Here is a 111,319-nt window from a genome sequence, read left to right on the forward strand (position 1 = left end):
CCTGGAGCGCAACGCCAAGATCCAGTGGGGCGTCATGGTCTGCGTCTACGGCCTGTCGCACGCGCCGGCGCTGCTGCTGCTGGACTTCCCCGGCTTCACCGGCCGCGGTGCCTTCCTGCTGTTCTTCCTGGTCATGGTGGTGGCCGCGTCGCAGATCGCGCAGGAAATCGCCACGCGCACGCTGCGCCGCCGGCCGGTGGCGCGGCACATCAGCCGCAGTTTCTCGATGCGGGCCTGGTGGATAGGCACGGTGACCGGCTCGCTGGCGGGCCTGCTGCTGTACTGGATCACGCCGTTCAAGGCCGGCCAGGCGCTGGCGATGGCCTTCGTCACCGCGGGGGCAGCGGGCTTCGGCGGCCTCGTCATGAAGGCGCTGAAGAAGGACGCCGGCGTGCGCTACTGGGGCAACAGCAGTTCCATCACCGGCGCCGTGGGCCTGCTGGACCGCATCGCCGTGCTGTGTTTTGCGGCACCGGTGTTCTTCCACTCGGCGCGCTGGTATTTCCAGCTGCCGCTGGGCCTGAAGTTCTAGGGCGGTGGTGCGCATCCTCGGCATCGACCCCGGCCTGCAGACGACGGGCTTCGGCGTCATCGACGCGGACGGCCCGCGCCTGGCCTACGTGGCCAGCGGCACCATCAAGACCAGCGGCGTCGCGGTGGGCGACCTGCCGGCGCGGCTGAAGATCCTGTTCGACGGCATCCGCGAAGTGTCAGCCCGCTACCAGCCGCAGTGCGCCGCGGTGGAGATCGTGTTCGTCAACGTGAACCCGCAGTCCACGCTGCTGCTGGGCCAGGCGCGCGGCGCGGCGCTGGCGGCGCTGGTGTCGGGCGATCTGCCGGTCAGCGAGTACACCGCCGTGCAGATGAAGAAGGCCATCGCCGGCCATGGCCAGGCGAAGAAGGAAGAAGTCCAGGCCATGGTGCAGCGCCTGCTGAGCCTGCCCGGCGTGCCCGGCAAGGACGCGGCCGACGCGCTGGGCCTGGCCATCATGCACGCCCATGCCCGCATGACCTTCGACGCGATGAGCCGCAGCACGACGCTGCAGCGGCGGCAGCATGCGCAGTTCAAGGGCAGCAGAACCTATTGACCCCTCGCCCAGCCCGCCTCGCTGAACGCGGGCGGTCTGGTCGTTCCCCCGAGGGGACGGCGATGCTCGGGGCATCGAGCCCCGAGCACATCGCCAGGCGGGCCGGCTTGGGGCGGCCCGGCGCTCGGCCCGAATGCAGAAATACAAACGGCCCGCAGGGCGGGCCGTTGAAGCGGAGCGCGAGTGCGCTCAGGCGGCCTTGCGGCGGCGTGCCATCCAGCCGACGAGGCCCAGGCCGCCGAGCATCAGGGCGTAGCTTTCGGGTTCGGGCACAGCACTGATCGTCAGCGTGCCGCCGTGGTCGGCACCGCCCGCGAAATGGTTGAAGTTGCTGGTGCTGAAGACTGACGTCAAGTCGAGTGTTCCGCCGGTTGCCGTCACGAAGTGAGCGTTAGGGCCGGTCAGCGTGCCGTTTTCGAACTGCACATAAGGGTCCACCGCCTGGGCCAGCGTGTAGATCTGGCCCTGGAAGCTAAAGGTCAGCGCGGTCAGGCTGAACGTGCCATCGAAGCCTCCGTTGGCGACCACGGCATCGTCGAAGGAGAAGGTGCCTGTCAGTACATTGACGCTGGGGTCAGCGTCGAAGCTGCCGGTCAGCGAGAAGGTGCCCGCCTGGGCGGTGCAGGCCAGCGTCAGCGCGGCGAGGGTGAGAGCGGTTTTGCGGATCATGTTTTTCTTCCTCAGAACTTGAAGATCGATGCGGTGACAGCCGAGCAGGCCAGGCCCTTGAGCTGCAGCAGCGGCTTGGCCTTGATCGAACCGGCACTACCGTCGACGTCGATGTTGACGATGGCGCCAGCGGCGCTGGCCGTGCAGGTGACGTGGCCGGTGGCCAGCGGGTCGGCGCTGACGATGCTGTTCGAGGCCAGCAGCTTGGTCAGAACGAGCGTGTCCTTGCCTGGCACGAAGTCGGTGATGACGTCACCGGCGTCGCCCATGCTGCCGTAGACGAACTGGTTGTTGCCGCCGCCGCCGGTCAGCGTGTCGGCGCCCGCGCCGCCTTCGATGACGTCGTCACCGGCCGTGCCGACGATGGTGTCGCGGCCGCTCGTGCCGAGCACGGACTTCACCAGGTTCAGGCCCATGACCATGGGGTCATGGTCCGACGAGCGGTACGGCTTGTCGGTGTACAGGTCCGGGCTGCCGGTCGTGCTGCTGCCGTAGACCTTGAACTCGGTGTTGTAGTCGATGAAGCTGGGCTCGTCGGCGTTGATGTGCCACGACGTCGCGTACACCACCTTGGACAGCAGGCCGGCGCTCACCAGGCCGTGGTCCAGGCGGCCGGCGCCGCCGTCGAACACGTAGGAGTAGTCGTGCGGGTCGAACGTGCCCACGGCGTCGATGATGCTGCCGTCGCCGGTCAGCGCCAGGATGGGGTCTTCCTTCGCGTAGGAGTTGAAGTCGCCCAGCAGCACGACGTTGTCGGTGCCGGCCGTGGACTTCACGTTGCCGACGAAGCTCTTCAGGCGGTTGGCCTGCGCCACGCGCAGCGCGTTCCAGCAGCCCTGCAGGCCGTCATCGGTGTTGCCGGCGGCGTCGCTGTCGCCCGCGCCTGGGCAGGAGCCCTTGGACTTCAGGTGGTTCACGACGACCGCGAACTTCTCCCCGTTGGCCAGCGTGAAGCCCTGGGCCAGCGTCGGGCGGTTGTTGACGGCGTCGTCGTCCGACAGCGTTGCGCCGGTCGGCGTCAGCTTGCCCGGCTTGTAGATCATCGCCACGCGGATCGCGTCGGTGCCGGTGAACGCCGGCATCGGCACGCTGGCGTAGACGCTGCCACCCAGCTTGGCGTTCAGCCGGTTGACGAGGTAGTCCACCGTGATGTTGGCGTTGTTCTGGATCTCCATCAGGCCGACGACGTCGGCGTTCAGCGCGGCCAGCTCGTTCAGCGTCTTGGCGATCTGGCGGTCGAACTCGGCCTGGTTGTTGGCGCCGCGGCAGTTGGCGTTGGAGGTGCTGCCGCCCAGCTTGCAGCCGGACGAAGCGCCCGAGCCCGTGGCCACGCTGCCGTTGACCAGGCTGGTGAAGAAGTTCAGCACGTTGGCGCTGGCGATGCGCACGTTGCCGCCGCTGACCTGCGGCGTCGCGACGCGCGGGTTGGTGCGGTCGAAGGTCACGCTCGCCACGTTCAGCGGGTTGATCTTGTACATGCCGAACTCGGTGTTCGTCGCCGTGGCCAGGCCGTAGTCGATGACGCCGGTGATGCTGCCCGTGGTGTCGCCGGCGCGCAGCGTGTTGTCGGCGCCGAGGTAGGGCACCGGGTTCACGTTCTGCGCGGTGGTGCCGTCGTCCAGCAGGATGCTGCGGGCGGCGTTCTTGGCCTGCAGCGCCAAGGCGTCCGGGCCGGCCGGGTGTTCGTTGGTGGGCGTGAAGACGCGGCCGCCGGCTGCCAGCGTGACCTGGCCGAAGCGGCCCAGGAAGTAGTTCTGCTGCGCCATCAGCGGGCCACGCAGCGTGACCAGCATGCCCTCGAAGGCTTCCAGGCCGTCGGCGGGCAGCTGGGCGAGGTCGACCTCGACGGGCGTCACGGCGCCGCTGCCGAGCACGGTGATGCCGGTGACGCTGGTCAGCTCGGTGACCGTGTGGGCCAGCGTGTCGGCATTGCCGGCGGCACCGGTGTTGAACTCGGTGACGGTGCCGGTCAGGCGCACCAGCTGGCCTTCGCCGACGGTGGGGGCGGTGCTGGTGAAGACGAAGATGCCGTCGGACGTCGTCGGGTCACCGTCGCCCACCGGGTCCTGCAGGTAGAAGCCGTTGCTCATCAGCTTGGTGACGACGCCGCTGGTCGTCACGGTCGTGCCCTGCAGCGGGCTCTTGGCGCCGGAGCCCTGGATGGACGGGATGCTGACGAGACCGCTGACGTTGACGTTGAACGTGCACGAGGCGGTCTGGCCGTCGTCGTTCTTCCACTTCAGCGTGGTGGGGTGGTTGCCGACCGCCAGGCTGCTGGCGATGTCGAGGGATTGCGTGGCCGTGTCGCCGATGGCGAGGGCGGGCGAGAACGAGCCCAGCGTGACGCCGGCCGGCAGCGTGGTGCCTTCCGCGAGGATGCCGTTGACGCGGCTGTCCAGGTCGCTGGCGGTGACGCTGTGCGTGCCGGAGGCGCCGAGCACGAGGTTGGCGTCGGTGCAGCTCGTCACGATGGGCTTGGCGGCAGCCACGCACATGCTGGCCGGCGAGGCCAGGTTGCGTGGTGCTGGCGTGCCGGTGACGAAGTCGGCACTGTTGTCATTGCTGTCCTGGCAGGCCGTGTCCCTGTCCTTGCGGAAGAGCGCCAGCGTCGTCGACGCGACCGGAGCAGCGCCAGTGCCTTCGTAGAAGTTAGCGCCACTGCTGCCGCTACCGCCAAATCCGACCAGGTCTTCGATGAGCGCCAACTGTTCAGGCGTGCACACCGTGCTGCTGCCGTTGCAACCGAGCGCCGCGGTCTGCTTGACCAGTGCGACCTTGCCTGCTGCCGCGCCCATCGCGATGCTGCCGGACAGGTCATGCGTCGGCATCGCGGCGCCGGTGGTGCCGCCTGCCAGACGGATCAGGAAGAACTGCCCTGCCGGGATCGAGCCTGACAGCGTCAGCAGCGTGTTGGTGCCGGTGCCGAATGAGCCCGTGCCCGTGGCGCTGGTGTACTGCAGCGACCAGCCGCTGAGGTTGACCGTCGCGCCGGTGCGGTTGTGCAGTTCGATGTAATCGTGCGTGAGCACGGCACCGTTGTTGCCACCGGCGCCATAAACCTGGCTGATGACGACATCGCCTGCGGCCAGCGCGGCGGGCGCGGCGAAGGCCGCGGCGAGGAGAGCTACCAGAGGACGCAGTTGCATGACTGATTAGTAAAAATTGCCCAAAACGGGGCGCATCGTATTGATGCTTCGTGACGTTTTGATCCACCACGTTCGAGGGGGTGCCTTCGAGTCACACTGCCACGCCATGTCGCATGCACTGCTTTTGATCGGGGTTCTTACTTATTTCGCCGGGCTGCTGGTGCTGGCGAGGTGCGTCTCGCACGGTTCTGGCGCTGAGGGTTTCTACGTGGGAGGCAGGGAAAGTCCCTGGCCGGTCGTCGCGTTCGGGATGGTCGGGACGTCGCTTTCCGGCGTCACGTTCATCAGCGTGCCCGGCTCGGTGGCGGCCAGCGGGTTCACCTACCTGCAGGTCACGCTGGGCTATGTGGCCGGCTACGTGGCCATCGCCTTCGTGCTGCTGCCGGCCTACCACCGGCTGCGCGTGGCCTCCATCTACGAGCTGCTTGGCGAGCGCCTGGGGCCGGCCGCGCGGCGGCTGGGCTCGGCCTACTTCCTGCTCAGCCGCACCGTGGGCGCGACGGCGCGGCTCTACCTCGTCGTGCAGGTGCTGTACCTGCTGATGCTGGCGCCGCTGGGCGTGCCCTTCGCCGTCGGTGCAGCCGTCGTGCTGGCGATGATCCTGCTCTACACGGTCGACGGCGGCGTGAAGGCGCTGGTGTGGACCGACACGCTGCAGACCGTCGGCATGCTGACGGGGCTGGTGGTCTGCATCGCGCTGCTGTGGCGGCCCGATGCGCTGGCGCAGCTGGACGCCGCCGGCCTGAGCCGCGTGTGGGTGGGCGACCCGCTGTCCCGCGACTTCTCCGTGAAGGCGCTGCTGGCCGGCATGTTCATCGCCATCGCGATGACGGGGCTGGACCAGGAAATGATGCAGAAGAGCCTGTCGGTGGCGAAGCTGCGCGACGCGCAGAAGAACCTGTTGCTGCTGGCCGTGCTGCTGGTCGTCGTCATCGCCGCCTTCCTGCTGCTGGGCGGGCTGCTGACGCTGTTCGCCCGCGAGCACGGGCTGGCGGCCAGCGGCGACGCGCTGTTCCCCGCCGTCGTCATGCAGCACCTGCCGGGCTGGGTGCAGGCGGTGTTCGTGCTGGCGCTGGTGTCGGCCCTGCTGCCCAGCGCCGACGGCGCGCTGACGGCGCTGACGGCCAGCACCTGCCTGGACCTGCTGCGCGTGAGCCAGGACGACACGCGCACCCGGCGCCGCGTGCACCTGGGCTTTGCGGTGCTGTTCCTGCTGCTCGTGCTGGGCTTCAAGGCGCTGGACAACGCCAGCATGGTGTTCCTCATCCTCAAGCTCGCTGGCTACACCTACGGCCCGCTGCTGGGCTTGTTCGCGTTTGCGCTGTTCACGCCACGGCCGGTGTCAGGTCGTGCGCTGGTGGCTGTGTGCGTGGCGGCGCCGCTGCTGTGCGCGGTGCTGGACTTCGGGCAGCCGTGGGGTGGGTATCAGATCGGGTTGGAGCTGTTGCTGTTGAACGGGGTGCTGACGTGGATCGGGTTGTCGACGGCGGCGCGCGGGCGTGCCTGAAATCTGTTGGCATAGTGGGGCGCGTCACGGTTCTGATGAGGGAGCGCCCGCAGTGGACGGCGAGATGAGAGTGCGACAGGCCAAGGCCGCGGATCTGCAGAAGCTCTGTGAAGCAAGGAACACCCGGGATCTGTTCAAACAGTACCTGGATGAGTGCGATGGCGAGCGGGCTTACTTCCTCGTGGCGGAGATCGGTGAAGACATCGCCGGGTTCGGTCTGGTTTACTTGGCGTCCACCCGGTCTGGCAAGCGGAAGTCTCATCTGCCCAAGCTCAGCGACTTGTATGTAGCCCAACGGTACCGCCGACGAGGTGTTGCAACGACCTTGATCCAGGCTCGCGAGGACATTGCGAGGCAGCATGGACATGCCGAGGTGTTCGTCAGCATCGACCCCGTGGAAAGCCAGGCCATGCTTGCCTTGGCCCGCAAGCTCTCCTACGTGGCCTTGCAGGCCGAACCGTACGTCGCCTCCGCCTGGCATCACGACGAACGCGGCGAGGCCTTCAGGAAGGACTACATGCGGCTGGATTTCAGGAAATGTCTGAGCTGAGGCCAGCGCCCCTCTCCCGCATGCTCGCCACCTTCGTGCGCGCGCACTGGCGCGCCTACGCGTCGGCTGCGGTCATGCTGACCTGCATTGCGGCGATGACCGTCTGGATTCCCCGCCAGGTGGGCCATGTCGTTGACGCGCTGGTGGCCGGCAAGCTCCAGGGCCCGGCGCTCATCGAGCCGCTGTCGCTGCTGGTGCTCGCAGGACTCGCCATCTACCTGTTGCGCGTGGGCTGGCGGCTGACGCTGTTCAAGGCGGCCTACCGGCTCGGCGCGCGGCTGCGCACGCGGCTGTTCGCGCGGCTGGCGCTGCAGGGGCCGGCCTATTTCCAGCAGCAGCGCACCGGCGACCTGATGGCACTGGCCACCAACGACATCGACACCGTCGAGATGGCTGCCGGCGAGGCGATGCTGGCCGGCTTCGACGGCACGCAGACGCTGCTGCTGGTGCTGGCGATGATGACGCTGTCCATCGACTGGCGGCTGGGCCTCGCCGCGCTGCTGCCGTTCCCGCTGATGGGGCTGGCGTTCTGGTGGATCAGCAAGCATCTGCACGAGGCCGCGCAGGACTCGCTCAACCGCTTTGGTGACCTCAACCAGCAGGTGCAGGAAAGCCTGGCCGGCGTGCGCACGCTGCGGGCGCTGGGCCTGGTGGACCGCAGCCGCCAGCGCTTCGGCGCGCTGGCCGACAGCGCCGCCGAGGCGGCCTTTCGCTCGCAGCGCTGGGAGGCCGCCTACGAGCCGGCCGTGGGCATGACGCTGGGCGCGGCGTTCGCCATCGCGCTGGCCGTGGGCGGCTGGCTGGTGGCGCAGCGCGAGATCACGATCGGTCAGCTGACCGCGTTCACGATGTACCTGGGCCAGCTGATCTGGCCCATGTTCGCGGCGGGCTGGGTGTTGTCGCTGCTGGAGCGCGGCCGCGCCGCCTGGGCGCGGCTGGCGCCGGTGCTGGATGCGCCGCTGACGCTGGCCGATGAAGGCCGAGCGGCGCTGCTGCCCGGCGCGACGCTGACCGCCGAGGGGCTGAGCTTCCGGTTCCCGGGCGCCAAGCGGCCAGCGCTGGACGGCGTGGACCTGACGCTGCCACCGGGCCGCACGCTGGGTATCGTGGGCGCCACCGGTGCCGGCAAGTCCACGCTCGTGCGGCTGCTGCTGCGCCAGGCGGAGCCCGACGCGGGCCGGCTGATGCTGGGCGGGGTGCCGCTGCCCGAGCTGCCGCTGGCCACGCTGCGCGCGCACATCGCCTGGGTGCCGCAGGAGCCCTTCCTGTTCTCGGCCTCGGTGGCCGACAACATCGCGCTGGCAAGACCTGGCGCCACGCCGGCCGACATCGAGGCCGCCGCCCGCCTGGCCGCCGTGCACGACGACATCGCCCGGCTGCCGCACGGCTACGCGACGGAGGTGGGCGAGCGCGGCGTGACGCTGTCCGGCGGCCAGCGCCAGCGCGTGGCCATCGCGCGGGCGCTGCTGTCCGACGCTGCATTGCTGGTGCTGGACGACGCGCTGTCGGCTGTCGACACCGGCACCGAGACGGCCATCCTCGACCACCTGCGCGAGCTGCGCGCAGCCAGGCCCGATCGCAGCGTCATCGTCATCGCGCACCGGTTGTCCGCCGTCATGGATGCCGACGAGGTCATCGTGCTGAAGCAGGGCCATGTCATCGAGCGCGGCACGCATGCGCAGCTGCTCGAACTGGGCGGCTGGTACGCGGCCCAGTGGCGCTATCAACAGATCGAGGCCAGCCTTGAAGCCGAGTAAGTCGACCGAGAAGCCCTGGCAAAGCGTCGGCCTGCTGATGGACTCGGCGGCGCCCGAGCGCCCGCAGCTGATCCGCGGCGGCCTGTGGCTGCTGCTGGCGGCCGCGCTGGAGGCGCTGGGCCCCATCCTCGGCAAGCGCTACATCGACCACCACCTGCTGCCCGGCCACTACGACCTCGGCGCGATGGCCGCGCTGCTGGCGTCGGTGTTGCTGACCGGCTGGGCGGCGAGCTGGATCCGCTACGCGCAGCTGTCGCGCATGGCCGGCGTGGCGCGGCGCTCGGTGCTGCGGCTGCGCGAGCGGGTCTACGCGCATGTGCTGGCGCTGCCCATGGCCTTCTTCGACAAGGCCATCACCGGCCAGCTCGTCAGCCGCGTCACCAACGACACCGAGGCGGTGAACCAGCTCTACCGGCAGGTGCTGTACGTGATGCTGGACTCGTCCATCGTAGTTGCCGGCTCGCTGGTGGCGATGGCCTTCCTGGACTGGCGGCTGATGCTCATTGTCGCGACGCTGGTGCCGGCCATGGTGGGCATCATCCTGGGCTACCAGAAGCTCTCCGCGCCGGCCGTGGCGCGCACGCGCCAGCTGCGCAGCGACATCAATGCGCAGATGGCCGAGAGCATGGCCGGCATGGCGGTGCTGCAGGCGGCCGGCGCGGCCGGGCGCTTCGGCGAGCGCTTCGAGGCGGTGAACGCCGAGCACCGGCTGTCGCGCATCGCCGAGCTGCGCGCCAACGCGTGGCTGCTGCGCCCGGCGCTGGATCTGCTGAACGTGCTGCTGCTCGTCACCGTCATCTACGGCTTCGGCCGGCGCGAGCTGTCGGGGCTGGAGGTGGGGCTGCTCTACGCCTTCCTGTCCTACATCGCCCGCGTCGTCGAGCCGCTGATCCAGATCACCATGCAGTTCGGCCAGCTGCAGCAGGCCATGGTGGCCGCGTCGCGCGTGCGGGCGCTGCTGGAGGAGGATGAGCACCGCGGGGCGCCGCAGAACGGCGCGCCCATCACGCGCGGCCAGATCCGCATCGATCGCCTGGGCTTCGGCTACGACCCCGCGCGGCCGGTGCTGCACGGGCTGGACGTGGACATCCCGGCCGGCAGCTTCACCGGCATCGTGGGCCACACCGGCAGCGGCAAGAGCACGCTGCTGTCGCTGCTGCTGCGCTTCTACACCGCGCAGCAGGGCCGCATCACCATCGACGGCCAGCCGCTGCACGCCGTGCCCGACGCGGCGTTTCGCGACGCCGTGGGCCTGGTGCCGCAGGAGGCCTTGCTGATGGCGGCCAGCGTGCGCGAGAACATCGCGATGGGCCGGCCCGGCATCAGCGATGCCGCCGTGGAGGACGCGGCCAAGGCGGCCCGCGCGCATGACTTCATCCTGGCCCTGCCGCAGGGCTACGACACCCGGCTGGGCGAAGGCGGCGCGCGCGTCTCCAGCGGCCAGAAGCAGCTGCTGGCCATGGCCCGGGCGCTGGCCGGCGCGCCGCGGCTGCTGTTCCTGGACGAGGCCACCAGCAATGTCGACAGCGAGACCGAGGTGCGCCTGGGCGAGGCGCTGGCCGCGCTGCACGGCCGCGTGACCGTCATCGCCATCGCGCACCGGCTGTCCACCATCCGTGCGGCCGACCAGATCCTGGTGCTCAACCACGGCCGGCTGCAGGAGCGCGGCACGCACGAGGCGCTGATGGCGCTGGACGGCGGCTTGTACCGCCGCCTGGTGGAGCTGCAGACGCTGGAAGAAACGCCTAGCGAACCAGAGGCCGGATCTTCGTGAAGCCACCGTCCACCGGCAGCACCTGGCCGGTGAGGCGCGCGGCGGCGTCGGACAGCAGCCAGGCCATCACGCCGGCCACCTCGTCGGCGGTCTGCACGCCGCCCAGCGGGTATTGCCTGGCCGCGCCCTCGCGCATGGCGGGCTGCTTGAGCATGGCCGCGGTCATGGGCGTGTCGGTCATGCCCGGGGCGACCGCGTTCACGCGCAGGCCCTGCACCGCGTAGCTGGCCGCGGCGCTGCGCACCAGCGCCTCGATGCCCCCCTTGGCTGCCGCGATGGCCTCATGGTTGGCCACGCCGATGCCGGCCACCACCGAGCTCACGAACACCGCCGCGCCGGGCTGCGGCGGTTCGCGCAATGCCTCCAGCCAGGCGCCCAGCATGTAGAGCGCGCTGTCGAGGTTGACGCGCAGCACCTCGCGCACCTGCTCGGGCTTGCTGCGGTGAAGGGGCGCGATCAGCGTGCTGCCCACGCAGTGCGCCAGCCGCGTTGGCGTGCCCAGTGCGTCGCGGCAGGCGACCACGGCCGCGGCGGCGCCTTCCGGCGTGGTGGTGTCCGCGGCAATGTGCAGCTGGGCAGGCACGTCGGCCAGCGCGGCGGCATCGCGGCCGACGGCGGCCACCTGCCAGCCCTGGGCCTGCAGTTGTGCGCACAGCGCGCGGCCGATGCCGCCGCGGGCGCCGGTGACGAGGGCGATGGGGGTCATGCAGAGGTCTCCGGGGTGGGGCGGGCAAAGCTCGCCAGGTAGTTGACCGAGGTGTCGCGCGTCCAGCGGGCGCGGTGCAGCACCGGCAGGTAGCGCATGCCCAGGCGCTGCAGCGGCCGCAGGCCAGCTTGGGCGGCGGCGGCCTCCAGCTCGTCGGGCGTGACGAACTGGCGCCAGCGGTGCGTGCCGACCGGCAGCACGCGCAGCAGGTACTCGGCCGCGGCGATGGCCAGCAGCCAGCTGCGTGCAGTGCGGTTGATCGTGGACGCCACCAGCAGCCCGCCCGGGGCGACGGCGGCGGCCACCTGCGCGAGGAAGGCGGGCACGTCGTCCACATGCTCCACCACCTCCAGCGCCAGCACCACGTCAAACCGTTCGCCGGGCTGCAGCGCGCTGGCCGGGTCGCCGTGCCGGTAGTCCAGCCGGGCCGACACGGCGGGGTCCGGCGCGGCGTGGCGGCGTGCGGCGCCGATGTTGCCGGCCGACGCATCGATGCCCACGACCTGCGCCCCCTGGCGCGCCAGCGCTTCGCTCATGAGCCCGCCGCCGCAGCCCACGTCCAGCACGCGCAGCCCGGCCAGCGGCCGGCCGAAGTGGCGCTCGGCGGCCTCGCGCACCCAGCGGCCGCGCAGCGCCTGCGTGACGTGCAGCGGCCGCATCGGGCCGCGGGCATCCCACCAGGTGGCGCTCCAGGCGTCGAAGCGGGCGATCTCGTCGGCGCGGACGGTGGGACTGTCAGACATGGCGGCACAGCGTGACGGCCGCGGCCGAGCCGGCGCCGACGAGGCGGCACCAGGCGCGCATCAGCACGCCCGGCTGGCCGGCCTGGGACGCGGCCTCGTCGCGGTGATCGACCTCGTCGCGCCGGCAGCCGTCCAGCAGCTCGCGCAGCGGCGCCCAGGCGGCGTGGCCGGCCAGGCGGTCCACCTGGGCCTGGTAGTGCCGGTCGACGAAGGTCTCCACCGCGGCGACGGTGGCGTACACCGCGCGCGGCCCGAACAGCGCCGGCAGCGCGCCGGTCAGCCAGCCGGCCAGCCGCCACAGGGGCAGCAGCCGGCTGTGGTCGGCGGCGGGCAGGCAGGCCTCGATGAGGCCCAGGTGGCGGCGCTCGGTGGCGCCGTGGCGCTGGGCGAACGCGCGCAGCGCCGGGTCGCGGCTGACGGCCAGCACGCCGCGGTAGATCCACACCGCGCCAGTCTCGCCGGCCTGGTCGCTGCGCAGGTCGGCCACCAGCCAGGCGGGCATGGCGGCCGGCGTCCAGACGGCGCTCACCGCGCCGGGCGCCACAGCCGGCGCAGCCGCAGGAAGGCGCCGTAGGCGAGGTCCAGCAGGCGCACGAGGGGCGGGCGGTCCAGCAGCCGGGCGAGGCGGCCCAGCCACGGATGCTGGGGCAGGGCGGCCCACATCGCCAGGAAGGCCGCGGCGCCGTGCACCAGGCGGCCGTCCGGCAGGCGCAGGTGCAGGCGGGCGAGGGCCGCGCCGCGGTCCAGGTCGCGGCCCAGCGCGTTCGGCGGGCAGGCGCTGGCGTCCACCCAGCACACCGCCTCGGCGCCGGCGCCGCGCTGGTAGACGGCGATCTCGCGCCGGCACACGGGGCAGGCGCCGTCGAAGTAGACGGTGGGCTTGGTGGTGGTCGGGGGCGATGTCATGACCCGGCATGCTGCCCGCAGCCGGGGAACCCCATGGCGCGCTCGGGAATCCGGGGGGTGCTGACCTGCGTCAAGGCGCCGCCGCCGGCCTCCGCCTAGGCTCTGCGGCCATGAACGAACTCGCCCGCCTTGAGCCCTCGGTTGTCGTCTGCGGGGCCGGCCCGGCCGGCCTGGCGCTGGCCTGTGCGCTGCACGACCGCGGCCTGGCCGTGCGCGTGCTGGAGCAGGCCGACGAGGCGGCGCTGGCCGCCCCGGCCAACGACGGCCGCGAGATTGCGCTGACACACCGCTCGCGCCGCGTGCTGGAAGGCCTGGGCCTGTGGCAGCGCCTGCCCGACATCGCGCCGCTGCGCCGCGCCAGCGTGCGCTCCAGCGGCTCGGCCACGGCGCTGCCGTTCGAGGCGCCCGGGCAGGACCTGGGCTGGCTGGTGTCCAACCACCTGCTGCGCGCGGCGGCCTGGGCGGGGGCGCGCGAGCGCGGCGTGCCGGTGCTGTGCGGCCGCACCGTCACGGGTTTCGAGGCCGATGCGCAACAGGCGCACGTGCGCACCCGCTGCGGCGAGGTGCATGCGGCGCCGCTGGTCGTCGCGGCGGACAGCCGCTTCTCCACGCTGCGCCGGCTGGCCGGCATCGGCGCCCGGCACCGCGACTTCGGCCGCAGCGCGCTGCTGGTGCCGCTGGCGCACGAGGTGGACCACGGCGGCCTGGCGCAGGAGTGCTTTCTGCAGGGCCACACGCTGGCGCTGCTGCCGATGAACGGCCAGCGCAGCTCGGCCGTGTGGACCGTGGCGAACGCCGAGCTGCCGCGCCTGGCCGCGATGGACGATGCCGCGCTGGCCGCGGCCATCACGCAGGCCGCCGACGGCCGCCTGGGCGCCATGCGGGTGGCGGGCGCGCGCCACGTCTACCCGCTGGTGGCGGTGTGGGCGGAGCGCTTCGTGGCGGCGCGCTTCGCGCTGATCGGCGACGCGGCCGTGGGCATGCACCCGGTGACGGCGCATGGCTACAACCTCGGGCTGTACGGCATCGAGGCGCTGTCGCGCCGGCTGGCTGCGGCGGGCGATGCGGGCGCACCGGGCCCGCTGCAGGCCTACGAGGCCGAGCACCGCCGCGCGGCCGGGCCGCTGTACGCGGGCACCAACGCGCTGGTGCGCTTCTTCACGGACGACCGCGCGCCGGTGCTGGCGCTGCGGCGGGCGGTCATCGACATCGCCCGCCACGTGCAGCCCCTGCGTGCGGCGATCACGCGGCGGCTGGTGGACGCCTGAGGGCGCGTCAGTACACGGTGCCGAAGCCGGCGAAGTAGCGCTTGAAGGTGCCGATCTCCATCGCGAACGTGCCGTCGGTGTCCTTCAGCGTGATGGGCCGCCACCAGCTCACGTCGTAGGCGTTGACCGTCGCGTCCAGCGCGCCCGCGGTGGCTTCCGTGTTGCCCCAGGGGTTGCGCAGCAGGATGTAGCGCTTGCAGTTGCGGTACGCCCAGCCCAGCACCGTGTAGCAGTGCGAGCCGACGACGTGCGCGGTGTTGTAGTCGACGTGATCCGGCGCGTCGGCGCCCGAGCCGTAGGTCCAGGCTGTCATCGGCCGGATCGTGCGGTAGCTCAGGCAGTTGCTGCGCAGCGTGTGCCACAGCTGGTCGGCCGTGCGCGACGCGGTGTCGTAGTAGGCGCGGTTGCCGCCGGTCAGCTGGGCCGAGGCCCAGACGCAGTCGCCCCAGCCGGTGGCAGTGATGTCGGGGTGGTCGGTCGTCGTGCCGGTCTTGAGCTTGGCGAAGGCCTTCTCGTAGATGGCGGGCCAGGCCTCGCCGCCCTCGCTGGAGCGGGCGTAGATGAAGCCGCCGCCGCTGGTCTTGGGCACCGTCTGGCTGACCTCGATCTCGCGGTCGATGCCCTGGTTGTCGGGCTTGTAGAAGGTCACGCGATCCATGAACTGGCTCTGTGCCATGCCGGTGGCGCGGGTCTGCTGCGCGATGCGGTAGGGCTGCGACCACGCCACCGCGGACAGCGACGCGATGTAGTAGCAGTTGGCGACGGCGCCCTGCACGGGGTCGAAGAACTCGGCGGTCTCATTGAAGAAGCGGCCGGCTTCCTGCCAGGTGCCGCCGTTGGGCGGCGTCCAGTCCTGCGTGTTGCCGAGCTTGAGGGCCGCGTCGAAGCTGACGGTGCGCACGATGTCGGGCGTGTAGTGGCGGGCCATGCGCAGGTCGCTGACGGCGCGCGGCAGGTCGAAGGTGAGCTGCAGCCGGGTGGCGCGGCTCCAGTCGAAGCAGGCCACGGTCAGCTCTTCGAGCGACTTGAGCTGGAGCGTGCGGGCGATGTCCTTCAGCGACGTCAGGCCGGCCAGCTCGGCGATCGGCGGGCGCTCGACGTCGTTGGCGCCGCGCGCCACTTCCACGTCCAGCAGCGAGGAGCGTTGCGCGCGCATGCTGCCGTCGGCCTGGCGCGCGCCGCCGATGTAGAGCGGGCCGCCGTACTTCGGGTCGAACAGTTCCTCGTAGGGCGCGCCGAGGATCTGCTCCAGCAGCGCCGGCTTGTCGTCGACCTGTTTCCAGTCGATGGGCTTGCCGGCGATGACTTCCGCGAGGGCGTAGGGGTTGATGGCGCAGCCGGGAGCGGCGGCACCCTTGGGGGGCTCAGTCAGCACGGGGCCGGTGAGGGCGGAGTCGGGAAGGGTTGAGATGGGCATGTGCGCCTCCAGAGTGACAACGCCATCCGCGGCCCGATGCCGTGCGATGGCGAAGTCAGTCTGGGCGCGTGCCCGGCGCCAGGCATCCTTCCGCTTGGGGAACCGCCTGCTTCTAGGGGTGAGTGCTTGATTTGCGCGCTTCCAGCACCGTCAGGCTGTTGCGCAGCGAGCGCAGCGCCTGCTCCGTGCGCGTCTCGCCCGGCGCGGGCAGCAGGCGGGCCTCGCGGCTGGCCAGCACGTCCTCGCGCAGCGTGAGGCCGGCCCGCGCGAACTGCGGCTTCAGCTCGGCGGCGCGCTGGCGCAGCAGCTCGCGCGTGGCCTGATAGGCGTGCTCGGCGAGGTGGCGGCGCTGGCGGTAGCTGAAGGTGTTGGCGAGGAAGAACTCGGCGTCGCGCGGGTTGGGTTCCAGCAGCACGATGTCGGTCTGCGGGTGGCTCAGCTCGTAGCCGCGCATGCCCAGCTCCAGCCGCGAGTGGATCAGCGAGCGGAAGGTCTGCGACAGCACCAGCGGCAGGCCGCCGTCCACCAGCCGGTGGATGTGCGGCTGCAGCGCGCGGCCGGCCGGGCGGCCCAGCTTGCGGGCCAGGTCGCGGGCGCGGCGCGAGCGGTCCTCGCGGGCGGTGGAGCGGCGGTCACTGGCGTAGGGCACCAGCGGGTTCAGGCAGATCAGCAGGTCCAGCCCGCGGTCCAGCAGCACGGAGGCGTGCAGCGTCTTCTTCAGCGCGCCGTCGACGTAGTGCCTGCCGGCGATCTCGACCGGTGGGAACAGCCCCGGCAGCGCGGCGCTGGCCTGCACGGCGCGCGAGATGGGCACGTCGTCCCAGCCCGGCGCGCCGAAGGGCACGGCCTCGCCGCTGTCCAGGTCGGTCGCGACGAGCACCAGTGGCCGGCGCAGCTCGCGGAAGTCGTTGCTGCGGCCGGGCTGCGTCAGCACGCGCGTCAGCGCCTCGCCGAAGCGTTCGCTGCTGAGCAGGCCGGTGGGCAGCGCGCGGCCCAGGCGTTCCAGCGTGGCGAGCTTGGAGCGGCCTTCCAGCAGCACCTCGCGGGCCGAGTCGGCCAGCAGGCCCGGCAGCAGCCGCAGCCGCTGTCCCAACTCGGCCCAGGCCGGCTGCAGCAGCTCGGCGGGGTCGAAGCGGTCGGGCGCCTCGGCGCTGTTCTCGATGAAGGCGGCGCAGAGCTGGCGCGGCGTCATGCCGTTGGCCAGCCCCGCCGCGATGAAGCCGCCTGCGCTGACGCCGATGTAGCCGTCGCAGGCGGTGACGTCGAGGCCGGCGACGGCCTCTTCGAGGGCGCACAGCGCGCCCACCTCATAGATGGCGCCCAGCGGGCCGCCACCCGCCAGGGCCAGGCCGATGCGTGGCTGCTGGCTCATGGGCGGGATGCGTCAGCCCGTGCTCAGGCCTGAGCGGCGGGCTCGGCCTTGGGCGCAGCGGCCTTCTTGGCGGCCGGGGCCTTCTTGGCCGGGGCGGCCTTCTTGGCAGCGGCCGCGGGCTTGGCGGCGACAGCCACCTTCTTGGCCGGCGTGGCGGCGGCCTTCTTGGCGGCGGGGGCGGCCTTGGTCGCGGCGGGCTTGGCAGCGGGCTGCTTGGCTGCCTTCTTCGCCGGCTCCACGCCGGTAGCGACGGCCAGCGCGTCGATGCGCTTGATCAGCGCGTCGATGTCGCCCTTGGTGGGCACGCCCAGGCCTTGCAGCGCCTTGGCGACGCGTTGTTCGAAGATGGATTCCAGCTTGTCCCACTGCTGGCCAGCCTTGGCGCCGACATCGCCGGCGACGCTGCTGACCTTGCTGGCCACGGCGCTGAGCTTCTCTTCGGCGGCGGATTGGGTCTTCTTCTGCAATTTCAGTCCTTCGGAGACGAGGGCCTCGAAGACCTTGGAGCCTTCACCCTGGGCCTTGGCGAAGGAGGCGAGACCGGCGGCCCAGATCTGCTGGGCGCTGTCCTTGACGTTCTGTGCCATCGCGCTGTCGAGCAGGCCAGCCGGGAAGCCGGTGGCGGCGGCAGCCTTCTTCTTGTCAGCCATCTTCTGGAGCTTCTTGACCATGGTTGTCCTTTCGATAAGAGCGAATTGCCGATGGGACTGTAGCGGCGCCCCGGCCCGGCGGCGCGGCCATTCCTAGTGAGAGGGCTCTATGTGCCCACTCGGGAAAGTGCCCAGCGGGCGGCCCGTGGCGCTGGTGAAGAATCAGGCGAAACCCCCACAAGCAGGAGACCCCGCATGCAGTATTTCGTCACCGGTGCCACCGGCTTCATCGGCAAGCGCCTCGTCAAGAAGCTGCTGGCGCGCCGGGGCAGCACGGTCCACTTCCTCATGCGCGAGGAAAGCGCCGCCAAACTGCCCGATCTGCTGGCCTACTGGGGCGTCAGCAAGACCCGCGCGATCCCCGTGTACGGCGACCTGACCGCCAAGAAGCTGGGCGTGGCGGCCGACGTCATCAAGGGCCTGAAGGGCCAGATCGACCATCTCTACCACCTCGCCGCCGTCTACGACCTGGGCGCCGACGAAGAGTCGCAGGTGGCCGTCAACATCGAGGGAACCCGCTCGATGGTGGAGTTTGCGCAGGCCATCGATGCCGGCCATGTGCACCACGTGTCATCGATCGCGGCGGCCGGCCTGTACGAGGGCGTGTTCCGCGAAGACATGTTCGACGAGGCCGAGAACCTCGACCACCCGTACTTCATGACCAAGCACGAGAGCGAGAAGATCGTGCGCAAGGAGTGCAAGCGGCCGTGGACGGTGTACCGCCCCGCGCTCGTGGTGGGCGACTCGCACACCGGCGAGATGGACAAGATCGACGGACCTTACTACTTCTTCAAGCTGATCCAGCGCATGCGCCAGATCCTGCCGCCGTGGATGCCCAGCGTGGGCCTGGAGGGCGGGCGCATCAACATCGTGCCGGTGGACTTCGTCGTCGACGCGCTGGACCACATCTCGCACAAGGTCACGAAGGGCCAGGGCTGCTACCACCTGGTGGACCCCAAGGGCTACCGCGTCGGCGACGTGCTGGACATCTTCAGCAAGGCCGCGCACGCGCCCAAGATGAACCTGTTCATCAACGCGGCGCTGATGGGCTTCATTCCCAAGAGCGTCAAGAAGGGCCTGATGGCGTTGGCGCCGGTGCGCCGCATCCGCAACGCGGTGATGAAGGACCTCGGCCTGCCCGAGGACATGTTCACCTTCATCAACTACCCGACGCGCTTCGACTGCCGCGACACCGAGGCCGCGCTGAAGGGCTCGGGCGTCGCCTGCCCCGACCTGAACGACTACGCGTGGCGGCTGTGGGACTACTGGGAGCGTCACCTCGACCCCGACCTCTTCATCGACCGCTCGCTGAAGGGCGCCACCGGTGGCAAGGTGGTGCTGGTGACCGGCGGCTCGTCGGGCATCGGCCTGGCCGCGGCCATCAAGTTCGCCGAGGCCGGCGCGATCACGCTGATCTGCGCGCGTGACCAGGCCAAGCTCGACGAGGCCGTGAAGGAGATCAGGGACAAGGCGGGCAAGGGCGCACAGGTGCATGCCTTTGCCTGCGACATCGCCGACGAGGAGGGCGCCGCCAACCTCATCGAGTGGTGCAACACCGAGTTCGGTGGCGTGGACTTCCTCATCAACAACGCCGGCCGCTCCATCCGCCGCGCCATCGAGAGCAGCTACGACCGCTTCCACGACTTCCAGCGCACGATGGACCTGAACTACTTCGGCTGCCTGCGCGTCACCATGGGCCTGCTGCCCGGCATGGCGGCCAAGAAGAAGGGCCACATCGTCAACATCAGCTCCATCGGCGTGCTGACGAACGCGCCGCGCTTCAGCGCCTACGTGGCCAGCAAGGCCGCGCTGGACGCGTGGACGCGCTGCGCGTCCAGCGAGTTCGCCGACACCGGCATCACGTTCACGACGATCAACATGCCGCTGGTGCGCACGCCCATGATTGCGCCCACCAAGATCTACAACAACGTGCCCACGCTGTCGCCCGAGGAGGCCGCCGACATGATCGCGCAGGCCTGCGTGGCCAAGCCGGTGCGCATCGCCACGCGGCTGGGCATGACGGGCCAGCTGCTGCACGCCGTGGCGCCGCGCATCGCGCAGATCGTCATGAACACGACGTTCCGCATGTTCCCGGACAGCGACGCCGCCAAGGGCGAGAAGAAGGGCGGTGGCCTGTCGCCCGAGGCCATCGCGCTGCAGCAGATGATGCGCGGCATTCACTTCTGACGAGGCACACTGCCATGCGGCCCGGCTTCGGCCGGGCTTTTCGCTTCAGGGAGACAGAAGAGATGCTCAGAGGACAACGCGTCGGCCTTCGCTACGTGACCGAGGACGACCTGCCCTGGCTCAAGCGCACGCGCGGCGACCCGCAGATCTACGGCGCCTTCCTGGGCACGCGGATGATGACGCCGCACGCGGTGGACCAGCGCTGGAAGGACACCGGCTTCGCCAATGAAGACGCCGAGCGGCTGCTGATCTGCCACCTCATCGACGGCAGCGTCATCGGCGACGTGGTGCACTTCGCCGCGGCCCGCTACACGACGGCGCGCGAGATCGGCTGGACGATGGCCGACGTGGCCATGCGCGGCCAGGGCCTGGCCACCGAGGCGGCATCGCTGCTGGTGGACTACCTGTTCGAGAACTGGCCGGTGAACCGGCTGTCCTGCGGCATGTCCGTGCACAACCACGCGTCGCGGCGCGTGGCCGAGAAGTGCGGCTTCACGCATGAGGGCATCCAGCGCGGCGTCGTCTTCGTCGCCGGCGAGTATGTGGACTGCCATTCGCTGAGCCTGCTGCGCAGCGAATGGATGGCCCTGAAGGGGCGCGCGTGATGGCGACCGGCGCGCGCGAGTTCGACCTCATCGTCTTCGGTGCCACCGGCTTCACCGGCCGGCTGGTGGCCGAGTACCTGCACCTCAGCGGCGCCGCCGGCGCGCGCTGGGCGATCGCCGGGCGCAGCCTCGACAAGCTGGCCCGGGTGCGCGACGAACTGCACCTGCCGCCGGCGGTGGCGCTGCTGAAGGCCGACGCGGCCGACGCCGCATCGCTCAAGGCGCTGGTGGCACGCACCCGCGTCGTCATCACCACCGTGGGCCCGTACCAATTGCATGGCGAGCCCCTGGCCACCGCCTGCGCCGAGGGCGGCACCGACTACGTGGACCTCTGCGGCGAGCCGCTGTGGATGGCACAGATGATCGACAAACTCGCGCCCGCCGCGCAGAAGAGCGGCGCGCGCATCGTGTTCTCGTGCGGCTTCGACTCCATCCCGTTCGACCTCGGCGTCGTCTTCCTGCAGGCCGAGGCGCAGGCCCGCTTCGGCGCGCCGCTGCCCGAGGTCCGTGGCCGCGTCGCGCGGCTCAAGGGCGCCGCGTCCGGCGGCACGCTGGCCAGCATGATGGAAACCATCGAGGCGATCCGCCGCGACCGCTCGCTGCTCCAGGTCATGGTCAACCCGTTCTCGCTGTCTGGCGGCTTCAAGGGCCCCAGGCAGCCGAACGACCAGGACGCGGACTTCGACGACTGGGCCGATGCCTGGACCGGCCCGTTCGTCATGGCCACCATCAACACCAAGAACGTGCACCGCAGCAACGCGCTGCGCGGCCACCCCTGGGGCGAGGGCTTCGTCTACAGCGAGAAGATGCTGACCGGCAAGCCGGGGCAGGGGGACAAGGGCCGCAAGAAGGCCCACGCACTGGCCCGCTTCACGACGCTGCAGAACCTGGCGCTGGGCTTCACGCCGACGCGCGCGCTGCTGCGCCGCTTCGTGCTGACCCAACCCGGCGACGGCCCGAACGCGGCCGCGCGGGAGGCCGGGCGCTACGAGGTGTGGTTCAGCGGCAAGTCGGCCGGCGGCGAGCTGCTGCGCGCCGTCGTCAAGGGCGACCGTGACCCCGGCTACGGCTCCACCTGCAAGCTCATCAGCGAGGCGGCGCTGTGCCTGGTGCAGGACATCGACCGCGACGCGACGCCTGGCGGCGTGTGGACGCCCGGCAGCGCGATGGGGCTGGCGCTCGTGCGGCGGCTGCAGGCACGGGCCGGGCTGAGCTTCGAGATCGCGGCTTGAGCGGCGGGCCACGCTGGGCCATCAGCCAGCCGCGCATGCACGCCACGCTGGCGGGCAACCTGGCCGAGACGCTGCAGGCGCTGGAGAAAGCCGCTGCGGCCGGCGCCGAGGGCTGCGTCTGCACGGAGCTGGCGCTCACAGGCTTTCACCGCGGCGTGCCGGCGTTGATCGATGCCGATGCGTTGGCGGCCGCCGAGGCGCAGTTGCGTGCCGTTTGCGCGCGGCTGGGCGTTGCCGCCGCCGTGGGCGTGCCGACGCTGGGGGAGGGCGGAGCCGTCTTCAGCAGCCATCTGCACATCGACGCCGCCGGCCGCGAGGTGGGCCGCGTGCACAAGCGCGGCCTGACGCCCAGCGAGGCAGGCTTCTTCACGCCCGGTGGCGCGCGCGGCTGGACGGCGCAGGGCGGCGTGCTGGCCACGTCGGTGCTGTGCCGCGAGATGCTGGACGGCGCCGAGCTGCTGCCCGAGCTGCGCGCGGCGCTGGCCGCGCACGACGCGGCGGTGCCGAGGGTGGTGTTCTGGCCGAGCTACATCGGCGAGTCCGACGCCGAGCAGGCGGCGCTCAGCGCGGCCTACCGGGCCGGCGCCGCGGCGTTGGCGCGCGCGCTGGGCGCCTGGGTGCTGCAGAGCAACTGGCCCGAATCGTTGAACGCGCCGACGCAGCGGGGGTTTGGTGCCGGCGTCGTCATCGCGCCGGATGGCCGCCGCGTGACCACGCTGCCGCGCGATGCGGCGGCGCAGGTCACCGTCGTGCTGGGCGAGGGCTGACTCAGTCGCGGCCCGCGGGGCGCTCGAAGCCGTTGTCCACCCAGGCCTCGGCGGCCGACTGGGTGAAGCGGAAATTGGCGCCGACCTTGACCTTGGCCAGCGGCTCGCCGGCGGTATCGAAGGCGGCCAGCCACGCGTAGGGGTCGTCCTCGGCGGGCACGATCTCCAGCGTCACCTTGATCCAGGTGCCGTCTCGTGCGACATGCAGCGCCTTGTTCAGCTGCGCATGCAGCTGCTGCTCGTGGCGGCGGATGACCTCGGAGGCCGTCTTCACCAGCGTGTTGAACGCGGTGGTGTCCAGCGGCTTGGGGTTCTTCTTGTCGCGGCCCATCGTCCACGGGCCGACCAGCGCCGGCTCGCTCTCGCCGGCCTTGAACATCGCGACGGCCCAGCCCTCGTCGTCCTCGTTCTTGATGACCTGGGCGGTCCAGCCGTTGTCGCGCCACAGGCGCGGCTCGTGCAAGGGGGCGTCGTCGTCGGTCGGCAGGTCGGTCATGGGGAGAGGCGGGCCAAAGCCCGCCATTCTCTCCCCGGTCCGATCAGCGGCCGTCAGCCGTTGGTGGCGGCCGGCGCGGCGGGCACGACGGCCGGGGCGCGCATCACGCGGGTCTTGCCGCCGGTGGTGGTCAGGATGACCGGATCGCCGGCATTGAAACTTTCCGCGCCCTTGGCCTGCACGATGGAGCGGCGCTCGCCGTTGCGCAGCTGGACGGTGATCTCCAGCGCGTCTTCCTTGGTTGCCGAGCGCTCGATGGCGTTGCCGATGACGGCACCGGCCACGGCACCCAGCACGCCGACGACCTGGCCTTCGCGGCGGCCACCGACCGAGCTGCCGGCGATGGCGCCGGTCACGCCACCGGCCACGGCGCCGACGCCGCTCTGCGAGCCGTCGACGACGACCGGGCGGGACGACAGCACGGTGGCGTCCTGCACCTGCGACAGGCGCTGCGCATCGCCGCGCTGGATGACGTCGGGGCTGGTCGTCGAGCAGGCCGACAGGGCCAGTGCGGCGACGAGGGTGAGGGAAGTCACGAGCTTGGACATGGTTCTGTTCTCCTTGGGCACAACGACTGCCCAACGCGGCAGATTGTCCCGCCGTTGACCGCTTGATGCGGTCGCGTACAAGTCTTTACCGCCTGCGGTCAACGGGATTCACCCGTGCAGACGTGAACTGCGCGGCACGCTGGCGAGCAGGAACTCCATCTGGTCGACCAGGATGCGGCGGCCGCGCAGGATCATGTCCTCGTGCAGGCTGGGTACGTACGGCAGGTAGAGCAGGCTCATGCGGGCCTCCTCGGGCAGCCGGCTGCCCTTGCGGCCGTTGCACGCGCGGCAGGCGGTGATGCAGTTCATCCAGGTGTCCGCGCCGCCGCGCGATGTGGGCTGGATGTGCTCGCGCGTCAGGTCCTCCGGCAGGTAGCGATGGCCGCAGTAGGCGCAGACGAAGCGGTCGCGCACGAACAGCTTGCTGTTGGTCAGGGCCGGCGCCTGCCGCCAGGCCCGGCTGGGCACGGCGCCGCGCACGGCGATGATGGCGTGCACCTCGATGCGCGACTGACGCCCGGTGACGCGCTGCAGGCCGCCGCGCAGCACCTGGCAGGGGTCGCCCAACGTCCAGGCGACGCCGTCGCTGGCGTAGATCACCGCCGCTTCACGCGTGGTGATCCAGGCCTGGGGCCGGCCGGAGACATCGAGTTGGAGCACGTCCACAGAGTCACACCTCCTCCCCGGAGCCTAGCGAGAACCGCGCCAGCGCTCAAGCGTGGTTCCATGACAGGGCGTGCGCCGGGCCGAGCGCCGGGCCACCTCTTGCGGCACCGGCGGGTCACGCCCGCGTCCCGCGGCGCGAGACCGGGTGAGGGGTCCGGGTCTACCCTAGGTCGGCGTGCGTATTAGGCACATCACCCTAGGATTTCGCTGGGGCAAGCTGGCGTTGTCACGCGAGCGACCTGCAAAATAGAACGACCGTTCGTTTTATTCTTGCCCTGTGTCCACGCTTCCCGTCCCCGCCAAGAAAGCCGCCCCGCTGCGCGCCGCCAAGCCGGTGCGCGTGGCGCGTTCCCTGCAAAAAGGCCAGCAGACCCGCGCCGCCATCCTCGACGCCGCGCTGGGCCTGGCCTCGCACATGGGTCTGGAAGGCCTGTCCATCGGCGCGCTGGCGGACGTGACGGGCATGAGCAAGTCGGGCGTCTTTGCGCACTTCGGTTCGCGCGAGGAGCTGCAGATCGCCGTGGTCACGGAGTATCACGCCAAGTTCGAAGAGGAAGTCTTCTTCACCGCCATCCGCGAGCCGCGCGGCCTGCCGCGGCTGCGTGCGATGTTCGAGCGCTGGGTGCGCCGCGTGTCCGTCGAGGTGGACTCGGGCTGCATCTACATCTCCGGCGCCGTCGAGTTCGACGACCGGCCGGGCCCCGTGCGCGACGCGCTGGTGGCCATGGTGAAGGCCTGGCATGCCGCGCTGCAGAAGGCCATCCAGCTCTCCATCGGCGAGGGCCACCTGAAGGCCGAGGCCGACGTCGAGCAGATCTGCTTCGAGCTGCACGGCCTCATCCTGTCGCTGCACCACGACGCGCGCTTCATGCGCATCCCCGGCGCGCTGACGCGTGCCAGCACCGGTTTCGACCGGACCATCCAGTTTTATGCCACGCCGGCCGGCCTCGATGTCGAGCAGCGCCGCAAGGCTCCCAAGGCCAGCGCCATCAAGCGCTGAACCTCTCCCTCACCCACGACCGCTCCAGGAGTTCCCCGATGCCCCAGTACACCCCGCCCATGCGTGACATGCAGTTCGTCATGCACGAGCTGCTGAACGTCGTCGACGAGCTGAAGATGTTGCCCGGCCACGAGGACATCGACGCCGAGACCATCAACGCGGTGCTCGAGGAAGGTGGCAAGTTCGCCGCCGAAGTCATCGCCCCCATCAACCTCAGCGGCGACGCCGAGGGCTGCACGCTCGACAAGGCCACCCACGAGGTGACCGCGCCCAAGGGCTTCAAGGAGGCCTACAAGCAGTACGTCGAAGGCGGCTGGCCGGCGCTCTCCTGCGACACCGAGTACGGTGGCCAGGGCCTGCCGTACACGGTGAACCAGTTCTTCTACGAGATGCTGAACTCGGCCAATCAGGCCTGGACGATGTACCCCGGCCTGAGCCACGGCGCCTACGAGGCGCTGCACGCCCACGGCACGGCCGAACAGAAGGCGCTGTACCTGCCCAAGCTGACCAGCGGCGAGTGGACCGGCACGATGTGCCTGACCGAGCCGCACTGCGGCACGGACCTGGGCCTGCTGCGCACCAAGGCTGAACCGCAGGCCGACGGCACCTACAAGATCACCGGCGCCAAGATCTTCATCTCGGCTGGCGAGCACGACATGGCCGAGAACATCGTCCACCTGGTGCTGGCCCGCCTGCCGGACGCGCCGGTGGGCTCCAAGGGCATCTCGCTGTTCATCGTGCCGAAGTTCAACGTGAACGCCGACGGCTCGCTGGGCAGCCGCAACGGCATCTTCTGCGCCGGCCTGGAGCACAAGATGGGCATCCACGGCAACGCCACCGCACAGATCGTGCTGGAAGGCGCCGTCGGCACGCTGGTGGGCCAGCCCAACAAGGGCCTGGCCGCCATGTTCGTCATGATGAACGCCGCCCGCCTGGGCGTGGGCAACCAGTCACTGGGCCTGACCGAAGTGGCCTACCAGAACGCCGTGGCGTATGCGAAGGACCGCATCCAGATGCGCGCCCTGAGCGGCCCCAAGGCGCCGGACAAGCCGGCCGACCCCATCATCGTGCACCCCGACGTGCGCAAGATGCTGCTGACCGCGCGCGCCTTCGCCGAAGGCGGCCGCATGCTGCAGGCCTACACGGTGCTGCAACTCGACAAGGCGCTGAAGAGCGACGACGAGGACGAGCGCAAGGAAGCCGACGCCGAAGTGGCGCTGCTGACGCCCATCATCAAGGCCTTCATCACCGACAACGGCTGGCTGGCCACGTCGCACTGCATGCAGGTGTTCGGCGGCCATGGCTTCATCCACGAGTGGGGCATGGAGCAGTTCGTGCGCGACGCGCGCATCAACATGATCTATGAAGGCACCAACACCATCCAGTCGCTGGACCTGCTGGGCCGCAAGGTGCTGGGCAACAACGGCGCCACGCTGAAGAAGTTCGGCAAGAAGATCGCCGCCTTCATCGAGGAAGAGGGTACCAACGAAGCCATGCAGGAGTTCGTGAACCCGCTGGCCGACCTGGGTGACAAGGTCAACAAGCTGACGCAGGAAATCGGCATGAAGGCCTTCGGCAACCCCGACGAAGTCGGTGCCGCCGCGGTGGACTACCTGCGCGTGGTGGGCCACATGACGTTCGCCTTCTTCTTCGCCCAGGCCGCCAAGATCGCGCTGGCCAAGAAGGATTCGGGCGACCCGTTCTACACGGCCAAGCTGTCGACGGCGCGCTTCTACTTCGCCAAGCTGCTGCCCGAGACGGCGAGCCTGATCCGCACCTGCCGTGCGGGCCTGGCGCCGCTGATGGAGATGGAAGAAGCCCTGTTCTGACCCCCGGCCTCGCCGCCGGACGATTCACTGGACGACAAGGACAACGCCCGATGAAATCCCTGTTCGCTGTTGCACTGCTGCTGCCCACGCTTGCCTTTGCGCAGGCCACCCCCGTGGGCCTCTGGAAGACCATCGACGACGACGGCAAAACCGCGAAGTCGCAGGTCCGCATCAGCGAACAGGGGGGCACCCTGGTCGGCAGCATCGACAAGCTGCTGGATCCCACCGCGCCGGCCGATGCCAAGTGCGACAAGTGCACCGACGACCGCAAGAACCAGCCGGTGCTGGGGCTGCAGATCATCCGCGGCGTGAAGCCGGATGGCGATGGCCTGTGGGGCCACGGCGAGATCCTTGACCCCAATAACGGCAAGACCTACCGCACCCGCTTGAAGCCGGTGGACGGAGGCAAGAAACTCGAGGTGCGCGGCTACATCGGCGCCCCTCTGTTTGGCCGCACCCAGACCTGGGTGCGCGTCGAGTGACAAGTCAGTTGGGGACAGAGCAGTCGGGCAAGCCCGCCTGGTCAGTCCCGCAAGTTCATCAGATTCCCAGGAGATAACCCCATGAGTCGATTCCAAGTCCGCAAGGTCGCCGTGCTGGGCGCCGGCGTGATGGGCGCGCAGATCGCCGCCCACCTCGTCAACTGCAAGGTGCCGGTTGTGCTGTTCGACCTGCCTGCGAAGGAAGGCCCCAAGAACGGCATCGTCACGAAGGCCGTCGACGGCCTGAAGAAGCTCAAGCCCGCGCCGCTGGGTGATTCGGCTGAGGCCGCGCTGATCCAGCAGGCCAACTACGAAGAGCACCTGGACGTGCTGAAGGGCTGCGACCTCATCATCGAGGCCATCGCCGAGCGCATGGACTGGAAGCTCGACCTCTACACCAAGATCGCGCCGTTCGTGGCGCCGCACGCCATCGTCGCGTCCAACACCTCGGGCCTGAGCATCACCAAGCTCTCCGAAGTGCTGCCCGAAGAAATCAAGCCGCGCTTCTGCGGCATCCACTTCTTCAACCCGCCGCGCTACATGGCGCTGGTCGAGCTGATCAACACGCCGACCACGCAGCCGGAAATCCTCAACCAGCTCGAAGCCTTCGTCACCACGTCGCTGGGCAAGAGCGTCGTGCGCGCCCACGACACGCCCAACTTCGTCGCCAACCGCGTCGGCATCGCCGGCATGATGGCCACGATGATCGAGGCCGAGAAGTTCGGCCTGAGCGTGGACGTCGTCGACGACCTGACCGGCAAGAAGCTGGGCCGCGCGTCGTCGGGCACGTTCCGCACCGCGGACGTCGTCGGCCTGGACACCATGGCCCACGTCGTCAAGACGATGCAGGACAACCTGAAGGACGACCCGTTCTACAGCACCTACGCCACACCCGCCGTGCTGGCCGGCCTGATCGCCAAGGGCGCGCTGGGCCAGAAGACCGGTGCCGGCTTCTACAAGAAGGTGGGCAAGGACATCCAGCGCCTGGACTTCGCGACCGGCGAGTACGTTGCCGGCGGCAAGAAGGCGGACGAGATCGTCGCCCGCATGCTCAAGAAAGCCCCGGCCGACCGCCTCAAGCTGCTGCGTGAGTCCACCAACCCGCAGGCCCAGTTCCTGTGGGCCATCCTGCGCGACAGCTTCCACTATGCCGCCGTGCACCTGAACACCGTGGCCGACACCGCGCGCGAGATCGACTTCGCGATGCGCTGGGGCTTCGGCAGCCAGCAAGGCCCGTTCGAGCTGTGGCAGGCCGCCGGCTGGAAGCAGGTCGCCGAGTGGATCAGCGCCGACATCGCCGACGGCAAGGCCCTGAGCAGCGCGCCGCTGCCGGCGTGGGTCACCGAAGGCCCGGTCGCCGAAGCCGGTGGCGTGCACACGCCGCAAGGCTCGTGGAGCGCCGCCGAGGGTAAGTTCAAGCCGCGCAGCGAGCTGCCGGTCTACAGCCGCCAGGCCTTCCGTGAATCGCTGCTGGGTACCGGCGCCGCCGACCCGCTGAAGTCGGGCACCGAGCTGTTCAAGAACGACGAAGTGCGCGTCTGGACGCTGGACGGCAAGGTCGTCATCGCGTCCATCACCGCCAAGCTGCACCTGATCAGCCCGGCCGTGACCGAAGGCCTGCTGAAGGCCGTCGAGATCGCCGAGGCCGATTACCAAGGCCTGGTGATCTGGAGCCCGGACGACGTGTTCTCCGCCGGCGCCAATCTGGAAAGCCTGATGCCCGTCTTCATGAAGATGGGCAGCAAGGGCATCGCGCCGGAAGAGAAGAAGCTGCAGGACATGATGCTGCGCCTGCGCTATGCGTCCGTGCCGGTCGTCGCCGCGATGCGCGGCCTGGCGCTGGGCGGTGGCGCCGAGCTGGCCGTGCACTGCGCGCGCCGTGTCGCCCATGTCGAAAGCTACGTGGGCCTGGTCGAAGTCGGCGTGGGCCTGGTGCCCGGCGGCGGCGGCCTGACCTACATCGCCCGCCGCGCGGCCGAGATGGCCGCTGCCGGCAACGCCGGTGCCGACATCCTGAGCTTCCTGAAGGACGGTTTCCTGACCGCGGCCACGGCCAAGGTCGCGACGTCGGCGCACGAGGCCAAGAAGAACGGCTTCCTGCTGGACAGCGACATCATCGTGCCGCACAAGGACGAGCTGCTGCACGTGGCCACGGCCACCGCCATCGGCATGTCCGAGGCCGGCTACCGCCCGCCGCACAAGGCGCTGTTCCCGGTCGCCGGCCGCAGCGGCATCGCGACGATCAAGGGCCAGGTGGCCAACATGCGCGACGGCGGCTTCGTCAGCGCGCATGACTACCACCTGGCCGCGGCGATCGCCGACGTGGTCTGCGGTGGCGAGGTCGAGGCAGGCTCCCTGGTAACGGAGGAGTACCTGATGGCGCTGGAGCGCAAGCACTTCTGCTCGCTGCTGGACAACCCCAAGACGCAAGAGCGGATCATGGGCATGCTGCAGACCGGCAAGCCCGTCCGCAACTGAGATCGAGCCCGTGAACCGGCTTCAACGCACGCTCGCCAAGCTGGACGGTTTGCCGTCTCCGCTGCGCGGGCCAGCGCGCAACTTCGCGCTGCGGCGCGCGGTGCCCTTCACCGGCACCGCGTCGCTGGATTTCGTCGCGCTCACCCCCGAGCGCAGCGAGATCCGCGTGGCCAACAAGCGCCCCGTGCAGAACCACATCAAGGGCGTGCATGCGGCGGCGATGTCGCTGCTCGCCGAGACCGCCACCGGCATGGTGGTGGGCATGAATGTGCGCGACGACTGCCTGCCGCTGTGCAAGTCGCTGCAGGTCAACTTCAGGAAGCGTGCCACCGGCGGCCTGACCGCCAAGGCGCACCTGACGGCCGCGCAGCGCTCCGCGATGGCGAACGAAACCAAGGGTGAGGTCAAGGTCGCCGTGACCGTGACCGATGAAGCCGGCATCGAGCCGATCGAGTGTGAATTTGTCTGGGCCTGGGTGCCCAAAGAGAAAAAGCCCCAGGCTTGAAAGGAAACATCATGAGCAAGCAAGTTCAAGACGCCTACATCGTCTCCGCCACCCGTCTGCCCATCGGCAAGAGCGGCCGCGGCTACTTCAAGAACACCCGCCCCGACGAGATGCTCGTCAAGGTCATGCAGGCCGTGCTGGCGCAGGCCCCGGGCCTGGACCCGGCGGCCATTGAAGACGCCATCGTCGGCTGCTCCTTCCCCGAGGGCGAGCAGGGCATGAACATCGCCCGCGTGGCCTCGGTGCTGGCCGGCCTGGGCCCGACCATCGGCGGCGTGACGATCAACCGCTACTGCGCCTCCGGCATCACCGCCGTGCAGATGGCCGCGGACCGCATCCGCGTCGGCGAGGCCGACGTGATGTTCGCCGGCGGCGTCGAGTCGATGTCCATGATCCCGATGGGTGGCAACAAGCCCAGCCTGTCGCCGCTGATCTTCGAAAAGGACGAGAACATCGGCATCGCCTACGGCATGGGCCTGACGGCCGAGAAGGTCGCTGCGCAGTGGAAGATCAGCCGTGAGGCGCAGGACGCGTTCTCGGTGGAGTCGCACCGCCGCGCCGTGGCTGCCATGCAGGCCGGCCACTTCGACGCCGAGATGACGCCGTTCGACGTCATCGAGCGCACGCCCAACCTGGCTGACGGCACGGTCAACACCAAGACCCGCACCGTCAAGCTCGACGAAGGCGCCCGCCCCGACACGTCGCTGGAAGGCCTGGCCAAGCTCAAGCCGGTGTTCGCCGCCAAGGGCAGCGTCACCGCCGGCAACAGCTCGCAGACGTCCGACGGCTCGGGCGGCCTGCTGATCGTCAGCGAAGCTGCGCTGAAGCGCTACAACCTGACGCCGCTGGCCCGCTTCGTGTCGTTCGCCGTGCGCGGCGTGCCGCCGGAGATCATGGGCATCGGCCCGATCGCCGCCATCCCGGTCGCTCTGAAGGCCGCTGGCATCACCGCCGCCGACCTGGACTGGATCGAGCTGAACGAAGCCTTCGCCGCCCAGTCCCTGGCCGTGCTGAACGACCTCGACAGCAAGGGCATCGAGCTGGACCGCGCCAAGGTCAACCCCAACGGCGGCGCCATCGCGCTGGGCCACCCGCTGGGCGCCACCGGTGCCATCCGCGCCGCGTCGGTCATCCATGGCCTGCGCCGCACCGGCGGCAAGTACGGCATGGTGACAATGTGCGTCGGCGCCGGCCAAGGCGCTGCTGGCATCTTCGAAAGGCTGTAACCTATGGACCGTCGCCGCGCGCTCAAGACCACCACCCTGCTGCTCGCGGCGGCGCCCCTGGCCGGCTGTTCGGGCCGGCTCAAGACCTTCCTGACCTGGAAGGAAGCGCAGCAAGCCGTCCTGGACCTGCTGTTCGTGCCCAAGGTCGTCGACGGCAACCCGTGGAACCTCAGCCAGGTGCTGCAACATCTGGCGCAGAGCATCGAGTTCTCGATGCAGGGCTTCCCGGCGCTCAAGGGCGCCTGGTTCCGCTCCTCCGTCGGCTCGGCGGCGTTCGCGGTCTTCAATGCACGCGGCTCGATGAGCCACGACCTGAGCGAGCCCATCCCCGGCGCGCCGGCGCTGGACGCGGCGCAGGCGCTCAAGGTGTCGGTGCAGCGGCTGCTCGACGCGATGGACGCCTTTGCCCAATTCAACGGTACGCTGCGGCCTCATTTCGCCTACGGCGAGCTGACCAAGCCGCAGTACGAGCGTGCCCATTTGATGCACTTGGCGAACCACTGGACACAGTTCCAAGCCAAGACCGCAGTCGCGTGAAGGACCTCCCATGACCATCAAGACCTACACCGTCAACGGCGTCGCGACGATCGAGATCGCCCGCCCCGAGAAGAAGAACGCCATCACGCAGGACATGTACCAGCAGATGGCCGATGCGCTGCGCGCGGCCGACGCCGCGCCCGAGGCGCGGGCCGTGCTGATCACCGGCCAGCCGGGCATCTTCACGTCGGGTAACGACCTGGAGGACTTCATGGGCCGCCCGCCGCGTGGCGAGGACGCGCCGGTGTTCCAGTTCATGCATGCGCTGGTGGATTGCGGCAAGCCGGTCGTGGCGGCCGTGACCGGTGCGGCCATCGGCATCGGCACGACGCTGCTGCTGCATTGCGACCTGGTCTATGTGGCCGACGACGCGCGCCTGGCCATGCCCTTCGTGGGCCTGGGCCTGGTGCCGGAGTTCGCGTCCAGCCTCGTCGTGCCGCAGCTGATGGGCAACCGCCGTGCGGCCGAGAAGCTGCTGCTGGGCGACCCGTTCACGGGCGAGCAGGCCGTCGAGTGCGGCATCGCCAACGGCGTGCTGGCCGGCAGCGAGGTGCTGAACCATGCCCGGCGCGTGGCCGAGCGTTTCAACAACCTCGCGCCCGGCGCGGTGCGCGACAGCAAGCGGCTGATCCGCGACGCGCAGCGCGAGGCCGTCAAGGCGGCCATCACGCGCGAGGCCGAGCTGTTCAGCGCCCGCCTGCGCAGCCCGGAGGCCATGGAGGCCTTCCAGGCTTTCTTCCAGAAGCGCAAGCCGGACTTCTCGAAGTTCTCCTGACGCCTATCGGCGCACCAGACCCACCAGCAGGCCGATGACCGCCAGGATCAGGAAGCCGTAGAACAGCAGCTGGGCAAAGCCGGCCGCGCTGGCGGCGATGCCGGTGAAACCGAACACGGCAGCGATCAGGGCGATGACGAAGAAGATGATGGCGTAACGCAGCATGGCGGACTCCTCTCGGTTGACGCCTTGACGGCGCATGCGTGCAGCCTAGGACCGCGGCCGTGTTCGCCGTGCCGGACGGCGCGGGCGTGCGAGGTCGGACACCGCTGACACCGTGACACAGGAAGTGACCCGCCCATGCGACTGACGCTGGCCAAGCTGCTGCTCGGGCCGCTGCTGATCTGGCAGGGGCGGCGAGTGCGCGCGACGGCACTGCGGCTGCCCGAGGCGGCGGGCGCGCGTTCGCTGGACGGCGGGGCACTGCGCCTGCTCATCGTGGGTGATTCTTCGGCCGCTGGCGTCGGTGCGGCACATCAGGACGAGGCGCTCGCGGGCCGGCTGGCGCAGGCCCTGGCAACGCGGCTGGGCCAGCCGGTGGGCTGGCAGCTCGTGGCCACCAGCGGCCACCGCAGCGTGCAGGCGCTGGCGGCGCTGCGGGCGGCCGAGCTGGCCCCGGCCGATGTGCTCGTCACGGCGCTGGGCGTGAACGACGTGGTCGACCAGGTCGCGCCACACGATGCGCTGGCGGCGCTGGACGCCATCGACGCGCATGCGCGCGAGCACACCGGCGTGCGGCTGAGCCTGCACTGCGCGGCGCCGCCCATGCAGTCCTTCCCGCTGCTGCCGCAGCCGCTGCGCTGGTTCTTCGGCCGGCAGGCGGCGCGCCTCAACGCGGCGCTGGCGGCGCAGACGCGAGGCCACGCCTGGCGCCGCGTCGTGCAGCTGCCCGAAGCCATGCAGCGCGACGCCGCGGCGCTGATGGCCGCCGATGGCTTCCACCCCGGACCGCGCGGCTATGCGCTGTGGGCTGACACGCTGGCCGACCAGATCGTGGCGGCGTTGCCGAAGGTTGCGAAGCACTCAACAACTTGAGTGCTGCGGCGACAGGCCGCTTCCTAGACTGATCCGGCCGCAATCACGCGGCAGCACCGGCCGCAGCAGTGAGCAGTAGATGGCCGGGCACCAACGGAGACAACACATGCGGATCGACTTTCTCCGCCGGCATCTGCGCCGGCTGGGTGCGCTAGCCTGCGCGCTCTTCTTCATGGCCCTGTGCTCGCCCGCCATGGCGGCCTTCAGCCTCACCACGCTCTACGACAGCGGCAGCTCGTCCAAGGTGCAGTACCAAGTGGACACCGGCGGCGGCCTGGTGTTCAAGGTCATGGCCTACGACAACGGCGTCAGCACCCAGTCCAAGGGCGACCTCTCCAGCCTCGTCTACAACGGCGTGCAGTACGCCGACGCCAGCCGCGGCTCGCAGCTGAACTCGGGCTTCGACTACCTGTACAGCAACGTCTCGGCCGTCGACGTGCAGGCGCAGATGATCAGCAGCACCGGTGCGGCCACGCCTGCGTCGACCGCCAACGGCGGCGTCGTCAGCGGTGGCGCCTACGTGAAGATCACGGTGACGGTGAACAGCGCCAACGGCGGCGTGCTCAAGCACTACTACCTGGCCAAGAGCGGCGAGCCACGCATCTACATGGGCACCTATTTCACCGAGGAGCCCGACACGCTGAACCTGGTGCGCTTCATCGTGCGCGTGCCCATCGCGGCGCTGTCCAAGGGCGGCCCGGCCGGCACGCCCGGCGGCCTCACCGCCAACGGCAGCTGGGCGCAGGACCTGCGCGACACCAGCACCACCGTCGAGGCCAGCGACGTGTTCGGCATCCCCAGCGGCACCTACGCCGGCCAGACGCGCTCCAAGCACTACGCCAACATGCGCGTGAAGGACTGGCAGGCCTTCGGCGGCGTCAACAGCGGCGGCACGGTGGGCCTCTGGTTCTACCGCGACAACCAGGAAGGCGGCTCCGGCGGCCCGTTCTACCGCAGCCTGCTCAACCAGATCACGTCCACCAACAACGAGCTGACCTACATCGTCAACTACGGCGAGGGCCAGACCGAGGCCTTCCGCATGGGCGTGCTGAACAGCTACACGCTGATGTTCACCGGCGGCGGCGTGCCCGCGGCGCCGGACACCAGCTGGTTCTCGCTGATGGGCCTGGACGGCTACGTGCCGCCCGCAGGCCGCGGTGCCGTGGCCGGCGTGGGCCTGGCGGGCACCGACCCGGCCTACACCTACACCGTGGGCTTCGCCAACAGCCAGGCGCAGTACTGGACGACGGCCAACCTCGCCAACAGCGGCTACTTCAAGAGCGCCGGCATGCGCCCCGGCAGCTACACGCTGACGGTCTACAAGAACGAGCTGGCCGTCTACACCGGCAGCGTCAACGTGACGGCGGGCGGCACGACGGCGCTGAACACGCTGACGATCAATGCCGACCCGGCGGCCACGCCGGCGCTTTGGCGCATCGGCGCCTGGGACGGCTCGCCGGCCGAGTTCGTCAACGGCAGCCGCCTCACCAGCATGCACCCGTCCGACAGCCGCATGAGCAGCTGGGTGGCGCCCAGCTTCACCGTCGGCAGCGCCACGGCCGCCACGGGCTTCCCGGCCTACCAGTGGAAGGACGTCAACAACGCCCGCGTCATCACGTTCACGCTGACCAGCGCGCAGCTGCAGAACCTGACGCTGCGCCTGGGCACGACAACCGACTTCAACGGCGCCCGGCCGCAGGTCAGCGTCAACGGCTGGACGTCCGCCGTGCCCGCCGCGCCGCCCAAGGGCTCGCGCAACCTGACGGTGGGCACCTACCGCGGCGTGAACCGGCTCTACAGCTACGCCATCCCGGCGTCGGCGCTGGTGGCCGGCACCAACACGGTGACGATCAACGTCGTCAGCGGCACCAGCGGCACGGGCTTCCTCAGCCCGGGCTTCTCCTACGACGCGGTCGACCTGATCGCGACGCCGTGACCTGAAGCCCCGCGCCCGGCCCGCGTCAGGCTCAGGGCTTGACCTGGCGCGGCTTGCCTTCGCGGTCGATGGCCACGTAGGTCAGGTTGGCCTCGGTCACCTTGACCACGTGCAGGTTCTCCGGGTCGCGCTCGGCGAACACCTCCACGTGCACCGTCACCGACGTGCGGCCCACGCGCGTGATGGTGGCGTAGAAGCTCAGCAGGTCGCCCACCGAGACGGGCTGCTTGAAGATGAACTCGTTGACGGCCACCGTCGTGATGCGGCCGCGCGAGAGGCGCGCCGGCAGGATGGAGCCGGCGATGTCCACCTGCGCCATGATCCAGCCGCCGAACACGTCGCCGTTGGCGTTGGAGTCCGCGGGCATGGGCATGACTCGCAGCACGAGCTCGCGTTCTCCGGCCTGGTGTTGTGCGGGGCTTGAATCTGGGGGCATGGCGTTCACTTGTGACAATCGGTCTGCCCGCCATTTTCGGCCCTGACCGCCTCATGAGATCCACGCCGCGCGCCATTGAACTGCCCACTTCGCCGAATGCTGCCGCCGTGCGCGGCGATTGGGGCACGGTCGGCCGCCTGCTGCCCTACCTGTGGCGCTACCGCTGGCGCGTCGGCCTGGCGCTGGCGTTCATGGTGGGCGCCAAGCTCAGCAACGTCGGCGTGCCGCTGCTGCTCAAGCACCTCATCGACAGCCTGGACCTCAAGCCCGGCCAGCCGCAGGCCTTGCTGGTCGTGCCGCTGGGCCTGCTGGTGGCCTACGGTGCGCTGCGGCTGTCGACGTCGCTGTTCACCGAGCTGCGCGAGCTGATCTTCGCCAAGGCGACGGAGGGCACGGCGCGCAGCATCTCGCTGCAGGTGTTCCGCCACCTGCACGACCTGTCGCTGCGCTTCCACCTGGAGCGCCAGACCGGCGGCATGACGCGCGACATCGAGCGCGGTACGCGCGCCGTGCATTCGCTGATCAGCTACTCGCTCTACAGCATCGTGCCGACGCTGATCGAGGTCGTGCTCGTGCTGACGCTGCTGGGCGTCAAGTTCGACGCCTGGTTCGCCGGCATCACCGTCGCGGCGCTGGTGGTCTACGTCACGTTCACCGTCGTCGTCACGAACTGGCGCACGCAGTTCCGCAAGACGCTGAACGAGCTGGACTCGGTGGCCCACAGCAAGGCCATCGACTCGCTGCTGAACTACGAGACGGTCAAGTACTTCAACAACGAGGACTTCGAGGCGCGCCGCTACGACGAGAGCCTGGAGAAGCTGCGCAAGGCCCAGTTGAAGAGCCAGACGACGCTGTCGATGCTGAACACCGGCCAGCAGCTCATCATCGCGACGGCGCTGGTGCTGATGCTGTGGCGGGCCACGCAGGGCGTGGTGGCCGGGCAGATGAGCCTTGGCGACCTGGTCATGGTCAACGCCTTCATGATCCAGCTCTACATCCCGCTGAACTTCCTCGGCGTCATCTACCGCGAGATCAAGCAGAGCCTGACCGACATCGAGAAGCTGTTCCTGCTGCTGGACCGCGAGCGCGAGGTGGCGGACACGTCGGGCGCGGTCGACCTGCAGGTGAGCGGCGGCAGCGTCCGGTTCGACGACGTGCGCTTCGCCTACGACCCGGCGCGGCCCATCCTGCATGGCGTCAGCTTCGAGATCCCGGCGGGCAAGAAGGTGGCCGTCGTGGGCCCCAGCGGCTCGGGCAAGAGCACGCTGGCGAGGCTGCTGTACCGCTTCTACGACCTGGACGGCGGCGCCATCCGCATCGACGGCCAGGACATCCGCGCCGTCACGCAGAGCAGCCTGCGCGCGGCAATAGGCATCGTGCCGCAGGACACGGTGCTGTTCAACGACACGGTGGCCTACAACATCGCCTACGGCCGGCCCGGCGCCAGCACCGCCGAGGTGGAGGCCGCGGCACGCGCGGCGCATATCCACGGCTTCATCGCCGCCACACCCAAGGGCTACGACACGATGGTGGGCGAGCGCGGGCTGAAGCTGTCGGGCGGCGAGAAGCAGCGCGTGGCCATCGCCCGCACGCTGCTGAAGAACCCGCCCATCCTGATCTTCGACGAGGCCACGTCGGCGCTGGACTCGACCAACGAGCGCGCCATCCAGGCCGAGCTGGAGTCGGTGGGGCAGAACAAGACCGTGCTGGTCATCGCGCACCGGCTGTCCACCGTGGTGGACGCGCACGAGATCCTGGTGCTGGAGCAGGGCCGCATCCTCGAGCGCGGCCGGCACGACGAGCTGCTGGCCCGCGGCGGCCGCTACGCCGAGATGTGGCGGCTGCAGCAGTCGGGCGAGTAGCGCAGGCGCGTCAGGCCTTCTGCAGCACGAACCCCGGCGCGGCCACGCCCGGCCACAGTTCGTACAGCACCTCCACCTTGTCGGTGCCGCCGTTGCGCGGGCTGGACGGGATGCCCAGCGCCCGCGCCGCGGCGATGCTGAGCTCGCCCACCTTGTTGGCCGGGCCGCGGTCGGCCACGACGCAGTCCACGCTCTTGCCGCGCCAGGTCACCCGCGCCTTGCAGCCGCGCACCACGCCGGCCGTGCGCTGCACGACGAGCGGCGGCACGACGATGTAGGGCACCGTCTCGGCGTCCACGTAGGCGGCCGGGTCGTCCAGCGCCTTGCCGGCGTGGCGGTACCAGGTGGTGGACGCGATGACGCCGCCGGGGAACACGCGCGGCTGGTTGTCCGGCCCCAGCAGCACGATGTCGCGCGCCCAGTTCTGCGCGCAGACGACGCGGCCGCTGGCGTCGATGCGCATGCCGCCGTTGGCCAGCGCCTCGGTGCCGCTGTCGTCATCGCGATAGGCCGCCGGGCCGCCGGCCTGGCCGTTGGCGCCGTCGGCGTCGATGTCGGCATCGGCGGTGAAATGCACGCGGCCGTCGCTGTCCTCGCGGATGGTGCAGACGAAGCCTTCGCCGTCGATGGTGCCCAGCGTGCGCGACGTGACGGTGGCGGCTGGCGCCACGGCCGGCGCGGCGGCCGGCGGCGTCATCACCTCGGGCGCGGCGGCGTCGCTCAGCATCACCGGCGCGGCCGGCTGGGCGGTGCCCAGCGCGTCCACATGCTCCCAGACGGCCTGCATGCCCTGCGCGTTGATCAGCGCCCGTGCGGCGTCCGACGGGCTGGCCGGGCAGCGGCCCCACTGGAAGTGCGGCAGGTCCGCCATCTTCCAGTCGCCACCCCAGGTGCAGCCGTGCTTCTTGAAGATGGCGCCCACCTTGCGGAACCAGGCGTCGCCCTCTGGCGGCGACCAGAACTTCTGCGCGTGCACCACGTCCACCGCCAGGCCGAAGCCGTGCCAGCTGTGCAGGTTGGACGGCGCGTTGGTCACCGGCTTGTACGGCGGCTTCACGGTGCGGCCGCGCTGGTAGTACATGGCCGCCAGCCCGGCCGAGCGGTAGGCCTCGTAGACGAAGGCGTTGAGCCCGTTGGCGGGGCTGTTGCACTCCGCGATCGCCGCCTCCACCGCAGCGCGGAAGGCCGGCGCCAGGCGGGTGAGGTCGCGGTTGACCATCAGCTCGGAATCGCTGGACCCGGCGCTCATAGCGGAATCTCCTGCGGGTTGGTGCGGCCGTCGCGCCAGGCATGCGCGACGAAGTCGGGCGGTGGCGGCGCCCCCGGTGACGGGGTGGGGGGCGCCGGCGCGTCGGTGGAGGCCTGCGGCGCGGCGGCCGCAGCGACGGTGACCGCAGCGGCACTGACGGCGTCCTTGGACGGGTCGGCGCGGTCCTCGCTGCCTTCCTCGCGGCTCTTCTCGCGCGGCTTCACGGTGGAGCGGATGACCATGAACTTGTTCAGCAGGTCGAACCAGAACGGCGCGCCCAGCATCACGGCGAACGCCGTCATCAGCCAGCCGAACGCGACGCGCACGTGCGAGTAGCCCGTGGGCGTGCACTGAGCGGTGTTCTCGATGCGGCACATCTGCACCGGCGTCAGCTCCCGCACCGACCAGTCCGCGGGGTTCTTCGCGTCGAGGTTGCCGGTGCGCCAACCCATGGGCATGCCCACCTTCTCCAGCTCCTCGCGCGCCCGCTGCGCGGCGGCGATGCCGCTGGCGGCCGACGCGCCGGGTTCAGGGGGCTTCACCTGCGCCGCCGCCGTGACCACCGTTTCGCGCAGCGTCTTGTCCACCGTCAACCGGCCCATCACGTAGATCGCGTCCACGTTCAGCGCGGCCGCCGCCGCCAGGCCCAGCGCGAACAGCACGGTCTGCGTGCGGCGCTTGTACCAGCCCGAGGCGCGGTCCATCGCGCCGTCGAACCAGTTCTGCAGGTTCTGCGTCAGCTGGGCCAGGTCGCCGCCGCTGTGGTCGATGGCGCTCAGCACCGCGCGGCGCAGGAACGGCGACTGCAGCTCGGCCGCACGCTCGCGCAGCTGTGCCAGCGTCAGCGGTGCGTGCGGTGCCGCCTCGCCGCTGGCGCTGGCCGGGCCGCGCGCCACCAGGTCTATCAGTGCCCGCGCGAAATGCCCGGCCGGGATGTAGGACGGCAGGTTGCGGCGCAGCGACCACGGCATCTGCCGCGCGCGCGACACGCCGGGGACCCAGTTCGTCAGCCGGTTCACGGCGAGGTTGCCGGGGTCGTAGCCGCCCTGGTAGAGCGAGGACACCAGCGGGTGCGCGTAGACGTGGGCGGTGAGCTGGCCGCCCTCGTCATCCAGCAGCGTGCGCATGCCGCGCTCCAGGTCCATCGCGCGCCACTTGAAGATGCCTTCGATCCACTCCTTGATGCCGGTGCAGATCAGCGACATCAGCAAGAACAGGAAGGCCATGCCGATGGCCACTTCCAGCGTTTCCGAATTGAACATGGCGTGCAGCCTCCGGTGGTGCGCCGCGATTGGAGGCGCGGGCCCGGCCCGCGTCATCCCCTGTTTTGCTGAGGGCGGGCCGCCCGCTCAGGCCACCAGCAGCGGCCGCGGCGCGTCGGCGCCCGCGGGCTCGGCCACCATCAGGAAGCCCGGCGGCAGCTGGCCCGTCAGCTCGGCCATGGCGAGCAGGAAGGTCGCGAACGGCCAGGCCAGCCCTTCGCCCAGGCCGGTCAGCGACTGGCTGGCCACGGTCACGGCTTCCAGCGCCTCGCGGATGTCGCGCAGCGGCCGCTCCACCCGGGCGCGCGTGGCGGTGGGCAGCTCGCCGTCGGGCGCGTCCTGCAAGGCCTGCCGCACCGCCGCGGCCGAGCCGTGCAGCGCCGCCGCGGCGCGCAGCACGCCGGCGAAGCGGTGGAACACGCAGAACCGCAGGTTGATCTCGGTGACGCCCGAGGAGTCCTTGACGCCGTCGAACCCCAGCCGCGTCGCGTACTCGATGCCGGGGGCGCGCGGCGCCACGTAGCGGGCCTCGTACAGGTCCAGGTACGCCACCATGCGGCCCACGGTGCTGTCGCCCTGGAAGAACTCGTCGGCCTTCTCCCGCAGCGCCTCGCTGGGCGAGGTGGCGGTGAAACCCTTCATGCCGGCATAGACGTCGTCCAGCGCTGCCAGGCCGTGCCGCAGGAAGGCCGCCATCACGGCCGCGCGCGGCTGGGCCTCGAACTTCAGCCAGTCCGCCGGCCCCAGCCTGACCGGCACCGCCACCGTCAGCCCGCGCCAGAACGCGGCGCGCTGCTCCGGCGTGGCGGGCTCGCCCAGCAGCGCGCCCACGTCCCGCGGCGGCCGCACGCCCACGCGTGCCGCGTAGTCGTCCACCAGCGCCTGCACAAAGCCCTTGTCCACCTGGCGGCCGCGGGCGGTGAACGCGCCGTCCAGCGCCACCTCCACGCGCCGCACGCCGTCGGCCAGCGTCAGGCCGGCGCTGACGCCCAGCATCGCGGTGCGCGCCAGCCAGGGGTTCAGCGTGCGCGCATCGACCTGCGCGAGGGCCTTGGCGGCGATCAGCCGGCCCCACAGGTCGGCCTTGAATTCCATGTCGACGAGGCTCACCCGCGTGTCCGTCAGCGCGGCGCCGAACAGCGTCAGCGTGGCCGACTGCGTCTCGATCGCCTTGGCCGCGCTGGTCAGCCAGCCCTCGTCCAGCTCGAACGCATGGCCCGCCTGCGCGGCGTCCACCAGCTCGCCCAGCAGCGCGATGCGGCCGCTGCACAGCGACTGGTACAGCGCCTGCGCGGCGGCCTGGTCGCCCTGGCCGCTGAACCAGCCCGCCACTGCGATGCCGCGCGACTGGCTGCGCTGGATCTGCGTCGCCAGCGTCAGGCTGAGCTTGGCCTTCTTCGCGTCCGACAGCGCCGCCAGCAGCCGCTCGCGCGCCTGGCCATAGGCGCCCAGCGCATGCGTTACGGCCTCGGGCACCGCGCCGTTCAGCCGCTTGAGCTCCTGGCCGATCTTGTCGCCCAGCGCGCCCAGCGGCGCGAGCACGGCGTCCAGCGCCGTACCGGTCTTGCCGGTCAGCGCGGTCTCGAGCGCGGCCACGCGCTGCTGCCACTGCTGCGTGGCCTGCGCCAGCGCGTCGGTGGCGGCCTGCCTCAGCGGCGCCTTGAGCTCGTCGGCCAACGGGCGCTGGCCCAGCAGCCGGTCCAGCCACACGGCCAGCAGCGCGTCCGCGTCGGCCGTGCCGTCCACCAGGCCGGTGAGGGCGCCGTCCAGCACGGCGGTCAACGGCTGCGTGAGCTGGCTCACCCAGCGGGCCTGGGTGGCGCCTGCATCCGCCTGGCCCAGTGCGATGAGGGCCAGCGCCCGCACATCCTCGTCACCGAGCTGGTCCGCGGCGATCTGCGCCAGCCGCTGGCCCAGCGCCGTGCCGGGCTGCGTCAGCGCGGTCAACGCAGCCGGGTCGACTGCTGGCCAGGCCGCCCGCAGCGCGCGCTCGGCGCTGGCCGCCAGCGCGCTCAGGTCCAGCGACGCCGCCAGCGTCAGCGCGAACGCGTCCGAGCGCGCGTCCAGCACCTCCAACTCCACCTTCAACCCCCACCGGTCGTGCCGCTGCTCGGGCCGCACATGCAGGCTGACGTCGGCCGTGCGCGCGAACTTGACGTGGGCATCCACGCCGACGCTCAGGCCGATTTCCGCGCGGTCGCCGTCGAGGCCGTAGGTCCAGCCGCTCCAGCCCTGCCGGGCGCCGGCGCTGAGCTGGGCGTCCAGCGTGCCCGTCAGGTCCAGCCGCAGGCCCCAGAAGTCGGGGCTGGGTGCGAGCGCCATCAGGCCCGTGTAGTCGTTGGGCAGCCGCCAGAAGCGCGTCGACGCGGCCACCGCGTCGACCAGCAGCGTGCTTGTTGCATCGCTGAAATACCAATGCAGCCGTGCGCCGGCCGCCGCCGAGAACGCGGCCGAGGCCTGGCCCCACGTCGAGATGGCCTGCTGGCCGGTGAGCCCGGCGGTGAGCGCCAGGTCCGCGCCCACCGACAGCGCGAGGCGCCCGTCACCCGGGTGGATGTTCAGCTGCTCGCGCAGCGCCTCGTCCAGCACGTCCACCGTCACGACCGCCGAGGCGCCGGCGGTGGCGCCCCAGTCCCAGCCGAACTCGGTGGTCTGCGCCGTGCCGGTGCGGTCCAGCAGCGGCAGCGCGACCTCGGGCTCCGGCTCCTGCGGCAGCTGGCCCAGCGGCGTCAGCAGCAGCTGCCAGTGGCGCTCGGCGCCCAGCGCCTTCAGCGCGTCGGGCAGGGCGGTCGAGAAGTTCCAGGTCTTGAGCCGGGCGATCAGGGCGGGGGCGAGCTGCAGTCCGGGCATGGCGGTCGTTGCGGGAGTGAAGGCCGCGCAGCGTAGCCAGCGCCCGGCGGCGCGCCATCCGCAATATCGTGGAAACCGGCGGGCCGGTCAGTGCGGCTTCTTGGGCTTCTCGAAGCTCTTGGGGCGGTAGACGTTGCCGTCCCATTCGCCGTCGGTGCGGCTGCCTTGCGCGGACTCGCGGGCCCGGCGGATGACGCGGTCGGCCTCCAGCACGGCAGCGCGCGTCTGGCGCTGGCGGCGGCGCCAGCCGATGGCACGGTCCACCTGCGCCCGCAGCCAGTCGCCCAGCCGGTCGAGCGCGGCATCCACGCCGCGGCGCAGCCGCAGCGGCAGGGCCATGTGCACGGCCAGCGCGATGCAGACGGTGAGGCCGAAGGATGCGAGCACGGTGTGAAGCATGGTCTCAGTGTGAACCAAAGCGGCAGCCGCAGCCACCTGCGTTGAGGGGATAAAGACCGGCGGTCAGGCTTTCTGGCGAATCGCCCACAGCGCCAGCATGGCGTCAGGAATCGTCCGGCTGGCCTCGTCGCGGGCCTGGGCCGAGCCTTCGGCCAGCGCGCCGTCGGGGCTGCCCAGCGCGGCGATGGGGGCCAGCAGCGGGCCGGTCTCGGCGCCCTCGAACCACGGCGCCCAGGCGTCGGGCGCCAGGTCCACCGCCGTCAGGAAGCCGGCAGCCCAGTCCTCGGCGTCGGCGTACTCGGTGTCCTCGTCCTCGCCGTCGGCGAAGCTGAAGATGGGCTCCCAGCCCTGCGGGTGCTGGGTCCAGGCGGCGGCGATGGACTGCAGGTGGCGCAGCACCAGCATGACGACCTTCTTGCGCTGCTTGCCGCTGGCGAAGGGGGCGTTGTCGTCGGGGTTTTCGGCGTCGCCACCCCAGACGACGGGCAGCCAGTCGGCACCGGGCAGGGCGGCCAGGTCACGGCCCGGCGTCAGCAGCAGGCCGGCGAGGTAGCCGTCCAGCGCCTCGATGTTCAGCGCGGCGTCGGCGGGCAGCGCGGCCAGCAGTTCGTCGAGGTCGTTCAGTTCCTCGTCGGCCAGCGGGCGGTTGTCGGAGGCGGGGTTGTATTGCGGGTAGTTCATGGGCGGGGTCCTGCGGCTCAGCCGTGGCGGCCGTGGCGGCTCTTGGGTTTCTTGCTGTCGAATTCGGTCAGCTGCGCCTTCAGCAGCGCCATCAGCACGCGGGCATTCTGCTCGGTCATCACCAGCAGGCTGCTGGGCTCCAGGCCTTCGAGGGGTTCGCGGCTGGAGATCAGCGCGTCGACCTTGAACAGCACCTGGCCGTGGACATTGTTGGCGGCGGCCTTGAACTTCTGGATTTCGATCTGGTGGGTCTTCATGGGGCAATGGATGGGCCGGCAGGCCGCCATCTTGCCATTCCGGCCGGCGGGACATTTAATGTGGCGCATGGCCCGGCCCGCTCGACTCGAGATTGCCGGCGCGGTCTACCTGATCGGCGCCCACTGCCCGTCCGAGAGCGGCCGGCCCGCTTTTGCCGACGACGCGGACCGCAGCGAGATGCGCGCGCTGCTGGCCCAGGCGCTGCACCGCTTCGACGCCGTCGCGCTGGCCTATGCGCTGATGCCCGACCACTACGACCTGCTGCTGTTCACGCGCCGGGCCAACCTGTCGGCACTGATGCGCCACGTCAACGGCGTCTACACCCAGCACCGCCAGCGCCGCCACGGCTTCGGTGGGCCGCTGTTCCAGGGGCGCTTCCATGCCGTGCTGGTAGACCGCGAGAAGCACCTGCTGGACGCCTGCCGCTGGGTGGACCTGAACCCGGTGCGCGAGGGGCTGTCGCACGGTGCGGCCGAATGGGCCGGCTCCAGCTTCCGCGCGCTGGCTGGGCTGGAGGCGGCACCTGACTGGCTGGACGTCGACGGCCTGCACAGCCACCTGCTGAACAAGCAGGCCGTCACGGCGGCGCAGCACCGGCTGGCGGGCGACCGCTATGCGCGGCTGGTGGCGTCCGACCCCGGTCTGCAGCTGTGGCCGGGCCGGCTGCGCGAGCAGATCTTCCTGGGCGACGCCGACTTCGCCCGCCGCATGCGCGCCGCCGCGGTGGCGCCCAGGCGCGTGGCGCGCACGCCCTGGGCCGAGTGGCTGCGGCGCGCCGGCGGCATCCGCGAGCAGGCGCTGTGGCTGGCGCATACCGAGGGCGGCGTCGCGATGACGGACCTGGCGGCGCAGCAGGGCCTGTCGGTGTCCCGCATCAGCCGCCTGATCGCCGCAGCGGAAAGAGCGGTTTGAAGCGCCGCGCGCTGCTGCTGGCCGGCCTGCCGCTGGCCGCTCGCGCGGCGGACTACGCCGGCCCGCTGTTCGACGCCCACCTGCACTACAACGACGACGCGCAGCAGCCCCACCCGCCGGCCGACGTGCTGGCGCGCCTGGCCCGCGCGGGCGTGCGCGGCGCGCTGGTCAACAGCCGGCCCAACGACGGCACGCTGCGGCTGGTGGCCGAGCCCGGCGCGCAGTGGGTGCCGTTCGTGCGGCTGTACCGCAACCGGGCCGACTACAGCGGCTGGTTCGCCGACGACAGCATCCGCCGCATGGTGCTGGAGATGCTGGCCCAGGGCAGCCCGGCGGGGCCGTTCCGCGGCCTGGGCGAGTTCCACCTCTACGACAGCGCCAACGCCGACGGCCCCACGGCGGTGGCGCTGATGCAGCTGGCGCGCGAGCGCGGCCTCACCGTGCTGGCGCATGTGGACGCCGCGGCCGTGGACAAGCTGCTGGGCCACGCGCCCGGCGCGTCGCTGATCTGGGCGCACACGGGCATCGCCGGCGAGCCGGTGGCGCGCGTGCGCGAGCTGCTGGGGCGGCACGCCGGCCTGCGCGGCGAACTGTCGTACCGGCCCGGTGTCACCGCCGACGGGCGGCTCACGCCCGAGTGGCGGGTGCTGCTGACGGACCACGCCCACCGCTTCCTGATCGGCTCCGACACCTGGGTCACGCAGCGCTGGCAGCACTACGAGGCCTTGTTCGCCGACTACCGCGGCTGGCTGGGCCAGTTGCCGGGCGAGGTCGCGCAGCGCATCGCGTGGGGCAACGCGGCGGCGCTCTTCCAGCTCAAGGCGGCCGGGCCGTCAGCGTGACGCGCTGGCCCAGCGGGTCGATAGCCCGCGGGCAGGTTCGGCGAAACGGATGTCCAGCACGTACTGCTGCGGCGTGCCGGCCTGGCATTGCAGATCGCCGACGGCCAGGCGCACGGGCGTCTGGTACTGGCGCGAGCCCTGCAGGTTCACCAGCCTGGCGCGGCCGTCGGCGCCCACCTCGAACAGCACGCGCACCTCGGCGTCGCGGCCCACGCGGCGCTTGGCGGCGTCCAGCGCATCGGCCAGCTGGTCGCCCGCGGCGGGGCAGTTGGCGGCGGGCGCGGGGGTGGCGAAGGCCGGCGCGGCGGCCAGCGCCAGAGTCAGCAGAGGCAGGATGACTTTCATGGGATCTCCTTGGCAGGACGTGATGCCGCAAAGTTAGACATCGCCGCCGTGCCTGTCTGCCGCCGTCGGACGAAGCGCAGGATGGAGGCGTCGAACTGCAGGCCGCGCCCGACGCCGGCGCCGCGCCCCTGACTTTCCTCATGGGCGCGGCGGGCCGCGTGCAGCGCCTACGATGCGGGCCATGCTCAAGTTCTTCGTCCAACGCCCCTGGTTGAGTGCGCTCGTCGGCATCCCCGTGGCGGCCGTGCTGCTGGGTGCCATCGTCGCGGCCTTCATCTGGGTGCAACTGCCCGCGCTGGACACGCTGACCGACTACCAGCCCCACCAGCCGCTGCGCGTGCTCAGTGCCGACGGCCAGCTCATCGGCGAGTTCGGTGCCGAGCGGCGCCGCTTCGTACCGCTGAAGGACATCCCCAAGCCCATGCAGGACGCGCTGCTGGCCGTGGAGGACAGCGACTTCTGGACGCACTCGGGCATCGACTTCGGCGGCATCGTGCGGGCGTTCTTCCGCAACCTCACGCACAGCGGCCCGCTGCACGGCGCGTCCACCATCACGCAGCAGCTGGCGCGCGACACCTACCTCAGCAAGGAGCAGCGCTGGACGCGCAAGATCGTCGAGGCGCTGCTGGCCATCAAGATCGAGCATGCGCTGAGCAAGCAGCAGATCCTTGAGATCTACATGAACCAGATCTACCTCGGCAACCGCGCCTACGGCTTTGCCGCGGCGGCCGAGCGCTACTACGGCAAGACGCTGGACAAGCTCTCCACCGCCGAGGTGGCGCTGCTGATCGGCCTGCCCAAGAACCCCAACGGCCTGAACCCGGCGGTCTACCCCGAGCGTGCGCGGCGCCGCCAGGCCGTCGTGCTGGAGCGGCTGGCCAGCGTGGGCCTCATCACGGCCGAGCAGGCCAGGGCCGCGCGCGAGCAGCCGCTGGCCATCCAGCGCCCCAAGCGCCTGGCCGGCGTGGCCGACCATGCCGCCGAGCAGGTGCGCGCCGAGATCGTGGCCCGCTACGGCGAGGACGCCTACACGCGCGGCCTCACCGTGACGACGACGCTGCTGTACGCCGAACAGGCCGCGGCCCAGCAGGCGCTGCGGCATGCGCTGTTCGAGCTGGAGCGCCGCCAGCCCTTCCGCGGCCCGGAGGCGACCGTGCCGCTGCCCGAGGGGGACGGCCTGGACGATGCGCTGGACGCCGCGTTCGACGCCAACCCCGACCTGGGTGAGCTGCGCACCGCCGTGCTGCTGTCGCAGGACAAGGGCGCCGCCACGCTGGTGCTGGCCGACGGCGAGCGCATCACGCTGAAGGGCGCGGCGCTGCGGTCGCTGCAGGGCGCCAAGCGCGGTGCCGTCGTGCGCGTGCTGGAGTCCAACAAGCAGTGGCAGCTCAGCCAGACGCCGCAGGCCGAGGGCGCCGTCGTCACGCTGGACCCGGCCACCGGTGCCATCCGCGCGCTGGTGGGCGGTTTCGACTTCACGCGCAACCAGTTCAACTCCGCTACGCAGGCCTGGCGTCAGCCGGGCTCGGCGTTCAAGCCCTTCGTCTACTCGGCCCTCATCGAGCAGGGCGGCTGGGCCGGCACGCTGGTCAGCGACGAGCCCTTCGTGCAGGGCGACTGGTCGCCGCGCAACTACGACGGCCAGTACGAGGAGGCGCTGACGCTGCGCGAAGGCCTGGCGCGGTCCAAGAACATGGTGACCATCCGCGTCGCCCAGGCGCTGGGCCCGCAGCGGGTGCGTGGCTGGGCGGCCAAGTTCGGGCTGGACGAAGAGCGCCAGCCGCTGAACCTGACCATCGCGCTGGGCACCGGCGACGTCACGCCGCTGCAGATGGCCCAGGCCTACGGCGCCTTCGCCAACGCCGGCCAGCTGCCCACCGGCTGGCTGATCCAGAAGGTGCAGGACGCGCAGGGCGAGACCATCTGGCAGGCCGACCCGCCCAAGCCGCGCACGGCCGTCAGCGCGCGCAACGCGTTCATGACGTCGCAGCTGCTCGCCGCCGTCACGCGTGAGGGCACCGGTGCGCGCGCCAGCGCGATGCTGGGCCGCTGGGACCTGTACGGCAAGACCGGCACCACCAACGACGCCGTCGACGCCTGGTTCTGCGGCTTCCAGGCCGCGCGGGCCGGCGCGGTGTGGATCGGCTACCCCAAGCCGAAGTCGCTGGGCGAGCGCGAGAGCGGCGGCGGGCTGGCGCTGCCGGTCTGGGCCGCGACGATGGCCGTGGCGCTCAAGGGCCAGCCCAACACGCTGCTGGCGCCGCCCGAGGACGGCGGGCTCGTGAAGGTGGGCGACGACTGGTTCTACAGCGAGTTCGCCGGCGACCTGGCCATCGCCCGCATCGGCGTGGCCGCGTCGGCGCCGCAGGAGGCGGCGTCGGACGTGCCGCCCCCGACTCCCTGAGCGCGCCGCTGCCCACTGGCGCCGGCGGCGACCGGTGTGGCGACTTACGCAAGCAACGTGGGGTAACAGCTGTCCGGGAGGCCCGGCCCTAGAGTGGGTGCCTCCGCTGCCACAGACCCGATCGCCCATGCGCCACGTCCTGCCTGCCCTTTCCGCGTCGACCCTGCTGCTGTTTGCCGGCTGTGCCGCCGTGCAGGACGGGCGGCCGGGGCGCCCGCCGGTGCAGGGCAGCATGGCCCAGGCGCCGTCGGTGGCGGGCGTGGCGCAGGAGAGCTTCGGCAAGGCCGGCTGGGGCCGGCAGGGCGAGTTCATGCTCAGCGGCCAGCGCGTGCGCTACGAGCGCGGGGCCGAGCGGCTGTCGCTGTTCGACCCGCTGCCCGCCGGCGTGCGTGCGCCGCTGAGCTTCAGCGCCGGCGACGTGGTGGTGAGCTGCGAGGGCTGGACGCCCGAGCAGAGCGCCAACGGCCGCCTGACCGACAGCAAGCCCTGGGTGTTGAGCTGCAAATGGGGCGCGGGGCCCGCGGCCATGCTGCAGATCGGCGAGGGCCAGATGCGCCGGGGCAAGCTCAGCCGCGAAGGCGCCTACCGCCGTGGCGAGCTGACCGTGGGCCTGCGCTCGGCGCATCTGCTGGACGGCAGCCCGCAGCCGCAGACCGCGGCCGTCGGCTACGAGATGCTGCACCAGGGCACCGTGGTGGGCAGCCTGGACCTCAGCGGTCCCGTGCCGCGGCTGCGCCGGCCCGACCCGGCCACGCCGCTGGGCCGCGCAGTCACGGAAGCTGCGCTCGCGCTGGCGCTGGTCTCGGAGCCCGCCGGCACGCGCTGACCGCGACGGGCATGACGCCCGTCACGGGTGAGGACCGGCAGGGGCCGGCGCGATGCCGAGGGAGGGGCTGCACAGCCCCTGTGGGCCGCGTTTGCGACAGCACCGGCCCGCGAGTAGGCGCGTCGCGAAGCTGGGGCTGGCCGCCCCAGCGAGCGGCGCAACACCCGCGCGGGCCGGTGCTGTCGCAAACCCGCAGGGGCGTGGCTTTGCCGGCGCGGGGCGGCGTTGCGAACCTTGCCCAGGCACGAGCCTGGGCGGCGGTCAGCGCCTTGCCCCGCATCCGGCAAAGACCTCGCCGCGGCCCGCAGGGGCTGTGCAGACCCTCCCTGGAGTCCGGCCTTCCCTGTGACGTGAAGGACCGGTGATGTGGAAGACGAGGGCGGCGATGGCCGCGGTGGGCGTGGTGCTGCTGGCCGGCTGCGGCGTGGTGCGCGAGGCGCGCATGGCGCAGCCCGCGTCGCTGGCGGCGGTGCAGGAGGAGTCGTTCGGCAAGCCGGGCTGGGGGCGCAGCGGCGAGTTCGCGCTGGCCGGCCAGCGCGTGCGCTACGAGCGTGGCGCGGACCGGCTGTCGCTGTTCGACACGCTGGCCACCGGCCGTGCGCCGCTGCGCTACACCTGGGCCGGCCCGACCGGTGACCGCGAGGCCGACTGCACGGCCCGTCAGACCGAGGTGACGGCCGGCGTGCTGGCGCTGGCCACCAAGCCCTGGACGCTGAACTGCCGCTGGCGCGGCGCGTCGGACGCGACGCTGCACATCGGCGAAGGCCGCGTGCAGTGGGGCCAGCAGACGCGCGAGGGCCGCTACCAGCGCGGCGACCTCACGCTGGGCCTGCGCTCCGTGCACCAGCTGGAAGGCAGCGCCTTCGCGACGGCGGCGCCGGTGGGCTACGAGCTGCTGCTGGGCGAGCGCGTCGTTGGCAGCGTGGACCTGAGCCGCGGCGTGCCGCGCCTGCGCCGCCCCGACCCGGCGACGCCGCTGGGCCAGGCCGTCACCGAGGCCGCACTCGCGCTCGCACTGGTGTGGGAGCCGGCCTGAGCGGCATGGCGGCCGTGGCCCGGGCCCACAATCGAGCCATGACCGTCGACGCCACCCGCTACGCCGAACAAGGCTATCTCGTCATCCCGGGCTTCAAGTCTGCCGCCGACATCGCCGCGCTGCGCCAGCGTGCGCTGCAGATCGTCGACGCCTTCGACCCCGGCGAGCAGCGCCCCGTGTTCACGACCGAGGAGCAGCAGCGCCACGTCGACGACTACTTCCTCGACAGCGGCGACCAGGTGCGCTGCTTCTTCGAGGAAGAGGCCTTCGACGAGCAGGGCCGGCTGCGCGTGCCCAAGGAACTGGCCATCAACAAGATCGGCCATGCGATGCACGACCTGGACCCGGTGTTCAGCGCGTTCTCCAAGGGCGACGCGCTGCGCGGCGTGGCCGCGGCGCTGGGGCTGGCCCGGCCGCAGGTCTGGCAGAGCATGTTCATCTTCAAGCAGCCCGGCATCGGCGGCGAGGTGCGCTGGCACCAGGACGCCAGCTTCTTCGAAAGCGACCCCGTCACCGTGACGACGTTCTGGTTCGCGCTGGAAGACGCCACGCTGCAGAACGGCTGCCTGTGGACGGAACCCGGCGGCCACCGCGGCCCGCGCGGCGTGCTGCGCGAGCGCTTCGTGCGTGAAGGCCGCAAGGCGTGGATGGAGCAGATCGACGCCACGCCCTGGCCCGCGGCGGACTCCGCGCAGGCCATCCCGCTGGAGGTGGAGGCCGGCTCGCTGGTCGTCTTCCACGGCCTGCTGCCGCACTACTCGGCCGCCAACCGCTCCGCCCGGTCGCGCCATGCGTACACGCTGCACGTGACCGATGGCGCCAGCCGCTACTCGCCGCGCAACTGGCTGCAGCGTGACGAGACGTTGCCGGTTCGCGGCTTCTAGCCCGTCTGCTCACCGCGCTCACAACTGGTCACGCCCCCGGTCTCTTGTCCTACAAGACGAGGGGCCTTGCGCCGGCAGGTCGCCCGCCCGGGTCACCTCAAAGTTGTCCTCACCGCAACGTCGATCCCGACGACAGGAGGCAACATGAAATTCCCGAAATCGATGCACGCCGACGGCTGGGCCAACCACATCGAAGCCACCGATGCGCCCAAGAGGTCCAACCCCCTGGGCCCGGCGGGCTCCCGCCGCGGCGCCGGCGCCAAGATCTCGATCACCGCACCGCTGCATGACGGCCCGCCGGCCGCCGACACCACGCGCCTGCAAGCGCCGACCGCGTCGCCGCGCATCGACCCCGCGCCCACCGCGACGGGCGCTCGCACCGCCGCGCTGCCGCCGCAGCGCCAGAACTCGTCGAGCTGGGTGGTGCCCGCCGCGGCCGGCGCCATCGTCATCGCCGGTGTGGCCATGTGGGCAGTGAACCGCTCGCACGTCGAGCCGACCACGCCGCCGGCCCTGGTGACTGGCAGCGTCGAGCCCGCGACGCAGGTGGCCGCGGCCACGCCCGAACCCGCGCCGGCCGCGGACCGTGACGACAGCGCCGCCGCCACGCTCACCCCGCCGGGGGCGCTGCCGGAGCCCGCGCCCGCCGCCGAGCCCGCCCGCCTGGGCCCGCCGGTGACGACGGTCAAGCCTGCCGCGGAGCCTCGCCCCACCGCAGTGGCCAAGGCCGATGTGCCTGCGCCTCGCTCTGACATGGTGTTGCGCGCCAACCCGCGTGACACGGCGCCGGCGCCCACGCCGTACCTCCAGCCGGTCACACCAGTCGCGCCGGTCGCCGCGGCGCCGGTCGACACGCTGCCGCAGGGCAGCGCGCCGATCAACCTGCCGCCCACGGCCGCCGGCCCGGTCGCGGTGGCCACGCCCCAGGCGGTGCCGCAGGCCACGCCGGCGCCTGACACGGCCGCTCCGGTCGCCGCCGCGCCCGGCACGGCGCTGCCTGCCCAGGCTGCGCTGCCGGCAGCGGAGGACAGTGGTATCACGTTGAAGGTGCGCAGCGCGCTGCTGGCCGACGCGACGCTGGCCGCCGTGCCCATCGCCGTCAGCACCGACCATGGCGTCGTGAAGCTGGAAGGCCAGGCGCCCGACGCGCCCACCCGTGAGCGTGCGACGGTCGTGGCCGCCAGCGCCGTGGGCGTGAAGGCGGTGGACAACCGCCTCACGCTGCCGCCGGCCACCGTGGTGGGCCAGGCCCCCACCAGCACGCTCTGAGCGCGCAGGCCTGACGCAAAAAAGGCGCCCCGCGGGGCGCCTCTTTCATGGGCAGGGCCGGTTCAGTGGCAGAACGCGTGGCGGGCCGGCGCCAGTTCGGCGTCGATCAGCGCTTCTTCCGTCACGTCGCGGGCGGCTTCCAGCTGCAGGCACAGCTCGGTGATGCCGTCGTCGCGGCCGCCGACGACCTCGGGCAGCGGCGCGGTGGCGATGTCGGTGGGCAGGTCGGCCAGCGCACCGATGAGCTGGAACAGCAGTTCCAGGCTGGCTTCGCCGTCCTGCGGCAGGTCGCGCGCGGCGCCCAGGCTGCGGGCCAGGTAGTAGCAGGCCTCGGCGGCGTTGTCGCAGGCCTGGGCCTTGAGTTCCAGGGCGCGGTTGCGGGCGTCGGCTTCCTCGCGCTCGTGCTGCGACTGCAGCGCGTCGAACGCGCCCAGGTCGGCCGGGACGGCATCGTCAAGCGAGAACGCGGCGAGATCGAGTTCGTTGGCCATGGTGGGGTCGGCGGTTCGGTCGAAGAACGGGTGTCATGCTAACGGCGCCGGGGGCGAGGGGGTGCCCCCTCATCCCGGGCGCCGCGGCACGATCCGCGGAACTAAGTCACTATTCAGCGCTTCTTCGCCGGACGCGTCCAGCCGGAAATGGCCACCTGTTTGCCGCGAGCCACAGCGAGGTCGCCCGGGTTGACGTCCTTGGTGATCGTTGAGCCGCCGCCGATGGTGGCGCCCGCGCCCAGCGTCACCGGGGCCACCAGCACGCAGTTGGAGCCCACGTGCACGTCGGCGGCGATGGTGGTGCGGTGCTTGTTGGCGCCGTCGTAGTTGGCCGTGATGGAGCCGGCGCCGAAGTTGACGCGCTCGCCCACGGTGGCGTCGCCCAGGTAGGCCAGGTGGTTGGCCTTGGCGCCGTCGGCCAGCGTCGCGTTCTTGACCTCGACGAAGTTGCCGATGTGCACCTCGGCGCCCAGCTGCGCGCCGGGGCGCAGGCGGGCGAACGGGCCGATCAGCGCGCCGGCGCCGACGCTGGCGCCCAGCTTCTCGCCGTCGATGTGCGTGAACTCATGGATGCGGGCGCCGGACGCGATGCTGACGTTGCGGATGACGCAGTTGGCGCCGATGCGCACGTTGTCGCCCAGCTGCACGTCGCCTTCGAACACGCAGTTGACGTCGATCTCGCAGTCCTGGCCGTGCGTCAGCGTGCCGCGCAGGTCGAAGCGGGCGGGGTCGGCCAGGCGCACGCCGGCGCGCATCAGGTCCTCGGCCTGCTGGGCCTGGAAGGCGCGCTCCAGCTGCGCGAGCTGCACCGGGTCGTTGACGCCCAGCACCTCGGTCTCGCTGCCGGCCTTGATGCCCAGCACCGGCAGGCCTTCCGCGACGGCCATCGCGACGATGTCGGTCAGGTAGTACTCGCCCTGGGCGTTGTTGTTGCTGAGCTGGCCCACCCAGCGCTTCAGCGCGGCCGTGGGGGCGGCCATCATGCCGCTGTAGCCCTCGTGGATGAGGCGCTGCTCGGGCGTGGCGTCCTTGTGCTCGACGATGGCCAGCACGCCGCCGTCGTCCTTGTTGCGGATGATGCGGCCGTAGCCGGTGGGGTCGAACAGGTCCACCGTCAGCAGCACGAGCGCGTGGCCGGCACAGGCGTCGATGAGCGCCTTGGCGGTGGCTGTCTCGATGAGGGGCACGTCGCCGTTGAGGATCAGCGTCGTGCCGTCGCCCACCAGGGCCGGCACGACCTGCTGGATGGCGTGGCCGGTGCCCAGCTGCGGCATCTGGCGCACGAAGGTGATGCCGGGCGCCTGCACGGCTGCTTCGACCTGCTCGGCGCCATGGCCCGTGATGACGATGCGCGCGTCGGCGGCCAGCGGCTCGCCGCTGCCGAGCACATGCGCCAGCAGCGAGCGGCCCGCGAGCTTGTGCAACACCTTGGGCGTTGCGGACTTCATGCGGGTGCCCTTGCCCGCCGCCATGATCACGATGTTGAGCGCCATGCCTGCCTTGCGACTTCTTTTTGCGAAGCCGCGATTATGGGCAGGCCGGCCGCCCGGCCGTGCTCAGCGCGATGCCTGTACGGAGATGCGGTGCGACTTCGGGTCGACCTTGGGGAACTCGGCCAGCGACGCGGAGAACAGCGGCCCCAGCAGCCCGTCGCCGGCGGAGAGGCCCTCGTTGCTGGCATGCGCCTCGTACAGCGCCTCGCCGCTGGCGCGGTCGCGCAGCAGCACGGCCACGGCGCGGTCGTAGCGGCGGTCGAAGAACGGGTCCTGGCGCCAGCCCCAGGGGCCGGGGCCCACGTAGCCGTAGCGCGGCGAGATCATCAGCCGGCCGCGCCAGCGCCACCACAGCGGGTCGTCCCAGGGCACGGGGTCGTAGGCGGTCACGCGGGCGCCCAGCGTGACGAGCACGTCGGCGGTCTTGGCGTCGGCGGCCGGTGTGAAACCGGCCTTCTCCAGCGCCGGGCGCACGGCGTCTTCCAGCGCGGTCTGGCGCTTGGCGGCTTCCTCGTTCTGCTGCTGCGAGGGCAGGCGGTCGAAGGCGTAGGTGCCGGGCTTGCGGTCGGCAGGCCAGTTGCCATAACTGGACACGTCGGCGGACACGGTGTACGGGCCGGCGCAGCCGGTGACGGCCAGCAGGGCCGCGGCGCTCAGGCTGGTGAGCACCAGCCGGCGGGTGGGTGTGAACATGCGAGCCTCCAGGGTTGGGCTGTACGGACGATCTTCAGGCGGGCAGTTTGCCGCACTGTGTCCGGACGCAACCAGATGTCAGCCGGTGGCGGCACAAAAACGCTGGCGCCCGACGCCCCCAGGGGCGGTCACGGCCCGTTCGATTCGCAGGCGGCCGGCGTGGGCGGCTGCACGAGGTCGGGGGGCGGGGCTTGCGTCGCGTCGTCCGTGACGACGGCCTTGCAGCGGCCCGGCGCGTAGACGCGCTGGGACACGGTGTAGGCCCGGCCCGCCTCGGGCGTGAAGCTGACGAGGCTGGTGCAGGTGTAGCGGGTCAACGGGCCGTTCACGCCGGTCACCGACACGGCGCTGGATGACGTGCCCTGCACGGCCACGTGCAGCGGCTGGCGGGCGCGCACCCGGGTGGACTTGGGGGTCTCGGACAAGTCGTAAGCCTTGCCCACGGTGCCAATGCGCCCGGACGCCGGCGAGGCCTGGCAGCCGCCGTTGTCGAAGACGCTGACGGTGGTCCAGGACGGAAAGTCCTTGCCCTGGTGCGCGATGGTCAGCGTGGCGGCCGGCGCGCTCGGCGGCGGCTCGGCGTAGCGGGTGGCGCAGCCGGCCAGCAGTGCCAGCCCGGCGGCGCCGGCCCATGCGCAGAGCCGGCGCGTCACTTGACGATGGTGATGCCGACGCTCTGCACGGGCGGGGCGCAGCTCTCGTCATCGTCGAACGCGATGTCGCCGCCGGCATCGGCAACGCCTGTCGCCTTGATGGTCTCGAACGGGAACAGCTTCTTGTCCATCATGTGCGAGGGCACGATGTTGGTCATGGCGGTGAAGATGTTGTCGATGCGGCCCGGGTAGCGCTTCTCCCACTCGTTGATCATGGCCTTGACCTGCACGCGCTGCAGGTTCTCCTGGCTGCCGCACAGGTTGCACGGAATGATGGGGAACTCGCGGTGCTCGGCCCAGCGCACGAGGTCGGGCTCCTTCACGTAGGCCAGCGGGCGGATGACGACGTTCTTGCCGTCGTCGCTGACGAGCTTGGGCGGCATGCCCTTCATGCGGCTGCCGAAGAACATGTTCAGGAACAGCGTCGTGACGATGTCGTCGCGGTGGTGGCCCAGCGCGATCTTGGTGCAGCCCAGGTCGCCGGCCACGCGGTACAGGATGCCGCGGCGCAGGCGCGAGCACAGGCTGCACGTCGTCTTGCCCTCGGGCACCAGCTTCTTGACGATGGAGTACGTGTCCTGGTTCTCGATGTGGAAGTCGACGCCGCGGCTCTTGAGGTACGCGGGCAGCACTTCTTCCGGAAAGCCGGGCTGCTTCTGGTCGAGGTTGACGGCGATGAGGCTGAACTTGATGGGTGCGCGCTGCTGCAGGTTCAGCAGGATGTCCAGCATCGCGTAGCTGTCCTTGCCACCGGACAGGCAGACCATGACCTTGTCGCCGTCTTCGATCATGTTGAAGTCGGTGATGGCCTGGCCCACCTGGCGGTGCAGGCGCTTGGACAGCTTGTTGATCTCGTGCGCGGCCTTCTTGGCGGCGATGTCTTCGGCGGAGGCGGCCGGGGCGTGGTCGATGACGTCGGTGTTCATGGCGGTCGGGGAGTTCGTGGGGATGGTCACCATTGGCCGGTTTCGGCGCTGACGGCGACTTCGCAGTCCGGGAAGATTTCGAGCTTGGTCAGCTTCACGCGCACGCCGACGACGCCGGCCAGGCTCATCAGGCGGTTGCTGAGCTTGCCCACCAGCGCCTCGACGAGGTCGGTGTGCTCGGTGGTGCATTCGTCGATGATGGCCGCGCGGATGCGGCGGTAGTCGAGCACGCGGCCGATGTCGGCGTCGCGCGCGACGATGGGCAGCGCGCCGAGGTTGACCTCGGCGTCCACCTGGATGGGCTGCGGGCCGGTGCGCTCGAAGTCGAGGATGCCCAGGTTGGCCGCGAAGCGCAGCCCCTGCAGGTGGATGACCTGGCGGTTGTTGAAGCGCTGCGGCGCGGCCGTGGGGCCCTCCGGGCGCAGCGCCTGCTCGATGAGCTTGGCGGCCTGCACGCCGTCGGCCAGCGCCGTCTGCACGCAGGGGTGCCAGCGGCCGCTGGCGTCGCCGGCGACGAAGGCGTGCGGGCGGTCGTGCTCGCTGAGCAGCTGGAAGGCGGAGGGCTCGGTCTCGAAGCCCAGCAGCGCGGCGACGACGTCGAAGCGCTCGCCGCCCACCGTCACACCGGTGTCGTCCGGCCGCAGCGCGTCGGGCAGCGGCGTGGCCAGGCGCAGCTGGATGCGCGGGTGCGCCGTCACGCGGGCGACGAGGTGGGCCTGGGCGCGCCAGTCGCCGCGGGCCCACACGGTCACGTCGCAGCCGCGGTCGGCCAGGAACAGCGCGTTCTCGGCTGCGTTGTCGCCAGCGCCCAGCAGCAGCACGCGGCCGGCGGGCTGCGCGTCGCGGCGGGCCGTCAGCGTGGTGGCGTCCAGCACGCGCGGGTGCGGCACGCCGAAGTAGCGCGCCGGCCGCAGCAGCCGCAGGCCGGTGGCCACCAGTAGCGCCCGCGCCTGCACATGCTCGCCGGTGGCCAGCTGCAGCGTCCAGGCGCCTGCGGCGTGGCGGGCGGATTCGGCCGTGGTGGCGAGGCGCAGCGCGATGCCGGGCGTGGCCTGCACCTGGCTGGCGTAGCGCTGCGCCAGCTCGGCCAGCGCGCTGGCCGGCTGGCCCAGCACCCAGTCCTGGCGGAACGACAGCCCCCACAGCGCCGCACACAGCTGCGGCTCGCGCTCGACGAGCAGCGCCGTCAGCCCCAGCTGGCCCAGCCAGGACGCGGCGCTGCAGCCGGCGGGGCCGCCGCCGAGGATGGCGACGTCGACGCGGGTGGTCGGCAGGGTGTGGTCGGGCATGGGCGGGGGAGCAGTGGCGGCTGGCAAAGACCGCCATTGTCCCAAACTGCGCCTTCACCCCCTTGCCGGGGGGCCGCGGATCAGTAGGTGTACGTGAGCAGGACTGCGCCTTCCGGGGCCGTCTTGCGGCGCGCCAGCGGGCTCTTGCCGGCATCGCCCAGCAGGTGGCTGACGCCGCCGGTGGTCACCACGCTCCAGTGGTCGTCCACGCGGTGGGTCCAGGCCAGGTTCAGCTCGGTCTTGTAGAAGCCGGCCTTGGGCGTGAACAGCGCGTAGCCGGAGGCGGCCGACTGCGTGGGCGTGACGCCGAAGTAGGTGCGCAGGTACTTGCCGTCGCCGTAGCTGGCACTGGCGCTCAGCGACAGCGAGTCCTGCTTGCCCTGCAGCAGCGGCATTTCGGCGCCCAGGTGCAGCGCGCGGCCGTTCTCGCGCTGCGTCAGCGGCAGCTCCAGTGCGGCGCGCAGCTCGGCGCTGTCGCCCAGCTTGAAGCCGGCGCTGAACAGGCCCACGGCCGACGCCTTGACCTTGCCCATGCCCTTCAGCTCGTCGCTGCCGCCGCCCGTGCCCAGCACGTTGCGCTTCTTGTCGCTGCGCTCGCCGCGGGCGCCCAGGGCGGCGCTGAACTTGATGCCGTCCGCCTCGCTGCCCCAGCCGATGCCGCGCATCGTGCTGGCGAAGAAGCCGCTCTCGTGCTGGTAGTCCAGCAGTGGTGCCAGGCCCACCTGGTTTTCCTTGGAGCCGGCGAAGCGGGGCGACACGCCCACGCCGGCACCGACGGTCAGCGTGGAGGTCTTGGCGGGCGGCGCGTCGGCGGCGCTCGCGTTCACGGACAGGCCGGCCAGGGCCAGGGCGGAGAACAGCAGGCGGTACTTCATGGGTGTGACGTCAAACAGGCTGCGAAGGCATCCCGGTGACCCCCATGCTGCGGGCGCTGGCTAAAGCTTCCCTGGTCGCTTCATGAAGAAAGACTTAAGGCGCCAGCCCAGCAGCAGCGCGAGCAGGGCGCCGTAGACCGCCGGCTCGCCGAAGTTGTTCTTGCCGGCGCGCATCCAGATGAAGTGCAGCAGCGCGATGACGCTGACCGCATACACCGCCTTGTGCAGCAGCCGCCAGCGCGGCGCACCGAGCGCCTTGATCGCGCGGTTGAAGCTGGTGGCGGCCAGCGGCAGCATCAGGGCCCAGGCCGTGAAGCCCATCAGGATGAAGGGCCGCTTGGCGATGTCGGCGGCGATGGTGGCCACGTCCAGCCCCTGGTCCAGCCAGCCATAGGCCAGCAGGTGCAGTGACGCGTAGAAGAAGCTGAACACGCCCAGCATGCGGCGAAAGCGCGCCAGCGCCGCCAGCCCGGTCAGCTCGCGCAGCGGCGTGATGGCCAGCGTCAGCCACAGCAGCCGCAGCGTCCACTCGCCCAGTTCGCGGATCAGCTTCTCGGCCGGGTTGGCGCCCAGCTGGTTGTTGACCGCGCCATAGACCAGCGCGGCCAGCGGAGCCAGGCACAGCAGGAACAGCAGCGGCTTGGCGGCACGGCCGAGCAGTGCCGTCGTCAGTGCGCGTCGCATCGGCTCAGTAGTTCCTCTTCAGGTCCATGCCCGCGTAGAGCTGGCCCACCTGCGCCTCGTAGCCGTTGAACAGCAGCGTGGGCCGCTTCTTGGCGAACAGGCCGTCCTCGCCGATGCGGCGCTCGGCGGCCTGGCTCCAGCGCGGGTGCGGCACGTTGGGGTTCACGTTGGAATAGAAGCCGTACTCCTGCTGGGCGGCCTTGGTCCAGCTGGAGACGGGCTCCTTCTCGACGAGGCGGATCTTGACGATGCTCTTGGCCGACTTGAAGCCGTACTTCCAGGGCAGCGCCAGCCGCAGCGGCGCGCCGTTCTGGTTGGGCAGCACCTCGCCGTACATGCCGAACACCAGCATCGCCAGCGGGTGCATGGCTTCGTCGATGCGCAGGCCCTCGACGTAGGGCCAGTCCAGCACGCCCGAGCGCACGCCGGGCATCTGCGACCGGTCTGCCAGGCTGGTGAACTCCACGTACCTGGCCTTGGACGTGGGCTCCACCTTCTTGAGCACCTCGGCCAGCGAGTAGCCGACCCAGGGAATGACCATGCTCCAGCCTTCCACGCAGCGCAGCCGGTAGATGCGCTCTTCCATCGGTGCGAGCTTGAGCAGCGTCTCGATGTCCAGGCGCATGGGCTTGGCGCATTCGCCTTCCACGCTGACCGTCCAGGGCCGCGTCTTCAGCGTGTGGGCGCGTTCGGCGGGGTCGGACTTGTCGGTGCCGAACTCGTAGAAATTGTTGTAGGACGTGGCGTCGGCGTAGCTGGTGGGCTTGTCGATCACCATCGCGCCGGGCACTGCCGACCGCGCGCCGGGCAGCTTGGGCAGCTTGCCGCCACCCGGGGCGCCCTGGGCCAGCGCCAGCGGCGACGCGGCGGCCACGCCCAGGCCGGCGATGGCGCTGCGGCGGTTCAGGTAGACCTGCTGCGGCGTGATCTCGCTGGGCAGGGGCTCGTGGGGGAAGGGGGTCTTGATCAGCATGGAACTCTCGGCAGGTGGTGGGTGTGCGTCGCCCGGCTGGCGGCGCAACTTACACCGGCGCTGTGCGGGCTGCCCGAGGTCATGCGTAAAGCCGAGGGCCGGGTGGGTGGACGCTTCATGCCCGTTGACCAGCCGCGCGCGCCACGCCCTTGATTTGCATCATGGTCAAGGGTTAACCCTTGGTTCAAACTCGGATCGCTGCTTGAAACGGCCTTCACCAGAGGCCCCGCAGCGGAAAAACAGGAGAACCCTCATGTCCACGTATGTCGAAGTGCTGGTGCCCGCGCAGCCCTTCACCCCGCGCCTGGCCACCTGGCTGGGCGATGTCATCGACCTGATGCGCACCTGGCGTCAGGTTCACGCGCTGCACGCCGAGCGCTCCCGGCTGGCGCGCGAGGCGATGGCCTTGCGCCGGCTGGCCCAGGAGCTGGAGTCGTCCATGCCGAGCATGGCGGCCGACTTGCGTCGCGCGGCGGACGGCGCGTTCTAGCGCTGTCGCGCCGGCCGCGTTCAGGCGGCGGCGGTCAGCCGGGCGGTGATGAGCGCCAGTGAGCCCAGCGCGGTGGCCGGATCGCTGCCGTACTGGGCCTGCACGATGGCGCCGTCGACGGCGGTGGCCAGGGCCTCGGCCGTTTGCCGGCGCTGATCCGACGGCGGCAGCAGGGCGGCCAGGGCATCGGTCATTTCCTGCTTGTGCTGGCGGGTGACCTCCACGACGGCCGGCAGCACCGGCCCCAGCTCGCTGACGCCGTTGAGAAAGGCGCAGCCGCGGAAGTCGCCCAGCGCCTGGCCGCTGAACCATTCCTGCATCGCCGGCACGAGCGCCTGCGCGCCCGCGGCAGCGCCGCCGTGACGCGCCAGCGCCGCGTTGAACCACGCCATCCACTGCGCGTGGCGCAGGTTCAGGTACGCCAGGATGAGGTCGTTCTTGCTCGGGAAGTGCCGGTAGAAGGTCACCTTGGTCACGCCCGCCTCGGCGATGACGCGGTCGATCCCGGTGGCCCGCAGGCCCTCCGCGTAGAAGAGGTCATGCGCCGTGCGCAGGATGCGTTCTCGGGCCGGGAGGTCGGCGGTGCCGGTTTGCGTGCTCATGTTGAGACTATAGACAGGTCTGTCTACATGCGCCACAATCCGGCACGTAGACAGATCTGTCTACGTGCCGCCGGTCTGCGGCCCCTCATGACCTCCTCCTGAAAGCCTCCGCCATGGACACCCGCCCCCCGCTGCCTCCCTTCAGCCGAGAAACCGCGATCCAGAAGATCCGCCTGGCCGAAGACGGCTGGAACAGCCGCGACCCCGCACGCATCGTGCTGGCCTACAGCCCGGACACTGTCTGGCGCAACCGGGCGGAGTTCCCGCGCGGGCGCGCCGAGGCGCAGGCGCTGCTGGAGCGCAAGTGGGCGCGGGAGCTGGACTACCGCCTGATCAAGGAGCTGTGGGCCTTCGAGGGCCATCGCATCGCCGTGCGCTTCGTCTACGAATGGCACGACGACGCCGGCAACTGGTTCCGCAGCCATGGCAACGAGAACTGGGAGTTCGACGACCAGGGCCTGATGACGCATCGCCACGCGAGCATCAATGACCGGCCGATCAAGGCCGAGGACCGCAAGTTCCACTGGCCGCTGGGCCGCCGCCCGGACGACCACCCCGGGCTGACCGAACTCGGCCTTTGAACGACATGGGCAGCGCCGCCTGCCCGGCCGCCGGCTCCCGACGCCCGCTCGTCACGGGCTCACGCGGTGAGCCAGGCGGCCTGCACCATCGTCCCATGCAAGTTCCTGAACACCTCCCTCAGCGGCCGCCGGGCGCCGCCGACAACGGCATCCTGGCCCGCGTGCCGAGTCAGTTCGTGGCGCAGGCGGCGCGCACATTGCCCGATCCCGCCTGCACCCTGGACGACGTCATGTCCGTCGATATCGATGCCGCCTGGGCCGGGCGCGTGCGCCTGATGTTCAAGCGGCAGCGCTACTGCCGGCCGCGGGCGAAGGCGGCCTACTTCGCCTGGCACTGCGTCCACGCCGTGCCCGCGCCCACGGCGGGCCCCGACGAGCCAGCCGGCGGCACCGCGCAGGTTCGCGGCGAGCGGCCGCACGCGGACCGGGGTTGACGCTTGCCATCGTGCCCCCGCGGTGGCGCCGCACGCGGGCCGTGAGGGCGACCCGTGGCGCCGGGCCGGCGGGGGCCGCCCGGACGACGCCCGTTCGACGGCCGCACTGGCGGGCCGGCGCTCAGCCAGGCACGTGGCTGCTCAGCAGGCTCCGCACCTTCGTGGTGATGATGTCCACCGCCGGGCCGTTGGCGCCGTGCGGCAGGATCACGTCGGCATTGCGCTTGGTCGGCTCGATGAACTGCTTGTGCATGGGGCGCACGGTCTCCAGGTACTGCTGCACCACCGACTCGGTGCTGCGGCCGCGCTCCGAGATGTCGCGCTGCAGCCGCCGGATGAAGCGCACGTCCGAGGCCGTGTCCACGTAAATCTTCAGCGACATCATGTTGCGCAGCTTGGTGTCGTACAGCGCGAACAGGCCTTCGACCACGATCACGGGTGCGGGCTTCACGGCAATGGTCTGGCTGGACCGGTTGTCGGCCGCGAAGTCATACACCGGCATCTCGATCGCCTCCCCCTTGCGCAGCGCGGCCAGGTGCTGCGCCATCAGTGGCCAGTCAAAGGCATCGGGATGGTCGTAGTTCTGCTTGCGCCTGTCCTCCGGCGGCATGTGGGACTGGTCGCGGTAGTAGTCGTCCTGCATCACCACCGCCACGTTCTCCGTCCCGATGGCGGCCAACACCTGGCGCGTCACCGTCGATTTGCCGCTGCCGCTGCCCCCTGCGACACCGATGACGAAAGGCTTGTGGGAGGTTTTGGGCATGGGAGCGTGGGGCGGGTGTGAGCAAGGCCTGCCAATTTACAAGAGCTGGCGGGCAGGCCTGGGGTGGTGGTGGGCGCTGACGAGGCTGGAAGCCGAACTTCGAACCGAGGCGGGTTGTTGAGCGCTGCCGACCCGGAGGGGCCCTTCATCTCGCCGAATTGCTGAATCCGATGCGGTCGTTCGAAGCCCGGATATCGGCACATTCACTCAGACGGATTCCCCAAACTACTCCTCTTGATGCGTAACGCATTCGCATCCCGCATGGTCGCATTGCAAGTAAACGGGCTTGAGCTGTGACGCGAGGTAGACGCCTACGTAGATCAGGAGAGCCAAGGCGACTGTCATGACTCGGATTGTGTGGCGGCCCGAGAGACTGCCTATCGAAAGCAGACCTTGGCCGCCTGCCGCTCCTGGCCGACAGCGACCACCGCATCACCGACACCCGACGGTCCCCGCAGAGCGCGCCCCCCGACGCTCGAGCAAACTCTCTCAGTCGTCCGTGGCGACGATCCTGGTCACCTGAAATCCCGGCTCTCCGTCGGCAGCCGGCCCAGCCACGGATTGAGGTTCTTGAACCCCTGCGCCAGCAGGTGCCGCACATCGCCATCCCCACGCTGCCACACACCCTCCACCGCCAGCAGCCGGGCGCCGAGGATGGTGCTGCGGTGTTCCTCGTAGACCTTGGGCCAGACGATGACCTGCACGTTGCCGGTCTCGTCTTCCAGCGTGACGAACAGCGTGCCCTTGGCGGTCTGCGGCTTCTGGCGGCCGGTGACGATGCCGCAGGCCTTGGCGCGGCGGCCGCTCTTCACCTGGTCGAGCTGCCGGGCCGACAGCAGGCCGTCCCGCGCCAGGCGCGGCCGCAGCAGCGCCAGCGGGTGGCGGCGCAGCGTGAGGCCGGTGGCGGCGTAGTCCCACAGCACTTCCTCGCCCTCGGCGGCGGCGGGCAGCGCGAGGTCGTCTTCGGGCAGCAGGCTGCCCTGCAGCAGCGCCGGCATCGCGTGCAGTGCCGAGGCCTGCCAGACCTGCTGGCGGCGGTGGCCGGCCAGGCTGGCCAGCGCGTCGGCGGCGGCGAGGTGTTGCATGTCGGCCTGCGTGAGGCGGGCGCGGTGGGCCAGGTCTTGCGGGTGGATGAAGGGGCTTTGCGCGTGGGCCGCTGCGATGCGCAGGGCCGCCTCCGTGCCCAGGCCGCTGACGAGGCGCAGGCCCAGGCGCACCGCGGGCTGGTGCTCGCCGTCGCGGCGTTCCAGCGTGCTGTCGTGGTGGCTGTGGTTCACGTCGATGGGCCGCACCTCGACCTGGTGCCGGCGCGCGTCCTGCACCAGCTGGCTGGGCGTGTAGAAGCCCAGCGGCTGGCTGTTGAGCAGCGCGCACAGGAAGGCCGCGGGCTCGTGGCATTTGAGCCAGCTGCTGACATAGGTCAGCAGCGCGAAGCTGGCGGCGTGGCTCTCGGGGAAGCCGTAGCTGGAGAAGCCCTTGATCTGCCGGAAGATGCTTTCGGCGAAGGCGTCTTCGTAGCCGTTCCTGCGCATGCCGCTGACGACCTTGTCGTAGTACTTGTCGAGCACGCCGGGGCGTTTCCAGGCGGCCATCGCGCGGCGCAGTTCGTCGGCCTCGCCCGCAGAAAACCCGGCCGCGATCATCGCGATCTGCATGACCTGCTCCTGGAAGATGGGCACGCCGCAGGTGCGGTCGAGCGCGTCTTTCAGTTCATCCTTCGGGTACTTGATCTGGTCCTTGGTGAGCAGCCGGTTCTTCAGGTAGGGATGCACCATGCCGCCCTCGATGGGGCCGGGCCGCACGATGGCGACTTCGACGACCAGGTCGTAGTAGGTGCGCGGCCGCAGCCGCGGCAGCATGGACATCTGCGCGCGGCTCTCGATCTGGAACACGCCGACGGTGTCGGCCTTGCAGATCATGTCGTAGGTGGCCGTGTCGTTGTCGGGGATGGTCAGGTCGATGGCCGTGCCGCGCAGCGGGTTGACGAGGTCGAAGCATTTCCTGATCGCCGTGAGCATGCCCAGCGCCAGCACGTCGACCTTCATCATCTTCAGCTCGTCGATGTCGTCCTTGTCCCATTCGATGACGCTGCGGTCCTTCATCGTCGCGTTCTCGATGGGCACGAGCCGCTCCAGCACGCCGGCCGTCAGCACGAAGCCGCCGACGTGCTGGGAGAGGTGGCGCGGCAGGCCGTTGAGCTGGCGGCCCAGCGTGATGAGCTGCTGCAGGCGCGGGTCATCGCCGGGCAGCCCCAGGCGCTGAAGCAGCGCGGCGCGGTGATCCTCGGGCAGCACCTGGCCAGGCCAGCCGCTGTGGTCCTTGCTCATCACCTCCAACTGCTGTTCGCTGAAGCCCAGCGCCTTGCCGACATCTCGGATGGCGCTCTTGGGGCGGTAGCAGATGACGACGGCCGTCAGCGCGGCGCGGTCGCGGCCGTACTTGTCGTAGAGGTGCTGGATGACCTCTTCGCGGCGCTCGTGCTCGAAGTCGACGTCGATGTCCGGCGGCTCGTTGCGCTCGCGGCTGATGAAGCGCTCGAACAGCAGCGTCGATCGATCCGGGTCCACCGACGTGACGTGCAGGCAGTAGCAGACGATGCTGTTGGCGGCCGAGCCGCGCCCCTGGCAGAGGATCCCGATGCTGCGCGCGAACGCGACGACATCGGCGACGGTCAGGAAGTAGTGCTCGTAGCCCAGCTCCTCGATCAGCTCGAGTTCGTGCTCGATGCGGTGCTTCCACTTGTCGGGCACGCCGCCCAGGCCGTGCTCGTTCCACGGCCAGCGCTTCTCCGCGCCGGCATAGGTGAGGTGGCGCAAGTGCTGGCGTGGTGTCACGCCGGCAGGCACGACCTCGCTCGGGTACTGGTAGCGGATCTCGTCGAGGCTGAACGTGCACCGCGCCGCCACCTGCAGCGTCTCGGCCATCAGCTCCGCCGCGCACAGCTGCGAGATGCGGTAGCGGCTGCGCAGATGCCGCTCGGCATTGGGCTGCAGGTCGAACCCGCATTCGGCCACCGTGCGGCCCAGCCGCGTGGCGGTCATCACGTCCTGCAGCGCCTTGCGCGAGCGCACGTGGAAATGCACGTCGCCGGCGGCGACGAGCGGCAGCGCGGTGGCGTCGGACAGCGACTGCAGCCGCTGCAGCCACAGCGCGTCGCTGGCCTCGCGCAGCAGCTCCACGGCCAGCCACGCGCGGCCGGCAAAGTGGCGCAGCACCCAGTGCGCCGGCGTCATCAGGTCGGCGTCGCTTGCCTCGCGCGGCAGCACGAGCAGGGCCAGGCAGTCGGCCAGCTTCTCGGGCGCGAGCTGGCGAAAGTAGAGCGTGTACTCGCCCTTGACCGGGCTGGCGCGCCGCAGCCGCGTGATGAACTGGCTGAGGTTGCCGTAGCCGTTGAGGTTCTGCGCGATCAGCACGAGCTTGAAGCGCGGCGTGCCGGTGTCGTCGCGGACGAGGAACTCGCTGCCGATCAGCAGCTTCATGAGCTGCGGCTGCTCGATGCCGTCGACCGGTTCGCCGGCCTCGGTGGCAGCCTCTTTCAGCGCGTGGTGCGCCGCCTCGCGCATCTCGCGCAGCTGCTTGTGCGCGCGCACGACGCCGGCCAGCGAGCATTCGTCGGTGATGGCCAGCGCCTCGTAGCCTTGCGTGACGGCGCGCTCCACCAGCTCGGCCGACTCGGACGCGCCGCGCAGGAAGCTGAACGCCGTCAGGCAGTGCAGCTCGGCGTAGCGCGGCAGCTCGCGAGGCGGCGGCTCGCCGGGCCGGGCGGTTGGGCGCGGCGCGGCCGAGGTGTCGAACGCCTGCGCGTCGGCCACGCGGCGCATGTCGGCGTCCGACGCGAAGCCGAGCCGGCGCAGCTCGTGCAGGTGCTCGTCGCGGTCGGACTGCGGCGGGCTCATGCGAACACCCCGTGCAGGAACCAGCCCGACGCGTCGGATTCGGTGGCCGACAGCCGCTCGTGATAGACCCACAGCAGCCCGCGCGCCGCGCTGCGGTAGACGTAGTAGTCGCGCGTCTGCAACTGGCCCGGGCCTTCCCACCAGCCGGCCTCGATGCGGTGCGGCCCGCTGATGCGCGCCAGCGCACCGGCGTAGACGGGCTGCTCCCGCGCATCGCAGCGCAGCGGCAGCGGCGGCTCCACCAGCCAGGTGGGCTGCGGCCCGGGCGGCTGGCGCACGGGCGGCGACGCGGGCGCGGGCCAGGGCTGCCAGCGCTGCATGCGGTCCAGCCGGTGGTCTTCGTGCAACCGGCCTTCGCAGACACGGCCGGCACCCAGCCGCACCGACAGCCGCTCCAGCAGCGCGTGCGTCGTCGCACGCTCGGCCGGGTCGGACGGGCCGGGCAGCAGGCTGTGGCTGCCTTCCTGCAGCGGCAGCACCGTGTCGGCGCTGAGCGTGATCTCGCCGGCCGGTGCGGCCAGCGTCGTGCGGGCCAGGTGCTCGCCCAGCAGCCGGGTCAGCCGCGCGAGGTCACGCGTGGTGTCGGCGGTGGCCAGCGTCAGCTCGCCGCTGCCGGCCACGTCGCGGGCGCACATCGCGTCGTGCTGCCAGGCCAGCCGCAGCGTGCGCACGCCGGCATGGCGCGCGGTGAGAAAGGTGCAGAGCTGGCGCAGCAGGGTCTCTGCAAAGCTCAGCAGCACGGGCGCGTGCTCGACGCGCCAGGGCAGCTCCAGCCGCGCGTCGAAGCGGTCGGGCAGCGTCAGCCAGTCATGTGCTTCGGGCAGGTCGCCGTAGGCCCGGTCCAGTGCCACCAGCAAGGCGGGGCCGAAGCGCCTGGCCAGCGCCGGGCGCGGCAGCCGGCGCAGCTCGCCCAGCTGCGTGCAGCCCAGCCGGGCCAGCATCGCGTGGTGCGCGTGCGCGGCCGTGAGGGCGGCCAGCGGCAGGGCGTCCAGCCGGTCGGCGAGCCGGCCCTGGCGGGGCGCGCCGGGGCTGCGTGCCAGTGCCAGCGCCGCCAGCGCGGTGGGCGCCCAGGCCATCGCGCCCAGCGCCAGGCCGGCCTGCGCAGCGTCGGCCTGCAGTCGCAGCCGCAGCGCGCGGGCGCCGCGGAACAGCCGCAGGCTGGCCGACACCTCGGCCACCACCGCCTCCTCCAGCCGGGCGACGCGGGGCGTGAAGCTCAGCGCCAGCCAGGCCAGGGCGTCATTCCCCGCTGCATCAGGCGTGCAGCACAGCGCGAGCCAGCGCATCGGCGCGCTCCAGCGGAGGGGACGCCGGCGCAGGGGCGGGCGAGGGCGCCGGGCCCGGTGCCGGCAGGGGCTTGCGCTTGGCGGCCGTCAGCAGCGGCTCGACCGCACCCGGCACAGCGGGCAGTTCCAGCCAGCCCTCGTGCGCCGGGCCGCGGCGCTTGAGCAGGTGCACGTTCAGCGCCCAGCCGTCGCCCGGTTGCACGACGAGGCGCAGCGGCGCGGCCGAGGACTGCTGGCCCGCGCGCTCCGGCCGCACGAGGAAGGCGGGCGCGTCGGAGCTCAACGCGCTGACCTGCAGCCGCCGGATCTGCTCCGGCCGCGCCTGGGGCAGCCAGGCCAGCACGGCCACGCGCGACTTGATGGCCTGCTCCGCGGCCCACAGCGCTTCAGCCGGCGTGGCGGCATCCACCCAGATCAGCGCGGACGGCGGCAGCCCCAGCGCCTGCAGGCCGGGCAGGTGCGGCGCGTGTGGCGGGTTGATGAGCAGCAGCGAGCGCAGCGCGGGCTCGGCGGCACGCGCCCGGCGGCCCGGCGCGGCGGCGGGCAGCGCCTGGCCGGCCCACCAGCGCTGCAGGGCCGGCGCCAGCAGCCGCCACTCCAGCACGCCGAACTGCGGCGTCAGCAGCTCGGTGACGGCGCGCAGCGGCCAGCCACCGCCGGGCAGCTCGCCGTCCAGCGCGGCAAAGCCGCTGGGCAGCGTCGGCGTGGCGGCGGCGCCCAGGCTGCTGCCACGCCACAGCCGGCCTTGCAGCAGGGCTTCCAGTGAGGGCTGGCCCGGCGGCGGATGGCCCGGCGCGGGTGGGCTGGCATAGGCGGTGGCGGGAGCGGACAACATGGCCGTGCAGACGGAAAACGGAGACAACGGGGGAAGAAAGCGGAGCCTGGATGAGACCACAATACTGTATACATATCCAGTATTTTCCGACTATCCACCTCGGTCGCCCGCTAGCATTCCTGTCCTGGGTGCCGCGCGTCGCCCGCGCAACTTCCAGGAGATTTGCCGATGCCGATGAACGACTACCTGGTGCTGTCCCGTGGCCAGTGGGACGAAGACGCCAGCCCGCAGGCCGTGCAGGCGGCCATCGATGCGTTCTACGTCTGGTACGAGCGGGGCCTGGTCGAGGGGCGGCTCAAGCCCGGCAGCCGGCTGGAGCCGGGCTGCCGCGTCGTCGCCAAGGGCGGGCTCATCACCGATGGCCCGTTTGCCGAGACCAAGGAGTGGGTGGGCGGCTACTGGTTCATCGTCGCCGAGACGCTGGCGCAGGCGGCGGCCATCGCGGCCGAGAACCCCTGCCTGCAGTTCGGCCTGACGATGGAGATCCGCCCGCTGGACGGCACGCGTGCCGACGTGACGGTGGCGACCAACGAGACGCCGGCGACCTGGCGTTAGGGGTGGTGAGGCGTCAGGCGAACCCGTCGCCGTCGAAGTTCACCTCGTCCTCGTCGCGCGCCAGCGTCGGCGGCGCGTCCTTGGGGCGCATGGCCTCCAGTTGCTCGCGCAGCTTGGCCACCTGGTCCAGCCAGTAGTTGGGCGAGCCGAACCACGGGAAGGCCAGCGGGAAGGCCGGGTCGCCCCAGCGGCGGGCCAGCCAGGCGCTGTGGTGGATCATGCGCATCGTGCGCAGCGGCTCGATGAGGCGCAGCTCGCGGTCGTCGAACTCGGCGATCTGCTCGTAGCCGTCCAGCACGGCGTTGAGCAGCTGGCGCGCGGCATCGGGCTCGCCGGGCAGCAGCATCCACAGATCCTGCACGACCGGGCCCATGACGGCGTCGTCCAGGTCGACGAAATGCGGCCCGCGGTCGGGCGTCCACAGGATGTTGCCGGGGTGGCAGTCGCCGTGCAGGCGCGTCAGCGGCAGGTCCGGCAGGCTGTCGAAGGCGGCCTGGATGCTGTCGATGCAGCGGCGCGCGGCGTCGTCCCAGCTTGCGGCGATCTCGGGCGGGATCGCGTCGTTCTGCATCAGCCAGTCCCGCGCCGCCTGGGCCGGCGCGGCGCTGGCCCAGGACAGCCGCGCGGTGAACGGCCGCTGGCGACCGACGCCGTGCAGCCGCGCCAGCAGCCGGCCTATCCAGCGCAGCACCTCGGGGTCTTCCAGCTCCGGCCCGCGCCCGCCCTGCCGCGGCGTGACGGCCAGGCGCTGGCCCTGGTAATGGAACAGCGTGGTGCCGCCGTCCAGCACCCACGGCGCGGCGACGGGCACCTCGGCGGCGGCCAGTTCGGCGGCGAAGGCGTGCTCTTCCAGAATCTGCGCGTCGCTCCAGCGGCCCGGCCGGTAGAACTTGGCGACGCCCACGCCGCGGCCGGGGCGGTCGTCTTCCAGGTGGACCTGCAGCACGCGGTTCTCGAAGGAGTTGAGCTGCAGCATCCGGCCGTCGGCGCGCAGGCCGGCGGCGTCCAGGGCGTCGAGCATGAACTCCGGCGTCAGGTCGCCGAAGCTGAGGTCAGGGGTCGCGTGGTGCATCCGGCGAGTGTCGCCGGGATGGGGGCCTGCCAACCCCAGGGCAATGGGTCGCGTTGTGGCCAGAAAGCCCGCGAGCAAGGCGCAAAGCGGAGCCGGGTTGGACACCCGGCGAGCATTTGCAACGCCGCGCGCGGGCTCTCTGACCACAACCCGAAGGGAACGCCCGCCGCCAGGGGCCACTCGGCGTTACGCCACTTGCCCGCACACAGGTGCTGGCGGCGCGCCGCGCCTTGATTGGCCCCGGGCGGCGGGCGTTCGCGACCCATTGCCCTGGGGTTGGCAGGCCCTTAGCGGCGGCGGGGGCGCTCGGTCGCGTAGCGCGGCGCGTCGACGACGACGCCCACGATGTCGTCCATCATGGCTTCCTCGTCGGCATCGTCCAGCACCGGCAGCGTGCGCGGGTTGAAGCGCGCTGCATCCAGCTGGCGCTGCGGTGCGCGGCGCTCGGCCGGCGGGCGATGCGGGTAGGGCGACTGCGCCCGCGGCTGGCGCGGCTCGGCATAGCCCGGTGCCTCGTTGCCGCCGAAGACGCCGGCGTCCTGCCACAGCGGCAGCGGCTGCGAGAACTGGCCCCAGTCGCTGCCGAACTCGTCGTCGCTGGCGCGGCGGCGCGGCAGCGCGGCGGTGGCGGGCGGCGCCGGCAGCGGGCCGCGCGGGTTGCTGCCCTGCGGCACCAGCAGCTGCAGTTCAGCCACGCTGGGCAACTGGTCCATTGCGCAGCGCAGGTAGCGCACGCGGCAGGCCGACAGCACGGCATGCTTGATCTGCAGGCTGCGCGGCGTGACGCCGCGCTCGCCTTCCAGGTCGATCGCGGCCAGCACGCGGCCGTTGGGGCTGCAGACGGCAAACGTCACGTGCGAGGCGCCCAGCAGGTCGAACCAGTAGCGCACTTCCTTGGCCTCGGTCGGCTGGCAGAAGCGCACCAGCGGCAGCTTGGACAGCACGACGTGGTGGGGCAGCGCCTCGCGCAGCAGCCGGAAGACACGCCGCTCGTCGGTCGTGAACACGGGCCTTGCCGTGAGCGACCACTCTCCGGGAAGGCCCTTGTTGGCGTAGGCCGGCCGCCGCAGCGCCCAGACCAGGCTGATGGCCAGGCCCAGCACGCAAACAGCCAGCGCGGCGATCCAATAGATGGCGTACGGCATGTCCCTCGGGGAGTTCTGCGGCATCGCCGACAGGCTCGCGGCGCATTAGTAGATCAATGTAGCGTAATCAAGGGACAGGCCATTACTCGTTAGCCCCCGTTCCCCCGGGCTGAGGGGGAGCGGGCCGCGTCACTTATTCCTTGGCGGCGCGGCCGGACGCGTCGAAATGAGCCTTGACCTCAGCGACGCTGTCGACGAAGTCGTTCAGCACGCGGGCCTGGCGCTTGAACTGGAAGTCCAGTTCGCCCAGATGGCGCTCCAGTGCCTGCTCGACCTGCGATCCGAACGAGTCCGGCGGCAGGCGCAGGTAGGCGGCGGACTCGCTGCCGTCGCGCTCGACGACGGCGCCGGCTGCCGTGGCGATGCGCAGCATCGGGCGGTTCTCGCTCAGCGCGTGGATGAAGAGGGTATCGATGCCGCGGTTGCGGGCGTGCAGCCCGGCGGTCTCGAACAGCCGCCGGCCCAGGCCGCGGCCGCGCGACTCGGGCAGCACCGACACGCCGAACTCGGCCATCGTGCGGGTCGGGTCGCCGGGCAGGGGCTGCCCGTAGGCCAGGTGGGCCAGCGCCACCAGCTTCAGGCTGCGGTTGAAGATGCCCAGCACCTCGTCGCGGGCGAAATCGAGCGACAGCGCGTACTTGCGGATCTGCTCGTCCGACGCCGCATAGCCGAAGCGCAGGTAGCGGTCCCGCGCGTCCATCGCGAACAGGTGGTCGATGATGCGGCGGCGGTGGCGGCGGGCCAGCGAACGGATGGGCACCCAGGTGGCCAGCCGCTCCAGCGCCGCGCGTGCGGTGGCCAGCGGGCCGGTGCCGGCGTCGGCGGGGGGCTCGACCGGCGGCACGGGCGGCGGCGGATGCGGGTCCGGCCCGAACGCCGACAGCACCTCGTCCCAGCCCGTGGCCGGTGCGGCGGGTGGTGTCGTGGGGGCGGGCTTGCGGGGCATGGCGGGTGATCCTGTGCGGAGGTTAACGCGGCGGCGGGTTCCAAACCATGGGCTTCGCTGCTACACTCGTCGGCTTTTCCGTCAAAGGCTGCGGGAAAGAAACCAGTTGAGAGGCTGTGCAACAGACACAGCACCGAGGCCGGTCAGCAGTTTCAGCCATTCATCGCCGGCTTCCTATCAGGGGCCGGCACAGCGAAAGCAACTCTCATGAAGACCTTCAGCGCCAAGCCGGCCGAAGTGACGCACGAGTGGTTTGTGATTGACGCCACCGACAAGGTGCTCGGACGTGTTGCCAGCGAAGTGGCACTCCGTTTGCGCGGCAAGCACAAGGCCATTTACACGCCTCACGTGGACACCGGTGATTTCATCGTCATCGTCAACGCCGACAAGCTCCGTGTGACCGGCAACAAGGCCACCGACAAGGTGTACTACCGTCACAGCGGCTTCCCCGGCGGCATCTACGCAACGAAGTTCAAGGACATGCAAGCCAAGCACCCCGGCCGCGCGCTGGAGAAGGCCGTCAAGGGCATGCTGCCCAAGGGCCCGCTGGGTTACGCCATGGTCAAGAAGCTGAAGGTCTACGCAGGTCCCACGCACCCGCACACCGCCCAGCAGCCCAAGGCTCTCGAGATCTAAGGAACGGCCATGATCGGAAACTGGAATTACGGCACTGGCCGCCGCAAGTCGTCGGTCGCTCGCGTCTTCATCAAGAAGGGCACGGGTCAGATCATCGTCAATGGCAAGGCCATCGACGTCTACTTCGGTCGTCAGACGTCCATCATGATCGCCAAGCAGCCGCTGCTGCTGACGAACAATGGTGAAGCGTTCGACATCAAGGTGAACGTGCACGGTGGCGGCGAGTCCGGCCAGGCCGGCGCGCTGCGCCTGGGCATCACCCGCGCGCTGATCGACTACGACGCGACGCTGAAGCCCGAACTGAGCCGCGCCGGCTTCGTCACGCGTGACGCGCGTGAAGTCGAGCGTAAGAAGGTCGGTCTGCACGGCGCCCGTCGCCGCAAGCAGTTCAGCAAGCGTTAATCGCTTCACGACTCCACAAAAGGCCGCTTTATCGCGGCCTTTTGTTTTTGCGCCGACAATCCATCTATTCGTTTTCGCACAGATTCTGAGGAGCCCGCCATGAGCGCCGTGCTTGATACCCCCACCGACATCCCCGTGCCCCTGGTCTTCACCGACAGCGCCGCCGACAAGGTGCGTGACCTGGTGGCTGAAGAAGGCAACCCGGACCTGAAGCTGCGCGTGTTCGTGCAGGGCGGCGGCTGCTCGGGCTTCCAGTACGGCTTCACGTTCGACGAGGCCGTCAACGACGACGACACGCAGATGCAGAAGAACGGCGTGACGCTGCTGATCGACTCGATGAGCCTGCAGTACCTGACGGGCGCCGAGATCGACTACAAGGAAGACCTGCAGGGCGCGCAGTTCGTCATCAAGAACCCGAACGCCACGACGACCTGCGGCTGCGGGTCCAGCTTCTCGGTCTGAGCGCGGAGCTGCTTCACGCCGACAGGCCGCCCTCGGGCGGCCTGTTTGTTTTTCGGAGTGGCGCTATTCGGCGTCGTGCTGCGAGGTGGCCGGCAGCAGCGGTGCCAGCGCGTCGAACAGCGGCGGGCGGCCGTGCCGGAACTCGTTGATCATGTTGAGGTCGGTGATGACGCCAGGCGGGTCGACCGACGGGCTCTGGCGCAGGTGTTCGCGCGCGTCCAGCAGCGGCGCGTTCAGCAACTGCCAGCCGATGCCCTGGGGCTCGAACAGCGCGTCGCCCAGGCAGGGGCGAGCGTCGATGTGGCAGGCGCGCAGTGCGGCCTCGGCGCCGGGGTGGCGCTGCAGCGGCCTGTCGCTCATGTAGGCGAAGTTGCGGTAGCGCGCCACCTGCCCGAACACCGCCAGCGCCGTGGCGTAGGCGTCCAGGCTGTCGGTGGTGTTCATCGCCGCGATGCCGCCCGGCGCCAGGTGGCGCTGCAGTTCCTGCAGGTACTCGCGTGACAGCAACAGGCTGGTGTAGGCCCGCCAGTGGAAGGTGGTGTTCTGGAAGATCAGGTCGTAGCGCTCGTCGCGCTGGGCGCGCAGCCAGCGCCGGCCGTCGTCGATGTGCAAGCGCACGCGCGGGTCGTCCAGCAGCGGTGCCACCGCGGGGTGGGCGGCGATCAGCGTGCGGTAGCCCGGGTTGATCTCGACGATGTCCATCTGCTCGACGCCTGGGAAGCCCAGGATGGTGCGCGCCCAGGCGCCGCTGGACAGGCCGATCACCAGCACGCGGCGCGGGCGCGGGTGCAGCGTCGCCATCAGGTAGGCGCGGTCCAGCATGTTGGCGTTGCGGCCCATGTCCACGCTGATCAGGCCGTCGTAGGCATTGCCGCCGTAGGTGATGTCGCCGCCGGGCCGCACGATGGTGTGCAGGATGCCGTGCTTGTTCTGGATCAGCTGCCCAACCTTATCCGCGTCGTCGCCGCGCACGGCCAGGCGCTCGACGACCTGCAGAGGCCTGGCGACGAGGCCGGCTGCCAGCGCCGACAGCAGCACCGGCAGCAGCAGCCAACTGGGACGTCGCGCGGGTTCGGTCATCAGGCAGGCCAGCGCCAGCAGCGCGGTGCCTGCCGCGACGACGGCCCAGGCGCTCTCCACCGCCAGCACGTCCAGCAGCCAGAAGCCGGTGATCAGCGGCCCCAGTGCCGAGCCCATCACGTTGGCCAGATAGACCTGCGACACCGATCGACCGAGTCCAGCGCGAGCCGTGCCGGAGCCCAGGTGGTGCACGATGGGGAACAGCACACCCTTGGCGCCTGCGGTCAGCGCGATCAGCAGCAGCAGTGCCGCGAGGCGTGCCGGCGTGTAGCCCAGCAGCGGCACGGCCAGCTGCAGCGCGACGATGTCCAGCGCGGCGGCCCAGCACAGCACGCGTGCTGCCGAGGCCAGCAGCCGCGGGCTGCGCGCGCACAGGCGCCGGCCCACAACGGCACCCGCCGCGATGCCCAGCAAGAAGGCCACCAGCACCAGCGCGAAGGCCTGCGGCCGGCCTTGTTGCCCGAAGCCCAGCAGGCGCACCCACAGGATCTCCTGGCTCAGCGACAGCAGGCCCATGCCGAAGGACAGTGCCCAGGCCAGGTGGCGCATCATCAGTCGCCTTTCCCACGCAGCGTGGCGGCCACCGCCAGGCTGGCCAGGGCGTTGAGGCCGGCGGCCAGCCAGACGGCCTGGCGCAGGTCCAGCCAGTACAGCAGCAGGAAGCCCATCGCGAAGGCCCCGCAGGCGGCGCCCAGCGTGTTGATGAAGTACAGCGTGCCGGTGGACGCGCCAACGTTGCCCGAGCGCTGCCAGGCGTGGGCCACCAGCATGGGCAGCGTGGCACCCATGCACAGCGTGGGCAGCATCAGCAGCGCGAAGCTCAGGCCGGCCGCTGCGGGCCGCGACAGGCCGGCGAATGCCGCGGCGCAGGCCTGCAGCAGGTCCACGCTGGCTAGGCCGTAGAGCGCGATGGCCGCCTCGAAAAGGCAGAACGCGAGCAGGATGCGCGCCGGCCAGCGGTCCGCCAGCCAGCCGCCCAGCACGGCGCCCAGCCCCAGGCCCAGCATGAAAGTGGAGACGATGATGGTGACCGACTCGATGTCCACGCCCACCACGACGAACAGCAGGCGCTGCCAGGCGAGCTGGTATACCAGTGCCGCGAAGCCGGACAGGAAGAACGCGGCGGCGACGGGCAGCGGCGTGGCGCGGGGAAGTCGGCGCAACGGTGGGCTTTCTGGGCTAGGCCGGGTGCAGCGCCCCCAGCCGCCGCAGCCCGGCCGCGCCGGTGACGGCCGGCAGGTTGCCGGGGCGGTGCTCGACGAAGCACCGCGCTAGCCAGGCGAAGGCCGCGGCCTCGACCTGATCGACCGGCAGGCCGTGGGCGGCGCTGGATTCGACCGCGACGCCGGGGAGCAGGTCGGACAGGCGCTGCATCAGCTGTCCGTTGAGGGCGCCGCCGCCGCAGGCGATGAGCGATCTGGCTGCCGGCATCTGCGCCTGCAGCGACTCGGTCACGCAGCGTGCGCTCAGTTCCAGCAGCGTCGCCTGCACGTCTTGCGGCGCCAGCCCTGGCGTGAGTCGGGCCTGCAGCCAGCCGAGGTGGAAGAGGTCGCGGCCGGTGCTTTTGGGTGGCGCCAGCGCGAAGAAGGGTTCGGCCAGCAGCGTGGCGAGCAGGGCCGGCAGCACCCGGCCCGTTGCGGCCCAGGCGCCGTCGGCGTCGTAGGCCTGGCCCTGGTGCCGGGCGATCCACCCGTCCATCAGGCAGTTGGCCGGTCCGCAGTCGAAGCCGCCGGTGCGGCCGTCGGCGAACAGCAGGCTCAGGTTGCTGATGCCGCCGAGGTTGAGGACGGCCGTGTCCTGCCCGGTCGTGCCGAACACGGCGCGGTGGAAGGCCGGCACCAGCGGCGCGCCCTGGCCGCCGGCGGCCACGTCGCGGCTGCGCAGGTCGCAGACGACATCGATGCCGGCCTGCTCGGCCAGCAGCGCGCCGTTCAGCAACTGCGTCGTGTAGCCGTCGATGCCGCCGGGGCGGTGCCGCACGGTCTGGCCATGGGCGCCGATGGCGGCGACCTGCTCGCGGCGCGTGCCGGTGGCTTCGAGCAGCTGGGCGACGACGTCGGCATAGCCGCGTGCGACGGCGTTGGCCGCCAGCGCGGCGCGGTGCAGTTCGTTGTCGCCCGGCGTGTTGAGAGCGAGCAACTCGTCGCGCAGCGCCGGCGCGAAGGGGGCGTGGACATGGCCCGTGACGGCCAGCCGGCCAGCGTCGAAGAGAACCCCGTCGATGCCGTCGAGCGAGGTGCCCGACATCAGCCCGATGTAGAGCTGGGCGTCAGTCGGCCGCAGAGACGCCATCCATCGTCTCGGCGACGGCCAGCTGGGTCTTCACGCTGGCCACCGTCTGCTGGAACTGTGCCTTGGCGTAGCCGGGCAGCGTGACGGCCTCGGAAGCGCGGGCGATGGCGCGCGGGTCCATGTGGCGGCCGCCGACGCGGAACTCGAAGTGCAGGTGCGGGCCTGTGGCCCAGCCGGTGGCGCCGACTGCGCCGATGCGCTGACCCTGGTCGATGCGCTGGCCCTTCTTGACGTCGATCTTGCTCAGGTGGGCGTAGACGGTGGTGCGGTCGCCGCTGTGGCGCACATGCACGACGTTGCCGAAGCCGTTCTGCCAGCCCGCCATCTCGACGACGCCGTCGCCCACCGAGCGCACGGCGGTGCCGGTGGGGGCGCCGTAGTCGGTGCCGTTGTGCTGGCGCCAGGTGTTCAGGATGGGGTGGAAGCGCATCGCGAAGCCGCTGGTGATGCGCGAGAACTCCATCGGGCTGGCCAGGAAGGCGCGGCGTTTGCTCTGGCCGTCGAAGCCGTAGAAGCTGGCCTTGCCGGTGGCGCTGTCCTTGAAATAGACGGCCGAGTAGGTGCGGCCGTTGTTCGTGAACTCGCCCGCCAGCAGGCGGCCGACGCCGCCGTCCCAGGTGATGGGCTCGCCGTCGGCGGTCAGCGTCTCGTAGACGATGCTGAAGCGGTCGCCCTTGCGCAGCTCGCGGTGGAAGTCGATGTCGCCGGAGAACATGTCGGCCATCTGCGAGGCGATGGCGTCGGGGATGTTGGCGTCGTCGGTGGCGGCGAACAGCGAGGTGCGGATGCTGCCGCTGCCCAGCGCGACCTGGGCCTGCAGCGGCGCCTGCTCGGTGCGGGCCGAGAAGCCGGCGCCGTCGCGGGCGATGGTCAGGCGCGTGAAGTGGCTGCCCTGCTGCTCGACCTTCTCGGCGGGGAAGCGCACGACGATCTGCTGCACCTGGCCCGAGGCGTCTGCCATGACGTGCACGCGCTTGCCGGCGCGGCCTTGCAGCACGCGACGGCCCAGCGGGTCGTTGCGCAGGAAGGCAGCGGCGGCGGCATCAAAGGCGCCGGCGCGGCGCAGCAGCGTGTCGGGTGTGTCGCTGGAGCGCGTGATCTCGGTGCGGGCCAGCCCGATGCTGTGGGCGGCGAGCTCGTCCAACTGGGCTTCGATGCTGGGCGTGGCCAGCGTCTCGACGACGGTGCGCTTGGGCAGCGCGGCGGCATCCGGGGCCAGCGGCGCAATGCCGAAGGCGGTGACGGCGAAGCAGCTGAGCGCTCCGACGACCGAGGCGGTCAGTGCGCGCGGGTGACGGGCCGCGAAGGCTTCGGCGCTGCTGAGGGCAGTTTTGACTTGCGCTAGGCGTTGCTGGAAAACGGTCACGCTCGGTATCCCGGGGGTTGTCGCTGGGGCAATCCCGGCCGGGCCGGTTCCACGCGAAGGGGCGGCAGTGACGCTGCCCTTAAAATCCTGCTTGGTTGTGTTGAAACAACACCCCCAATTCGAAGGGTGAATTCTAACGGCTTTGTCCTACCCGGCATGCCGGTTTACCCCGATGGATCAATCACTTAACACTTTCATTCGGTTTGTTGCCGAATGCGCCGCGCCATGTCCGACGCTCCCCAATTCCCGATCACCGATGCCGTGCTGGAGGCGCTCGCCATCTCCCGCCGCGGCGTGGAAGAGCTGCTGCCGGAAGGCGAGTGGACGAAGAAGCTGGCCCGCTCGGCCGCGACGGGCGTGCCGCTGCGCATCAAGCTGGGCCTGGACCCGACGGCGCCCGACATCCACGTCGGCCACACGGTGGTGCTCAACAAGATGCGCCAGCTGCAGGACCTGGGGCACCAGGTCATCTTCCTGATCGGCGACTTCACGTCGCTGATCGGCGATCCGTCGGGCCGCAACGCGACGCGCCCGCCGCTGACCAAGGAGCAGATCCAGGCCAACGCCGAGACCTACTACGCCCAGGCCAAGCTGGTGCTGGACCCGGCGAAGACCGAGATTCGCTACAACTCCGAGTGGTGCGAGCCGCTGGGCGCGGTGGGCATGATCCAGCTGGCGGCCAAGTACACGGTGGCCCGCATGATGGAGCGCGACGACTTCACGAAGCGCTTCGCGGCCGGCACGCCGATCTCGGTGCACGAGTTCCTGTACCCGCTGATGCAGGGCTACGACTCGGTGGCGCTGAAGGCCGACCTGGAGCTGGGCGGCACCGACCAGAAGTTCAACCTGCTGATGGGCCGCCACCTGCAGCAGGAGTACGGCCAGGAGCCGCAGTGCATCCTGACCATGCCGCTGCTCGAAGGCCTGGACGGCGTCGAGAAGATGTCCAAGTCCAAGAACAACTACATCGGCATCACGGAAGCGCCGAACACGATGTTCGCCAAGATCCTGTCCATCAGCGACGTGCAGATGTGGAAGTGGTACGACCTGCTGTCGTTCAAGTCCATCGCCGAGATCGCCGCACTGAAGGCCGAGGTCGAGGCGGGGCGCAACCCCAAGGACGCGAAGGTCGCGCTGGCCAAGGAGATCACCGCGCGCTTCCACAGCGCCGCGGCGGCGGATGCGGCGGAGCAGGACTTCATCAACCGCTCCAAGGGCGGCATCCCGGACGACATCTCGACGGTGCAGCTGACTGGCGCGCCGCTTGGCATCGCCCAGGTGCTGAAGGCCGCCGGCCTGGTGGCGTCCACCAGCGAGGGGCTGCGCATGGTGGAGCAGGGCGGCGTGCGCCGCGCCGGCGAAGTGATCTCGGACAAGGGCGTCAAGCTGGACGCCGGTGAGCACGTGCTGCAGGTCGGCAAGCGCAAGTTCGCGCGTGTCGTGCTGAGCTGAGGCGTCAACGCCGAAAAACGCATGAACTGGGGCGATTTGATTCGTTGGCTGAGTTAGCCGCGGGTTGCAAGCTGGCGCGTCTTTGGTCGCCTCCGCTTGCAGTTCATGACTTTCTCGTCCCGCACTTCCTTCCCGTTCACACCGCGCCTGCTGGCGCTCGCCGCGGCGGCCGCCGCCGCACTGCCGGTCGCCGCGCAGACCGCTGAGCCGGTCTCGCTGCAGCAGGTCGTCGTCACCGGCACGCGCCGCGTCGACCGCACGCTGTCGCAGTCCGAGTCCGCCGTCGACGTCATCAGCGCGGCCGACCTGCAGCGCAGCGGCAGCACCGAGCTGGCCACGGCGCTGGCGCAGTTGCTGCCGTCGCTGAACTTCCCGCGCCCGTCGCTGACCGACGCGTCCGACGCCGTGCGCCCCGCGCAGCTGCGCGGCCTGTCGCCGGACCAGACGCTGGTGCTCGTCGACGGCAAGCGCCGTCACACCGGCGCGGTCGTCAACATCAACGGCACGCAGGGCCGCGGCTCGGCGCCGGTGGACCTGAACGCCATCCCCATCTCGGCCATCGAGCGCGTCGAGGTGCTGCGCGACGGCGCCGCGGCGCAGTACGGCTCGGACGCGATCGCCGGCGTCGTCAACATCGTGCTGAAGCGGGGCGCCAAGGGCGGCGCCGTCACGGCCGAGGTCGGTGGCACCGACCGCGGCGACGGCCAGCGCGGCCAGCTGGGCGCCAGCTTCGGGCTGGACCTGGGCGCCGGCAGCTGGCTGCGGCTGGCGGCCGAGGCCGGCCACCAGCAGCGCAGCAACCGCGCCGGCGTCGACGCGCGTGACGCGGCGACCGAGCCGCGCAAGGGCCAGGTCAACAACCGCCTGGGCGACCCCGACAGCACGAAGAAGTCGCTGCTGCTGAACGGCCAGGCCGAGCTGGGCGGCGGCGTGCAGCTGTACGGCAACGCCAGCCTGAACCAGCGCGACACCACCAGCACCGCGTTCTGGCGCACGCAGGCCACCGCGGCGGCCAACGGCGTGGCCACGCTGTTCCCCGAGGGTTTCCTGCCGCACGAGGACAGCCGCACGCGTGACGTGGGCCTGGTGCTGGGCCTGCGCGGCGAGGCGGCCGGCTGGCAGTGGGACGCCAGCCTCAACCACGGCGAGAACCGCTTCGACATCGCCGTGTCCAACACCGCGAACTACTCGCTGGGCGCGGCCAGCCCGACGCGCTTCGACGCCGGCGGCCTGCGCAACCAGCAGACGCTGCTGAACGTCGACGCGACGCGCGAGCTGGACTGGGGCCTCGTGCGCCCCGTGCTGCTGTCCGCCGGCGCGGAGCTGCGCCAGGAGCGCTACGAGGTCGTGGCCGGCGAGCCCAACTCCTACACGGGTGGCGGCGCGTCGGGCTTTCCGGGCTTCCGGCCCGGCGATGCGGGCAGCCACCGCCGCCACAACGTGTCTGCCTACGTGGGCCTGGAGGGCCAGCTGACGACGGCCTTCAGCGCCAGCGCCGCGCTGCGCGCCGAGGACTACAGCGACTTCGGCCGCGCGACGGCGCTGAAGCTGTCGGGCCGCTACGTCGTCAGCCCGGCTGTCGCGCTGCGTGGCACGGTGTCGACGGGCTTCCGCGCGCCGTCGCTGGCGCAGCAGTACTTCGCGACGACGTCCACCAACCTCATCAACGGCGCGCTGGTGGAGGCCGGCACCTTCACCGTGCCGTCAGCCGCAGCGCAGGCGCTGGGCGCCCAGCCGCTGAAGGCGGAGAAATCGCGCAACGCCAGCCTGGGCCTGCAGCTGTCGCCCACGCGTGACTGGCAGACGACGCTGGACGTCTACCAGATCGACATCGATCACCGCATCCTGCTGTCCGGCAACCTGTCGCTGCCGGCGGCGCTGCGCACGCAGCTGGCTGCGCAGGGGCTGAACGTCAGCGCGGGCCGCTACTTCACGAACGCGCTGGACACGCGCACCCGCGGCGCCGACCTCGTCAGCACGCTGCGGCAGGACTGGGGCGCCGCCGGCCGCAGCGAGTTCACGCTGGCCTATGGCTACACGCACAACACCGTGCGCCGCGTGGCCGACAACCCGGCCGTGCTGACGGCCAACAACCTGACGCTGATCGATCGCGTGACGCTGGCCCGCGCCACCGTCAGCGCGCCGGACGACAAGCTGCTGCTGGCCGCCGAGCACCGCTGGGGCCCGTGGAGCGCCCGCGTGGCCGCCACGCGCTACGGCGACTACGAGGTGCGCCAGGCCAGCACCGCCAACGACCAGCGCTTTGCCGCCGCCTGGCTGGCCGACGTGTCGGTGGGCTGGGCCCAGGGGCCGTGGCGCGTGGACGCCGGCGTGGAGAACCTCGGCAACCGCTACCCCGACCGCGTCATCGCCGCCAACGCGGTGGGCGGCATCCTGACGTACAGCAGCTTCTCGCCGTTCGGCTTCAACGGCCGGCAGTACTTCGCGAAGGTCGGCTACCGCTGGTGACGCCGTCAGGCGCTCTGGCCGCGCTTGTCGGCGTACATGCGGTCGTCGCTGCGCTGCAGCAGCGTCTGCATGGACTCCCCGGCGCGCGCCTGCTCCAGCCCGATGCTGATGCTCACGCGCAGCCCCGGCGCGATGGCGTCCCAGCCGTGCTGCTGGACGGCCCACTTCATGCGCGCGCAGACCTGCTGCGCCTCCGCCAGCGTCGCGCGGTCGAACAGCACGACGAACTCGTCGCCCGCCATGCGCGCGACGAAGTCGCCGGTGCGCACCGACTGTGTCAGCACGCTGGCGACGACCTTGAGCACCTGGTCGCCCACGTGGTGGGAGAAGCCGTCGTTGATCTGCTTGAAGCGGTCCACGTCGATGAGGGCCACGCAGGTCTGCCGGCCCGGGTTCATCGGCGTGGCCATGCAGGCCTGCAACTGGCGGTCCAGCGCGCGCCGGTTGGGGATGCGGGTCAGGCTGTCCTCCAGCGACAGCCGCTCCAGCATGCGTGAGCGGAACTCCAGCCGCAGGATCTGGTTCGCCGACGTGCGGGCCTCCAGCTGCCATTCGGCGGCCTGGTCGCGGCTGTCCAGCGCCTCGCGCCGGATGGCCTGCTCGCGCTGGTAGAGGCGGCGCAGCTCGTCGGCCTCGGCGCGGCTGTCGCCGCGCGCGCGCTCCAGCGTCGCCACCACGCGGTGCCCCAGGCAGGCCAGCTGCTCATGCTCGGCCTGCGTGGCGGCGCGGATCATCTCGCGGCCCAGGTCGGCGGCCAGGCCCAGGTCGTGGCAGGCCCAGGCGGCCTCGGTCTCCAGCCAGTGCCGCATGCCCACCAGCCAGGTCGCGCGGCCGTCGCGGGCCTGCCAGGCGTCGCACCACTGCAGCTCGGCCGCGGCGGCCTCCAGGTCGCCCGACCACGCCGCGGCCAGCCCCTTGAGCACGTGGAACAGCGTGCGCGTCGCCTCGGTCATGCCCAGCAGCAGCCCCTCGTCGCCGTGGCGCTCGATGATGTCGCCGCAGTCCACCAGCCGCGCGTGCAGCTTGCCCACCGACGGCGCGATGCCGGACTCGAAGCGCAGCACCGCGAACCGGAACGCCTCCAGGAAGGCCAGGTTGAGCAGCGGCTGCAGCGGGCTGGCCGAGGGCTCGTCGACATGGACGAGGTCGGCCGAGCGCTCCAGCGCCGACTCGGCGCGGCCGAAGTCCTGGCCCCAGCAGAAGGCCACGCCCAGGTAGTTGTGCACCAGCGGCTGCAGGTGCGACAGCGGCAGCCCGTCGGACAGGCCGACGGCCAGCAGCGCGCTCTCGATGGCCTCGTCCACGCGGCCCAGGTTGGTCGCGACATGGGCCAGCGTCGTCAGCGCCATCACCTCGCTGGCCAGGTCCTGCGCCTGGCGCAGCAGGTGCACGGCGGACTGGCTGTTGCTGTAGGCGCGGCGCAGCTGTGACAGCTGCCGGTCGCAGTCGGCCAGGCAGGCGAGCGCGCGGCCTTCGTGCAGCATGTTGCGGCCGGCCTGGGCGTTCTTCAGCACCTGGCGGGCGAGGTAGGTCGCCTGCTCGATGTCGCCCACCTCCAGCGCCTCATGCGCGCGATGCAGCGCGAAGTCGTCGTTGCCCTCGGTCACGTTCTGCCCCTTCCCACGCGTGGCCGGCCCCGTCGTCGTCGACGCGCCGGATGCGCGTGGCGGCGGCCGCGGGGCCAGGTTGTTGTGCAGCCCGAATGGTGGCGGCAGTTGTGGCCGCCACGCCGCTGTTGCACCGCAACAACCGGCCCGACCTGCCGAATCCCGCACGCTGGCGCGGCCCGGGTGGGGCCGGCCGGCGGGGGGCGCAGCGTCAGGGCTTCACGGGCCGGGGGTAGGCGCCCGGCTTCACGACCGGCACCGGCTGCTCGGCGATGCGCTTCTTCAGCTCGGCGATGGCGGCGTCCAGCTGTGCGTCCTGGCCCAGGAAGGTGGCGCGGGGCAGGTTGTCCACCTCGATGTCCGGCGACACGCCCACGCCTTCGATGAGGAAGCGGCCGCTGGCGTCCATCTGGCCGGTCTCGGCGGCGCGCATGATGCCGTTGTCCAGCAGGCGGTTCTGGTCGGACAGCCACACGCCGGCGCCGGAGCTGCGCTTGCCGATGACGGGTCCGATCTTCAGCCGCTTGAAGCCTTCGGAGAAGGTCTCGCCGTCGCTGTAGGTGTCCTCGTTCATCAGCACCACGGTGTGGCCGCGCCAGACGTTCTGCATGTTGGCGTAGACCGGCGCGCCTGCCGGCGAGCGCGGCTGCCAGAAGGCCCAGGCGCGGCGCAGCAGCTTCTCCAGGATCCAGCTGTCGATGTTGCCGCCGTTGTTGTAGCGCACGTCGATGATGAGGCCGTCGCGGTCACCGGCGGCGTAGAACTCGCGCACGAAGTCGGCGATGTCGTTGGGCCCCATCGCGCGCAGGTGCACGTAGCCGATGCGGCCCTGGCCCAGCTGCTCCACCGCGCGGGCGCGGCTGACGCGCCAGTCGTTGTAGCGCAGCTGGTTCTCGCGCATCTGCGCCACCGGCGTGACGATGCGCTGCACCGCCTTGCCGTCGGCACGCTTCACGTCCAGCAGCACCTGGCGGCCGGCCTGGCCGCGCAGCAGCTCCAGCAGGTGCGGCGCGTCGGCCGTGGGGCGGCCGTTCACGTGCGTGATGACGTCGCCCACCTTCAGGTCGACGCCGGTCGCCGCCAGTGGCGGGGCCTCGGCGGGCAGCTCCAGCTCGTGGCCGTAGATGGCGTCGATGCGCCAGCCGCCCGGCGCGCGCGAGAAGCGCCCGCCCAGACCGGCCAGCGCCGGGTCGTCGCTGCCGGGGCGGGTGTCGCCCGGGCCGACCTGGCTGTGCAGCGCGCCCAGCTCGGACACCATCTGCGCCATCAGCTCGGCCAGCTCGACGCGGTCGGTCACGCGGTCCACCAGCGGCTCGTACTTGGCGCGCACGGCCGCCCAGTCCACGCCGTGCATGTCCTTGTCGTAGAAGTGATCGCGGTGCATGCGCCAGGCGTCGGCGAACATCTGCTTCCACTCGGCGCGCGGCTGCGTGGCGATCTGCCAGTCGCTCCAGCGCACGGTCAGCTTGGACAGGTCGGCCGGCAGCTTGGGCGCCGCGTCGACGATGAGCACCTCGGGCGCGCCCTGGCCCTGGTTGCGCACCAGCATCAGCTTCTTGCCGTCGGCGCTCAGCTCGTAGGCGCGGGCGTCGCCCGCCAGCACCTCGGGGGCGCCACCCTGGTTGTCGATGCCCACGGACTTGAGCTGCGTCTTGCCGTCCAGGTCACGGTCCAGGAACCACAGCCGCTTGCCGTCGGTGCGCAGCGCGCGGTAGTTGCCGGCCGGCACGGGCAGCTCGATGAGCCGCTCGTTCAGCCCTTCGAACACGATGGCGGGCTTGCCCTTCTTGTCGGCGGGCTTGTCGGCGGCCTTCTTGTCGTCCTTGGCGTCGGGCTTGCGCTCGGTGGGCGCCTTGTCCGTGGCCTTGCGGTCCTCGGCGCGCTGCTCATCGGCCTTCTTCTCGGTGGCCGATTCCAGCTCGTCCTTGGCCGCGAACGGCGAGCGCAGGCCCGGCTGCAGCGCGACGGCGTACAGCTTGCTGCGCAGGCCGAAGAACGGGCCGGTGTTGCGGTCGCCCCAGGGGCTGCCGTTGCCGGTGGTGGCGAAGTGGCGGCTGGACGCGAAGTACAGCCACTGGCCGTCGGGGCTGAAGGCGGCACCTTCGGCGTCGTAGCGGTCGCCGGTCAGCGTGTGCGTGCGGCCGTCGGCCACGCGGTAGAGCTGCAGCTGCGAGCGGTCGGCGTGGCGCAGCGACTGCTGCCACACCAGCACCTGGCCGTCGGGGCTCCAGGCCTGCAGCTGCGGCGAGTCGCCCATCGTGCTGCGGGCGATCTCGCGCGTGGCGGCCGGGGCCTTGGGGTCGCTCTTGAGATCGGTCAGCCAGACGCGGCCTTCCTTGTCCGTGTGCGCCAGCCAGCGGCCGTCGGGCGACGGCAGCAGCTCGCGGCGCTGCATGGCGCCGCCGTGCGTCACGCGCTCGGGCTTGCCGGTGCCGTTGGCGGCCAGGCGCCAGATCTCCTGCTCGCCGCTGAAGTCGCAGACGGCGAACACGCTCTTGCTGTCGCTGCTGAACTCGCCCTTCTTGCAGCGGCCGTCGGCCGGCTGCGGCAGCTCGGCGCGGCGCAGCGCCTGCACGCCCTGCGTGGCCAGGTGGCCGCGCGCGGCCAGCAGCACGCGCTCGCCGTTGGGCGCGAACGAGTGGTCGGTCAGGAAGTCCTGCGGCTTCTTGATCCAGCGCTCGCGCATCTGGTCGAAGTCGCCGGCCAGCGTGATGTCCAGCTTCCTCGGCGCGGCGCCGGGCGTGAGGTCCACCGTGTAGAGGTCGGCGCCCAGCGCGTAGACGGCGCTGCCGCCGTCCACGTCGGCGTGGCGGATGTCCCAGCCCTTGTGCGTGGTGTGCTGGCGCAGGTCGCCGCCCTGCGCGTTGACGGACCACAGGTTGACCGAGCCGTCGCGGTCGGACAGGAAGGCGATGCGCGCCTCGCCGCCGGCGGTGCGGTAGGGCAGGGGGCGGCGGTCGTTGTTGCCTTCGGCGACGAAGGGGCGGGCCTCGCCACTGCCGGCCAGGTCCAGCGCCCACAGCCGCGCGATGGCGCCGCCGCGGTACTGGCGCGCGTTGTCGCTGCGCAGGCCGCTGCGGGTGAAGTACAGCGTCTTGCCGTCGGCGCTCAGCGCGGCGTCGCTGGCCTGGCCCACGGGCAGCTGGCGGCGCTGGCCGGTCTTCACGTCGATGGCGAACAGCTGCGCGCCGGGGCGGGCGTCCAGGCCGGTGTAGAGCACCTCGCCGGCGGCCGTGAAGCCCCAGGCGCGCATGCCGCCGCCTTCCCACGTCAGCCGCTTCGGCGCGCCGCCGGCCACGGGCATCAGGTAGAGCTCGGTGCCGCCGTCGTACTGGCCCGTGAACGCCAGCCACTGGCCGTCGGGCGACACGACGGGCTGGCTCTCCAGCCCCGGGTGGGTGGTCAGCCGCTGCGCAGTGCCGCCGGCGCTGGCCGCGCGCCAGAGGTCGCCCTCGGCGACGAAGTAGACGCTGTCGCCCTGCAGGGTGGGCTGGCGGTAGAAGCCGTTGGTGCCGGCCATGGCGCTGGTGGCGCCGGCCAGGCACAGGGCCGCGATGGCGGCGAGACGGAACGGGGGCATGGGTTCTCCTCGAAGAGCCGGCATTGTGTGACTAGGGGGACGGGTGGCGATTCGTCACATCGGGTGAATCCGGAGGCCGGGTGGGGGCGTAGACCGCCCAGATGCCAAGCCGGCATTGCCACACAGGATGCCCCCCATGACTGCCCGACTCCACCGCATCGCGCTGGCGGCGCTGCTGCTCGGCCTGGCCGCCGGCGCCCAGGCGTCCAGCCACCGTGAAGCGCCCTTCATCACCACGGTTCCCAAGGTCGACGCGACGGACTTCTACCTGTTCCGCAGCTACGAGGCCGGCCGCGACGGCATGGTCACGCTGATCGCCAACTACCTGCCGCTGCAGGACGCCTACGGCGGCCCCAACTACTTTGCGCTGGACCCCAACGCGCTGTACGAGATCCACATCGACAACACCGGCGACGCCAAGGAAGACCTGACCTTCCAGTTCCGCTTCAAGAACCGGCTCTCCAACGGCGGCGCCGGCACCAGCCTGACGGTGGGCGGCAAGTCGGTGGGCATCCCACTGATCCAGAGCGGTGCCGTGGCGAACGTGAAGGACGCCAACCTGCAGGTCAACGAGAGCTACACCGTCACGGTGGTGCGCGGCGACCGCCGCAGCGGCACGGCGCAGGCCGTGGCGCACGCCACCAGCGGCGTGACGACGTTCGACAAGCCCGTCGACAACATCGGCGGCAAGACGATTGCCGACTACGCCGGCTACGCGGCCAAGCATGTCTACCCCATCACCATCCCCGGCTGCGCGATGCCGGCCAAGGTGTTCGTCGGCCAGCGGCAGGATCCGTTCGCCGTCAACCTCGGCACCATCTTCGACCTGGTGAATGCGCCGGTCTCCGTCATCACCGACCCGTCGCTGATCAATGCCGCGCCCAACACCATCGGCGACAAGAACGTCACCACGCTGGCGCTGGAGGTGCACAAGGACTGCCTGAAGAGCGCCGGCAGCGACGTCATCGGCGGCTGGACGACCGCCAGCCTGCGCCAGGGCCGGCTGCTGGACCCGACGCCCAAGAGCGGCCACCAGACCACCGAGAAGGCCGGCGGCGCGTGGGTGCAGGTGTCGCGGCTGGGCATGCCGCTGGTCAACGAGGTCGTCATCGGGCTGAAGGACAAGGACAAGTTCAACGCGTCCAAGCCGAAGGACGACGCCCAGTTCGCCGACTACGTGACCAACCCGACGCTGCCCGCGCTGCTGGAGATCGCGCTGGCGCTGCCCAACACGGCGCCGACGAACTTCCCGCGCACGGATCTCGTCACGACCTTCCTGACCGGCATCAAGGGCGTCAACCAGCTCGCCACGGTGACGCCTTCGGAGATGCTGCGGCTGAACACGGCCATCGCGCCCGTGCCGTTCGCGCAGCAGAACCGGCTGGGCATCGTCGGCAACATCCTGGCCAGCGGCAGCGACAACGCCGGCTACCCCAACGGCCGCCGACCCAAGGACGACGTCGTCGACATCTCGCTGGTGGCCGTGATGGGCGGCCTGTGCGTGGCCAACGGCGACACGGACAAGCTCGCACTCGGCGCGGCCTGCAAGCCGTCGGCCGTGCCGCTGGGCGCGACCGCGTTCAAGCTGCACGACGCGGTGGACCAGGCCGTCGTGCCGCTGCTGCCTGCTTTCCCGTACCTCAACACGCCCATCCCGGGCGCCAAGTGAAGGAGGCCGCCATGCGCACCCTGATGACCACCGTGGCGGCCGGTGCCGCCAGCCTGGCCCTCGTCGCCTGTGGCGGCGGGGGCGGCGACAGCAGCGGTCCGGCGCCCGGCCCGGCGCCCATGCCCATGCCCCAGACCGCCGTGCCCGACAGCGCCATCACGTCCAGCGACGCCTTCGTCGGCTACCTGAACACGCGCGCCACCGGTGACGAGACCAGCGACGCGCTGACGCTGCCGGCCGGCGAGCCGTTCACCAGCGAGACCGAAGAGCCCTACGCGATCTGAGCATGAAGGCGCTGCTGGCCCTGCTGCTGGTGCTACCGCTCGCGGCGGCGGCCGAGCCCTTCACGCCGAAGGACGACGCCGACGTCGTGCAGCGGCTGCCCTACCGCATGGACGCCGCCGAGCGCGCCCGCCGCGCAGCGCTGGCGCGCGACCCGGCCCAGCTGCCGCTGGCTGTGGCCGCCGCACGCGCCGCGCTGGACCGCGCCCGCACGCTGGGCGACCCGCGCGAGCTGGGCATTGCCCAGGCTGCGCTGGCGCCCTGGTGGGCGCGCGCCGACGCCCCCGCCGATGCCGTGCTGCTGCGCGCCCGCGTGCAGCAGGCGCGGCATGAGTTCGACGCCGCGCAGGCCGACCTGCAACGCCTGCTGGCCCGCGGCGACCTGGCGCCCGCGCTGCGCGCGCAGGCGCTGCTGGACGCCGCGGCCATCCACCAGCTGCGCGCCGAGCTGCAGCCGGCGCGGGCGTTGTGCGAGCAGCTCCAGCCGCTCGCCCCGCTGCCCGCGGCGGCCTGCCTGGCCGAGCTGGACAGCCTGTCCGGCCGGGCTGCCGAGGCGGCCCCCGCGCTGGCCCGCCTTGGCGGTGGCCGCCACGAGCCCGCATGGCTGACGCTGATGCGCGCTGAGCTGGCCGAGCGCCAGGGCGATGCCGCCGCGCCGGCGCTGTACCGCCAGGCGCTGCATGGCGCCGACGACGTCTACACCCGCGCCGCGCTGGCCGACTGGCTGCTGGCCCGGGACCGCGCGGCCAACGCGCTGGCGTTGACGCAGGGCAGCGACGCCGATGCGCTGCTGCTGCGCCACGTCATCGCGCTGCGCCGGCTGGGCCGCGACGCCACTGCGCCCACCGCTCGGCTGCGCGACAGCCTCGCCGCCGCCGACCGCCGCGAACCCGGCCGCCACGCCCGCGAGCAGGCCCGCTTTGCGCTCGACGTGACCGGCCAGCCGCGCGAGGCACTGCGGCTGGCGCAGGCCAACTGGGCCTGGCAGCGCGAGCCGGCCGATGCCGTGCTGCTGCTGCGCGCCGCCCAGGCCGCCGGCCGCGACGGTGAGCCCGCGCGCCGCGAGCTGGCCCGCTTCGTGCGCGAGCGAGGCTGGCAAGATGCGCGGCTCGCCGCCCTCGACCGGAGCCTGCTTTCTTGATTCTTCGCGGACTCGTCCTGCTGCTGCTGTTCTGCGCCGGCGCCCGTGCCTGGGCCCACCAGTCCAGCGAGGGCTATCTCAGCTACCGCGTTCACGGCGCCGCCGTCGAGCAGCGCCTCGACCTCGCGCTGCGCGACCTCGACCGTGACCTCGGCCTGGATGCCGATGGCGACGGCACGCTCGCCTGGGGCGAGGTGCGCGCGCGCTGGGCCGACATCGAAGCGCTGGCCGACACCGGCCTGCGCTTCACCGCCGATGGCGTCGCCTGCACGCGCGAGCAGCCCGCGCCGCCGCAGCTGGACGAGCACAGCGACGGCATGTATGCCGTGCTCGTCACGCGCTGGCACTGCCCGGCCGACGTGCGCGAGCTGGTGCTGGACTACCGCGTCTTTGCCGCCACCGACGCCGGTCATCGCGGCCTGGCCCGTCTCGTCGGCACGGCCGGCGAGCCGCTCGTGCTGGTGCCCGGCGGCGCCCCGCAGCGGCTGAGTGCCAGCAGCGCGGGCCTGGGCAGCTTCGTCGTCGACGGCATGGCCCACATCGCCAGTGGGCTGGATCATCTGCTCTTCCTCGCCACGCTCATCCTCGTGGCCGTGTGGCACCGCGACGGCATCGGTTGGGCGCCGCGCGCCAGCGGCCGCAGTGCGTTGGGCGAAACGCTCAAGCTCGTCACCGCCTTCACCGTGGCGCACTCCATCACGCTGGGCCTGGCGGCCAGCGGTGCCATCGACCCGCCGTCGCGCGGGATCGAGTCGCTGATCGCGCTGACCGTGCTGCTGGCGGCGCTGGACAACCTGCGCCCCTTCGTGCCCGGCCCGCGCTGGGCGATGGTCGGGTTGTTCGGCCTCGTGCACGGCGTGGGTTTTGCGGGGCCGCTGAAGGACCTGGGGCTGCGCGGGCCTGAGCTGGTGCTGCCGCTGCTGGGCTTCAACGTCGGCGTGGAGCTGGGCCAGCTCGCGGCGGTGGCGTTGCTGCTGCCGTTTGCGGTGCTGCTGCGCAAGCGCCCGGTCTACCGGCGCTGGATCGTGCCGGCGGGTTCCAGCGCCATCGCCGCGCTGGCCCTGCTGTGGCTGATCGAGCGCAGCCTGGCCTTGCAGCTGTTGCCCTGAGGCCGGAGCGGCGGGTGCTGCGCCGGCACTGGCCGCTCGGCCATCGGCCGCGCCCTGTGGGTCTCGGCCCGGCGTGCCGCCTTGCCGCCTACAGCTTCGGCAGCGGTTGCTGCTTCTGCTTGTTCAACTCGCCTTCGCGCTCCTGCGCCAGCAGCTTGCCCAGCTGGCGGCCCTCCGCGGTCATCGTCTCGAAGTCGACCATGCTGACGAGGATCTGCTTGAAAGGCGTGTCGGGGTTGTCGGATTGCAGGTTCAAGTCAACGCGTATGGCGCGCTTGCAGCCGGCAGCCGTCGCGTTCTCCAGGATGGCCATGTAGTTGACCGTGCCCCTCATCGCATGGCAATAGGCGGGCAGCGACCCTTGCGCGCCGGCCGCGCGGTCCACCCAGCCGAACTGGCCGGTGCCGGGCCGGCCGTTGTGGGGGCCGTATTTCTGGTCCAGGGACTTCACGACCTCGCCGACGATCAAGGGCTTCGCGTACGTTTCCGAACGACTCACGGCGACCAGCTTGCCGGTCATGGCGCCGTAGGCGACGGCGATGGAGTCCGTGGCCCCGATCTCCGGCCCCGGCCGCTCGAAAGTCACCTCGGCCATGCGCTGCGGCAGGCCGAACTTGGCGGGGTAGGCGGTGGCGCGGGCCTGCTTGTAGCCCAGGGCGCGGGCCACCTGTTCCACCTCGGCGGCGGTTTGGCCGATCTTGATGCCCACCGTCTCCATCACCAGGGGCACGGACTGCGCGTGGGCGCCACACGCGGCAGCAGACAGGGACAGGGCGAGGGCGAGGCCGCGAATCGACATGGGGCTCCGGAGAGTCGTTGAGGTGGCCGGGATTCTGTGGCGCCTGGCGCCCCCCGAAAGGGCGATGCGGGCGCTACCCCCTTGTTCGAAGTCCTGCGCGCGTGGCCGCTCGCAGCCGCGCTCAGCGCGCGGCGATGCCCGCCGTCACCTGGCCCGCCGGCACGTGCACCGCGGCGCTCTCGACATGACCCACCTGGTCGTCGAAGAAGAAGTCCGGCTCGAACTCGCGCAGGAACTCGCCCTTGGCCAGGCCGCCGAGGAACATGGCCTCGTCGACCTCGATGTCCCAGTCCATCAGCGTGCGGATGGCGCGCTCGTGCGCCGGCGCGCTGCGCGCCGTCACCAGCGCCGTGCGCACCGCCATGCCGGGCACCTGCTGCAGCACGTGCAGCGCCTGCAGCACCGGCTTGAACGGGCCGGCCGGCAGCGGGCGGTGGGCGTGCTGGGTCTCGTGGGCCTGGAAGGCCGCCAGGCCGTCGCGCTGGAAGACCTGTTCGGCCTCGTCGGAGAACAGCACCGCGTCTCCGTCGAACGCGATGCGCAGCTCGTGCGGGTGCGCCGCCGACGCACGCGCAGCCTGCGGCATCACGCGCGCCGCGGCCACGCCGGCGGCGAGCGCCTGGCGCACGTCGTCGTCGTTGGCCGACAGGAACAGCTGCGCCGACAGCGGCCGCAGGTAACGCCACGGCGACGCGCCGCGCGTGAACACGCCGCGCTCGATGGGCAGGCCGTAGTGCCGGGCCGAACGGAACACGCGCAGGCCCGACATCGGGTCGTTGCGCGACAGCACCACCACCTCCACGCGCGGCGTGCCGCCGGCGTTGAACGCCAGCAGCTTCTTCACCAGCGAGAACGCGACGCCCGGCGCGGCCGGCTCGTCCAGCAGCCGCTGCTGCAGCGCCATGTAGGCATGGTCGTCATGGGCCTCAAACACCTCGTTCTCGGCCTCGAAGTCGAAGAGGGCGCGCGACGAGATCGCGACGACGAGTTGACCGTTCAGCGTGGCAGGCATGCGCCGATTGTCGCGGCAGGGGCGCGGGCCTAGGATGGAACGGCACAGGGAGAAAAGCGTTGAAACGCAGAGATTGCCTTGCCACCTGCCTGGCCTGGGCCGGGCTGGCCCGGGGGCAGGCCTTGCACGCCCCGCCCACCGCCATCGGCTTCGACGAGGGCAGCCTGCCCACCATGTACCGCGCCGCCGCGTCACCGGCTGCGCGCGGCATCTACCCGGCGCTGGTGGGCGCGGCCTTCGCGGCCATGCACCGGCCTTGCGAGCTGCGCGCGCTGCCGTTCAAGCGCATGCTGACCGAGGTGGACGCGGGCCAGCTGATCGCCGGCGCCGTCATCCGCACGCCCGAGCGCGAGCAGCGCTGGCTGTTCAGCCAGCCCTATTTCCTGGAGCGGTTGGCGGTGTACTCCACCGGCGCGCCCTACCAGGGGCTGGACAGCCTGCAGGGCAAGCGCGTCGGCGTCATCCGCGGCTGGTCCTACGGCGAAGCGTTCGACACGGCGCGGCGCCAGGGCCGTTTCGTCTGCGAGGACGTGTCCAGCGACGTGCACAACTTCGCCAAGCTGCTGCGCGAACGCATCGACTACGCGGTGGTCACCGAGCTGGGCGGGCGCATGCTGCAGCAGTTGGCGGCCTACGAGGGCCGCGTGATGGCGGGCAATGCGGCGCTGGGCGCCACGGCCATCCACCTGGCGCTGCCGCGCACGCAGGACGGCGGCGCGGCGCTGCTGGCCGCCTTCAATGCCGCGGTGGAGCTGCTGCACCGGGACGGGCTGGTGGAGCCGCTGGTGGCGCGCGAGATCGCGGCCGCGGCCGAGGTGGCGCGCACGCTGCCCGCGGGCTGACGGCGGCCCCCCAAGCTTGGGAGGCAGGGCGGCCGCCGCGCGGCCCTACCATGCGGCCCGCGCGACCGGGCAGGCCGGTCGCCGACGATCTTGTTCAAGAGTGGGCTGGGGAGGCTTGCGAATGCAGAAGATGGCCCGCGCGACGCTGGCGCGATCGCGCAACCCGGCGCAGCGTTGCGTCGTCGAGCTGGTGGCGCTGGACCTCGCGTCCGACACTCGCCACGTGGTGACGGTGCGCGATGCCACGCGCGAGTCGACGCTGACGCCCAGCCCCTGCGAGCTGGCCGAGGCCCGGCGCCGCGCGCTGGACTACCTGCGCCGCCGCCTCGCCGCCGGAGACCAACTGCTGGCGCACGACGGCTTCCCGGAGCTGGCCGACTGGGCACCGCAGCCCGCTGCCACGGCGCCGGGGCCGGCTGCTCCGGCGGGCGATGTGCCACCGGCGATCGCCCAGCTTGTCGCCCGCTTCCAGCCGGCGCGCTGGAAGCTGCTGCCCCCGCCGCGCCGCGCGCGGGCCGCGTGGCGTGTGGCCGAGGTCGGCGATGCCGCCGCGCCCGACGGCGCCGTGCAGCAGGCGCTGCGCGGCCTGGTGCCGCGCCTCGTGGAACTGCTGGGCAGCGGCGACGACCTGCTGGACCTGTGCCTGGCCGCCGCCATCGGCCGGCTGGGCGACGCGGGCGCCGCCGAGGCGATGCAGGAGCTGTCCCGCCGCGGCCGCAGCCCGGCCACCTGCCGCATGGCCCGCCAGGCGTGGCTGATGCTGCAGACGCCGGCCGGGCGTGCCGCCCATGCCGAGACGCTGCTGCCCGGCTGGCGCGAGGAGCTGCACGGCGACCAGCCCAGCGATGCGTTGCTGGCCCGCGTGGAGGCGGCGCTGCCGCAGCGCGGCGCCACCTGGCCCGAGCTGCTGCTGGACTGGTACGACATCGCCTGGACGCAGCCCGAGCCGCGCGCCGCGCTGCTGCGGCTGCTGCAGGCGCTGCCGCTGCAGGCGCCGCACTTCCAGGGCATTCGCTACGTCTACAAGGCCGCCGAGCTGCGGCGCGACGCCGAGGTGGTGGGCCTGCTGCATGCGCGCTTCGAGACCGGCACGGCCGCGCTGGGCCAGGTGGGTGGCCGGCAGTACGTGTCGCCCGCCACCGGCGGGTGGATCCAGCGCGCCACGGGCGGTGTGCGTGCGCCGGCCCGCGCGTTTGGCAAGCGCACGCGCGACTACCTGCGGCTGCGCGCCTGGCGCCAGCTGCGCCGGCTGGCTGCGCTGGGGCATGCGCATGCGCCCGAGCTGGCCGTCGGGCTGCTGCTGGGGCTGGTGGACGACGAGCAGCCCGCGCCGCGCGAGGAGCGCCGCTGGGAGGTCGTCAACGGCCGCTATGAGCCGGTGACGCGGCTGTATCCCCGCGGCTCGGGCTGGCTGCTCGTGCAGCGGCTGCTGCTGGCGCGGTGGCCGGGGCTGCACGCCAGTCCGCGGGCGACGCGCTGGTGGACGTTCCAGCCGCTGGACACCAGTCGCCCGTTCGCGCAGCGGCCCGAGGCGCTGCAGGCGATGTGGGACGCCCACCCCGAGGCCTTGCTGCAGCTGTCGCTGCGCAGCCGCAGCGGGCTGGTGCAGGCGGTGGCGGCACGCGCGCTGCAGGACCATGCTGCCTTCGTGCAGCAGCAGCCACCCGGCGTGCTGGCCGCGCTGCTGCGCAGCGACTACGAGGCCGCGGCCGCGCTGGGCTTTGGCGCCGTGCGCGAGCGGCTGGCGGCGCTGGCCGACCCGGCGGCCCAGGTGCCGTGGCTGGTGGTGATGGCGGCCAGCCCGCATGCGCCGGCGCGTGACCAGGCGCTGCTGCACCTCGCCGGCGACCCGGCCGTGTTTGCGCAGCACCCCGACCTCGTCGTGGCGCTGCTGCTGGCCGCGGACGGCCGCGTGCGCAAGCAGGGCCTGGGCCTGGCGTTGCTGGCGCCGGCCGAGCCGCTGCTGCAGGAACTGCTGGGCGCGCTGCTCGCGGCCGACCCTCAAGACCCCGGCCTCGCGCCGGGCGCCGCGCAGGCCGAGCCGCTGCTGCAGGGCCCGCTCGCGCCGGCCGCGGCGGCCTGGCAGGGGCTGGGTGCGCTGCTGCCGCTGCTGGACCATCCGGTCACGGCCGTCGTCAACCTCGCCGTCAGCTGGCTGCTGCTGCACCCCGCCGGCCTGGCCGTCGTGCCGCCGACGACGCTGACGCGCCTGCTGTCCGCGCCGGACGGCGAGCTGCGGGCCTGCGGCGCGCGGCTGCTGGCGGCCTTCCCGGACGACGTGCTGGGCCGCCAGGTGGACCTGCTCGTCACGCTGGCCACGCAGCCCGCGGCCGGCGTGCGTGCCGCCGTGGGGCCGGCGCTGATGCGGCTGGCCGCGCGCGACGCGCCGCTGGGCCACACGCTGGCCGCGCGGCTGCATGCGGCGCTGTTCCAGGGCGAGGCCGGCGAGGGCCTGCACGACGACCTGCTGCGCTGGCTGACGCAGGACCTCGCCGCCTTCGCGCCGGCGCGCGATCCGTCCGGCGTGTGGCGCGCGCTGCAGGCCCGCAGCGGCGGCGCGCAGCGCTACGGCGCCTGGGCGCTGCCGGGCCTGGCTGCCGGCGACTACAGCCTGCGCCAGCTCGCCACGCTGGCCCGCCATGCCGACGTGGCCGTGCGGCAATGGGCCCTGCAGATGCTGGACGCACGGCTGCCCGCGCAGCCCACGCCCGAGCAGGTGGCCGAGCTGCTGCCGCTGGCCGACGCGACGTTCGACGACGCGCAGGCCTACACGCGCGAGCTGTTCGGCGAGCGCCTGCCGGACGACGCGCTGAGCGTGGAGCTGCTGATCGCGTGGGTGGACCACCCGCAGCCGTGGGGGCAGACGCTGGGCCGCAGCCGCCTCGTGCGGCGCATGAGCGCGGCCGACGCGGCGCTGTGCCTCACGCGGCTCAGCCAGCACCCCAGCCCGGCCGTGCAGCTGTTCGTCACGCAATGGCTGCTGGCGCTGCCCACCGACGACCCCGCTGCGCTGGCCGGCCAGCTGCGCGCGCTGACGCCCTATCTGCTGACCGTGCTGAGCCAGGTGCACCGCGGCCGTGTTGCCAAGACGCGCGTCACCGAGTTCCTGCGCGCGCAGGTGGCCGCGCCCGAGACAGCGGCGGTGGTGGCCGAGATCTTCGCCCGCCAGGTCGTCACGGCCAGCCTGACCGACCAGCCGCAGTACATCGCCGGCCTGCGCGACATCGCGCGCCGCCACCCGCAGCTGCCGCTGCCCTTCCTGCGCTGGCAGCAGCCCGAGGTGCCGACCTGACCATGCAGTTCCGCTACAAGTACTACGGCGCCACGACGGTGGACGACAGCGCCACCGCGCAGGCCTTCCGCTTCGCGCCCGACACGCTGCGCTCGCCCACGCATTTCCAGGGCGAGCTGCGGCGCGACTCGCACGCCCACCTGGTGTTCCGCGAGGCGCTGTCGGCGCTGCACGCGGTGGTCGTCAGCGACCAGCGCTGGCGCGGCCGCGACCCCGGCGCCTACCAGGCCTGGCTGCAGGCCAACGAGGGCCGGATGCTGGCGACCTTCATGGCCCAGGCAGAGGCGCTGAAGGCCCGGGCCTCGGCGATCACCCGCGAGCTGGCCCAGCTGCGCGAGAAGAAGGCGGCGCTGCTGCAGCCCTTCTACAAGGCCCGCGCGCGCTACTTCGACGGGCTCTACCAGGCCAACCGCGATGCGTGGTTCGTGCTCGACCCGGTCATCACCGTGCACCCCGAGCGCCTGCTGTTCGAGGCCTTCAGCCAGGACGAGTCCAGCTACTGCGCCGTCAGCATCCGGCACGACGTGTTCGACCGCGTCGGCGAGATGGCCTGCGGCACCACCAACATCGACTACTCGGCCGGCTTGTTCGAGGAGTTCCAGAAGATCCGCGACTACAAGGCCACGCGCTTCGACGTGGACCCGACCGGCTTCACCGTCGCGACCGGCGACGACCCGGCCTTCGTCGAGGAAAAGATCGACCTGCCCGACAGCTGGGTGCGCGGCTTCCTGCAGGTGTCCAGCGCGATGACGCTGCCGGCCACGGTGCTGGAGCTGCACCCGATGGACCTGCACAACCTGTGCAGCGCGCTGCGCCAGCGCAAGGAGCGCGCCGGGCCGCGCTCGCTGCGCTTCGAGCTGGCGCCGGGGCAGCCGGCGCGCATGGTGCTGGAGCCGTGGAACATCGAGCTGACCGCGCGGCGCAGCGCCGTCGTCGGCACGCCGCTGGCCGAGCCGCGCACGGTGCGGCTGTGGGGCCGGCGCCGCCTGCTGACGCTGGAGCGCCTGATCGCGCTGGCCACCCGTGTGCGCGTGCACCTGCTGGGCTCGGGCATGCCGAGCTTCTGGGTCATCGAGATGGGCGACGTGACCGTCACGCTGGGCCTGTCGGGCTGGACGGCCAATGACTGGTCGGCCGCCGGGCGCTTCGACCTGCTGCAGGCGCGGCACGAGGTCAGCGAGGCCAGCCAGCTCGCGGTGGCCGCGGCGCTGCAGTCGACGTGGATGGCGACACCGGCCGAACTGTCGGCACGCACCGGCCTGCCGCAGGCCGACGTGGACGCGGCGATGACCGCCTGGGTGCAGGCCGGCCGCGCGATCTTCGACCTGCCCGCCGGCCGCTACGCGTGGCGCGAGCTGTCGCGCGAGCCGCTGCCGCTGGAGCGCCTGCGCTTTGCCAGCCCCGAGGAGGCGCAGGCGCTGGCGCTGATCCATGCCGGCGGCGTGCGCATCGGCAGCATCCGCCAGGAGGCGTCGCGCCTGCTCATCGACGGCACGGTCAAGGCCGGCGAGCGCAGCTTCACGCCGCGGCTGACGCTGAACGCCGACCAGCAGCTGCAGGACGGCCACTGCGGCTGCAACTTCTACAGCCAGAACAAGCTGCGGCGCGGGCCCTGCCAGCACTTGCTGGCGCTGCGCCAGCTGGCCCAGCCGCAGCTGGACGATGCGACCAAGAACAGGGGGGCGTGATGACGAAATCCGTGGCTACACTGCGCCCGAGTGCAGTGCGTGGGCTCTTGCAACCCGGGCGGTGTTTCGCCGCCCTTGTGAACTGCCGTTCTACGCACCACGGGGTCCGTCTTCACTGTGCCGGGCTGCCACCCGCCGCGCAATGCCGATGGGGTTCGCTTCGACCGCATTGGCGCGGCGGGTGGCGCCCGGCGTCGAGTGGACAGACCCCGTCCCTCAAGCCCTTCGGGCTCTTCGATGAGAAGCGCACTGCACTCACCTTTTCTGCGCTGACCGCGGAGGCTGCATGACCGAGCGCATGCCCTCGCGCGCGGAGCTGCTGGCCCGCATCGCCCTCAGCAGCAAGGACGCCGTCGTCCTCGCAGAGATGCAGCGCCTGGGCTACTGGCCCAAGGGTGCCCAACAACCCACCATCGAAGCGGCGCTCATCGAGCGTGAAGCCGAGTTGCAGCAGGCGCTCACCGCGTTGCAGGGCGAGCTGCAGGTCAAGGGCGACCCGCAGGCCGCGCTGCTGGCGATGCGCCGCGAGCGCATGGCGCAGGCCCGCGAACAGCGCGAGGCGCGCGCCCAGGCCCGCGAGCGTGAGCGCTACGAGCGTGCGCTGCGCTGGCACGCGGCCCGCCAGACGCAGGCGGGCTACCTGGGCGAAGGCGTGTCGGGCGGCCTGGGCGCCGAGACCGACCCGGAGGCCGCCAAGGCGCGGCTGCTGGCGGCCGGCCTGCCGGCGCTGACGACGCCGCTGGAGCTGGCACAGGCGATGGGCTTGAGCCTGCCGGAGCTGAAGTTCCTGTGCTTCCACCGCGAGGTGGCGCGCAGCACGCATTACCGGCGCTTCCACCTGCCCAAGAAGACGGGCGGCGTGCGCACCATCTCCGCGCCCATGCCGCGCCTGAAGCGCGCGCAGTACTGGGTGCTGGACAACCTGCTCGCCAAGGTGCCCGTGCATGCCGCGGCGCACGGCTTCCTGCCGGGGCGCAGCATCGTCAGCAACGCCCAGCCGCATTGCGGGCAGGACGTGGTCATCAACCTCGACCTGAAGGACTTCTTCCCCAGCGTGCACCAGCCGCGCATCAAGGGCGTGTTCCGCGGTCTGGGCTACGGCGAGGCCGTGGCCAGCCTGCTGGCGCTGTTGTGCAGCGAGAACGCCTGCGACGAGCTGACGGTGGATGGCGAGCGCTTCTTCGTCGGCGGCAAGGGCCATGAGCGCGTGCTGCCGCAGGGCGCGCCCACCAGCCCGATGCTGACCAACATCCTGTGCCGCAAGCTGGACCGGCGCCTGCAAGGCCTGGCGGCCAAGCTGGGTTTTGCGTACACCCGTTATGCCGACGACCTGACCTTCTCGGCCGCGGGCGAGGCCGCGCAGCGCGTCGGCAAGCTGCTGCGCCAGGTGCACCACGTGCTGCGCGACGAGGGCTTCACGCCGCACCCCGACAAGCAGCGCGTCATGCGCCGCGGGGCGCGCCAGGAGGTGACCGGCATCGTCGTCAACAGCCAGCCGTCGGTGTCGCGCGAGGAGCGCCGCAAGCTGCGCGCCGCGCTGCACCGCGCCGGCCAGCAGGGGCTGCAGGCGGCCACCTGGCAGGGCCAGGCCGCCACGCGCGACACGCTGGTGGGCTATGCGCGCTTCGTGCACATGGTCAACGCCCAGCAGGGCCGGGCGCTGCTGCAGCGGGCGTTGGCGCTGCCGGGGCCCGCGGGTGCCGCGCCTCGGGCTGACGCGTTCCGCGCGCAGGCCGCCCGTGGCCAGGCGCCGGCGCGCGGGCAGGGCGACTGGTGGCAGGTGGCCCCGGTGCCCGAGCCGCAGCTGGCGCTGACGGCCGGCCAGATGAAGGCCGCGCGGCAGGCCCGCATCAATGCCGAGCGCGCCGCGCGCACCGAGGCGCGCCGGCCGGCGCCCGCCGGGGCCGCATCGTCACCAGCCCAGGCTCGGGCCGGCACGCCGCCCGCCGCCACTCCGGCGGCCGGGGGCGACAAGCCCGTGCTGTGGGGCCGCTATGGCCTGCAGCTGCTGGGCTTCCTGCTGGTGGCGCTGGGCCTGCACAGCGTGGTGTTCTTCTTCCTGGCGATGATCTGGCAGAGCCAGTCGCTGAAGAAGCGCGACCTCGGCTGGGGGCGGTTCGCGGCCGGCGTGTGCCTGCTCGTCATCGCCGTGTCGCTGCTGGACGGCCTGCTGCGCCGCTGAGGCGGCCTGCCGGCCCGCCGGCTACTGCATGAAGCCGATGCGGCCCTTCTTCTGGCCGGCGGCGGGCAGGTCCTCGCACAGCACGGTGCCGCGCCGCGCGAGGCGGGCGTTGCCGAACGCGGTCATCCACGCGCGGCGCATCTCGCGCGGGGCGAGTTCGGCCATGCGGTCCAGCACGGCGCCGCTGGGCTGCTCGTCGAAGCGGCGGCCCCAGTCGTGGCTGCCGCGCAGCCTGGCGTACAGGCGCAGCGCGATGGTGCGGGCGGCGGCGAAGTCGGGCGCCTGCACCTCGAACACGTTGACGCGGTTCAGGATGGGGTCGGGGATGGCGCGTTCGTCGTTGGCCGTCGCCACCCAGATGACCTGGCTGGCGTCCACCGCCACCTCGGCGAACTCGTCGATGAAGGCGCTGGCGGTGTCGTGCTCCAGCAGGCTGTACAGCGAGCCGAGCGGGTCGTAGGCGGCCTCGCCGCCGGCCTTGTCGATCTCGTCCACCACCATCACCGGGTTGGCGTACTCGCCGTCCACCAGCGCCTCGAAGACCTTGCCCGCCCGCGCGCCGCGCCACTGGCTGGACGCGCCCGACAGCACCCAGCCGGCCGTCAGCGAGCTCATGGACACGAAGCCCATGCCGGTGCCCAGCAGCTCGGCGAGCTGGCGGGCGAAATGCGTCTTGCCGACACCCGGCGGCCCGAGCAGCAGCAGCGGCGTGATCTCCAGCGCGTCGCTGCTGTCGTTGCACAGCGCGATCTGGCGGCGCACGTCGTCCAGCACCTCGTGGAAGTTGGGCAGCTCCTCGTAGAGCGCGTCCATCGCGGGCAGGCCCGAGGGCTTGACCTGGAAGCGCTGCTCGCCCTTCTCGAGCATGCGTTCGTAGGTGGCCCGCAGCGACTCGTGCTCCTTGGGTGGCAGCTTGTCCAGCCGCCGGCTGACCTCTTCGAGCCGGTAGATGCTGCGCATGCGCGCCAGCGGGATGCGGGGAGGGACACAGGTGATGGCGGTACTGCTCATGGCGTGAATCCTCGATGTCCTCGTGATTCAAGCAAAACACGGGCCGCTTGTGGACTCCGAAGAAGCACCGATTCAGGGCCCTTGCACCCCGCTTTGCACCACGTCGGCCGGCGCGGCGTGTGACGCAATGCGCGCAATCCTGGGGTTTACCCTTGCGGCGGGCTGGCGGTCGACGCCGAACGCACCGAACATGCGCGGTTTACAGGAGGAATCGCATGTCCATGTTGTCTGCCGTCCAGGGGTCCATCGGACGCCGCCTGGCCTGGGTGCTGTCGGCCATCCTCGGCCTGTTGCTGCTGAGCAGCGGCCTGGCGGTGTGGGAGCTGCGCAAGCTCGGCACTGAGGTGGAGAGCATGTTCAGCCGCGACCTGAAGGTCGAGCGCGCGGCGGCCGACTGGATGCGCAACACCAGCTCCGGCGTGCAGCGCGCGGCGGCCATCGCCAAGAGCACCGATGCGTCGCTGGTGGAGTACTTCGCGCCGGCGTCGGCCGCGGCCATCCAGGAGACCAACGAGCTGCAGAAGCTCATCGAGTCGGAGCTGGATTCGCCCGAGGAGCGCGAGCTGTTCAACCGCATCGGCGAGCTGCGCAAGGCCTACCTGGCCGCCCGCGACGCCGTCAGCAAGGCCAAGAAGGCCGGTGACGTCGACGGCGCCAGCAAGATCTTCACGGAGCAGTTCGAGCCCACGTCCAAGCGCTACCTGGAGGGCGTCGTCGAACTGGCCACGCGCCAGCGCGCGCAGCTGGACGCGTCGGCGCTGCGCGTGGAAGCGCTGCGTGGCCGCACCGTGGCCGTGCTCGTGGGCGCGACGGCGATGGCGCTGGTCATCGGCATCGTGCTGAGCGTGCTGCTGACGCGCAGCATCACCGGCCCGCTGCGCACGGCCGAGCGGGCGGCGCGCCAGATCGCCGACATGGACCTGCGCGGCGAGGCGCAGGCGCACTACGGCACCGACGAGGCCGGCCAGTTGCTGCGCGCGCTGGACGCGATGCGTGAGGCGCTGCGGCAGGCACTGCAGCAGGTGCGCGGTGTCGTCGACAACATCAGCACGGCCAGCAGCGAGATCGCCAGCGGCAATGCCGACCTGAGCGCGCGCACCGAGCAGGCGGCGTCCAACCTGGAGGAGACGGCCAGCGCGATGGAAGAGCTGACGAGCACCGTGCGCCACAGCGCCGACTCGGCTGCCCAGGCCAACCAGCTGACCGACTCCGCCACCGACGTGGCCCGCCGCGGCGGCAGCGTTGTGTCGCAGGTGGTCAGCACGATGAACGACATCCAGACGTCCAGCCGCAAGATCGGCGACATCATCGGCACCATCGACGGCATCGCGTTCCAGACCAACATCCTGGCGCTGAACGCCGCGGTGGAAGCCGCGCGGGCCGGCGAGCAGGGCCGCGGCTTCGCGGTCGTGGCCGGCGAGGTGCGCACGCTGGCGCAGCGCTCGGCCGAGGCTGCGCGCGAGATCAAGGCGCTGATCGGCGCCAGCGTGGACCGGGTGGAAGCCGGCTCGCGGCTGGTGGCGGATGCCGGCAGCACGATGGAGGAGATTGTCGGCAGCGTGCAGCGCGTGACGGACATCGTTGGCGAGATCAGCACCGCCGCCCGCGAGCAGAGCGAAGGCATCGGCCAGGTCAACCTCGCCGTGGCCGACCTCGACAAGATGACGCAGCAGAACGCCGCGCTCGTCGAGCAGTCCACCGCCGCCGCCGAAAGCCTGAAGGACCAGGCCGCCCGCCTCAGCAGCGTCGTTGCCGCGTTCCGCCTGAACTGAAGCCCCCGGCGAAACCGAGGCCCCCCGAGGGGGTGGCGATGCTTGCGGCATCGAGCCGCCAGCACATCGCCCACGCGGGCCGGCTTGGGGCGGCCCGGCGCTCTTCCCGAAACACCGGCGCCCGATGCGCGCGCAGCGCCGCATCCCCTCCAGCGACTCCCACTGATCCGGCTTTGCCGGTCAGTCGGGAGTGCCCCTTGAGGGGCCGCAGCTCCGCTGCGGTAGGGGTGGTCTACTTGACCCAGGTATTGAGCTGAATGATCGGCAGCAGCACCGCCAGCACGATGACCAGCACGATGGCGCCCATCGCGACGATGAGCAGCGGCTCCAGCAGCGTGGCCGCGGCCATCGAGCGGCGCGTCACTTCCACGCTGAGCTGGCGCGCCGCGCGGCCCAGCATCTCCGGCAGCTGGCCGGTCTGCTCGCCCAGGCGCGCAAACATGGCCAGGATGCCGGGGAAGCGCTTCTTGCCCGCCAGCGCCGAGCCCAGCGGCGCACCCTCGCGCACCTGCACCAGCGCGTCCAGCGCGTCGGCCTGCATGGCGCGGTTGGACAGCGTCTCGGCGGCCGCCTGCAGTGCCTTCAGGATGGGCACGCCGGCACCGGCCAGCATGGCCAGCGTGCCGGCGAAGCGCGCCGCGTTGTAGCCGCGCGCCAGCCGGCCGATCAGCGGCACGCCCAGCAGACCGGCGTCGAAGCGCAGCCGGAAGGCTGGCGCCTTCAGCGCCTGGCGCAGCAGCAGCGCCCCCGTCACCAGCGCGGCCAGCATGGCCCAGCCCCAGGTGCGCACGAAGTCGCTGACGGCCAGCATGCCGATCGTCAGCGCGGGCAGTGTGCGCTTGGAGCTGGTGAACACGGTGGCGATCTGCGGCACCACGTAGGTGACGAGGAAGATGACGATGAGCACCGAGATCATCGAGATGATGGCCGGGTAGGCCATCGCGCCGACCAGCTTGCCCTTCAGGTCCTCGCGGGCCTCCAGGTCGTCGGCCAGCTTCTCCAGCACCTGGCCCAGCGCGCCGCTCTGCTCGCCGGCGGCGACGACACCGCGGAAGACGTCATCGAACTCGCGCGGCGCCGTGGCCAGCGCGCGGGCGAACGTCGAACCGGCATTCACCTCGGCCTTGAGCTGGCTGATGAGCTCGCGCTGGCGCACGTCCTCGCTCTCGTCGGCCAGCGCGGTGAGGGCGCGCTCGATGGGCAGGCCTGAGCCCACCAGCCCGGCGAGCTGGCGCGTCCACACGGCCAGCGCGGTGGCGTTGAACACGCGGCGCGTGAAGCGGCTGCCTTCCTGCGCGCCGTGCTGCTGCACCTGCTCGATGGCCAGCGGCGTCAGGCCCAGCGCCCGCACCGCGGCCCGCGCGGCGCGCGGGTTGTCGGCCTCGATCAGGCCGGTGTTGTGGCGGCCGGACTCGGTGAGGGCTTCGTACTTGTAGGCGGGCATGTCAGCCCTCGCGTGTGACGCGCAGCACTTCTTCCAGCGACGTCACGCCGGCCTCGATCAGCCGCTCGCCGTCCTCGCGCATCGAGCGCAGGCCGTTGGCCTCGGCGGCCGCCTGCAGCTGGCTCTCGGGCGCGCGGTTGTGGATGAGGCCGCGCACGGCTTCGTCGGCCACCATCAGCTCGTAGACGCCGGTGCGGCCCTTGTAGCCGGTGTGGCCGCAGGCCTCGCAGCCGACGGGGTGCCAGCGTTGGTGTTCGTCCTGCGTCTTGCAGACCGGGCACAGCCGGCGCACCAGCCGCTGCGCCAGCACGCCCAGCAGCGAGCTGGACAGCAGGAAGGGCTCCACGCCCATGTCGGTCAGCCGTGTGACGGCGCTGGGCGCGTCGTTGGTGTGCAGCGTGGCCAGCACCAGGTGGCCCGTCAGCGACGCCTGGATGGCGATCTGCGCGGTCTCGTAGTCGCGGATCTCGCCGATCATGATGACGTCCGGGTCCTGGCGCAAGATGGCGCGCAGCGCCTTCGCGAAGGTCAGGTCGATCTTGGCGTTGACCTGCGTCTGGCCGATGCCGGGCAGCTCGTACTCGATCGGGTCTTCCACCGTCAGCACGTTGGTGGTGCTGGTGTCCACCGTCTGCAGCGACGCGTACAGCGACGTCGTCTTGCCCGAGCCGGTCGGGCCGGTGACGAGCACGATGCCGTGCGGCTGCTGCACCAGCTTCTTGAATGCGGACAGCACCTGGCCGTCCATGCCCAGGCCTTCCAGCGTGAACTTGGATTCGCTCTTGTCCAAGAGGCGCAGCACGGCGCGCTCGCCGTGGGCCGACGGCAGTGTGGACACGCGCACATCGATGGCGCGGCCGCCGATGCGCAGCGAGATGCGGCCGTCCTGCGGCAGGCGCTTCTCGGCGATGTCCAGCTCGGCCATGATCTTCAGGCGGCTGATCAGCGCGGCGTGCAGCGCCTTGTTGGGCTGCACCACCTCGCGCAGCGTGCCGTCGACGCGGAAGCGCACCGAGCTGCTGCGCTCGTAGGGCTCGATGTGGATGTCGCTCGCGCCGTCCTTGGCCGCCTGCGTCAGCAGTGCGTTCAGCATGCGGATGATGGGCGCGTCGTTGGCGGCTTCCAGCAGGTCTTCCACGGCGGGCAGATCCTGCATCATGCGGCTCAGATCCACCGCGCTCTCGACCTCGCCGACGACGACGGCCGCGCTGCTCTCGCTGCCGGCGTAGGCGGCGTTGATGCGCTCGGCCAGCGACGCGTCGGCCTCGGACTCCAGCTTGTCCACGGCGTACAGGCGGTGCACTTCGGACAGCGTGGCCCAGCCCACCTCGGGCGAGGCCCACAGCGTCAGCGCGCTGCCGTCGTCCTCCAGCAGCACGCGGTGCGCCTTGGCGAAGGCATAGGGCAGGGGGTGGCGGTTGGCGGCCATGGGAGCGTGCCGGCCTTACTGCTGGGGCACGGGGGTCTTGCCGACCGGTGCCTTGGGGTCGGGCAGCACCGGCGCGCCGGTGTCGGGCAGCGCCCAGTTCTTGCCGGGCTGGGTGTTCTGCTGCACGGCGCGGATGCTCTCGTAGCGGTCCATGCTGAGCTGGTTGGTGCTCTCGGCGGTGCGCAGCACGACCGGGCGCAGGAACACCATCAGGTTGCTCTTCACGCGCTTGCGGTTCTTGTTGCCGAACAGGTTGCCCAGCAGCGGGATCTTGGACAGCCCCGGCACGCCGGCCTCGCCGTCGTCGTAGTCGTCCTTCATGAGGCCGCCCAGCACGATGATGTCGCTGTCCTCGACGACGACGGTAGTCTCGATGGCGCTCTTGTCCAGCGTCGGGCCGTTGACGCCCTGCGCCGTCACGTTGGAGTTCTCCTGGTAGACCTGCATGCGCACGGTGCCACCTTCGCCGATCTGGCTCTTGATCTTCAGCGTCAGGCCCACGTCCTTGCGGTCGACGGTCTGGAAGGGGTTCACGGTGCCGCCGGTTGACGAGCCGGTGTTGGCGTAGGAGCCCGTCACGAAGGGCACGTTCTGGCCGATGACGATGCGCGCCTCCTCGTTGTCCAGCGACACGAGGTTGGGCGTGGACAGCACGTTGGCGCCGGTCTGGCTCTCGAAGAAATTGGCTACGGCGCCCAGCGTGTAGACGCTGCCGAACTTCTTCAGGATGCCGATGTTCAGGCCCGTGGGTGCGGGCGACGAGGTCTGCGCCGTCACGATGGCGCTGGTGCCCGTGGCCACGGCGCCGGTGGCGTTGATGATGTTGGCCAGGCCGGTGCCGTAGTTGGTGCCGGCGCCGTAGATGGTGGCGTCGCCCTTGTTGCCGAACAGGTTCTGCCACTGCACGCCGAACTGGCCGGCCTTGCTGTTGTCGATCTTGACGATCAGCGACTCGACGTAGATCTGCGCGCGGCGCGAGTCCAGCTGCTCGATGACGGCGCGCACCTGGCGGTACAGCGGCTCGGCGGCGGTGATGATCAGCGAGTTGGTCGACGGGTCGGCCTGCACGAAGCCGCCGGTGGACGGGCCGGCCGACGCGCTCAGCGGCGTCGTCGCGGCGGCGGAGATGCCGCCGCTGCTGCTGCTGCTGCCGCTGGCCGTCGTGTTGCCGGTCATCGACGCGTTCTGCCCGCCGAAGCTGGTGCCCGCGCCGGCCAGGCCGCCGGTGTTGCCGGTGCTGGACGAGCTGTTGCCGCTGCCGCCGGCGTTGGCCGCGCCGAAGGCCGCGCGCAGCACGGTGGCCAGCTTCACGGCGTCGGCGTTCTTCAGGTAGACGACGCGGATGTTGTTGCCGCCGTCCGGGCTGGGCTGGTCCAGCTTGTCCACCATGGAGCGCACGGCCGCCAGCCGCGTCGGGTTGCTGGCGCGCAGGATCAGGCCGTTGGAGCGCGGGTCCACCAGCACGTTGACGGCGCTGCTGCTCTGCCCCGGCACGGCGGCGCCGGCGGTCTGGCCGCCATCGGCCAGGCGCTGCACCAGCGGCGCCAGGTCGGCCGCGACGGCGTGCTTCAGCGGCACGATCTCGATGTCGCTGCTGCCCGGCGTGTCCATCGCCGCGACGATCTTGGCGATGCGGTTCAGGTTGTCCGCGTAGTCGGTGATGACCAGGCTGTTGTTGCCCGGGTTGGCGTTGATGGTGTTGTTGGGGCTGATCAGCGGGCGCAGCACGGCGACGAGGTTGTTCGCGTTCTCGTGCTGGATGCGGAAGATCTGCGTCAGGATCTGGTCGCCCCGGGCGCCGCTGTTCTCCACGGCCACCGAGCCGGCCTGCAGCTTGGCGTCGGCCTCGGGCAGCACCTTCAGCAGCCCGGCGCTCTCGACGACGGTGAAGCCCAGGCCGCGCAGCCCGGCCAGGTAGTTGCGGTAGGCCTCGCCCACCGACACCGGCTGCTCGCTATAGACGGTGATGGTGCCCTTCACGCGCGGGTCGATGATGATCTGGCGGTCCAGCATGACGCCGATGGCGCGCGTGACGGCCTCGATGTCGGCGTTGACGAAGTTCAGCGTGACCGGCGAGCTGGCCTTGACGGCCGGGCCCTTGCCCGCGCCGGGGCGAGCGCGCTGCACGGTGGCGTTGTCGGGCTGCGCGAGCGCGCTGCCGGTGGCCAGCAACAGCGCGGCGAGGGCGGTGGCGGTGCGGTGGAGATTCATGATCATCCGATCGTCAGGACGGAGCGCGCGCCTTGG

The 111,319-nt window shown here is 71.3% G+C and carries 97 protein-coding genes and 2 pseudogenes (2 of these 99 cut by a window edge); 47 read left to right on the top strand and 52 right to left on the bottom strand.

Annotated features, from left to right (window positions below; translation table 11 throughout):
• Both AC1Q7O_RS00265 and ruvC read left to right on the top strand, forming a co-directional pair.
• A protein-coding gene (locus AC1Q7O_RS00265; protein WP_492660266.1) for a phosphatidate cytidylyltransferase crosses the window boundary here: on the top strand, positions 1 to 532 show its 3' portion. 470 nt of this gene lie to the left of the window's left edge; the window shows 532 of its 1,002 coding nt (coding positions 471-1,002); its start codon lies beyond the left edge, outside the window; its stop codon occupies positions 530 to 532.
• A 7-nt stretch (positions 533 to 539) separates the two neighbouring features.
• Positions 540 to 1,088, top strand: a complete 549-nt coding sequence (gene ruvC, locus AC1Q7O_RS00270; protein ID WP_492660319.1) for a crossover junction endodeoxyribonuclease RuvC — start codon at positions 540 to 542, stop codon at positions 1,086 to 1,088.
• Between the two features lie 189 nt (positions 1,089 to 1,277).
• Here the strand turns inward: ruvC and AC1Q7O_RS00275 are convergent.
• A pseudogene (locus tag AC1Q7O_RS00275) lies at positions 1,278 to 1,724 on the bottom strand (PEP-CTERM sorting domain-containing protein); the annotation flags it as partial.
• 44 nt (positions 1,725 to 1,768) lie between these two features.
• The gene (locus tag AC1Q7O_RS00280) at positions 1,769 to 4,903 is read right to left on the bottom strand and encodes an ExeM/NucH family extracellular endonuclease (RefSeq protein WP_492660265.1); all 3,135 of its coding nucleotides are present in this window, start codon (positions 4,901 to 4,903) and stop codon (positions 1,769 to 1,771) included.
• Between the two features lie 106 nt (positions 4,904 to 5,009).
• Here AC1Q7O_RS00280 and AC1Q7O_RS00285 point away from each other — a divergent pair, with 106 nt between their 5' ends.
• From AC1Q7O_RS00285 to AC1Q7O_RS00300, 4 genes are read left to right on the top strand one after another with little or no spacing between them, the layout of a single operon-like run.
• A complete protein-coding gene (locus AC1Q7O_RS00285) occupies positions 5,010 to 6,410 on the top strand; it encodes a sodium:solute symporter (RefSeq protein WP_492660264.1) in 1,401 nt (466 codons plus the stop codon).
• Positions 6,411 to 6,462: 52 nt separating this feature from the next.
• Entirely contained in the window at positions 6,463 to 6,960 is a 498-nt protein-coding gene (locus tag AC1Q7O_RS00290) for a GNAT family N-acetyltransferase (RefSeq protein ID WP_492660263.1), read from the top strand.
• 20 nt (positions 6,961 to 6,980) lie between these two features.
• Positions 6,981 to 8,717 (top strand): ABC transporter ATP-binding protein, encoded by a 1,737-nt coding sequence (locus tag AC1Q7O_RS00295; protein ID WP_492660262.1) that lies wholly within the window; start codon positions 6,981 to 6,983, stop codon positions 8,715 to 8,717.
• 37 nt (positions 8,718 to 8,754) lie between these two features.
• Positions 8,755 to 10,491, top strand: coding sequence for an ABC transporter ATP-binding protein (locus AC1Q7O_RS00300; RefSeq protein WP_492660318.1), 1,737 nt, complete (start codon positions 8,755 to 8,757; stop codon positions 10,489 to 10,491).
• On the opposite strand, the gene AC1Q7O_RS00305 is transcribed toward AC1Q7O_RS00300, so the two are convergent.
• The 4 genes from AC1Q7O_RS00305 to AC1Q7O_RS00320 are packed head-to-tail and all read right to left on the bottom strand — an operon-like array spanning position 10,463 to position 12,846.
• On the bottom strand, positions 10,463 to 11,197 hold the full coding sequence (locus AC1Q7O_RS00305; protein ID WP_492660261.1) for an SDR family NAD(P)-dependent oxidoreductase: 735 nt from the start codon (positions 11,195 to 11,197) through the stop codon (positions 10,463 to 10,465). The two genes, AC1Q7O_RS00300 and AC1Q7O_RS00305, sit on opposite strands and share 29 nt — an antisense overlap.
• On the bottom strand, positions 11,194 to 11,940 hold the full coding sequence (gene ubiG, locus AC1Q7O_RS00310) for a bifunctional 2-polyprenyl-6-hydroxyphenol methylase/3-demethylubiquinol 3-O-methyltransferase UbiG (RefSeq protein ID WP_492660260.1): 747 nt from the start codon (positions 11,938 to 11,940) through the stop codon (positions 11,194 to 11,196). The genes AC1Q7O_RS00305 and ubiG overlap by 4 nt, the downstream gene beginning before the upstream one ends.
• Positions 11,933 to 12,442: a demethoxyubiquinone hydroxylase family protein gene (locus tag AC1Q7O_RS00315; protein ID WP_492662646.1), complete on the bottom strand. Its 510-nt coding sequence runs from the start codon at positions 12,440 to 12,442 to the stop codon at positions 11,933 to 11,935. The genes ubiG and AC1Q7O_RS00315 overlap by 8 nt, the downstream gene beginning before the upstream one ends.
• Before the next feature lie 23 nt (positions 12,443 to 12,465).
• A complete protein-coding gene (locus AC1Q7O_RS00320; protein ID WP_492660258.1) occupies positions 12,466 to 12,846 on the bottom strand; it encodes a DCC1-like thiol-disulfide oxidoreductase family protein in 381 nt (126 codons plus the stop codon).
• 110 nt (positions 12,847 to 12,956) lie between these two features.
• On the opposite strand from AC1Q7O_RS00320, the gene ubiM reads away from it, so the two are divergent.
• Complete coding sequence (gene ubiM / locus AC1Q7O_RS00325) at positions 12,957 to 14,114, top strand: 5-demethoxyubiquinol-8 5-hydroxylase UbiM (RefSeq protein ID WP_492660257.1); 1,158 nt, start codon at positions 12,957 to 12,959, stop codon at positions 14,112 to 14,114.
• A 7-nt stretch (positions 14,115 to 14,121) separates the two neighbouring features.
• Here the strand turns inward: ubiM and AC1Q7O_RS00330 are convergent, their stop codons facing one another.
• From AC1Q7O_RS00330 to AC1Q7O_RS00340, 3 genes are all read right to left on the bottom strand, one after another.
• Positions 14,122 to 15,531, bottom strand: a complete 1,410-nt coding sequence (locus AC1Q7O_RS00330) for a C2 family cysteine protease (RefSeq protein ID WP_492660256.1) — start codon at positions 15,529 to 15,531, stop codon at positions 14,122 to 14,124.
• Positions 15,532 to 15,643: 112 nt separating this feature from the next.
• Positions 15,644 to 16,903, bottom strand: a complete 1,260-nt coding sequence (locus AC1Q7O_RS00335; protein ID WP_492660255.1) for a patatin-like phospholipase family protein — start codon at positions 16,901 to 16,903, stop codon at positions 15,644 to 15,646.
• Positions 16,904 to 16,926: 23 nt separating this feature from the next.
• Positions 16,927 to 17,574 (bottom strand): phasin family protein, encoded by a 648-nt coding sequence (locus tag AC1Q7O_RS00340; RefSeq protein ID WP_492660254.1) that lies wholly within the window; start codon positions 17,572 to 17,574, stop codon positions 16,927 to 16,929.
• A 174-nt stretch (positions 17,575 to 17,748) separates the two neighbouring features.
• Here AC1Q7O_RS00340 and AC1Q7O_RS00345 point away from each other — a divergent pair, with 174 nt between their 5' ends.
• From AC1Q7O_RS00345 to AC1Q7O_RS00360, 4 genes are all read left to right on the top strand, one after another.
• Positions 17,749 to 19,740 carry an SDR family oxidoreductase gene (locus AC1Q7O_RS00345; protein ID WP_492660253.1) on the top strand — a complete coding sequence of 664 codons (1,992 nt, stop codon included), beginning with the start codon at positions 17,749 to 17,751 and terminating at the stop codon, positions 19,738 to 19,740.
• Between the two features lie 62 nt (positions 19,741 to 19,802).
• Positions 19,803 to 20,345 (top strand): GNAT family N-acetyltransferase, encoded by a 543-nt coding sequence (locus AC1Q7O_RS00350; protein ID WP_492660252.1) that lies wholly within the window; start codon positions 19,803 to 19,805, stop codon positions 20,343 to 20,345.
• Positions 20,318 to 21,577 carry a saccharopine dehydrogenase family protein gene (locus AC1Q7O_RS00355; protein ID WP_492660251.1) on the top strand — a complete coding sequence of 420 codons (1,260 nt, stop codon included), beginning with the start codon at positions 20,318 to 20,320 and terminating at the stop codon, positions 21,575 to 21,577. Before AC1Q7O_RS00350 ends, AC1Q7O_RS00355 begins: the two co-directional genes overlap by 28 nt.
• Entirely contained in the window at positions 21,574 to 22,344 is a 771-nt protein-coding gene (locus AC1Q7O_RS00360) for a nitrilase-related carbon-nitrogen hydrolase (protein ID WP_492660250.1), read from the top strand. The genes AC1Q7O_RS00355 and AC1Q7O_RS00360 overlap by 4 nt, the downstream gene beginning before the upstream one ends.
• A gap of 1 nt (position 22,345) precedes the next feature.
• Here AC1Q7O_RS00360 and AC1Q7O_RS00365 read toward each other — a convergent pair whose 3' ends face one another.
• The 3 genes from AC1Q7O_RS00365 to AC1Q7O_RS00375 form a co-directional block, all read right to left on the bottom strand.
• Entirely contained in the window at positions 22,346 to 22,840 is a 495-nt protein-coding gene (locus AC1Q7O_RS00365) for a hypothetical protein (RefSeq protein ID WP_492660249.1), read from the bottom strand.
• 53 nt (positions 22,841 to 22,893) lie between these two features.
• On the bottom strand, positions 22,894 to 23,388 hold the full coding sequence (locus tag AC1Q7O_RS00370) for an outer membrane lipoprotein (protein WP_492660248.1): 495 nt from the start codon (positions 23,386 to 23,388) through the stop codon (positions 22,894 to 22,896).
• 108 nt (positions 23,389 to 23,496) lie between these two features.
• Positions 23,497 to 24,054: an HNH endonuclease gene (locus AC1Q7O_RS00375; RefSeq protein ID WP_492660247.1), complete on the bottom strand. Its 558-nt coding sequence runs from the start codon at positions 24,052 to 24,054 to the stop codon at positions 23,497 to 23,499.
• A 277-nt stretch (positions 24,055 to 24,331) separates the two neighbouring features.
• Between AC1Q7O_RS00375 and AC1Q7O_RS00380 the strand changes: the two genes are divergently transcribed.
• The 8 genes from AC1Q7O_RS00380 (at position 24,332) to AC1Q7O_RS00415 (ending at position 32,886) form a co-directional block, all read left to right on the top strand.
• Positions 24,332 to 25,054, top strand: coding sequence for a TetR/AcrR family transcriptional regulator (locus AC1Q7O_RS00380; protein ID WP_492660246.1), 723 nt, complete (start codon positions 24,332 to 24,334; stop codon positions 25,052 to 25,054).
• Positions 25,055 to 25,092: 38 nt separating this feature from the next.
• Positions 25,093 to 26,883: an acyl-CoA dehydrogenase C-terminal domain-containing protein gene (locus tag AC1Q7O_RS00385; protein ID WP_492660245.1), complete on the top strand. Its 1,791-nt coding sequence runs from the start codon at positions 25,093 to 25,095 to the stop codon at positions 26,881 to 26,883.
• A 50-nt stretch (positions 26,884 to 26,933) separates the two neighbouring features.
• A complete protein-coding gene (locus AC1Q7O_RS00390; protein ID WP_492660244.1) occupies positions 26,934 to 27,365 on the top strand; it encodes a DUF2147 domain-containing protein in 432 nt (143 codons plus the stop codon).
• A gap of 81 nt (positions 27,366 to 27,446) precedes the next feature.
• Entirely contained in the window at positions 27,447 to 29,843 is a 2,397-nt protein-coding gene (locus tag AC1Q7O_RS00395; RefSeq protein WP_492660243.1) for a 3-hydroxyacyl-CoA dehydrogenase/enoyl-CoA hydratase family protein, read from the top strand.
• A 10-nt stretch (positions 29,844 to 29,853) separates the two neighbouring features.
• The gene (locus AC1Q7O_RS00400) at positions 29,854 to 30,348 is read left to right on the top strand and encodes a DUF4442 domain-containing protein (protein WP_492660242.1); all 495 of its coding nucleotides are present in this window, start codon (positions 29,854 to 29,856) and stop codon (positions 30,346 to 30,348) included.
• Between the two features lie 11 nt (positions 30,349 to 30,359).
• Positions 30,360 to 31,574, top strand: a complete 1,215-nt coding sequence (locus AC1Q7O_RS00405; RefSeq protein ID WP_492660241.1) for an acetyl-CoA C-acyltransferase — start codon at positions 30,360 to 30,362, stop codon at positions 31,572 to 31,574.
• 3 nt (positions 31,575 to 31,577) lie between these two features.
• The gene (locus tag AC1Q7O_RS00410) at positions 31,578 to 32,111 is read left to right on the top strand and encodes a DUF1569 domain-containing protein (protein WP_492660240.1); all 534 of its coding nucleotides are present in this window, start codon (positions 31,578 to 31,580) and stop codon (positions 32,109 to 32,111) included.
• 10 nt (positions 32,112 to 32,121) lie between these two features.
• Positions 32,122 to 32,886 (top strand): enoyl-CoA hydratase, encoded by a 765-nt coding sequence (locus AC1Q7O_RS00415; protein ID WP_492660239.1) that lies wholly within the window; start codon positions 32,122 to 32,124, stop codon positions 32,884 to 32,886.
• 3 nt (positions 32,887 to 32,889) lie between these two features.
• Here the strand turns inward: AC1Q7O_RS00415 and AC1Q7O_RS00420 are convergent, their stop codons facing one another.
• Positions 32,890 to 33,051, bottom strand: a complete 162-nt coding sequence (locus AC1Q7O_RS00420; protein WP_492660238.1) for a DUF1328 domain-containing protein — start codon at positions 33,049 to 33,051, stop codon at positions 32,890 to 32,892.
• Between the two features lie 135 nt (positions 33,052 to 33,186).
• On the opposite strand from AC1Q7O_RS00420, the gene AC1Q7O_RS00425 reads away from it, so the two are divergent.
• Both AC1Q7O_RS00425 and AC1Q7O_RS00430 read left to right on the top strand, forming a co-directional pair.
• Positions 33,187 to 33,921, top strand: coding sequence for an SGNH/GDSL hydrolase family protein (locus AC1Q7O_RS00425; RefSeq protein WP_492660237.1), 735 nt, complete (start codon positions 33,187 to 33,189; stop codon positions 33,919 to 33,921).
• A 106-nt stretch (positions 33,922 to 34,027) separates the two neighbouring features.
• A complete protein-coding gene (locus AC1Q7O_RS00430) occupies positions 34,028 to 35,857 on the top strand; it encodes a rhamnogalacturonan lyase B N-terminal domain-containing protein (RefSeq protein ID WP_492660236.1) in 1,830 nt (609 codons plus the stop codon).
• A gap of 31 nt (positions 35,858 to 35,888) precedes the next feature.
• Here the strand turns inward: AC1Q7O_RS00430 and AC1Q7O_RS00435 are convergent, their stop codons facing one another.
• On the bottom strand, positions 35,889 to 36,293 hold the full coding sequence (locus tag AC1Q7O_RS00435; protein ID WP_492660235.1) for an acyl-CoA thioesterase: 405 nt from the start codon (positions 36,291 to 36,293) through the stop codon (positions 35,889 to 35,891).
• 53 nt (positions 36,294 to 36,346) lie between these two features.
• Here AC1Q7O_RS00435 and AC1Q7O_RS00440 point away from each other — a divergent pair, with 53 nt between their 5' ends.
• Positions 36,347 to 38,155: an ABCB family ABC transporter ATP-binding protein/permease gene (locus AC1Q7O_RS00440; protein ID WP_492660234.1), complete on the top strand. Its 1,809-nt coding sequence runs from the start codon at positions 36,347 to 36,349 to the stop codon at positions 38,153 to 38,155.
• A 10-nt stretch (positions 38,156 to 38,165) separates the two neighbouring features.
• Here AC1Q7O_RS00440 and AC1Q7O_RS00445 read toward each other — a convergent pair whose 3' ends face one another.
• The 6 genes from AC1Q7O_RS00445 to AC1Q7O_RS00470 form a co-directional block, all read right to left on the bottom strand.
• Positions 38,166 to 39,404, bottom strand: coding sequence for a M15 family metallopeptidase (locus AC1Q7O_RS00445; protein ID WP_492660233.1), 1,239 nt, complete (start codon positions 39,402 to 39,404; stop codon positions 38,166 to 38,168).
• On the bottom strand, positions 39,401 to 40,666 hold the full coding sequence (locus AC1Q7O_RS00450; RefSeq protein ID WP_492660232.1) for a hypothetical protein: 1,266 nt from the start codon (positions 40,664 to 40,666) through the stop codon (positions 39,401 to 39,403). The genes AC1Q7O_RS00445 and AC1Q7O_RS00450 overlap by 4 nt, the downstream gene beginning before the upstream one ends.
• 87 nt (positions 40,667 to 40,753) lie before the next feature.
• Complete coding sequence (locus AC1Q7O_RS00455) at positions 40,754 to 43,516, bottom strand: hypothetical protein (protein WP_492660231.1); 2,763 nt, start codon at positions 43,514 to 43,516, stop codon at positions 40,754 to 40,756.
• A gap of 87 nt (positions 43,517 to 43,603) precedes the next feature.
• Positions 43,604 to 43,915 (bottom strand): hypothetical protein, encoded by a 312-nt coding sequence (locus AC1Q7O_RS00460; protein WP_492660230.1) that lies wholly within the window; start codon positions 43,913 to 43,915, stop codon positions 43,604 to 43,606.
• Between the two features lie 63 nt (positions 43,916 to 43,978).
• Positions 43,979 to 44,596, bottom strand: coding sequence for a UPF0149 family protein (locus tag AC1Q7O_RS00465; protein WP_492660229.1), 618 nt, complete (start codon positions 44,594 to 44,596; stop codon positions 43,979 to 43,981).
• 17 nt (positions 44,597 to 44,613) lie between these two features.
• On the bottom strand, positions 44,614 to 44,853 hold the full coding sequence (locus AC1Q7O_RS00470; RefSeq protein ID WP_492660228.1) for a hypothetical protein: 240 nt from the start codon (positions 44,851 to 44,853) through the stop codon (positions 44,614 to 44,616).
• Positions 44,854 to 44,920: 67 nt separating this feature from the next.
• Here AC1Q7O_RS00470 and AC1Q7O_RS00475 point away from each other — a divergent pair, with 67 nt between their 5' ends.
• The gene (locus tag AC1Q7O_RS00475; RefSeq protein ID WP_492660227.1) at positions 44,921 to 45,766 is read left to right on the top strand and encodes a transposase; all 846 of its coding nucleotides are present in this window, start codon (positions 44,921 to 44,923) and stop codon (positions 45,764 to 45,766) included.
• Positions 45,763 to 46,608, top strand: a complete 846-nt coding sequence (locus tag AC1Q7O_RS00480; protein WP_492660226.1) for an amidohydrolase family protein — start codon at positions 45,763 to 45,765, stop codon at positions 46,606 to 46,608. The genes AC1Q7O_RS00475 and AC1Q7O_RS00480 overlap by 4 nt, the downstream gene beginning before the upstream one ends.
• On the opposite strand, the gene AC1Q7O_RS00485 is transcribed toward AC1Q7O_RS00480, so the two are convergent.
• Entirely contained in the window at positions 46,600 to 46,953 is a 354-nt protein-coding gene (locus AC1Q7O_RS00485; RefSeq protein WP_492660225.1) for a hypothetical protein, read from the bottom strand. The genes AC1Q7O_RS00480 and AC1Q7O_RS00485 overlap by 9 nt on opposite strands.
• A gap of 181 nt (positions 46,954 to 47,134) precedes the next feature.
• On the opposite strand from AC1Q7O_RS00485, the gene AC1Q7O_RS00490 reads away from it, so the two are divergent.
• The 5 genes from AC1Q7O_RS00490 (at position 47,135) to AC1Q7O_RS00510 (ending at position 53,372) form a co-directional block, all read left to right on the top strand.
• On the top strand, positions 47,135 to 49,357 hold the full coding sequence (locus AC1Q7O_RS00490; RefSeq protein ID WP_492660224.1) for a penicillin-binding protein 1A: 2,223 nt from the start codon (positions 47,135 to 47,137) through the stop codon (positions 49,355 to 49,357).
• Between the two features lie 127 nt (positions 49,358 to 49,484).
• Positions 49,485 to 50,183 carry a hypothetical protein gene (locus AC1Q7O_RS00495; protein WP_492660223.1) on the top strand — a complete coding sequence of 233 codons (699 nt, stop codon included), beginning with the start codon at positions 49,485 to 49,487 and terminating at the stop codon, positions 50,181 to 50,183.
• A gap of 364 nt (positions 50,184 to 50,547) precedes the next feature.
• On the top strand, positions 50,548 to 51,219 hold the full coding sequence (locus tag AC1Q7O_RS00500; RefSeq protein ID WP_492660222.1) for a hypothetical protein: 672 nt from the start codon (positions 50,548 to 50,550) through the stop codon (positions 51,217 to 51,219).
• A 38-nt stretch (positions 51,220 to 51,257) separates the two neighbouring features.
• The gene (locus AC1Q7O_RS00505; RefSeq protein WP_492660221.1) at positions 51,258 to 52,103 is read left to right on the top strand and encodes a phytanoyl-CoA dioxygenase family protein; all 846 of its coding nucleotides are present in this window, start codon (positions 51,258 to 51,260) and stop codon (positions 52,101 to 52,103) included.
• Between the two features lie 144 nt (positions 52,104 to 52,247).
• Positions 52,248 to 53,372: a BON domain-containing protein gene (locus AC1Q7O_RS00510; protein ID WP_492660220.1), complete on the top strand. Its 1,125-nt coding sequence runs from the start codon at positions 52,248 to 52,250 to the stop codon at positions 53,370 to 53,372.
• 62 nt (positions 53,373 to 53,434) lie between these two features.
• On the opposite strand, the gene AC1Q7O_RS00515 is transcribed toward AC1Q7O_RS00510, so the two are convergent.
• From AC1Q7O_RS00515 to msrP, 10 genes and pseudogenes are all read right to left on the bottom strand, one after another.
• Positions 53,435 to 53,863 carry a hypothetical protein gene (locus AC1Q7O_RS00515; protein ID WP_492660219.1) on the bottom strand — a complete coding sequence of 143 codons (429 nt, stop codon included), beginning with the start codon at positions 53,861 to 53,863 and terminating at the stop codon, positions 53,435 to 53,437.
• 113 nt (positions 53,864 to 53,976) lie between these two features.
• Positions 53,977 to 55,356, bottom strand: coding sequence for a bifunctional UDP-N-acetylglucosamine diphosphorylase/glucosamine-1-phosphate N-acetyltransferase GlmU (gene glmU / locus AC1Q7O_RS00520; RefSeq protein ID WP_492660218.1), 1,380 nt, complete (start codon positions 55,354 to 55,356; stop codon positions 53,977 to 53,979).
• Between the two features lie 63 nt (positions 55,357 to 55,419).
• Positions 55,420 to 56,049, bottom strand: coding sequence for a DUF4136 domain-containing protein (locus AC1Q7O_RS00525; protein ID WP_492660217.1), 630 nt, complete (start codon positions 56,047 to 56,049; stop codon positions 55,420 to 55,422).
• A 128-nt stretch (positions 56,050 to 56,177) separates the two neighbouring features.
• Positions 56,178 to 56,702, bottom strand: coding sequence for a hypothetical protein (locus AC1Q7O_RS00530; protein ID WP_492660216.1), 525 nt, complete (start codon positions 56,700 to 56,702; stop codon positions 56,178 to 56,180).
• On the bottom strand, positions 56,699 to 57,658 hold the full coding sequence (gene ttcA, locus AC1Q7O_RS00535; protein WP_492660317.1) for a tRNA 2-thiocytidine(32) synthetase TtcA: 960 nt from the start codon (positions 57,656 to 57,658) through the stop codon (positions 56,699 to 56,701). Before ttcA ends, AC1Q7O_RS00530 begins: the two co-directional genes overlap by 4 nt.
• The gene (locus tag AC1Q7O_RS00540) at positions 57,655 to 58,053 is read right to left on the bottom strand and encodes a dihydroneopterin aldolase (protein ID WP_394513008.1); all 399 of its coding nucleotides are present in this window, start codon (positions 58,051 to 58,053) and stop codon (positions 57,655 to 57,657) included. Before AC1Q7O_RS00540 ends, ttcA begins: the two co-directional genes overlap by 4 nt.
• A gap of 309 nt (positions 58,054 to 58,362) precedes the next feature.
• Positions 58,363 to 58,917, bottom strand: a pseudogene (locus tag AC1Q7O_RS00545) (FAD-dependent oxidoreductase); the annotation flags it as partial.
• Positions 58,918 to 58,997: 80 nt separating this feature from the next.
• The gene (locus AC1Q7O_RS00550) at positions 58,998 to 59,792 is read right to left on the bottom strand and encodes a MipA/OmpV family protein (protein ID WP_492660215.1); all 795 of its coding nucleotides are present in this window, start codon (positions 59,790 to 59,792) and stop codon (positions 58,998 to 59,000) included.
• A 60-nt stretch (positions 59,793 to 59,852) separates the two neighbouring features.
• Entirely contained in the window at positions 59,853 to 60,476 is a 624-nt protein-coding gene (gene msrQ / locus AC1Q7O_RS00555; RefSeq protein WP_492660214.1) for a protein-methionine-sulfoxide reductase heme-binding subunit MsrQ, read from the bottom strand.
• Between the two features lie 4 nt (positions 60,477 to 60,480).
• Positions 60,481 to 61,449: a protein-methionine-sulfoxide reductase catalytic subunit MsrP gene (msrP, locus tag AC1Q7O_RS00560; RefSeq protein WP_492660213.1), complete on the bottom strand. Its 969-nt coding sequence runs from the start codon at positions 61,447 to 61,449 to the stop codon at positions 60,481 to 60,483.
• Between the two features lie 253 nt (positions 61,450 to 61,702).
• Here msrP and AC1Q7O_RS00565 point away from each other — a divergent pair, with 253 nt between their 5' ends.
• Entirely contained in the window at positions 61,703 to 61,939 is a 237-nt protein-coding gene (locus AC1Q7O_RS00565) for a hypothetical protein (RefSeq protein ID WP_492660212.1), read from the top strand.
• Between the two features lie 20 nt (positions 61,940 to 61,959).
• Here AC1Q7O_RS00565 and AC1Q7O_RS00570 read toward each other — a convergent pair whose 3' ends face one another.
• Positions 61,960 to 62,541: a TetR/AcrR family transcriptional regulator gene (locus AC1Q7O_RS00570; protein ID WP_492660211.1), complete on the bottom strand. Its 582-nt coding sequence runs from the start codon at positions 62,539 to 62,541 to the stop codon at positions 61,960 to 61,962.
• A 113-nt stretch (positions 62,542 to 62,654) separates the two neighbouring features.
• On the opposite strand from AC1Q7O_RS00570, the gene AC1Q7O_RS00575 reads away from it, so the two are divergent.
• Positions 62,655 to 63,122 carry a nuclear transport factor 2 family protein gene (locus AC1Q7O_RS00575; protein WP_394512820.1) on the top strand — a complete coding sequence of 156 codons (468 nt, stop codon included), beginning with the start codon at positions 62,655 to 62,657 and terminating at the stop codon, positions 63,120 to 63,122.
• A gap of 95 nt (positions 63,123 to 63,217) precedes the next feature.
• On the top strand, positions 63,218 to 63,556 hold the full coding sequence (locus AC1Q7O_RS00580; RefSeq protein ID WP_492660210.1) for a hypothetical protein: 339 nt from the start codon (positions 63,218 to 63,220) through the stop codon (positions 63,554 to 63,556).
• A 121-nt stretch (positions 63,557 to 63,677) separates the two neighbouring features.
• On the opposite strand, the gene udk is transcribed toward AC1Q7O_RS00580, so the two are convergent.
• The 4 genes from udk to imuA form a co-directional block, all read right to left on the bottom strand.
• Positions 63,678 to 64,319 (bottom strand): uridine kinase, encoded by a 642-nt coding sequence (udk, locus tag AC1Q7O_RS00585; RefSeq protein ID WP_492660209.1) that lies wholly within the window; start codon positions 64,317 to 64,319, stop codon positions 63,678 to 63,680.
• 515 nt (positions 64,320 to 64,834) lie between these two features.
• Positions 64,835 to 68,215, bottom strand: a complete 3,381-nt coding sequence (locus tag AC1Q7O_RS00590; protein WP_492660208.1) for an error-prone DNA polymerase — start codon at positions 68,213 to 68,215, stop codon at positions 64,835 to 64,837.
• Complete coding sequence (locus tag AC1Q7O_RS00595; protein WP_492660207.1) at positions 68,212 to 69,501, bottom strand: DNA polymerase Y subunit UmuC family protein; 1,290 nt, start codon at positions 69,499 to 69,501, stop codon at positions 68,212 to 68,214. The genes AC1Q7O_RS00590 and AC1Q7O_RS00595 overlap by 4 nt, the downstream gene beginning before the upstream one ends.
• Positions 69,470 to 70,336, bottom strand: coding sequence for a translesion DNA synthesis-associated protein ImuA (imuA, locus tag AC1Q7O_RS00600; RefSeq protein WP_492660206.1), 867 nt, complete (start codon positions 70,334 to 70,336; stop codon positions 69,470 to 69,472). Before imuA ends, AC1Q7O_RS00595 begins: the two co-directional genes overlap by 32 nt.
• A 168-nt stretch (positions 70,337 to 70,504) precedes the next feature.
• On the opposite strand from imuA, the gene AC1Q7O_RS00605 reads away from it, so the two are divergent.
• Positions 70,505 to 70,891 carry a YciI family protein gene (locus AC1Q7O_RS00605; protein ID WP_492660205.1) on the top strand — a complete coding sequence of 129 codons (387 nt, stop codon included), beginning with the start codon at positions 70,505 to 70,507 and terminating at the stop codon, positions 70,889 to 70,891.
• 13 nt (positions 70,892 to 70,904) lie between these two features.
• Here the strand turns inward: AC1Q7O_RS00605 and AC1Q7O_RS00610 are convergent, their stop codons facing one another.
• From AC1Q7O_RS00610 to AC1Q7O_RS00620, 3 genes are all read right to left on the bottom strand, one after another.
• Positions 70,905 to 71,963, bottom strand: a complete 1,059-nt coding sequence (locus tag AC1Q7O_RS00610) for a serine/threonine protein kinase (RefSeq protein ID WP_492660204.1) — start codon at positions 71,961 to 71,963, stop codon at positions 70,905 to 70,907.
• 287 nt (positions 71,964 to 72,250) lie between these two features.
• Positions 72,251 to 73,108, bottom strand: a complete 858-nt coding sequence (locus AC1Q7O_RS00615) for a DUF2726 domain-containing protein (RefSeq protein WP_492660203.1) — start codon at positions 73,106 to 73,108, stop codon at positions 72,251 to 72,253.
• A gap of 133 nt (positions 73,109 to 73,241) precedes the next feature.
• Positions 73,242 to 74,054, bottom strand: a complete 813-nt coding sequence (locus AC1Q7O_RS00620; RefSeq protein WP_492660202.1) for a GNAT family N-acetyltransferase — start codon at positions 74,052 to 74,054, stop codon at positions 73,242 to 73,244.
• Positions 74,055 to 74,261: 207 nt separating this feature from the next.
• Here AC1Q7O_RS00620 and rplM point away from each other — a divergent pair, with 207 nt between their 5' ends.
• The 3 genes from rplM (at position 74,262) to erpA (ending at position 75,554) form a co-directional block, all read left to right on the top strand.
• Positions 74,262 to 74,690: a 50S ribosomal protein L13 gene (gene rplM / locus AC1Q7O_RS00625; protein WP_088482271.1), complete on the top strand. Its 429-nt coding sequence runs from the start codon at positions 74,262 to 74,264 to the stop codon at positions 74,688 to 74,690.
• 9 nt (positions 74,691 to 74,699) lie between these two features.
• Complete coding sequence (rpsI, locus tag AC1Q7O_RS00630) at positions 74,700 to 75,092, top strand: 30S ribosomal protein S9 (protein ID WP_492660201.1); 393 nt, start codon at positions 74,700 to 74,702, stop codon at positions 75,090 to 75,092.
• 99 nt (positions 75,093 to 75,191) lie between these two features.
• A complete protein-coding gene (gene erpA, locus AC1Q7O_RS00635) occupies positions 75,192 to 75,554 on the top strand; it encodes an iron-sulfur cluster insertion protein ErpA (RefSeq protein ID WP_492660200.1) in 363 nt (120 codons plus the stop codon).
• Between the two features lie 63 nt (positions 75,555 to 75,617).
• Here erpA and AC1Q7O_RS00640 read toward each other — a convergent pair whose 3' ends face one another.
• The 4 genes from AC1Q7O_RS00640 to AC1Q7O_RS00655 are packed head-to-tail and all read right to left on the bottom strand — an operon-like array spanning position 75,618 to position 80,292.
• Positions 75,618 to 77,186, bottom strand: a complete 1,569-nt coding sequence (locus AC1Q7O_RS00640; protein ID WP_492660199.1) for a spermine/spermidine synthase domain-containing protein — start codon at positions 77,184 to 77,186, stop codon at positions 75,618 to 75,620.
• The gene (locus AC1Q7O_RS00645; RefSeq protein ID WP_492660198.1) at positions 77,186 to 77,797 is read right to left on the bottom strand and encodes a fused MFS/spermidine synthase; all 612 of its coding nucleotides are present in this window, start codon (positions 77,795 to 77,797) and stop codon (positions 77,186 to 77,188) included. The genes AC1Q7O_RS00640 and AC1Q7O_RS00645 overlap by 1 nt, the downstream gene beginning before the upstream one ends.
• Before the next feature lie 16 nt (positions 77,798 to 77,813).
• A complete protein-coding gene (locus AC1Q7O_RS00650; protein WP_492660197.1) occupies positions 77,814 to 78,926 on the bottom strand; it encodes an anhydro-N-acetylmuramic acid kinase in 1,113 nt (370 codons plus the stop codon).
• Positions 78,904 to 80,292 (bottom strand): peptidoglycan DD-metalloendopeptidase family protein, encoded by a 1,389-nt coding sequence (locus AC1Q7O_RS00655; protein ID WP_492660196.1) that lies wholly within the window; start codon positions 80,290 to 80,292, stop codon positions 78,904 to 78,906. The genes AC1Q7O_RS00650 and AC1Q7O_RS00655 overlap by 23 nt, the downstream gene beginning before the upstream one ends.
• A 225-nt stretch (positions 80,293 to 80,517) precedes the next feature.
• On the opposite strand from AC1Q7O_RS00655, the gene tyrS reads away from it, so the two are divergent.
• Together tyrS and AC1Q7O_RS00665 are read left to right on the top strand one after the other, a co-directional pair.
• Positions 80,518 to 81,744: a tyrosine--tRNA ligase gene (gene tyrS, locus AC1Q7O_RS00660; RefSeq protein ID WP_492660195.1), complete on the top strand. Its 1,227-nt coding sequence runs from the start codon at positions 80,518 to 80,520 to the stop codon at positions 81,742 to 81,744.
• Between the two features lie 105 nt (positions 81,745 to 81,849).
• Positions 81,850 to 84,213, top strand: coding sequence for a TonB-dependent receptor plug domain-containing protein (locus AC1Q7O_RS00665; RefSeq protein WP_492660194.1), 2,364 nt, complete (start codon positions 81,850 to 81,852; stop codon positions 84,211 to 84,213).
• A 5-nt stretch (positions 84,214 to 84,218) separates the two neighbouring features.
• Here the strand turns inward: AC1Q7O_RS00665 and AC1Q7O_RS00670 are convergent, their stop codons facing one another.
• Both AC1Q7O_RS00670 and AC1Q7O_RS00675 read right to left on the bottom strand, forming a co-directional pair.
• Positions 84,219 to 85,820, bottom strand: a complete 1,602-nt coding sequence (locus tag AC1Q7O_RS00670; RefSeq protein ID WP_492660193.1) for a diguanylate cyclase — start codon at positions 85,818 to 85,820, stop codon at positions 84,219 to 84,221.
• A 211-nt stretch (positions 85,821 to 86,031) separates the two neighbouring features.
• Positions 86,032 to 89,400: a S41 family peptidase gene (locus AC1Q7O_RS00675; RefSeq protein ID WP_492660192.1), complete on the bottom strand. Its 3,369-nt coding sequence runs from the start codon at positions 89,398 to 89,400 to the stop codon at positions 86,032 to 86,034.
• Positions 89,401 to 89,536: 136 nt separating this feature from the next.
• Between AC1Q7O_RS00675 and AC1Q7O_RS00680 the strand changes: the two genes are divergently transcribed.
• The 4 genes from AC1Q7O_RS00680 to AC1Q7O_RS00695 are packed head-to-tail and all read left to right on the top strand — an operon-like array spanning position 89,537 to position 93,601.
• Positions 89,537 to 91,069, top strand: coding sequence for a DUF4331 domain-containing protein (locus tag AC1Q7O_RS00680; RefSeq protein ID WP_492660191.1), 1,533 nt, complete (start codon positions 89,537 to 89,539; stop codon positions 91,067 to 91,069).
• 11 nt (positions 91,070 to 91,080) lie between these two features.
• On the top strand, positions 91,081 to 91,353 hold the full coding sequence (locus AC1Q7O_RS00685; RefSeq protein ID WP_492660190.1) for a hypothetical protein: 273 nt from the start codon (positions 91,081 to 91,083) through the stop codon (positions 91,351 to 91,353).
• A 2-nt stretch (positions 91,354 to 91,355) separates the two neighbouring features.
• Positions 91,356 to 92,492: a hypothetical protein gene (locus tag AC1Q7O_RS00690; RefSeq protein ID WP_492660189.1), complete on the top strand. Its 1,137-nt coding sequence runs from the start codon at positions 91,356 to 91,358 to the stop codon at positions 92,490 to 92,492.
• A complete protein-coding gene (locus AC1Q7O_RS00695) occupies positions 92,489 to 93,601 on the top strand; it encodes a HupE/UreJ family protein (protein ID WP_492660188.1) in 1,113 nt (370 codons plus the stop codon). Before AC1Q7O_RS00690 ends, AC1Q7O_RS00695 begins: the two co-directional genes overlap by 4 nt.
• Before the next feature lie 88 nt (positions 93,602 to 93,689).
• Here AC1Q7O_RS00695 and AC1Q7O_RS00700 read toward each other — a convergent pair whose 3' ends face one another.
• Both AC1Q7O_RS00700 and AC1Q7O_RS00705 read right to left on the bottom strand, forming a co-directional pair.
• Positions 93,690 to 94,400, bottom strand: a complete 711-nt coding sequence (locus tag AC1Q7O_RS00700) for a hypothetical protein (protein WP_492660187.1) — start codon at positions 94,398 to 94,400, stop codon at positions 93,690 to 93,692.
• A gap of 121 nt (positions 94,401 to 94,521) precedes the next feature.
• Positions 94,522 to 95,412, bottom strand: a complete 891-nt coding sequence (locus tag AC1Q7O_RS00705; protein WP_492660186.1) for a 5'-nucleotidase — start codon at positions 95,410 to 95,412, stop codon at positions 94,522 to 94,524.
• A gap of 59 nt (positions 95,413 to 95,471) precedes the next feature.
• Here AC1Q7O_RS00705 and AC1Q7O_RS00710 point away from each other — a divergent pair, with 59 nt between their 5' ends.
• The 4 genes from AC1Q7O_RS00710 to AC1Q7O_RS00725 all read left to right on the top strand — a co-directional run bounded on the left by AC1Q7O_RS00710 (position 95,472) and on the right by AC1Q7O_RS00725 (position 103,416).
• Positions 95,472 to 96,254 (top strand): substrate-binding periplasmic protein, encoded by a 783-nt coding sequence (locus AC1Q7O_RS00710; protein WP_492660185.1) that lies wholly within the window; start codon positions 95,472 to 95,474, stop codon positions 96,252 to 96,254.
• Positions 96,255 to 96,375: 121 nt separating this feature from the next.
• On the top strand, positions 96,376 to 99,546 hold the full coding sequence (locus tag AC1Q7O_RS00715; RefSeq protein ID WP_492660184.1) for a hypothetical protein: 3,171 nt from the start codon (positions 96,376 to 96,378) through the stop codon (positions 99,544 to 99,546).
• Positions 99,547 to 99,548: 2 nt separating this feature from the next.
• Positions 99,549 to 101,234, top strand: a complete 1,686-nt coding sequence (locus tag AC1Q7O_RS00720) for an SWIM zinc finger family protein (RefSeq protein WP_492660183.1) — start codon at positions 99,549 to 99,551, stop codon at positions 101,232 to 101,234.
• A gap of 286 nt (positions 101,235 to 101,520) precedes the next feature.
• Positions 101,521 to 103,416 carry a reverse transcriptase family protein gene (locus AC1Q7O_RS00725; protein ID WP_492662647.1) on the top strand — a complete coding sequence of 632 codons (1,896 nt, stop codon included), beginning with the start codon at positions 101,521 to 101,523 and terminating at the stop codon, positions 103,414 to 103,416.
• A 21-nt stretch (positions 103,417 to 103,437) separates the two neighbouring features.
• Here AC1Q7O_RS00725 and AC1Q7O_RS00730 read toward each other — a convergent pair whose 3' ends face one another.
• Positions 103,438 to 104,427, bottom strand: a complete 990-nt coding sequence (locus AC1Q7O_RS00730; RefSeq protein WP_492659392.1) for an AAA family ATPase — start codon at positions 104,425 to 104,427, stop codon at positions 103,438 to 103,440.
• A 221-nt stretch (positions 104,428 to 104,648) separates the two neighbouring features.
• On the opposite strand from AC1Q7O_RS00730, the gene AC1Q7O_RS00735 reads away from it, so the two are divergent.
• Positions 104,649 to 106,199: a methyl-accepting chemotaxis protein gene (locus AC1Q7O_RS00735; protein ID WP_492659399.1), complete on the top strand. Its 1,551-nt coding sequence runs from the start codon at positions 104,649 to 104,651 to the stop codon at positions 106,197 to 106,199.
• 232 nt (positions 106,200 to 106,431) lie between these two features.
• Here AC1Q7O_RS00735 and gspF read toward each other — a convergent pair whose 3' ends face one another.
• The 4 genes in view from gspF to gspN are tightly spaced (at most 15 nt apart) and all read right to left on the bottom strand, a layout consistent with a single transcriptional unit that may run on beyond the window.
• The gene (gene gspF, locus AC1Q7O_RS00740; protein WP_492659391.1) at positions 106,432 to 107,643 is read right to left on the bottom strand and encodes a type II secretion system inner membrane protein GspF; all 1,212 of its coding nucleotides are present in this window, start codon (positions 107,641 to 107,643) and stop codon (positions 106,432 to 106,434) included.
• A gap of 1 nt (position 107,644) precedes the next feature.
• Positions 107,645 to 109,072 carry a type II secretion system ATPase GspE gene (gene gspE / locus AC1Q7O_RS00745; RefSeq protein WP_492659390.1) on the bottom strand — a complete coding sequence of 476 codons (1,428 nt, stop codon included), beginning with the start codon at positions 109,070 to 109,072 and terminating at the stop codon, positions 107,645 to 107,647.
• A 15-nt stretch (positions 109,073 to 109,087) separates the two neighbouring features.
• Positions 109,088 to 111,283 carry a type II secretion system secretin GspD gene (gene gspD / locus AC1Q7O_RS00750; RefSeq protein WP_492659389.1) on the bottom strand — a complete coding sequence of 732 codons (2,196 nt, stop codon included), beginning with the start codon at positions 111,281 to 111,283 and terminating at the stop codon, positions 109,088 to 109,090.
• Between the two features lie 2 nt (positions 111,284 to 111,285).
• Positions 111,286 to 111,319, bottom strand: the end of a protein-coding gene (gene gspN / locus AC1Q7O_RS00755; RefSeq protein ID WP_492659388.1) for a type II secretion system protein N. It continues 857 nt past the right edge of the window; only the last 34 of its 891 coding nucleotides appear in the window; its start codon lies off the right edge, out of view — the gene reads right to left on this strand; the stop codon is at positions 111,286 to 111,288.

Source organism: Roseateles sp. GW823-FHT07B05 (assembly GCF_058794515.1).

Excerpts from the sequence above, each read along its gene's own strand:
- AC1Q7O_RS00490 (WP_492660224.1), top strand. The coding sequence starts at position 47,135 with ATGCTCAAGTTCTTCGTCCAACGCCCCTGGTTGAGTGCGCTCGTCGGC.
- rplM (WP_088482271.1), top strand. The coding sequence starts at position 74,262 with ATGAAGACCTTCAGCGCCAAGCCGGCCGAAGTGACGCACGAGTGGTTT.
- AC1Q7O_RS00650 (WP_492660197.1), bottom strand. The coding sequence starts at position 78,926 with ATGGCGTCTCTGCGGCCGACTGACGCCCAGCTCTACATCGGGCTGATG.
- AC1Q7O_RS00720 (WP_492660183.1), top strand. The coding sequence starts at position 99,549 with ATGCAGTTCCGCTACAAGTACTACGGCGCCACGACGGTGGACGACAGC.
- AC1Q7O_RS00285 (WP_492660264.1), top strand. The coding sequence starts at position 5,010 with ATGTCGCATGCACTGCTTTTGATCGGGGTTCTTACTTATTTCGCCGGG.
- AC1Q7O_RS00570 (WP_492660211.1), bottom strand. The coding sequence starts at position 62,541 with ATGAGCACGCAAACCGGCACCGCCGACCTCCCGGCCCGAGAACGCATC.
- AC1Q7O_RS00370 (WP_492660248.1), bottom strand. The coding sequence starts at position 23,388 with ATGTCCAAGCTCGTGACTTCCCTCACCCTCGTCGCCGCACTGGCCCTG.
- AC1Q7O_RS00485 (WP_492660225.1), bottom strand. The coding sequence starts at position 46,953 with ATGAAAGTCATCCTGCCTCTGCTGACTCTGGCGCTGGCCGCCGCGCCG.
- AC1Q7O_RS00640 (WP_492660199.1), bottom strand. The coding sequence starts at position 77,186 with ATGATGCGCCACCTGGCCTGGGCACTGTCCTTCGGCATGGGCCTGCTG.
- AC1Q7O_RS00465 (WP_492660229.1), bottom strand. The coding sequence starts at position 44,596 with ATGAACTACCCGCAATACAACCCCGCCTCCGACAACCGCCCGCTGGCC.
- AC1Q7O_RS00730 (WP_492659392.1), bottom strand. The coding sequence starts at position 104,427 with ATGAGCAGTACCGCCATCACCTGTGTCCCTCCCCGCATCCCGCTGGCG.
- AC1Q7O_RS00365 (WP_492660249.1), bottom strand. The coding sequence starts at position 22,840 with ATGACCGACCTGCCGACCGACGACGACGCCCCCTTGCACGAGCCGCGC.
- AC1Q7O_RS00580 (WP_492660210.1), top strand. The coding sequence starts at position 63,218 with ATGCAAGTTCCTGAACACCTCCCTCAGCGGCCGCCGGGCGCCGCCGAC.
- AC1Q7O_RS00340 (WP_492660254.1), bottom strand. The coding sequence starts at position 17,574 with ATGGTCAAGAAGCTCCAGAAGATGGCTGACAAGAAGAAGGCTGCCGCC.
- tyrS (WP_492660195.1), top strand. The coding sequence starts at position 80,518 with ATGTCCGACGCTCCCCAATTCCCGATCACCGATGCCGTGCTGGAGGCG.
- AC1Q7O_RS00500 (WP_492660222.1), top strand. The coding sequence starts at position 50,548 with ATGTGGAAGACGAGGGCGGCGATGGCCGCGGTGGGCGTGGTGCTGCTG.
- AC1Q7O_RS00495 (WP_492660223.1), top strand. The coding sequence starts at position 49,485 with ATGCGCCACGTCCTGCCTGCCCTTTCCGCGTCGACCCTGCTGCTGTTT.
- AC1Q7O_RS00335 (WP_492660255.1), bottom strand. The coding sequence starts at position 16,903 with ATGAGCCAGCAGCCACGCATCGGCCTGGCCCTGGCGGGTGGCGGCCCG.
- AC1Q7O_RS00665 (WP_492660194.1), top strand. The coding sequence starts at position 81,850 with ATGACTTTCTCGTCCCGCACTTCCTTCCCGTTCACACCGCGCCTGCTG.
- glmU (WP_492660218.1), bottom strand. The coding sequence starts at position 55,356 with ATGGCGCTCAACATCGTGATCATGGCGGCGGGCAAGGGCACCCGCATG.
- AC1Q7O_RS00515 (WP_492660219.1), bottom strand. The coding sequence starts at position 53,863 with ATGGCCAACGAACTCGATCTCGCCGCGTTCTCGCTTGACGATGCCGTC.
- AC1Q7O_RS00525 (WP_492660217.1), bottom strand. The coding sequence starts at position 56,049 with ATGTTCACACCCACCCGCCGGCTGGTGCTCACCAGCCTGAGCGCCGCG.
- AC1Q7O_RS00405 (WP_492660241.1), top strand. The coding sequence starts at position 30,360 with ATGAGCAAGCAAGTTCAAGACGCCTACATCGTCTCCGCCACCCGTCTG.
- msrQ (WP_492660214.1), bottom strand. The coding sequence starts at position 60,476 with ATGCGACGCGCACTGACGACGGCACTGCTCGGCCGTGCCGCCAAGCCG.
- AC1Q7O_RS00610 (WP_492660204.1), bottom strand. The coding sequence starts at position 71,963 with ATGCACCACGCGACCCCTGACCTCAGCTTCGGCGACCTGACGCCGGAG.
- AC1Q7O_RS00305 (WP_492660261.1), bottom strand. The coding sequence starts at position 11,197 with ATGACCCCCATCGCCCTCGTCACCGGCGCCCGCGGCGGCATCGGCCGC.
- AC1Q7O_RS00725 (WP_492662647.1), top strand. The coding sequence starts at position 101,521 with ATGACCGAGCGCATGCCCTCGCGCGCGGAGCTGCTGGCCCGCATCGCC.
- AC1Q7O_RS00455 (WP_492660231.1), bottom strand. The coding sequence starts at position 43,516 with ATGCCCGGACTGCAGCTCGCCCCCGCCCTGATCGCCCGGCTCAAGACC.
- AC1Q7O_RS00435 (WP_492660235.1), bottom strand. The coding sequence starts at position 36,293 with ATGCCCCCAGATTCAAGCCCCGCACAACACCAGGCCGGAGAACGCGAG.
- AC1Q7O_RS00675 (WP_492660192.1), bottom strand. The coding sequence starts at position 89,400 with ATGCCCCCGTTCCGTCTCGCCGCCATCGCGGCCCTGTGCCTGGCCGGC.
- AC1Q7O_RS00620 (WP_492660202.1), bottom strand. The coding sequence starts at position 74,054 with ATGCCCCGCAAGCCCGCCCCCACGACACCACCCGCCGCACCGGCCACG.
- AC1Q7O_RS00575 (WP_394512820.1), top strand. The coding sequence starts at position 62,655 with ATGGACACCCGCCCCCCGCTGCCTCCCTTCAGCCGAGAAACCGCGATC.
- AC1Q7O_RS00705 (WP_492660186.1), bottom strand. The coding sequence starts at position 95,412 with ATGCCTGCCACGCTGAACGGTCAACTCGTCGTCGCGATCTCGTCGCGC.
- AC1Q7O_RS00350 (WP_492660252.1), top strand. The coding sequence starts at position 19,803 with ATGCTCAGAGGACAACGCGTCGGCCTTCGCTACGTGACCGAGGACGAC.
- AC1Q7O_RS00280 (WP_492660265.1), bottom strand. The coding sequence starts at position 4,903 with ATGCAACTGCGTCCTCTGGTAGCTCTCCTCGCCGCGGCCTTCGCCGCG.
- udk (WP_492660209.1), bottom strand. The coding sequence starts at position 64,319 with ATGCCCAAAACCTCCCACAAGCCTTTCGTCATCGGTGTCGCAGGGGGC.
- AC1Q7O_RS00385 (WP_492660245.1), top strand. The coding sequence starts at position 25,093 with ATGCCCCAGTACACCCCGCCCATGCGTGACATGCAGTTCGTCATGCAC.
- AC1Q7O_RS00685 (WP_492660190.1), top strand. The coding sequence starts at position 91,081 with ATGCGCACCCTGATGACCACCGTGGCGGCCGGTGCCGCCAGCCTGGCC.
- AC1Q7O_RS00595 (WP_492660207.1), bottom strand. The coding sequence starts at position 69,501 with ATGCGCTGGCTCGCGCTGTGCTGCACGCCTGATGCAGCGGGGAATGAC.
- AC1Q7O_RS00320 (WP_492660258.1), bottom strand. The coding sequence starts at position 12,846 with ATGACATCGCCCCCGACCACCACCAAGCCCACCGTCTACTTCGACGGC.
- AC1Q7O_RS00445 (WP_492660233.1), bottom strand. The coding sequence starts at position 39,404 with ATGAGCGCCGGGTCCAGCGATTCCGAGCTGATGGTCAACCGCGACCTC.
- ubiG (WP_492660260.1), bottom strand. The coding sequence starts at position 11,940 with ATGTCTGACAGTCCCACCGTCCGCGCCGACGAGATCGCCCGCTTCGAC.
- msrP (WP_492660213.1), bottom strand. The coding sequence starts at position 61,449 with ATGCTGATCAAGACCCCCTTCCCCCACGAGCCCCTGCCCAGCGAGATC.
- AC1Q7O_RS00410 (WP_492660240.1), top strand. The coding sequence starts at position 31,578 with ATGGACCGTCGCCGCGCGCTCAAGACCACCACCCTGCTGCTCGCGGCG.
- AC1Q7O_RS00470 (WP_492660228.1), bottom strand. The coding sequence starts at position 44,853 with ATGAAGACCCACCAGATCGAAATCCAGAAGTTCAAGGCCGCCGCCAAC.
- AC1Q7O_RS00390 (WP_492660244.1), top strand. The coding sequence starts at position 26,934 with ATGAAATCCCTGTTCGCTGTTGCACTGCTGCTGCCCACGCTTGCCTTT.
- AC1Q7O_RS00550 (WP_492660215.1), bottom strand. The coding sequence starts at position 59,792 with ATGAAGTACCGCCTGCTGTTCTCCGCCCTGGCCCTGGCCGGCCTGTCC.
- AC1Q7O_RS00440 (WP_492660234.1), top strand. The coding sequence starts at position 36,347 with ATGAGATCCACGCCGCGCGCCATTGAACTGCCCACTTCGCCGAATGCT.
- AC1Q7O_RS00450 (WP_492660232.1), bottom strand. The coding sequence starts at position 40,666 with ATGTTCAATTCGGAAACGCTGGAAGTGGCCATCGGCATGGCCTTCCTG.
- AC1Q7O_RS00735 (WP_492659399.1), top strand. The coding sequence starts at position 104,649 with ATGTTGTCTGCCGTCCAGGGGTCCATCGGACGCCGCCTGGCCTGGGTG.
- AC1Q7O_RS00605 (WP_492660205.1), top strand. The coding sequence starts at position 70,505 with ATGCCGATGAACGACTACCTGGTGCTGTCCCGTGGCCAGTGGGACGAA.
- AC1Q7O_RS00300 (WP_492660318.1), top strand. The coding sequence starts at position 8,755 with ATGGACTCGGCGGCGCCCGAGCGCCCGCAGCTGATCCGCGGCGGCCTG.
- ubiM (WP_492660257.1), top strand. The coding sequence starts at position 12,957 with ATGAACGAACTCGCCCGCCTTGAGCCCTCGGTTGTCGTCTGCGGGGCC.
- AC1Q7O_RS00295 (WP_492660262.1), top strand. The coding sequence starts at position 6,981 with ATGCTCGCCACCTTCGTGCGCGCGCACTGGCGCGCCTACGCGTCGGCT.
- AC1Q7O_RS00460 (WP_492660230.1), bottom strand. The coding sequence starts at position 43,915 with ATGCTTCACACCGTGCTCGCATCCTTCGGCCTCACCGTCTGCATCGCG.
- AC1Q7O_RS00330 (WP_492660256.1), bottom strand. The coding sequence starts at position 15,531 with ATGCCCATCTCAACCCTTCCCGACTCCGCCCTCACCGGCCCCGTGCTG.
- AC1Q7O_RS00315 (WP_492662646.1), bottom strand. The coding sequence starts at position 12,442 with ATGCCCGCCTGGCTGGTGGCCGACCTGCGCAGCGACCAGGCCGGCGAG.
- AC1Q7O_RS00690 (WP_492660189.1), top strand. The coding sequence starts at position 91,356 with ATGAAGGCGCTGCTGGCCCTGCTGCTGGTGCTACCGCTCGCGGCGGCG.
- gspF (WP_492659391.1), bottom strand. The coding sequence starts at position 107,643 with ATGCCCGCCTACAAGTACGAAGCCCTCACCGAGTCCGGCCGCCACAAC.
- AC1Q7O_RS00505 (WP_492660221.1), top strand. The coding sequence starts at position 51,258 with ATGACCGTCGACGCCACCCGCTACGCCGAACAAGGCTATCTCGTCATC.
- AC1Q7O_RS00590 (WP_492660208.1), bottom strand. The coding sequence starts at position 68,215 with ATGAGCCCGCCGCAGTCCGACCGCGACGAGCACCTGCACGAGCTGCGC.
- imuA (WP_492660206.1), bottom strand. The coding sequence starts at position 70,336 with ATGTTGTCCGCTCCCGCCACCGCCTATGCCAGCCCACCCGCGCCGGGC.
- gspD (WP_492659389.1), bottom strand. The coding sequence starts at position 111,283 with ATGAATCTCCACCGCACCGCCACCGCCCTCGCCGCGCTGTTGCTGGCC.
- AC1Q7O_RS00700 (WP_492660187.1), bottom strand. The coding sequence starts at position 94,400 with ATGTCGATTCGCGGCCTCGCCCTCGCCCTGTCCCTGTCTGCTGCCGCG.
- AC1Q7O_RS00345 (WP_492660253.1), top strand. The coding sequence starts at position 17,749 with ATGCAGTATTTCGTCACCGGTGCCACCGGCTTCATCGGCAAGCGCCTC.
- AC1Q7O_RS00715 (WP_492660184.1), top strand. The coding sequence starts at position 96,376 with ATGCAGAAGATGGCCCGCGCGACGCTGGCGCGATCGCGCAACCCGGCG.
- AC1Q7O_RS00395 (WP_492660243.1), top strand. The coding sequence starts at position 27,447 with ATGAGTCGATTCCAAGTCCGCAAGGTCGCCGTGCTGGGCGCCGGCGTG.
- AC1Q7O_RS00430 (WP_492660236.1), top strand. The coding sequence starts at position 34,028 with ATGCGGATCGACTTTCTCCGCCGGCATCTGCGCCGGCTGGGTGCGCTA.
- AC1Q7O_RS00565 (WP_492660212.1), top strand. The coding sequence starts at position 61,703 with ATGTCCACGTATGTCGAAGTGCTGGTGCCCGCGCAGCCCTTCACCCCG.
- gspE (WP_492659390.1), bottom strand. The coding sequence starts at position 109,072 with ATGGCCGCCAACCGCCACCCCCTGCCCTATGCCTTCGCCAAGGCGCAC.
- erpA (WP_492660200.1), top strand. The coding sequence starts at position 75,192 with ATGAGCGCCGTGCTTGATACCCCCACCGACATCCCCGTGCCCCTGGTC.
- AC1Q7O_RS00425 (WP_492660237.1), top strand. The coding sequence starts at position 33,187 with ATGCGACTGACGCTGGCCAAGCTGCTGCTCGGGCCGCTGCTGATCTGG.
- AC1Q7O_RS00355 (WP_492660251.1), top strand. The coding sequence starts at position 20,318 with ATGGATGGCCCTGAAGGGGCGCGCGTGATGGCGACCGGCGCGCGCGAG.
- AC1Q7O_RS00415 (WP_492660239.1), top strand. The coding sequence starts at position 32,122 with ATGACCATCAAGACCTACACCGTCAACGGCGTCGCGACGATCGAGATC.
- AC1Q7O_RS00680 (WP_492660191.1), top strand. The coding sequence starts at position 89,537 with ATGACTGCCCGACTCCACCGCATCGCGCTGGCGGCGCTGCTGCTCGGC.
- AC1Q7O_RS00510 (WP_492660220.1), top strand. The coding sequence starts at position 52,248 with ATGAAATTCCCGAAATCGATGCACGCCGACGGCTGGGCCAACCACATC.
- AC1Q7O_RS00475 (WP_492660227.1), top strand. The coding sequence starts at position 44,921 with ATGGCCCGGCCCGCTCGACTCGAGATTGCCGGCGCGGTCTACCTGATC.
- rpsI (WP_492660201.1), top strand. The coding sequence starts at position 74,700 with ATGATCGGAAACTGGAATTACGGCACTGGCCGCCGCAAGTCGTCGGTC.
- AC1Q7O_RS00615 (WP_492660203.1), bottom strand. The coding sequence starts at position 73,108 with ATGCCGTACGCCATCTATTGGATCGCCGCGCTGGCTGTTTGCGTGCTG.
- AC1Q7O_RS00420 (WP_492660238.1), bottom strand. The coding sequence starts at position 33,051 with ATGCTGCGTTACGCCATCATCTTCTTCGTCATCGCCCTGATCGCTGCC.